The organism is Spirillospora sp. CA-142024 (assembly GCF_050942325.1).
Taxonomy (GTDB): Bacteria; Actinomycetota; Actinomycetes; order Streptosporangiales; family Streptosporangiaceae; genus Spirillospora.
The window spans coordinates 3195753-3308794 of the sequence record NZ_CP192077.1 but is presented as its reverse complement, the minus strand read 5'-3'; the positions used below and the strand labels follow the sequence as shown (position 1 = coordinate 3308794).

Annotated in this window: 108 protein-coding genes and 2 riboswitches (2 of these 110 cut by a window edge); of the genes, 36 read left to right on the top strand and 72 right to left on the bottom strand. The window is 72.7% G+C overall.

The features are described 5' to 3' along the window. Positions 1-888, bottom strand: the 5' end (the start) of a protein-coding gene (locus tag ACQPZP_RS16050) for a hydantoinase B/oxoprolinase family protein (RefSeq protein ID WP_433478409.1). 930 nt of this gene lie to the left of the window's left edge; the window shows 888 of its 1818 coding nt (coding positions 1-888); the start codon lies at positions 886-888; its stop codon lies off the left edge, out of view. After that, positions 885-2927, bottom strand: coding sequence for a hydantoinase/oxoprolinase family protein (locus ACQPZP_RS16045; protein WP_433478408.1), 2043 nt, complete (start codon positions 2925-2927; stop codon positions 885-887). Before ACQPZP_RS16045 ends, ACQPZP_RS16050 begins: the two co-directional genes overlap by 4 nt. Positions 2928-3070: 143 nt before the next feature. Here ACQPZP_RS16045 and ACQPZP_RS16040 point away from each other — a divergent pair, with 143 nt between their 5' ends. Then, positions 3071-3445 (top strand): FKBP-type peptidyl-prolyl cis-trans isomerase, encoded by a 375-nt coding sequence (locus ACQPZP_RS16040; RefSeq protein WP_433478407.1) that lies wholly within the window; start codon positions 3071-3073, stop codon positions 3443-3445. Here the strand turns inward: ACQPZP_RS16040 and ACQPZP_RS16035 are convergent. After that, on the bottom strand, positions 3442-4137 hold the full coding sequence (locus ACQPZP_RS16035) for an SRPBCC family protein (RefSeq protein WP_433478406.1): 696 nt from the start codon (positions 4135-4137) through the stop codon (positions 3442-3444). The genes ACQPZP_RS16040 and ACQPZP_RS16035 overlap by 4 nt on opposite strands. A 209-nt stretch (positions 4138-4346) precedes the next feature. Between ACQPZP_RS16035 and ACQPZP_RS16030 the strand changes: the two genes are divergently transcribed. After that, on the top strand, positions 4347-5189 hold the full coding sequence (locus ACQPZP_RS16030) for a polysaccharide deacetylase family protein (RefSeq protein ID WP_433478405.1): 843 nt from the start codon (positions 4347-4349) through the stop codon (positions 5187-5189). Positions 5190-5337: 148 nt separating this feature from the next. Here the strand turns inward: ACQPZP_RS16030 and cutA are convergent, their stop codons facing one another. The 5 genes from cutA to ACQPZP_RS16005 form a co-directional block, all read right to left on the bottom strand. Further along, positions 5338-7752 (bottom strand): aerobic carbon-monoxide dehydrogenase large subunit, encoded by a 2415-nt coding sequence (cutA, locus tag ACQPZP_RS16025; protein ID WP_433478404.1) that lies wholly within the window; start codon positions 7750-7752, stop codon positions 5338-5340. Further along, positions 7752-8237, bottom strand: a complete 486-nt coding sequence (locus ACQPZP_RS16020; protein ID WP_433478403.1) for a (2Fe-2S)-binding protein — start codon at positions 8235-8237, stop codon at positions 7752-7754. The genes cutA and ACQPZP_RS16020 overlap by 1 nt, the downstream gene beginning before the upstream one ends. 16 nt (positions 8238-8253) lie before the next feature. After that, positions 8254-9117 carry an FAD binding domain-containing protein gene (locus ACQPZP_RS16015; protein ID WP_433478402.1) on the bottom strand — a complete coding sequence of 288 codons (864 nt, stop codon included), beginning with the start codon at positions 9115-9117 and terminating at the stop codon, positions 8254-8256. Continuing rightward, the gene (locus ACQPZP_RS16010) at positions 9114-10541 is read right to left on the bottom strand and encodes a uracil-xanthine permease family protein (RefSeq protein ID WP_433478401.1); all 1428 of its coding nucleotides are present in this window, start codon (positions 10539-10541) and stop codon (positions 9114-9116) included. Before ACQPZP_RS16010 ends, ACQPZP_RS16015 begins: the two co-directional genes overlap by 4 nt. Positions 10542-10708: 167 nt before the next feature. Continuing rightward, entirely contained in the window at positions 10709-12466 is a 1758-nt protein-coding gene (locus tag ACQPZP_RS16005) for a PucR family transcriptional regulator (protein WP_433478400.1), read from the bottom strand. Between the two features lie 212 nt (positions 12467-12678). Between ACQPZP_RS16005 and ACQPZP_RS16000 the strand changes: the two genes are divergently transcribed. The 5 genes from ACQPZP_RS16000 to ACQPZP_RS15980 are packed head-to-tail and all read left to right on the top strand — an operon-like array spanning position 12679 to position 18767. Then, complete coding sequence (locus ACQPZP_RS16000; RefSeq protein WP_433478399.1) at positions 12679-13650, top strand: oxamate carbamoyltransferase subunit AllH family protein; 972 nt, start codon at positions 12679-12681, stop codon at positions 13648-13650. 50 nt (positions 13651-13700) lie between these two features. Next, positions 13701-15152 (top strand): FdrA family protein, encoded by a 1452-nt coding sequence (locus ACQPZP_RS15995; RefSeq protein WP_433478398.1) that lies wholly within the window; start codon positions 13701-13703, stop codon positions 15150-15152. Then, positions 15149-16561: a DUF1116 domain-containing protein gene (locus ACQPZP_RS15990; RefSeq protein ID WP_433478397.1), complete on the top strand. Its 1413-nt coding sequence runs from the start codon at positions 15149-15151 to the stop codon at positions 16559-16561. The genes ACQPZP_RS15995 and ACQPZP_RS15990 overlap by 4 nt, the downstream gene beginning before the upstream one ends. Before the next feature lie 29 nt (positions 16562-16590). Next, positions 16591-17496: an aldose 1-epimerase family protein gene (locus ACQPZP_RS15985; protein WP_433478396.1), complete on the top strand. Its 906-nt coding sequence runs from the start codon at positions 16591-16593 to the stop codon at positions 17494-17496. Positions 17497-17546: 50 nt separating this feature from the next. Continuing rightward, complete coding sequence (locus ACQPZP_RS15980) at positions 17547-18767, top strand: DUF6986 family protein (protein WP_433478395.1); 1221 nt, start codon at positions 17547-17549, stop codon at positions 18765-18767. On the opposite strand, the gene ACQPZP_RS15975 is transcribed toward ACQPZP_RS15980, so the two are convergent. Then, the gene (locus ACQPZP_RS15975) at positions 18764-19639 is read right to left on the bottom strand and encodes a nitroreductase/quinone reductase family protein (RefSeq protein ID WP_433478394.1); all 876 of its coding nucleotides are present in this window, start codon (positions 19637-19639) and stop codon (positions 18764-18766) included. The genes ACQPZP_RS15980 and ACQPZP_RS15975 overlap by 4 nt on opposite strands. A gap of 90 nt (positions 19640-19729) precedes the next feature. On the opposite strand from ACQPZP_RS15975, the gene ACQPZP_RS15970 reads away from it, so the two are divergent. Then, the gene (locus tag ACQPZP_RS15970; protein WP_433478393.1) at positions 19730-20200 is read left to right on the top strand and encodes a MarR family winged helix-turn-helix transcriptional regulator; all 471 of its coding nucleotides are present in this window, start codon (positions 19730-19732) and stop codon (positions 20198-20200) included. Here the strand turns inward: ACQPZP_RS15970 and ACQPZP_RS15965 are convergent. From ACQPZP_RS15965 to ACQPZP_RS15950, 4 genes are read right to left on the bottom strand one after another with little or no spacing between them, the layout of a single operon-like run. After that, positions 20178-20771, bottom strand: coding sequence for a nucleotidyltransferase family protein (locus tag ACQPZP_RS15965; RefSeq protein WP_433478392.1), 594 nt, complete (start codon positions 20769-20771; stop codon positions 20178-20180). The genes ACQPZP_RS15970 and ACQPZP_RS15965 overlap by 23 nt on opposite strands. A gap of 18 nt (positions 20772-20789) precedes the next feature. After that, entirely contained in the window at positions 20790-21914 is a 1125-nt protein-coding gene (locus ACQPZP_RS15960) for an XdhC family protein (RefSeq protein ID WP_433478391.1), read from the bottom strand. Continuing rightward, positions 21907-23052, bottom strand: a complete 1146-nt coding sequence (locus ACQPZP_RS15955; protein ID WP_433478390.1) for a vWA domain-containing protein — start codon at positions 23050-23052, stop codon at positions 21907-21909. Before ACQPZP_RS15955 ends, ACQPZP_RS15960 begins: the two co-directional genes overlap by 8 nt. Positions 23053-23055: 3 nt before the next feature. After that, on the bottom strand, positions 23056-23958 hold the full coding sequence (locus ACQPZP_RS15950) for an AAA family ATPase (protein WP_433478389.1): 903 nt from the start codon (positions 23956-23958) through the stop codon (positions 23056-23058). A 116-nt stretch (positions 23959-24074) separates the two neighbouring features. Between ACQPZP_RS15950 and ACQPZP_RS15945 the strand changes: the two genes are divergently transcribed. After that, positions 24075-25337, top strand: coding sequence for a sulfite oxidase (locus tag ACQPZP_RS15945; protein ID WP_433478388.1), 1263 nt, complete (start codon positions 24075-24077; stop codon positions 25335-25337). A gap of 98 nt (positions 25338-25435) precedes the next feature. On the opposite strand, the gene ACQPZP_RS15940 is transcribed toward ACQPZP_RS15945, so the two are convergent. After that, positions 25436-26659 (bottom strand): RNA-guided endonuclease InsQ/TnpB family protein, encoded by a 1224-nt coding sequence (locus tag ACQPZP_RS15940; RefSeq protein WP_433478387.1) that lies wholly within the window; start codon positions 26657-26659, stop codon positions 25436-25438. Between the two features lie 92 nt (positions 26660-26751). Between ACQPZP_RS15940 and ACQPZP_RS15935 the strand changes: the two genes are divergently transcribed. Beyond that, positions 26752-27390, top strand: coding sequence for a hypothetical protein (locus ACQPZP_RS15935; RefSeq protein WP_433478386.1), 639 nt, complete (start codon positions 26752-26754; stop codon positions 27388-27390). A gap of 33 nt (positions 27391-27423) precedes the next feature. Here the strand turns inward: ACQPZP_RS15935 and ACQPZP_RS15930 are convergent, their stop codons facing one another. Next, the gene (locus ACQPZP_RS15930; RefSeq protein ID WP_433478385.1) at positions 27424-28425 is read right to left on the bottom strand and encodes a carbohydrate kinase family protein; all 1002 of its coding nucleotides are present in this window, start codon (positions 28423-28425) and stop codon (positions 27424-27426) included. Beyond that, positions 28422-29471: a LacI family DNA-binding transcriptional regulator gene (locus tag ACQPZP_RS15925; protein WP_433478384.1), complete on the bottom strand. Its 1050-nt coding sequence runs from the start codon at positions 29469-29471 to the stop codon at positions 28422-28424. Before ACQPZP_RS15925 ends, ACQPZP_RS15930 begins: the two co-directional genes overlap by 4 nt. A 137-nt stretch (positions 29472-29608) precedes the next feature. Here ACQPZP_RS15925 and ACQPZP_RS15920 point away from each other — a divergent pair, with 137 nt between their 5' ends. Genes ACQPZP_RS15920 through ACQPZP_RS15910 form a run of 3 tightly spaced genes read left to right on the top strand, consistent with a single transcriptional unit; the run spans position 29609 to position 32462 of the window. Further along, the gene (locus ACQPZP_RS15920) at positions 29609-30631 is read left to right on the top strand and encodes a sugar ABC transporter substrate-binding protein (RefSeq protein WP_433478383.1); all 1023 of its coding nucleotides are present in this window, start codon (positions 29609-29611) and stop codon (positions 30629-30631) included. A gap of 8 nt (positions 30632-30639) precedes the next feature. Continuing rightward, positions 30640-31638: an ABC transporter permease gene (locus tag ACQPZP_RS15915; RefSeq protein WP_433478382.1), complete on the top strand. Its 999-nt coding sequence runs from the start codon at positions 30640-30642 to the stop codon at positions 31636-31638. Continuing rightward, positions 31635-32462 (top strand): ATP-binding cassette domain-containing protein, encoded by an 828-nt coding sequence (locus ACQPZP_RS15910; protein ID WP_433478381.1) that lies wholly within the window; start codon positions 31635-31637, stop codon positions 32460-32462. The genes ACQPZP_RS15915 and ACQPZP_RS15910 overlap by 4 nt, the downstream gene beginning before the upstream one ends. A gap of 19 nt (positions 32463-32481) precedes the next feature. Here the strand turns inward: ACQPZP_RS15910 and ACQPZP_RS15905 are convergent, their stop codons facing one another. From ACQPZP_RS15905 to ACQPZP_RS15880, 6 genes are all read right to left on the bottom strand, one after another. Beyond that, on the bottom strand, positions 32482-32928 hold the full coding sequence (locus tag ACQPZP_RS15905) for a PH domain-containing protein (protein ID WP_433478380.1): 447 nt from the start codon (positions 32926-32928) through the stop codon (positions 32482-32484). Further along, the gene (gene hisG, locus ACQPZP_RS15900; RefSeq protein WP_433478379.1) at positions 32921-33796 is read right to left on the bottom strand and encodes an ATP phosphoribosyltransferase; all 876 of its coding nucleotides are present in this window, start codon (positions 33794-33796) and stop codon (positions 32921-32923) included. Before hisG ends, ACQPZP_RS15905 begins: the two co-directional genes overlap by 8 nt. Before the next feature lie 67 nt (positions 33797-33863). Beyond that, positions 33864-34376, bottom strand: a complete 513-nt coding sequence (gene ribH / locus ACQPZP_RS15895) for a 6,7-dimethyl-8-ribityllumazine synthase (protein ID WP_433478378.1) — start codon at positions 34374-34376, stop codon at positions 33864-33866. Next, positions 34373-35644, bottom strand: a complete 1272-nt coding sequence (locus ACQPZP_RS15890; protein WP_433478377.1) for a bifunctional 3,4-dihydroxy-2-butanone-4-phosphate synthase/GTP cyclohydrolase II — start codon at positions 35642-35644, stop codon at positions 34373-34375. The genes ribH and ACQPZP_RS15890 overlap by 4 nt, the downstream gene beginning before the upstream one ends. Beyond that, the gene (locus ACQPZP_RS15885) at positions 35641-36282 is read right to left on the bottom strand and encodes a nicotinamide mononucleotide transporter family protein (protein ID WP_433478376.1); all 642 of its coding nucleotides are present in this window, start codon (positions 36280-36282) and stop codon (positions 35641-35643) included. The genes ACQPZP_RS15890 and ACQPZP_RS15885 overlap by 4 nt, the downstream gene beginning before the upstream one ends. Then, positions 36279-36872 (bottom strand): riboflavin synthase, encoded by a 594-nt coding sequence (locus ACQPZP_RS15880; protein WP_433479617.1) that lies wholly within the window; start codon positions 36870-36872, stop codon positions 36279-36281. The genes ACQPZP_RS15885 and ACQPZP_RS15880 overlap by 4 nt, the downstream gene beginning before the upstream one ends. Before the next feature lie 71 nt (positions 36873-36943). Beyond that, positions 36944-37074, bottom strand: a riboswitch (FMN riboswitch). A gap of 144 nt (positions 37075-37218) precedes the next feature. Between ACQPZP_RS15880 and ACQPZP_RS15875 the strand changes: the two genes are divergently transcribed. Together ACQPZP_RS15875 and ACQPZP_RS15870 are read left to right on the top strand one after the other, a co-directional pair. Further along, complete coding sequence (locus ACQPZP_RS15875; protein ID WP_433478375.1) at positions 37219-37656, top strand: DoxX family protein; 438 nt, start codon at positions 37219-37221, stop codon at positions 37654-37656. 145 nt (positions 37657-37801) lie between these two features. Continuing rightward, on the top strand, positions 37802-39295 hold the full coding sequence (locus ACQPZP_RS15870; protein ID WP_433478374.1) for a P-loop ATPase, Sll1717 family: 1494 nt from the start codon (positions 37802-37804) through the stop codon (positions 39293-39295). A gap of 4 nt (positions 39296-39299) precedes the next feature. On the opposite strand, the gene ACQPZP_RS15865 is transcribed toward ACQPZP_RS15870, so the two are convergent. The 8 genes from ACQPZP_RS15865 to ACQPZP_RS15830 all read right to left on the bottom strand — a co-directional run bounded on the left by ACQPZP_RS15865 (position 39300) and on the right by ACQPZP_RS15830 (position 48497). Continuing rightward, entirely contained in the window at positions 39300-39938 is a 639-nt protein-coding gene (locus ACQPZP_RS15865) for an HAD-IA family hydrolase (RefSeq protein ID WP_433478373.1), read from the bottom strand. After that, positions 39935-40612 carry a ribulose-phosphate 3-epimerase gene (gene rpe, locus ACQPZP_RS15860; protein WP_433478372.1) on the bottom strand — a complete coding sequence of 226 codons (678 nt, stop codon included), beginning with the start codon at positions 40610-40612 and terminating at the stop codon, positions 39935-39937. Before rpe ends, ACQPZP_RS15865 begins: the two co-directional genes overlap by 4 nt. A 12-nt stretch (positions 40613-40624) precedes the next feature. Further along, positions 40625-41563, bottom strand: a complete 939-nt coding sequence (locus ACQPZP_RS15855) for a phosphatase PAP2 family protein (protein ID WP_433478371.1) — start codon at positions 41561-41563, stop codon at positions 40625-40627. A 13-nt stretch (positions 41564-41576) separates the two neighbouring features. Beyond that, positions 41577-42983: an RsmB/NOP family class I SAM-dependent RNA methyltransferase gene (locus ACQPZP_RS15850; RefSeq protein ID WP_433478370.1), complete on the bottom strand. Its 1407-nt coding sequence runs from the start codon at positions 42981-42983 to the stop codon at positions 41577-41579. Beyond that, positions 42983-43909 (bottom strand): methionyl-tRNA formyltransferase, encoded by a 927-nt coding sequence (gene fmt / locus ACQPZP_RS15845; protein WP_433479616.1) that lies wholly within the window; start codon positions 43907-43909, stop codon positions 42983-42985. The genes ACQPZP_RS15850 and fmt overlap by 1 nt, the downstream gene beginning before the upstream one ends. A 59-nt stretch (positions 43910-43968) precedes the next feature. Then, positions 43969-44514 carry a peptide deformylase gene (gene def / locus ACQPZP_RS15840; RefSeq protein ID WP_433478369.1) on the bottom strand — a complete coding sequence of 182 codons (546 nt, stop codon included), beginning with the start codon at positions 44512-44514 and terminating at the stop codon, positions 43969-43971. Positions 44515-44602: 88 nt separating this feature from the next. Continuing rightward, positions 44603-46411 (bottom strand): hypothetical protein, encoded by a 1809-nt coding sequence (locus ACQPZP_RS15835; RefSeq protein WP_433478368.1) that lies wholly within the window; start codon positions 46409-46411, stop codon positions 44603-44605. 16 nt (positions 46412-46427) lie between these two features. After that, positions 46428-48497 (bottom strand): primosomal protein N', encoded by a 2070-nt coding sequence (locus ACQPZP_RS15830; protein ID WP_433478367.1) that lies wholly within the window; start codon positions 48495-48497, stop codon positions 46428-46430. A 255-nt stretch (positions 48498-48752) separates the two neighbouring features. Here ACQPZP_RS15830 and ACQPZP_RS15825 point away from each other — a divergent pair, with 255 nt between their 5' ends. Beyond that, positions 48753-50348, top strand: a complete 1596-nt coding sequence (locus ACQPZP_RS15825; protein WP_433478366.1) for an MFS transporter — start codon at positions 48753-48755, stop codon at positions 50346-50348. 63 nt (positions 50349-50411) lie between these two features. Here ACQPZP_RS15825 and metK read toward each other — a convergent pair whose 3' ends face one another. The 13 genes from metK to pyrR form a co-directional block, all read right to left on the bottom strand. Further along, positions 50412-51605 (bottom strand): methionine adenosyltransferase, encoded by a 1194-nt coding sequence (gene metK / locus ACQPZP_RS15820; protein WP_433468517.1) that lies wholly within the window; start codon positions 51603-51605, stop codon positions 50412-50414. A gap of 147 nt (positions 51606-51752) precedes the next feature. After that, on the bottom strand, positions 51753-52970 hold the full coding sequence (gene coaBC / locus ACQPZP_RS15815) for a bifunctional phosphopantothenoylcysteine decarboxylase/phosphopantothenate--cysteine ligase CoaBC (RefSeq protein ID WP_433478365.1): 1218 nt from the start codon (positions 52968-52970) through the stop codon (positions 51753-51755). Positions 52971-53172: 202 nt separating this feature from the next. Then, positions 53173-53427, bottom strand: coding sequence for a DNA-directed RNA polymerase subunit omega (gene rpoZ, locus ACQPZP_RS15810; RefSeq protein WP_021597645.1), 255 nt, complete (start codon positions 53425-53427; stop codon positions 53173-53175). Positions 53428-53453: 26 nt separating this feature from the next. Then, positions 53454-54041 carry a guanylate kinase gene (gmk, locus tag ACQPZP_RS15805; protein WP_433479615.1) on the bottom strand — a complete coding sequence of 196 codons (588 nt, stop codon included), beginning with the start codon at positions 54039-54041 and terminating at the stop codon, positions 53454-53456. A 94-nt stretch (positions 54042-54135) separates the two neighbouring features. Beyond that, on the bottom strand, positions 54136-54462 hold the full coding sequence (gene mihF / locus ACQPZP_RS15800; protein ID WP_026405770.1) for an integration host factor, actinobacterial type: 327 nt from the start codon (positions 54460-54462) through the stop codon (positions 54136-54138). Positions 54463-55223: 761 nt separating this feature from the next. After that, positions 55224-55928 (bottom strand): orotidine-5'-phosphate decarboxylase, encoded by a 705-nt coding sequence (gene pyrF, locus ACQPZP_RS15795; RefSeq protein WP_433478364.1) that lies wholly within the window; start codon positions 55926-55928, stop codon positions 55224-55226. Continuing rightward, a complete protein-coding gene (locus tag ACQPZP_RS15790) occupies positions 55925-56905 on the bottom strand; it encodes a dihydroorotate dehydrogenase (protein WP_433478363.1) in 981 nt (326 codons plus the stop codon). The genes pyrF and ACQPZP_RS15790 overlap by 4 nt, the downstream gene beginning before the upstream one ends. Continuing rightward, on the bottom strand, positions 56902-57789 hold the full coding sequence (locus tag ACQPZP_RS15785) for a dihydroorotate dehydrogenase electron transfer subunit (RefSeq protein ID WP_433478362.1): 888 nt from the start codon (positions 57787-57789) through the stop codon (positions 56902-56904). The genes ACQPZP_RS15790 and ACQPZP_RS15785 overlap by 4 nt, the downstream gene beginning before the upstream one ends. Before the next feature lie 74 nt (positions 57790-57863). Then, entirely contained in the window at positions 57864-61229 is a 3366-nt protein-coding gene (gene carB, locus ACQPZP_RS15780) for a carbamoyl-phosphate synthase large subunit (RefSeq protein WP_433478361.1), read from the bottom strand. Next, positions 61229-62347, bottom strand: a complete 1119-nt coding sequence (carA, locus tag ACQPZP_RS15775; RefSeq protein WP_433478360.1) for a glutamine-hydrolyzing carbamoyl-phosphate synthase small subunit — start codon at positions 62345-62347, stop codon at positions 61229-61231. The genes carB and carA overlap by 1 nt, the downstream gene beginning before the upstream one ends. Further along, positions 62344-63630, bottom strand: coding sequence for a dihydroorotase (locus tag ACQPZP_RS15770; RefSeq protein WP_433478359.1), 1287 nt, complete (start codon positions 63628-63630; stop codon positions 62344-62346). The genes carA and ACQPZP_RS15770 overlap by 4 nt, the downstream gene beginning before the upstream one ends. After that, positions 63627-64568, bottom strand: a complete 942-nt coding sequence (locus tag ACQPZP_RS15765; protein WP_433468509.1) for an aspartate carbamoyltransferase catalytic subunit — start codon at positions 64566-64568, stop codon at positions 63627-63629. Before ACQPZP_RS15765 ends, ACQPZP_RS15770 begins: the two co-directional genes overlap by 4 nt. Further along, positions 64565-65158 (bottom strand): bifunctional pyr operon transcriptional regulator/uracil phosphoribosyltransferase PyrR, encoded by a 594-nt coding sequence (gene pyrR / locus ACQPZP_RS15760; RefSeq protein WP_433468508.1) that lies wholly within the window; start codon positions 65156-65158, stop codon positions 64565-64567. Before pyrR ends, ACQPZP_RS15765 begins: the two co-directional genes overlap by 4 nt. Before the next feature lie 403 nt (positions 65159-65561). On the opposite strand from pyrR, the gene bldD reads away from it, so the two are divergent. Both bldD and ACQPZP_RS15750 read left to right on the top strand, forming a co-directional pair. Continuing rightward, positions 65562-66056 (top strand): transcriptional regulator BldD, encoded by a 495-nt coding sequence (bldD, locus tag ACQPZP_RS15755; protein ID WP_021597992.1) that lies wholly within the window; start codon positions 65562-65564, stop codon positions 66054-66056. 205 nt (positions 66057-66261) lie between these two features. Beyond that, on the top strand, positions 66262-67650 hold the full coding sequence (locus tag ACQPZP_RS15750) for a PQQ-binding-like beta-propeller repeat protein (RefSeq protein ID WP_433478358.1): 1389 nt from the start codon (positions 66262-66264) through the stop codon (positions 67648-67650). Between the two features lie 18 nt (positions 67651-67668). On the opposite strand, the gene ACQPZP_RS15745 is transcribed toward ACQPZP_RS15750, so the two are convergent. From ACQPZP_RS15745 to ACQPZP_RS15730, 4 genes are all read right to left on the bottom strand, one after another. Then, positions 67669-69081 (bottom strand): MFS transporter, encoded by a 1413-nt coding sequence (locus ACQPZP_RS15745; protein ID WP_433478357.1) that lies wholly within the window; start codon positions 69079-69081, stop codon positions 67669-67671. Between the two features lie 111 nt (positions 69082-69192). Next, a complete protein-coding gene (locus ACQPZP_RS15740; RefSeq protein WP_433478356.1) occupies positions 69193-70380 on the bottom strand; it encodes a CoA transferase in 1188 nt (395 codons plus the stop codon). A gap of 289 nt (positions 70381-70669) precedes the next feature. Beyond that, positions 70670-71173, bottom strand: coding sequence for an SAV_6107 family HEPN domain-containing protein (locus ACQPZP_RS15735; RefSeq protein WP_433468505.1), 504 nt, complete (start codon positions 71171-71173; stop codon positions 70670-70672). Positions 71174-71443: 270 nt separating this feature from the next. Beyond that, on the bottom strand, positions 71444-72226 hold the full coding sequence (locus ACQPZP_RS15730; protein WP_433478355.1) for a L,D-transpeptidase family protein: 783 nt from the start codon (positions 72224-72226) through the stop codon (positions 71444-71446). A gap of 23 nt (positions 72227-72249) precedes the next feature. Here ACQPZP_RS15730 and ACQPZP_RS15725 point away from each other — a divergent pair, with 23 nt between their 5' ends. Continuing rightward, the gene (locus ACQPZP_RS15725; protein WP_433478354.1) at positions 72250-72714 is read left to right on the top strand and encodes a YbaK/EbsC family protein; all 465 of its coding nucleotides are present in this window, start codon (positions 72250-72252) and stop codon (positions 72712-72714) included. A 62-nt stretch (positions 72715-72776) separates the two neighbouring features. Here ACQPZP_RS15725 and ACQPZP_RS15720 read toward each other — a convergent pair whose 3' ends face one another. After that, a complete protein-coding gene (locus ACQPZP_RS15720) occupies positions 72777-73184 on the bottom strand; it encodes a hypothetical protein (RefSeq protein ID WP_433478353.1) in 408 nt (135 codons plus the stop codon). 348 nt (positions 73185-73532) lie between these two features. Here ACQPZP_RS15720 and ACQPZP_RS15715 point away from each other — a divergent pair, with 348 nt between their 5' ends. After that, complete coding sequence (locus ACQPZP_RS15715; protein WP_433478352.1) at positions 73533-73883, top strand: arsenate reductase family protein; 351 nt, start codon at positions 73533-73535, stop codon at positions 73881-73883. A gap of 76 nt (positions 73884-73959) precedes the next feature. Beyond that, on the top strand, positions 73960-74562 hold the full coding sequence (locus ACQPZP_RS15710; protein ID WP_433478351.1) for a GNAT family N-acetyltransferase: 603 nt from the start codon (positions 73960-73962) through the stop codon (positions 74560-74562). Here the strand turns inward: ACQPZP_RS15710 and metF are convergent. Next, positions 74499-75434, bottom strand: a complete 936-nt coding sequence (gene metF, locus ACQPZP_RS15705) for a methylenetetrahydrofolate reductase [NAD(P)H] (RefSeq protein WP_433478350.1) — start codon at positions 75432-75434, stop codon at positions 74499-74501. The two genes, ACQPZP_RS15710 and metF, sit on opposite strands and share 64 nt — an antisense overlap. A gap of 148 nt (positions 75435-75582) precedes the next feature. On the opposite strand from metF, the gene ACQPZP_RS15700 reads away from it, so the two are divergent. The 4 genes from ACQPZP_RS15700 (at position 75583) to ACQPZP_RS15685 (ending at position 80677) form a co-directional block, all read left to right on the top strand. After that, positions 75583-76635 (top strand): polyprenyl synthetase family protein, encoded by a 1053-nt coding sequence (locus tag ACQPZP_RS15700; RefSeq protein ID WP_433478349.1) that lies wholly within the window; start codon positions 75583-75585, stop codon positions 76633-76635. Positions 76636-76712: 77 nt separating this feature from the next. Beyond that, positions 76713-77255, top strand: a complete 543-nt coding sequence (locus tag ACQPZP_RS15695) for a carboxymuconolactone decarboxylase family protein (protein WP_433478348.1) — start codon at positions 76713-76715, stop codon at positions 77253-77255. After that, a complete protein-coding gene (locus ACQPZP_RS15690) occupies positions 77255-79402 on the top strand; it encodes a beta-glucosidase family protein (protein WP_433478347.1) in 2148 nt (715 codons plus the stop codon). Before ACQPZP_RS15695 ends, ACQPZP_RS15690 begins: the two co-directional genes overlap by 1 nt. Before the next feature lie 87 nt (positions 79403-79489). After that, positions 79490-80677 (top strand): serine/threonine-protein kinase, encoded by a 1188-nt coding sequence (locus ACQPZP_RS15685; protein ID WP_433478346.1) that lies wholly within the window; start codon positions 79490-79492, stop codon positions 80675-80677. A 7-nt stretch (positions 80678-80684) separates the two neighbouring features. Here the strand turns inward: ACQPZP_RS15685 and ACQPZP_RS15680 are convergent, their stop codons facing one another. The 4 genes from ACQPZP_RS15680 to ACQPZP_RS15665 all read right to left on the bottom strand — a co-directional run bounded on the left by ACQPZP_RS15680 (position 80685) and on the right by ACQPZP_RS15665 (position 83381). Further along, the gene (locus ACQPZP_RS15680; protein WP_433478345.1) at positions 80685-80846 is read right to left on the bottom strand and encodes a hypothetical protein; all 162 of its coding nucleotides are present in this window, start codon (positions 80844-80846) and stop codon (positions 80685-80687) included. Positions 80847-80910: 64 nt separating this feature from the next. Next, on the bottom strand, positions 80911-81594 hold the full coding sequence (gene thiE / locus ACQPZP_RS15675) for a thiamine phosphate synthase (RefSeq protein ID WP_433478344.1): 684 nt from the start codon (positions 81592-81594) through the stop codon (positions 80911-80913). A gap of 118 nt (positions 81595-81712) precedes the next feature. Then, entirely contained in the window at positions 81713-82087 is a 375-nt protein-coding gene (locus ACQPZP_RS15670) for an Rv2175c family DNA-binding protein (RefSeq protein ID WP_433478343.1), read from the bottom strand. Between the two features lie 76 nt (positions 82088-82163). Further along, entirely contained in the window at positions 82164-83381 is a 1218-nt protein-coding gene (locus ACQPZP_RS15665) for an NAD(P)/FAD-dependent oxidoreductase (RefSeq protein ID WP_433478342.1), read from the bottom strand. 95 nt (positions 83382-83476) lie between these two features. Continuing rightward, positions 83477-83590: riboswitch (TPP riboswitch) on the top strand. On the opposite strand from ACQPZP_RS15665, the gene thiO reads away from it, so the two are divergent. The 6 genes from thiO (at position 83580) to ACQPZP_RS15635 (ending at position 89619) form a co-directional block, all read left to right on the top strand. After that, entirely contained in the window at positions 83580-84707 is a 1128-nt protein-coding gene (thiO, locus tag ACQPZP_RS15660) for a glycine oxidase ThiO (RefSeq protein WP_433478341.1), read from the top strand. (Overlaps the previous riboswitch by 11 nt.) Further along, positions 84704-84904 (top strand): sulfur carrier protein ThiS, encoded by a 201-nt coding sequence (thiS, locus tag ACQPZP_RS15655; protein ID WP_433478340.1) that lies wholly within the window; start codon positions 84704-84706, stop codon positions 84902-84904. The genes thiO and thiS overlap by 4 nt, the downstream gene beginning before the upstream one ends. A 1-nt stretch (position 84905) precedes the next feature. Continuing rightward, a complete protein-coding gene (locus tag ACQPZP_RS15650; protein WP_433478339.1) occupies positions 84906-85676 on the top strand; it encodes a thiazole synthase in 771 nt (256 codons plus the stop codon). A 146-nt stretch (positions 85677-85822) separates the two neighbouring features. After that, complete coding sequence (locus ACQPZP_RS15645; RefSeq protein WP_433478338.1) at positions 85823-86791, top strand: DMT family transporter; 969 nt, start codon at positions 85823-85825, stop codon at positions 86789-86791. Between the two features lie 36 nt (positions 86792-86827). Continuing rightward, a complete protein-coding gene (gene pknB, locus ACQPZP_RS15640; RefSeq protein ID WP_433478337.1) occupies positions 86828-88750 on the top strand; it encodes a Stk1 family PASTA domain-containing Ser/Thr kinase in 1923 nt (640 codons plus the stop codon). Positions 88751-88770: 20 nt separating this feature from the next. Continuing rightward, positions 88771-89619 carry a deoxyribonuclease IV gene (locus ACQPZP_RS15635; protein WP_433478336.1) on the top strand — a complete coding sequence of 283 codons (849 nt, stop codon included), beginning with the start codon at positions 88771-88773 and terminating at the stop codon, positions 89617-89619. A gap of 765 nt (positions 89620-90384) precedes the next feature. Here ACQPZP_RS15635 and ACQPZP_RS15630 read toward each other — a convergent pair. The 5 genes from ACQPZP_RS15630 to ACQPZP_RS15610 all read right to left on the bottom strand — a co-directional run bounded on the left by ACQPZP_RS15630 (position 90385) and on the right by ACQPZP_RS15610 (position 95455). Then, positions 90385-92091: a sodium:solute symporter family transporter gene (locus ACQPZP_RS15630; RefSeq protein WP_433478335.1), complete on the bottom strand. Its 1707-nt coding sequence runs from the start codon at positions 92089-92091 to the stop codon at positions 90385-90387. Beyond that, positions 92088-92531 carry a hypothetical protein gene (locus ACQPZP_RS15625; protein WP_433478334.1) on the bottom strand — a complete coding sequence of 148 codons (444 nt, stop codon included), beginning with the start codon at positions 92529-92531 and terminating at the stop codon, positions 92088-92090. The genes ACQPZP_RS15630 and ACQPZP_RS15625 overlap by 4 nt, the downstream gene beginning before the upstream one ends. Next, positions 92521-93318 (bottom strand): LytR/AlgR family response regulator transcription factor, encoded by a 798-nt coding sequence (locus ACQPZP_RS15620; protein ID WP_433478333.1) that lies wholly within the window; start codon positions 93316-93318, stop codon positions 92521-92523. Before ACQPZP_RS15620 ends, ACQPZP_RS15625 begins: the two co-directional genes overlap by 11 nt. A 76-nt stretch (positions 93319-93394) precedes the next feature. Then, a complete protein-coding gene (locus tag ACQPZP_RS15615) occupies positions 93395-94720 on the bottom strand; it encodes a sensor histidine kinase (RefSeq protein ID WP_433478332.1) in 1326 nt (441 codons plus the stop codon). 111 nt (positions 94721-94831) lie between these two features. Then, the gene (locus tag ACQPZP_RS15610; RefSeq protein ID WP_433478331.1) at positions 94832-95455 is read right to left on the bottom strand and encodes a sulfite oxidase-like oxidoreductase; all 624 of its coding nucleotides are present in this window, start codon (positions 95453-95455) and stop codon (positions 94832-94834) included. Between the two features lie 260 nt (positions 95456-95715). Between ACQPZP_RS15610 and aroF the strand changes: the two genes are divergently transcribed. From aroF to ACQPZP_RS15595, 3 genes are all read left to right on the top strand, one after another. Next, a complete protein-coding gene (gene aroF / locus ACQPZP_RS15605) occupies positions 95716-96762 on the top strand; it encodes a 3-deoxy-7-phosphoheptulonate synthase (RefSeq protein ID WP_433478330.1) in 1047 nt (348 codons plus the stop codon). Between the two features lie 219 nt (positions 96763-96981). After that, on the top strand, positions 96982-97929 hold the full coding sequence (locus tag ACQPZP_RS15600) for a DMT family transporter (RefSeq protein ID WP_433478329.1): 948 nt from the start codon (positions 96982-96984) through the stop codon (positions 97927-97929). A 53-nt stretch (positions 97930-97982) separates the two neighbouring features. Continuing rightward, the gene (locus tag ACQPZP_RS15595; protein WP_433478328.1) at positions 97983-98885 is read left to right on the top strand and encodes a DUF5954 family protein; all 903 of its coding nucleotides are present in this window, start codon (positions 97983-97985) and stop codon (positions 98883-98885) included. Positions 98886-98918: 33 nt separating this feature from the next. On the opposite strand, the gene thiI is transcribed toward ACQPZP_RS15595, so the two are convergent. The 8 genes from thiI to ACQPZP_RS15555 form a co-directional block, all read right to left on the bottom strand. Further along, a complete protein-coding gene (gene thiI / locus ACQPZP_RS15590; protein ID WP_433478327.1) occupies positions 98919-100151 on the bottom strand; it encodes a tRNA uracil 4-sulfurtransferase ThiI in 1233 nt (410 codons plus the stop codon). Between the two features lie 104 nt (positions 100152-100255). Continuing rightward, the gene (locus ACQPZP_RS15585; RefSeq protein ID WP_433478326.1) at positions 100256-101281 is read right to left on the bottom strand and encodes a 6-phosphofructokinase; all 1026 of its coding nucleotides are present in this window, start codon (positions 101279-101281) and stop codon (positions 100256-100258) included. A gap of 169 nt (positions 101282-101450) precedes the next feature. Beyond that, positions 101451-101900, bottom strand: a complete 450-nt coding sequence (locus tag ACQPZP_RS15580; RefSeq protein WP_433478325.1) for a hypothetical protein — start codon at positions 101898-101900, stop codon at positions 101451-101453. After that, on the bottom strand, positions 101897-102694 hold the full coding sequence (locus ACQPZP_RS15575) for a DUF692 domain-containing protein (RefSeq protein WP_433478324.1): 798 nt from the start codon (positions 102692-102694) through the stop codon (positions 101897-101899). The genes ACQPZP_RS15580 and ACQPZP_RS15575 overlap by 4 nt, the downstream gene beginning before the upstream one ends. A gap of 16 nt (positions 102695-102710) precedes the next feature. Then, the gene (locus ACQPZP_RS15570) at positions 102711-103718 is read right to left on the bottom strand and encodes a TIGR04222 domain-containing membrane protein (protein ID WP_433478323.1); all 1008 of its coding nucleotides are present in this window, start codon (positions 103716-103718) and stop codon (positions 102711-102713) included. A 73-nt stretch (positions 103719-103791) separates the two neighbouring features. After that, positions 103792-104430 (bottom strand): response regulator, encoded by a 639-nt coding sequence (locus tag ACQPZP_RS15565; protein ID WP_433479614.1) that lies wholly within the window; start codon positions 104428-104430, stop codon positions 103792-103794. Positions 104431-104453: 23 nt separating this feature from the next. Next, positions 104454-105626 carry a MacS family sensor histidine kinase gene (gene macS / locus ACQPZP_RS15560; RefSeq protein WP_433478322.1) on the bottom strand — a complete coding sequence of 391 codons (1173 nt, stop codon included), beginning with the start codon at positions 105624-105626 and terminating at the stop codon, positions 104454-104456. Between the two features lie 104 nt (positions 105627-105730). Then, complete coding sequence (locus ACQPZP_RS15555; protein ID WP_433478321.1) at positions 105731-106465, bottom strand: lysophospholipid acyltransferase family protein; 735 nt, start codon at positions 106463-106465, stop codon at positions 105731-105733. A 367-nt stretch (positions 106466-106832) separates the two neighbouring features. Here ACQPZP_RS15555 and ACQPZP_RS15550 point away from each other — a divergent pair, with 367 nt between their 5' ends. Then, the gene (locus ACQPZP_RS15550; protein ID WP_433478320.1) at positions 106833-107654 is read left to right on the top strand and encodes a hypothetical protein; all 822 of its coding nucleotides are present in this window, start codon (positions 106833-106835) and stop codon (positions 107652-107654) included. Here ACQPZP_RS15550 and ACQPZP_RS15545 read toward each other — a convergent pair. The 6 genes from ACQPZP_RS15545 to ACQPZP_RS15520 all read right to left on the bottom strand — a co-directional run bounded on the left by ACQPZP_RS15545 (position 107651) and on the right by ACQPZP_RS15520 (position 111969). Next, complete coding sequence (locus ACQPZP_RS15545; RefSeq protein ID WP_433478319.1) at positions 107651-108346, bottom strand: endonuclease/exonuclease/phosphatase family protein; 696 nt, start codon at positions 108344-108346, stop codon at positions 107651-107653. The two genes, ACQPZP_RS15550 and ACQPZP_RS15545, sit on opposite strands and share 4 nt — an antisense overlap. Positions 108347-108348: 2 nt before the next feature. Next, entirely contained in the window at positions 108349-109317 is a 969-nt protein-coding gene (locus ACQPZP_RS15540) for an ROK family glucokinase (protein ID WP_433478318.1), read from the bottom strand. 49 nt (positions 109318-109366) lie between these two features. Beyond that, positions 109367-109855, bottom strand: a complete 489-nt coding sequence (locus ACQPZP_RS15535) for a hypothetical protein (protein WP_433478317.1) — start codon at positions 109853-109855, stop codon at positions 109367-109369. Between the two features lie 74 nt (positions 109856-109929). Continuing rightward, the gene (locus ACQPZP_RS15530) at positions 109930-110364 is read right to left on the bottom strand and encodes an SRPBCC family protein (RefSeq protein ID WP_433478316.1); all 435 of its coding nucleotides are present in this window, start codon (positions 110362-110364) and stop codon (positions 109930-109932) included. Positions 110365-110426: 62 nt separating this feature from the next. Next, a complete protein-coding gene (locus ACQPZP_RS15525) occupies positions 110427-111194 on the bottom strand; it encodes a metallophosphoesterase family protein (RefSeq protein WP_433478315.1) in 768 nt (255 codons plus the stop codon). A 79-nt stretch (positions 111195-111273) separates the two neighbouring features. Next, positions 111274-111969, bottom strand: coding sequence for a copper homeostasis protein CutC (locus tag ACQPZP_RS15520; RefSeq protein WP_433478314.1), 696 nt, complete (start codon positions 111967-111969; stop codon positions 111274-111276). Between the two features lie 201 nt (positions 111970-112170). Between ACQPZP_RS15520 and ACQPZP_RS15515 the strand changes: the two genes are divergently transcribed. Further along, on the top strand, positions 112171-113042 hold the 5' portion of the coding sequence (locus ACQPZP_RS15515; RefSeq protein ID WP_433478313.1) for an AMP-dependent synthetase/ligase. Its footprint extends 931 nt past the window's final position; 872 of the gene's 1803 nt are visible here — the first part of the coding sequence; it begins with the start codon at positions 112171-112173; its stop codon lies off the right edge, out of view.

Here is a 113042-nt window from a genome sequence, read left to right as displayed (position 1 = left end):
CGCCAGCCACTTCTTCAGGAACACCCCGCCGGAGTAGTCGCCCGCGTGGTTGATCGGGCCCTTGGCCTGCGGAGACGTCCCGGTGAAGTCGATGACCAGGGGAACGGCCGCCGCCTTGTCGACGGTCAGCGTGATGCGCTGCGCGTGCAGGCGGGGCGGGTCGACGCCGTCGTGCTCGGCGTAGTCCTCCCAGACGAACGTGCCGTCCGGGATCTTGGCCAGGAGTTCGCGGCGGAACGTCTCGGTGGTCCGGTCGATGATCGCGTCGAAGCACGCCTCGACGTCCGCGCGGCCGTAGCGGGCGAACAGGTCGCCGAGCCGGCGGGCGCCCATCAGGCACGCCGAGCACTCGGCGTCCAGGTCGCCGGCGAGCGAGTCCGGCATCCGCGAGTTGCGGGTCATGATGGCCAGCGCCGCCTCGTTCGGGACGCCCCGGTCCCACAGCTTGATAGGCGGGACCATCAGGCCCTCCTCGAACGCGCTGCGGGCATGGCTCGGCATCGAGCCGGGGACGGCGCCGCCGATGTCGTCGTGGTGCCCGAACGCCTGGACGAACGCGACCACCTCGTCCTCGTGGAACACCGGGACCGTCACGCACAGGTCAGGCAGATGCCCGATGCCGCCTTCCGACAGGTACACGTCATTGTGGAAGAACACGTCGCCCGGGCGCATCTCCTCCGGCGGGAAGTCGCGCGCGACCGGCTGGACGAGCGCCGAGTACGACCGCCCGGTCAGCTTGCGGAGGCGCCGGTCGTGGATCCCGGCCCGGAAGTCGTGCGCGTCCCGGATCATCGGGGACCGCGCCGTCCGCGCGATGGCCGTCTCGACCTCGCGCTCCACCGACGCGAGCGTCCCCTCCACGATCTCCAGCAGGATCGGATCGATCATCGCGTGACCACCAGGTTTCCGTGACCGTCGAGGCGTGCCGTGAAGCCGGGGTGCAGCGGGAGCGTCGAGCCGAACTCCTCGATGACGGCCGGGCCCTCGATCGTGTCTCCCGGGGCGAGCTTCTCGCGCCGGTAGATCGCGCTCTCCTCCCATGCGTCGAAGTAGACCGTCCGCCTGCCGGTGCGGGCCCGTGACGGATCGCCGTCGCCCGGCGGACGTTCCACCAGGCGGGGACGTTCGATCGGGCCGATGCCGGAGACGCGCAGGTTGACCCACTCGACCGGGTGGCGCGGGTCGTCCCGGTAGCAGTAGCCGTAGAGCGCCTCGTGGGCGTCGTGGAACCGGCGGACCGCCTCGGCGCGGAACGCGTCGTCCGGCGGCCCGGCGGGCGCGGGGACCCGCACCTCGAACGCCTGCCCGTAGTAGCGCAGGTCGGCGGAGCGGGCGAAGCGCCGGCGGTCCTCCGGGAACCCCTCGCGGGCGAGCGCGTCCGCGGCCTCGCGTTCGAGGTCGGCGTAGACCTCGCCGAGCAGCGCCGGGTCGAGTTCGGCGTCGCGGACGACCCGCGTCCGGACGTGGTCGTTCTTCACGTCCACGGTGAGCAGCCCGAACGCCGACAGGTTGCCGGGGTTCTCCGGGACGACCGCGGCGGGCAGGCCGAGGACGTCGAGCAGCCGGCACGCGAGCAGCGGCCCGGAGCCGCCGAACGCGACGAGCGGGTAGTCGCGCACGTCGAGGCCCCGCTTCACGGTGATCTGCCGGATGGCGTTGGCCTGGTTCCACGCCGAGATCTCCAGGATCCCGGCCGCGGCCCGCTCGAACGGCAGGCCGAGCTCCTTGGCGAGGGCGTCGAGTCCCGAGCGGGCGGCGCCGACGTCCAGGGGTACCTCGCCGCCGAGCAGATGCGGCGGGATGCGGCCGAGCACGGCGTGCGCGTCGGTCACCGTGACCTCGGCGCCGCCGCGCCCGTAGCAGAGCGGGCCCGGGTCCGCGCCCGCGCTGCGCGGCCCGACCTTCAGCGCGCCCTCGGGCGACCGCCACGCCACCGATCCGCCGCCCGCGCCGACCGTGACGATGTCGATCATCGGGATCTTCACCGGGTGACGGCCGATCGAGCCCTCCGTCGTCAACGTGGGCTCACCGCCGAGGACGACCGCGACGTCGGTGGACGTCCCGCCGCCGTCCAAGGTCACGACTGAACCGTGGCCACTGCGGGAGACCACGAAGGCGGCCCCGAGCGCCCCGGCGGCCGGGCCGGACAGCACCGTCGTGATCGGCTGCCGGGCGACCTCGTCCGCCGACAGCACGCCGCCGTTGCTCTTCATCACCAGCAGCCGGGCCGCGACGCGCTCGGCGATCCGCGCCAGGTACCCGTTCATCGCCGGCTTGACGGCGGCGTCGACCACCGTCGTCACCGACCGCTCGTACTCGCGGTACTCGCGCAGCACCTCGCACGACAGCGACACCACCGCGTCCGGATGCTCGCGGGCCAGCACGTCCCGCATCGCGAGCTCGTGCGACGGGTCGGCGTAGGAGTGCAGGAAGCACACCCCGATCGCGAGAATCCCCTGGTCGCGGAACCATCGGGCCGCCGCGACGGCCGACTCCTCGTCGAAGGGGCGCAGTTCGGCGCCGGTGTGGCCGAGCCGCCCGCCGACCGTCCGGACCCGGTGCGCCGGGACGATCCGCGGCGGCTTCACCCAGAAGTAGCTGTTGCCGTAGCCGTCCGGGACGCTCTGCCGGGCGATCTCCAGCACCGACTCGAATCCCTCGGTCGTGACGAACCCGAGGTCGTCGATCCGGTCCTCCAGGAGACGGTTCGTCGCGACCGTCGTCCCGTGCGACAGCGCCGCGACGTCCTCCGGCCCCGCGCCGAGCAGCCCGAGGATCTTCGCCACGCCGTCCGCGAACCCCTCCGCCGGGTCGGCGGGGGTCGAGGGCGTCTTGGTCGTGGTCAGGCCCCCGTCCTCGTCCAGCGCGACGACGTCGGTGAACGTCCCGCCCGTGTCGATCCCGATCCGCAGCCGCCGCCTCGCCATGCCGAAAGGTCTACCGGACGCCGCCCACCTGCGAAACCGTCGCAACCTGCCAACGGACGCGGCGTTCTTTCGTGAGGCCGCGTTGAGGCTAGGCTGAACACTTCCATCCGACGCATCCGACGACACACTGCTGGAGCCTCTCCATGGCGCTTGAACGCCCCGAGATCGACTTTCCCGAGGGACAGCCGCCCACGTACCTCGACATCACCGACATCACCGAGGGCGACGGCCCCGAGGCGACCAAGGGGTCGCACGTGTCGATGCACTACGTCGGCGTGTCGTGGTCAACGGGCGAGGAGTTCGACGCGTCCTGGAACACCGGCGGCACCCTGGACTTCCAGCTCGGCACCGGCCGCGTCATCAAGGGCTGGGACATGGGCATCGCGGGCATGAAGGTCGGCGGCCGGCGCAAGCTCGTCATCCCGCCGCACCTCGCCTACGGCGATCGCAGCCCCAGCCCGGCGATCAAGCCCGGCGAGACGCTCATCTTCGTCGTCGACCTGGTGGACGTGTCCTAGCGGTTCGAGCGGCGGGCGATCCGGGATGATCGGCCCGGATGCCCGCCGTTGCCGTGCCCGGGACCGGAACGGCGCCCGAGGAGGTGGCCGAGGGCGACGCCGGCGAGGGCGACCGCCCCGCCGGCGGCGAACGCGACGGTCATCGGCCAGGGCGCGGCGCCCCGTTCCGGCACGGCCGCGGCGCGTCCCGCGTAGACCGGGCCCGCGCCGGACGGGGCCGGCGCGGCGGCGGCTGCGGGTTCCGCGGCGGGCGCGGGCGCGGTGATGTCGCGTTCTACGGCGGCGAAGAACTCGCCCGCGGTCCGCTTGGCGACGCTGCCCAGCATCCGCTGCCCGACGCCGCCGACCATCCCGCCGACGACCGCGTCGGCGTCGTAGTCGATGCGGGTCGTCCCGTCGCCGTCCGACAGCCGGACGCGGACGGTCGCGTCGACCGTGCCGGGCGCCCCCTGACCGCGGGCGCGCAGCACGAACGAGCGGGGCGGATCGGGATCGGCGAGTTCGACCTGCCCCACGTAGGTGCCCTGGATCGAGGCGACCCCCGCCGTGACCGTCATGCGGTAGGTGTCGGGTCCCGTCTCCTCCAGGGAGCGGCACCCGGGGATCGTCCTGGCCAGGACGGCCGGGTCCTGAAGCGCGTCCCAGACGCGGTCGAGCGGCGCGGCGACGCTGGCACTGCCGGTGAGCTGCATGACCCGACTTTAGAGAACGCCGCCGCCCCGCCGAACGGCAACATGTGCCGAGTACACGCCGAGGGTTGGGCAGATGCGCCCCGAAAGCGGCCGGGAATGGTCAGATATGTCGCAGGTTCCGCCGGGTGCGAACCCCGGTCCCCACCCGCGCGTCAACCGATGCGGAACCACCACGGCCCGTCCCCCCAGCGAAACGGAGTACGCGGCAGATGCGAGGGAAGACGCCCGTCATCGCGATGGTCGCCGCCGGCGTGCTGGGCGTGGCCGCGGGCGGCTGGCCCGTCCTGACCGCCGGGAGCGGCGGCTCGGGGCCGTCCATGCGGGCGCAGCTCGCCACGGTGCTCGGCGACCAGAAATGGGCGACGCCGAAACCCGGGTCGTGGACGATGCCGCAGCCCTCCGCCGACGGCCTGCCGCCGGTCATCACCGACATCGACACCCAGGACCGCGTCGTCTTCCTCACCATCGACGACGGCTACACCTACGACTCCGAGTTCGTGAACCTCGTCCGCAAGGAGAAGGTTCCGATCATGACGTTCCTGACCTCGACCTACATCAAGGGCCAGGGGCAGTACTTCTGGGCCTTGCGCAACGCGGGCTCGGCCATGGAGAACCACACCGTCAGCCACCCCAACATGGCGACGCTCGGCCCCGAGGCGCAGAAGAAGGAGATCTGCGACTCCTCGGACGCGATCGCGAAGCAGTACGGGCGCCGGCCCGAGATCTTCCGGCCCCCGTTCGGCAGCTACAACAAGACCACGCTGCAGGCCGCCAAGGAATGCGGCATCAAGTCGGTGCTCATCTGGTCGGCCGAGTTCTACAACGGCACCTCCGGGCCCGGCGTCGGGTACAACGGCTTCGCCCGCCGCGACGGCGCCAAGGGCTTCAAGCCCGGCGACATCGTCCTCATGCACTACCGCAAGGGCCTCGCCGGAGAGCTGCAGATGATCCTCGGCTGGATCAGGCAGGCCGGGTTCCGGCCCGCCGCCGTCCAGAACTACCTGCCCAGATCCCTCGGCGGCAACGCCCCCGACAAGCCCGGCCCCGCCTGAAACCGACCTTCCCGGAGGAATCCCGGTTACGCCGAACGCCCGGGCGGCCCTTCACTAGGGTCAACACGCTGGCGGGGTTGAGGTCCCCCGCTACCCGAGCCGACCCCGCCAGCATCAGACTCCGGGGCCCGGCGTCCCCGCCCGGGCGTCAGCCCGCCCGCACGCCCTCCCGGACCCGCAGCGACGGGTCCCCCGCGGCGCGGAGCCGCAGCGTGTACAGGGCGTCCGGGGAGAGCGGCATCGCGTCCACCCGGATGCCCTCCGCGTCCTCCACCGCCGACGCGATCACCGCCGACACCGGGATGACGCCGGCCTCCCCCGCGCCCTTGATGCCGAGCGGGTTCAGCGGCGACGGCGTCTCCAGATGATCGGTCTCGATGCGCGGGACCTCCGTCGCGTACGGCATCAGGAAGTCCATGAACGACGCGTTCAGCAGCTGCCCCGACCCGTCGTACACCATGCGCTCGTACAGCGCGCCGCCGATGCCCTGCGCGACTCCGCCGTGGATCTGCCCCTCGACGACCATCGGGTTGATGAGCCGCCCGCAGTCATGGACGACCGCGTACCGCAGGACGGCGATCTCGGCCGTGTCCGGATCGATCTCCACGATCGCGGCGTGGGCCCCGGCCGCGAACGTCGACCGCACCGGCGAGTAGTAGTCGCGCCCCTCCAGGCCCGGCTCCTCCCCCGGCGCGACGGGCGGCTCGGTGACGGGCCGGCCGACCGCGAACTGCGTCGCCGCCGCGGCCTCCTCGTCGAACGCGTACCGCAGCGGGTTCGACAGGACCGCGACCGTCCGCAGCGGCACGGCCGCCGACAGGTCGCCCCGCACGTGCACGATCCCGTCGGTGATGTCCAGGTCGTCCGGGTCCGCTTCGAGCGCCTCCCCCGCGATGCGCAGCGCCTTGCGGCGCACCTTCCGGCAGGCCAGCGCGATCGCGTTGCCGCTCATCACCGCCGCACGGGACGCGAACGTCCCGACCGCGTACCCGAACCGCCGCGTGTCGCCCGTCGTCACCCGCACGTCCTCGACGGGGACGCCGAGCTCCGCCGCGGCGATCTGCGCGAACACCGTCTCGTGGCCCTGCCCCTGCGAGGTCAGGCCGGTCGAGACGTGCACCCGGCCGGCGGTGTCGATCTCGACGTGGCCGCCCTCGTACGGGCCCACGCCGGTGCCCTCGACGTAGACGCCGAGGCCGATGCCGATGCGGCGGCCCCGGGCCGCGGCGGCGGCGCGCTCGGCCTCGAACCCGTCCCAGCCGATCAGCTCCCGCGCCTTGCGGAGCAGCTCGGGGTAGTCGCCCGAGTCGTAGATCAGCGGACGGCCGTCCTGGAACGTGAGGCCCTGGTCGTAGGGGAACTCGCCGGGCTGGATGAAGTTCGCGGCGCGCACGCCGGCGCGGTCCCGGCCGAGGTGGCGGGCGATGCGGTCCATCGTCCGCTCCATGCAGAACACGCCCTGCGGGCGGCCCGCGCCCCGGTACGGGGTGACGATCAGCGTGTTGGTGTAGAGGCTGACGACCTCCGCCCGGTACGCGCCGATCTTGTAGGGGCCGAGGAGCTGGGTGGACGTGACGATCGGGATGATGATCCCGTACGGAGTGTAGGCGCCGTGGTCGTGCAGGATCCGCACGTCCAGCCCGAGGACGCGGCCCGCGTCGTCGAACCCGACCCGGACGTGCTGGAGCTGGCCGCGTTCGTGCGCGGCGGACACGAAGTGCTCGCGGCGGTCCTCGGTCCACTTGATCTCGCGGTCCAGCAGCCGCGCCGCCCACGGGACGAGCACCTCCTCGGGCCACGGGTGGACGATCTTCACGCCGAAGCCGCCGCCGACGTCCGGCGCGATCACCTCGACCTTGCCGTTCGGCAGCCCGAGCCGCGCGGCGATCGCGGCCCGCACGCTCGTGGACGCCTGCGTGGACGAGTACACCCGCAGCGAGCCGTCGTCGGCGTCCCACCGCGCGTAGACGCCGCGTCCCTCCAGCGGCATGGACGCGCTGCGCTCGATCGAGAGGCCGAACTCCAGCACGTGCGGCGCGGCGTCGATCGCGGCGCGGGCGTCGCCGTTCTCCTGGACGAGGACGGCCCCGACGTTGCCGGGCACGTCGTCGTGGACGAGATGCTCGGCCCGCTCGGCGTTCTCGATGCCGACGACGGCGGGCAGCGGCTCGTACTCGACGCGGATGCGCTCGGCGGCGTCCTCCGCCAGGTAGCGGTCGCGGGCCACGACCATCACGACGGGCTCGCCGACGTGCCGGACGACGTCGCGGGCGAGCGGGTAACCGGTGCGGCCATGGGTCAGCGCCGGGTGCGGGATGAGCAGCGGCAGCGGCTCCCCCACCCGCCCCGGGAGGTCCTCCCACGTGTAGACGGCGACCAGCCCGTCGACGTCGAGCGCTTCCGACACGTCGATGTCGGCGATCCGGGCGTGCGCGTGCGGGGACCGGACGAACGCCGCCGCCAGCGCGTCCCGCCCGAGGTCGTCCAGGTAGCGGCCGCGGCCGGTGAGGAGCCTGCCGTCCTCGCGCCGCCTGACCGGTTCACCGAACACCCGGGTGCCCATCACGACTCCTCGGCGATCAGTTCTGCGGCGCGGTGCACCGACTTCACGATGTTCTGGTACCCGGTGCAGCGGCACAGGTTCCCCGAGATCCCTTCGAGCACCTGGTCGTCCGTCGGACGGGGCGTCTCCCGCAGCAGCGCCGTGACGGTGCACAGGAACCCCGGTGTACAGAAGCCGCACTGCAGCCCGTGGCATTCACGGAAGGCGCGCTGCACGGCCGACGGCGTCCCGTCCGCGGCGGCGAGCCCTTCGACGGTCGTGATCTCGTGGCCGGAGGCGGTGACGGCGAACATCAGGCACGACCGCACCGGCTCCCCGTCCAGCAGGACGGTGCAGCAGCCGCAGACGCCGTGCTCGCAGCCGACGTGCGTGCCGGTGAGCCCGAGATCGTGCCGGAGCAGGTCCGACAGCAGCCGCCGCGCCGGGACGCGGGCCGCGCGGTGCGTCCCGTTGACGGTCACGGCGACCTCGAAGTCCTCCTCCATCAGTCCCCCGCCTCCATCAGTCCCCCGCCTTCCGCATCGCCGCGGCCGCGGCCGCGTTCAGGGCGCGCTCGGTCAGCACGCCGGTCAGGTGCCGCCGGTACCCGGCGCCCGCGTGGATGTCCGGTTCCGGGTCGATCCGCTCCCGGACGTGGGCGGCGGCGGCCGCCCAGTCGCCGTGCGGCCCCGCGGCCTCGGTCAGGTCGAGGACGAGCGGCGTCGCGGAGACGCCGAGGTACCCGGCGCGGGCGGCGTGGATCCGGAGGTCCTCGTCCAGGGTGACGACGGCGGCGACGCCGGCGAGCGCGTAGTCGCCGTGCCGCCGGGCCGTCTCGGTGAACGCGGTGCCGGTGCGGGGCGGGGCCGCCGGGAAGAACGCGGAGACGGCCAGCTCACCGGGTTCGAGCGCCGATTCGAGCGGCCCCCGGAAGAACTCGGCGGCGGGGATCGTGCGGCGGCCCCGGGCCGACGCCGCCTCGACCGTCCCGCCGAGGACGGCGAGCACGGCGGGCAGTTCGGCGGCGGGGTCGGCGTGCGCGAGGCTGCCGACGGCCGTCCCCCGGTTGCGGATGACGGGATGCGCGACGTGCCGGAGCGCCTGCCCGAGGAGCGGCTGGACGGCGGCGGCCTCCGCCGAGCGCTCCACCCGCGCGTGCCGGGCGAGCGCGCCGACCCGCACGCCCTCGTCCCCCGCATGGAGGGTGTCCAGCTCGGCGACCCGGTTGATGTCGACCAGGTCGGACGGCGCGGCCAGCCGCATGTTGAGCAGCGGGATGAGGCTCTGGCCGCCCGCGAGCACCTTGCCGCCGGGCACGGCGGCGAGCGCGGCGAGGGCCTCGCCGAGCGTGCCCGGTGCGTGGTAGCCGAACGGAGGTGGTTTCACCGCGTCGGGCCGCCGATCTCCGTCTCCGCAGGCGCGATGACGCCGGCGCCCGAGTCGTCCGGTTTCCGGAGCACGTTCAGGACGTGGTACCCGAGCAGGACGGCGATGGTGCCGAGCGCGATGCCCTGCAGCGGGAAGTCGTCGGTGATCTGCAGCGTCACGTCCCCGATCGCCAGGATGATCCCCGCCGCCACCGGGACGAGGTTGACCGGGTCGGCGAAGTCGACGCGGTTCTCGATCCAGATCTTCGCGCCGAGCAGGCCGATCATCCCGTACAGCACGACGGTGATGCCGCCGAGCACGCCGCCGGGCGTCGCGGCGACGAGCGCGCCGAACTTGGGGCACAGCCCGAACAGGATCGCCACGGCCGCGGCGACGTAGTAGGCGGCCGTCGAGTAGATCCGGGTCGCGGCCATGACGCCGATGTTCTCGGCGTAGGTGGTGGTGGGCGAGCCGCCGACCGCGCTCGCGAGGGCGGTGCCGATGCCGTCGGCGGTGATGGCGCGGCCGAGGACGGGGTCGAGGTCGTCGCCGGTCATCGCCGACACGGCCTTCACGTGCCCGGTGTTCTCCGCGATGAGTGCGATGACGGCGGGCAGCGCCAGGAAGACCGCCGAGGTCTTGAAGTCGGGCCCGTGCAGGTCCGGGAACCCGAACCAGTCGGCCGCCTTCACGGCCGCGAAGCCGACCCGGTCGTGCGGGAACGCGGTGGCGACGCAGTACGGGCCCTCGGCCGTGCACGCCTTGCCCGCCCCGTCCAGCAGGTTCTGGCCCGGCAGCACCGACGTGATCTGCCCCGCGGTCTTGTCGAGGATCCACGAGAGGGCGAAGCCGAACACGAGCGCCAGCAGGATCGTGATGCGCGCCCAGAAACCGCGCAGCAGCACCGCGCAGAGGACGGCGAAGCCCAGCGTCGCCAGCGCGACCCACTGGTCCTGCGGCCAGTAGACGGTGGCCACCACCGGAGCGAGGTTGAACCCGATGAGCATGACGACGGCGCCGGTCACCACGGGCGGGAACACCCGCTGGATGAGGTCGCCGCCCGCGAAGTGGATGAGCACGCCGATCACGGCGAGCACGGCGCCCGCCACCAGGATCGCCCCGGTCACGGTCGCGCTGTCGCCGCCCGCCGCGCGGATCGCCGCGACCGCCCCGACGAACGAGGCGCTCGTGCCGAGGTAGCTCGGCACCCGGCCGCCGACGATCAGCAGGAACAGGATCGTCGCGACCCCGGACATCATGATCGCCAGGTTGGGGTCCAGGCCCATCACCACGGGGAACACGAACGTCGCCCCGAACATCGCCACCACGTGCTGCGCGCCGATGCCGGCGGTGCGCGGCCACGACAGCCGCTCGTCCGGCCTGACGACCTCCCCGGGCGGCGGCGTTCGCCCGTCGCCGTGCAGCTTCCAGCCGATCACCATCGGGGCCCTCCTGCTCAGCCGACCGCGTTATGCGGGCAAGGTAGATCTACCCCGGTGGGCGGGCATCGGCGACATCTGCCAAAGCCCGGGGCCGGGATTGGGAGGACCGGCCGGTGTACCGCGACCCCGCGTGGCGTCCCGGGATCACCGAGACCGCGACACTACCCTCAGATACCGCGCATGCGCAGTACGTGAAGGGCGAGGGTGAGGTTGAGCCGTAGATGCGCGTCCTCGGTGAACGCTCCGAGCATCCGTTCCAGCTTGCCGATGCGGTACCGCAGCGTGTTGTAGTGGAAGTGGAGCCGGCGGGCCGTCTCGGCGACGTTGAGGTTCGTCTCCAGCAGCACCTGCAGGGTGCGGCGCAGGTCGACGAGCTCCGGCTCGTCGTCGGCGGCGAGGTCGCCCAGGGTCTCCCGGACGAACGCGTGCAGCTCGTCCGGGTCGGAGACGAGGCTCAGCAGCCGGTACACGCCGAGCTGGTCGAAGTGCGCCCGCGCGCCCGCGCCGTTCAGCTGGCGTCCGACCCGGACGGCCTTCACCGCCTGCTCGTACGCCTCGGGCAGCGCCGCCGGGGAGGTCACCGTCCGGCTGATGCCGGTGGAGAACGTCCGCCGCACGGGCAGGTGCTCGGCGAAGATCGACGAAGCCTCCTTGACCATCGCCTGCACGGGGCCGTTCGCCCATTCGGCGGGGTCGTCGCCCTCGGCGCCGACGACCGCGACGACCTCGTGCGCGAAGCTGGCGACGGCCGCGCCGCGGTCGTAACGCCGGACGGCCGTCGTCCACGCGGCCGCGAGCCGTTCCTGCGCGGACCGCTCCTCGGTGCCGCGCACGCCGCGCGCCCCGCCGTCGGGCTCGGCGGTCCTGCCGCGGCCCTTCCCGTCGGTCTCGGCGGCGCCGCGCGGGCGCCCGTCGAGCTCGGCGACGACCACCATCATCGGGCGGTCCAGGTTCCAGCCGAACCCGCCGCAGTGCGCGACGACCCGGTCGTCGCCGCCGGCGCGCCCGGCGAGGATGTCGCGCAGGAAGTCGGCGCGGTACTTGCTCTCCACCGCCGCGACGGCCTGCTGCTTGGTCACCACGAGCGCGGCGACGGTGGCGGCCCGTTCCAGGATGCCGAGGTCGGTGCCGCGCAGCGTGCCGGCGGGGCTGAACGCGACGATCCGGCCGTGGTCGAAACCGCCCGCCATCACGGGCACGACGAGGTGGTCGCCGGTGCCGTGCGCGCCGATGACGCCGCAGCCGCCGCGGCCGCACTCCGCGTGCCGGCCGGCGTCGAACGCCCGCATCGCCTGGACGTGCTCGTCCGGCCCGGCGCCGGCGAGCACCCGCTGCTCGCCGTCCAGGACCACGACCGCGACGTCCAGCAGCGTCGCGACCTCGTCCACGACCTCCTGGAGCCCGCCGCCGCACAGCACGATCTGCACCAGCGCACGGTGCACCTCCTCGGTGCGGGCGAGGACGGCCGCCTGCCGGTTCAGGATGTCGGTCAGGACCTGGTTCAGGATGTCGTCGAAGCCGACGTCGTTCGGGAGCAGGATCAGGGGGAAGCCGCGCCGGTCGGCCTGCGCGATCATCTCGGCGGGGAGCGAGTCCAGGTAGCGGCCCAGTTTGATGGCCAGGGCCGCGAGGCCGCGCTCGTCCAGGTCGGCGACCAGGTTGTCGAGCGACTGGGGGGTGTTGCGGAGGGGGTAGCCGGTGGTCAGGAGCAGCTCGTTCGGTTTGACCCACGACAGGATGTCGGGGACCTCCATCACGTTGAGCCGCTGGACGACGCGTTCGAGTCCGGCCCGTCCGGCGATGAGGCGGGCGCCGTTCAGGGTGCTGACGCCGAGGACCTCGCCGACCGACAGGCCGTAGGTCAGAGTTCCGGTACTCGCGAGCCGGAGGGCCGGTGGGCCCGGGTCCGCAGTGGTGTAGCTCATGCCAGGGGTCACCTCGCCTTTTGGTGCGTACATCGCCCGTTACGGCGTGATCGCTACCGGTTTCTGATCAACACTGACAACAAAGACGAACGATGACAACCATCCTTGGCAGCTTTCTCCATACGTCCGGTGCGAGGGCCGTTCTACGGTCGTCGCGGAGGCCGGGCCGCCCGTGTGCCGGGCGGCCGCCGACAACGGCCTCGGGAGGATCCGTGACCGCTCTCGTCCGCGACCCGATCCGGCTCCCGGCCCGGCCCGGACGGCGGCCCCCCGCCGCCGGCGCCGCGAGCCTCGCGCTGCGGCCGGTGCTCGACCCGCCGCGCCGCGCGGCCCGGGTGATCGCCGTCTTCCCGGCGGCGCTGTACCTGGAGATGCGGGGCGGCCCCGAGCCGCGCGTGCTCGCCGTCGTCACCTCCGACGCCGGCCGACTGCCGAACGCGGTGGTGGTCGTCGCCACCCGCCGCGAGCATCCGTTCCGGTCCGTCCGCGAGGGCGGCGAGGCGTTCGTGGGCGACGGCCGGATCGAGGCCGACGGGCTGAACGTGCGCGTCCGCCGCTGGTGGGACCCGTCCCCGGCGCTCGGCGGGATGCAGCCGGCCGCGCTCGCCCGCGGCCTGCGCGCCCTGGAGGCCGAACTGACCGCCGCCGGCGCGCTCACCGCCGCCGGGCCGGCGGGCGAGGGGCTGGTGGGCGGGGGCCTCGCCGGGCATCCGGACCCGGCCGCGCTCGCCGGGGCCTGCGCGGACGGCGACCTGGCGGGCGCCGTGGAGGCGGCCGAGCGGATCGTGGGCCTCGGCCCGGGGCTGACGCCGAGCGGCGACGACATCCTGTGCGGCCTGCTCGCGGCGCTGCGGCTGGTCGGCGGCGCCGTCCGGCACGGCGGGACGGCGGTGTGGCTCGCCGACTGGCTCGGCGCGGCCGTCACCGCGGACGCCGGCACCCGCACGACGGCCCTGGCCGCGACGCTGCTGCACTGTGCGGCCGCCGGCAACGCGGGCGGCGAGGTGACCGCCGTCCTGCGCTGCGTCGCGGGCCACGAACCTCCGGCCGCGGCCGTGCGGCGCCTGCTCGCGGTCGGGCACACGTCGGGCACGGACCTGGCGCACGGCGTCCTCGCGGGCTGCCGCGCCGCCCTCGCCCTCACCTCCTCCGCCGCCCAGCATGCTCCGAGGGTCACTGCATGAGCGAAGCGAACCGGGGGGTGTGGGGGGGCGCCCCTTCACAGGAAGGGCACGTGACGGATTGGGTCGAGGTGCGGCGGGGGAGCTACCACGATTCGGTCACGCTCATGCGGGTGAGCCGGCTGATGTCGGAGCGGCCGGGCGTCGCCGGGGCGATGGTCGCGATGGGCACCGGGCCGAACCGCGAGATGTTCGGGCGGATGGGGTTCGGGGTGCCGGACGAGGCCGGGCCGGACGATCTGGTCGTGGCCGTCCGCGTGGCGGACGGCGGGCTCGACGAGGCGCGGGAGGCACTCGACGCGCTGCTGCGCGAGGCGTCCCGCCCGCCGGCGGAGCCGGGCGGGCTCGGGGCGGCACCGGCCAGGACGACGGGGTCGGCGGCGTCCCGCGGGGACGCGACCGTGGCGCTGCTGTCGGTGCCGGGGCCGCACGTGTTCCCCGAGGCGATGGACGCGCTCGACGCCGGCCTCAACGTGATGATCTTCAGTGACAACGTGCCGCTCGCCGAGGAGATCGCGCTGAAGGAGGCGGCGGCGCGGCGCGGGCTGATCGTGATGGGCCCGGACTGCGGGACGGCGGTGATCGGCGGCGCGGGCCTGGGGTTCGCGAACGCGGTGCGGCCGGGCCCGGTCGGCGTCGTCGCGGCGTCCGGGACGGGCGCGCAGCAGCTGATGTGCCTGCTGGACGCGGCCGGCACCGGCGTCAGCCATGTGCTGGGCGTCGGGGGGCGGGACCTGTCGCCGGAGGTGAGCGGCCGGTCGGCGCTGTCCGCGCTGGCGGCGCTGGACGCCGACCCCGGCACCGAGCTGATCGTGCTGGTGTCCAAGCCGCCCGCGCCGCAGGTGCTGGACCTGATCCGGGAGGCGGCGCGGCGGCTGGACACCCCCGTGGTGTTCGCGCTGCCGATGCCCGGCGAGGACGACCTGACGCGGGCGGCGGAGAAGGCGCTGAAGGCGCTCGGCCGGGCCGTTCCCGAGTGGCCGCGCTGGCCGTCGTCCCGGCGTCCGGCGCGCGCGGGCGGGCGGGCGCTGCGCGGGCTGTTCGCGGGCGGGACGCTGCGCGACGAGGCCGAGATGATCGCGCGGGACGCCCTCGGCCGGGACCTGGAGGCGCGCGGCCACCGGTTCACCGACTTCGGCGACGACGCCTACACGCGGGGCCGCGCGCACCCGATGATCGATCCGACGCTGCGCCTGGAGGCGCTGCGGGACGAGGCGGCCGACACCGGGTGCGGGGTCCTGCTCCTGGACGTGGTGCTCGGGCACGGCGCCGAACCCGACCCGGCCGCCGCGCTCGCCCCGGTCATCGCGGAGGCGGTGAAGGACCGCCCGGACCTCGCCGTCGTCGTGTCGCTGTGCGGGACGCCCGCGGACCCGCAGGACCGCGACCGCCAGGCCGCCGCGCTCCGCGACGCGGGCGCGGACGTGTTCGCCTCCAACGCCCAGGCTGCCCGGCACGCCCTCGCTCTGGTGGAGGGCCCGCCGGCGGAAGGGACGTCCCGATGAACGACCAGCGGCACCTGCTGGGCGGGCTGCTGTCCCGCGAGCCGAACGTCGTCGCGACCGGCGTGGACGTGCTCGCCGCCGCGCTCGCCGACCAGGCCGTCCCGGTGGAGACGGTCGACTGGCGGCCGCCGCCGGCCGGGACGGAGGCCGCGCTCGCCGCGGTGCTCGGCGCCCCGGGGCACGCGGAGGCCAACGCCCGCGCCGTCCAGCGGATGGTGTCGGCGCGTCCGCACCTGGTGGACGTCCGCCCGGCGGGCGACGTCCTCGGCCTGGAGAAGGGCGCGTTCCTGCACGCGGGGCCGCCGCTGGAGTGGGAGCGGGCGTCCGGCCCGATGCGCGGTGCGCTCGTCGGCGCGATGCTCCTCGAAGGGCTGGCCGAGACGCCGCGCGGCGCCGAACGCGCGCTGGAGCGCGGCGCGGCCTCGTTCGAGCCGTGCCACCATCACGCGGCGGTCGGGCCGATGGCGGGCGTCGTCAGCCCGTCCATGTGGATGCTGGTGGTGGAGGACGCCGAGCACGGCGGCACCTCGTACTGCTCGCTCAACGAGGGCCTCGGGAAGGTGCTGCGGTACGGGGCGTACGGGCCGGAGGTGATCGAGCGGCTGACGTGGATGGGCGAGGTGCTCGGCCCGGCGCTGCGGGCGGCCGTGCGGCGGCACGGCCCGCTCGACCTGGTGTCGCTGATCGCGCAGGCGCTGCAGATGGGCGACGAGCTGCACAACCGGAACCGGGCGGCGACGTCGCTGCTGCTGCGCGAGCTGGCGCCCGCGCTGGCCGCGGCCGAGGACGTGCCCCGGGCGAGGGCCGCCGAGGCGCTGCGGTTCGCGGCGGGCAACGACCACTTCTTCCTGAACGCGGGCATGGCGGCGGCGAAGGCGTGCGCGGACGCGGCCCGGGACGTCCCCGGGTCCAGCCTGGTCGTGGCGATGGCCCGCAACGGCACCGACTTCGGCATCCAGGTGTCGGGCACGGGCGACCGCTGGTTCACCGGCCCGGCGGGCGTTCCCGACGGCCTCTACCTCGGCGGGTACGGCCCGGACGACGCCAACCCCGACATCGGCGACTCGGCGATCACCGAGACGGCCGGGATGGGCGGGTTCGCGCTCGCCGCCGCGCCGGCGATCGTCCGGTTCGTCGGCGGCGAGGTCCCGGACGCGGTGGCCGCCACCCAGCGGATGTACGAGATCACGCTCGCGGAGCATCCGGCGCTGCAGATCCCGCTGCTGTCGTTCCGCGGCACCCCGGTGGGGGTGGACGTCACCCGCGTCGTCCGCACCGGGATCCTGCCGGTCATCGACACCGGCATCGCCGGGCGGGAGGCCGGCACCGGCCAGGTCGGCGCCGGTCTCGTCGAACCGCCGGCGAACGTGTTCGCCGACGCCCTGCACGCCCTCGCGGAGATCGCGTAGCGCTCCCGGCAGCGGGTAACGTCCCCGGCATGAGCGAGCCGATCACCGGGGAGCAGTTCGCCCTGAGCGCCGGGCCGTACCAGGCCGTCATCACCGAGTCGGGCGCGAGCCTGCGCGAGCTGACGTACGAGGGGCGGCCGGTCGTCCTGTCCCACGGTGCCGACGAGCCCGCCCCGGCGGCGTTCGGGCATCTGCTGATCCCGTGGCCGAACCGCATCGACCGCGGCCGCTACGAGTACGGCGGTTCGGAGCACCAGCTCGACGTGTCCGAGCCCGCCCGCGACTGCGCGATCCACGGGCTCGTCCGCTGGGCGTCGTGGAAGGCGGCCGGGCACGAACCGGACCGGGTGCGGCTGACGCACCGGCTCCTCGGGACCGCCGGCTATCCGTTCCGGCTGGACCTGGAGGTCGAGTACGCGCTGGACGCCGCAGGCGGGCTCCGCGTCCGGCACGGCGTGCGCAACGCCGGGACGAAGACCGCGCCCTACGGCCACGGCGCCCACCCCTACCTGACGGTCGGCGAGCCGATCGACGGCTGCACGGTCACGCTCGGCGCCGACCGGTACGTCCCGGTGGACGAGCGGATGGTCCCGTCCGGCCCGTCCCTCGACGTCACCGGGACCGGGTACGACCTGCGCGAGGGGCCCGTCTTCGGCGACCGGCGCATCGACAACGCGTTCGCCGACCTGAACCGGGACGGCGCCGGCCGCGTCTGGGTGGTCCTGTCCGGCGGCGGCCGGACGGTCCGGCTCTGGGCCGACGAGGCGCACCCGTGGATGGAGATCTACACCGCCGAGAACGCCCCGGCGCCCCGTTCGGGTCTCGGCGTCGAACCGATGACCTGCCCGCCGAACGCGTTCGCCTCCGGGGAGGGCGTCATCGACCTCGAACCGGGCGCGGAGTTCCACGGCACCTGGGGCATTCTGGCGTCCTGATCACGCGGGACCGGTTCCCTAGCCGGTGCGGGTTGGGGGATCATGTGCTGGTGAACCTCAGCGTCTCCTCGTACGACGATCTGTCCGCGCGCATCGCCGCCGTCCGCGACGCTCACGGCGAGCGCTTCCCCGGCGGCGCGGAAGGCCGCCAGCCGGTGCACACGGTGTACGTTCCGGCCGACCGGTTCTCCCGCTCGACGCCCGCCGACTTCGGCGCCGAGGCGCTGCGGCTGCTGAACACCCACACGCCGGGCGCCGGGTCGTTCGGCGCCGCGTTCGGGCTCGACCCGGAGCTCGCCGGCCCGGTCCGCGAGCGGGTCGCGGCGAAGCTTTCGGGCGAGCCGGTCGAGGACGTGCGGATCGACTTCGAGGACGGCTACGGGGTGCGCGACGACACGGAGGAGGACGCGCACGTCGCCCAGGTCGTCGAGGCGGTCGCCGCCGCGTACCAGGTGAAGGGCCTCCCCCACTACTGGGGGGTGCGGGTCAAGTCGTTCGCCGACGGCGGCCACGAGCGCGCGATGCGGACGCTGGACGGGTTCCTGACCGCGCTGCGCGACCGGCTCGGCCGGCTGCCCGGCGGGTTCACCATCACGTTTCCGAAGGTGATGTCGACCGACCACATCAGGCTGTTCGTGGAGTTCCTGGACCGGCTGGAGACGGCGCTCGGGCTGCCGCAGGGCATCCTGCGGTTCGAGATCCAGGTGGAGACGCCGCAGGTGCTGTTCGACGACGAGGAGAACCGGGTCGGGCTGCAGGCGCTCGTCGCCGAGGCCCAGGGCCGGATCACCGCCGCCCACTTCGGCGTGTTCGACTACACCGCCGCGCTGGGGCTGCCGCCGCACGAGCAGCGGCTCGACCATCCCGCGTGCGACTTCGCCCGGCATATCATGCAGGTGTCGCTCGCGGGCACCGGGGTGCGGCTGTCGGACGGCTCCACCAACGTCATCCCCCGCAACGACGGTCCCGACGAGGTCAACGGGACGTGGGCGGTGCACGCCGCGCACGTCCGGCACTCCCTGCAGCACGGCTTCTACCAGGGCTGGGACCTGCATCCCGCGCACCTGCCCAGCCGGTACGCGGCCGTGTACGCGTTCCACCTGACGGGCGTCGACGACGTGATCGGCCGGGTCCGGGCCTGGCACGAGCAGGCGGCGGGGAACGCGAGCGGCGTCCTGGACGAGCCCGCCACCATCAAGGCGCTCACCGCCCGCCTCCGCCGCGCCGTCGACTGCGGCGCCCTGGACGAGAGCGTCCTGCCCGCGTCCTAACCCCGCCGGGGGCCGGTCCTCCAGAGCGGGCCGACCGCGTTCATGACGCTGCCGAGCTGCTCCTCCTCGTAGGCGAAGTGGGCGTCCAGCTCGGCCGTCATCCGGTCGAGTTCGGCGCGGACGTGCGCGGGGTCGCGGGCTCCGGGATCGTCCAGCATGGCCTGGAGCGCGGCCCTGGTCTCGGTGACCTTGACGTGCTCGCGGCGGAGCCGGCCGATCACCGGGGCGAGGCCCGGGAACTGGGCCTCCAGGCGCGGGAACGCGCGTCCCTCCTCGTTGTCGTGGTGCTCGCCGAGGACGCCGCAGACCGACACGCAGTGCTCCCGCAGCCGGGCCGCCAGGTCCGCGCCGCCGCCGGAGCCGTCGTAGAAGGAGTGGACGTCGTCGCGGAGTTCCGCCAGCCGCGCCCGCAGGTCGTCGTGGATCTTCACCAGCTCGTCGCCGATGGCCCAGGCACGCCCGTCCAGGGAGCCGCGGTGAACGGCCACGACCGGGATGACGCGGCTGGTCTTGCGCTGGTACTCGGCGTACGCGGGGACGAGTTCGCCGCGCCGCGCGTACAACTTGTCGCGTTCGCCGCCCTCGACGGGGATCGCGACGCCGTCGAAGGTCTCGGTGCCGACCTCGACGGTCACGCGGGGGTCGGCACGGAGATTGTGGTACCACGCCGGGTTCGACGGGAGGCCGGCGTTGGTGGCGAACACGAGGAGGCGCTCGCCGTCCGCCATGTAGCCGAGCGGTGTGGTGTGCGGATCGCCGGTCCTGGCGCCAGTGCTGGTCAGCAGCAGGAGGTCCGCGCCCTCGAACCGCCCGCCGACCTTGCCGGCGTTCGCCCGGAACTCCTCGATGATCTGCCGGTTCCACTCGCTCATGGCAGGGCTCTCCTATCCTGGACGCGATCGAATATTTTGCTTTGGAAGCAAAGTCTTTTGTAGTGCAAAGCTATTTTGGATGTGCAGGCAATGTCAACCGATGAGAGCGCGGGCCCGGACGTCGACGACGGCATCCGGACGATGCTGCTGCTGATGCCCCGGCTCGTCTCGGCGGCCAAGCGGATCAGGGTGCCCGCCGAGCTGTCCTCCTTCGACCTCGCGCCGCGGCACCTGTCGCTGCTCGCCTACCTGCTGTTCGACGGGCCGATGACGGTGAACGCGCTGGCCGGCCGGCTGGAGGTCGCGCCCGCGACGGTGAGCCTGATGGTGGGCGACCTCAGCCGGCAGGGCATCCTGGAGCGCCGCGAGGACCCCGCCGACCGGCGCCGCACCATCGTCAGCGTCGCGGACGAGCACCTCCCCGCGATCAACGGGTGGCTCGGTCAGGGCGCGGGCGCCTGGCGCACCGCCCTGGAGCCGCTCACACCGGAGCAGCGCAAGGTGTTCATCGGCACGCTGCTCGCCTACGAGCGCGCCGTCACCGAGGCTCGCGGCGGTTGAAGGCGGCCAGGTCCTCGGGGGTGTCGATGTCGTCGGGGGCGGCGACGTCGTCGCACGGCACGGGCGTGACCAGCTCCGGGCGGGCGCGCAGGTAGCCGCGCGCGCCCTGGTCGCCGACGGCCGCCTCGGCGACGCCCGCGAAGTGCTCCGCGCCCAGCAGCACGGGGTTGCGCGGCGCTCCCCCGTAGGTCGCGACGGCGATCCCGGCGCCCGCCTCGTACGCGGCGATGAGCCGTTCCACGGCGGCCGGCGTCACGAGGGGCTGGTCGACGAGCGCGACGACCACGGCCGGGCAGGCGGGCGGCAGGGCGGCGAGGCCGGCGCGCAGGGAGGAGCCCATGCCGTCCCGCCAGTCCGGGTTCGGGACGACGACGGCGCCGATGACCTCGATCTGCGCGGCCCCCGCCACCACCACGACCGGGGAGCAGCCCGCGTCCCGCAGCATCCGCACGCCCCGGTCGACGAGGCGCTCGCCGTCCAGCTCCAGCATCGCCTTCGGGCACCCGAGGCGGCTGCCCTCCCCCGCCGCGAGCAGCAGGCCGGCCGGGGTGTCCGCTCCGTGCAACGTCATCCAGCGAGGGTAGTCCGCTCAGGTCGCGTCGGCGTGGATCCGGCCGCTGGTGTCGGTGAGCGGGCGCCCGGACCCGCCCCAGCGGAGCTGCACGAGCTCCGCCGCGATCGACACCGCCGTCTCCTCCGGCGTGCGGGCGCCGAGGTCGAGGCCGATCGGCGAGCGCAGCCGGCCCAGCTCGGCCTCGGACAGGCCCGCCTCCCGCAGCCGCGCCAGGCGGTCGTCATGGGTGCGGCGCGAACCCATCGCGCCGACGTAGCCGGCGCCGGTGCGCAGCGCCACCTCCAGCAGCGGCACGTCGAACTTGGGGTCGTGGGTCAGGACGCAGATCGCCGTCCGCTCGTCGATCACGGCGCGCGTCTCGTCCAGGAACTTGTGCGGCCACTTCACCACGACCTCGTCCGCGTCGGGGAACCGCTTGGGCGTCGCGAACACGGGCCGCGCGTCGCACACCGTCACGTGGTAGCCGAGGAACTTGCCGATCCGCGCGACGGCCGCCGCGAAGTCGATCGCGCCGAACACCAGCAGGCGCGGCGGCGGGGCGAACGAGTGCACGAAGACGGTCAGGTCGTCAAGCCGCCGCTCGCCCTCGGGGCCGTAGTGGCGCTGACCGGTGAGGCCCTGGGCGAGCATGCCGCGCGCGTCGTCGTCCACCGCCGCGTCGAGCCGGGCGGCGTGCGGGGCCCCGGGCGCGAGGGACCCGGACGCGCGGTCGCCCCAGACGACGCGGCGGGCGCCGATCCTCCCGGGCCCGGCGACGATCGTGGCGACCGCGACGGGCTCGTGCGCCTCGATCGCCGCGGCGACCTCCGCGAACTCGGGGAACGTGCCGGGCCCGACCGGCTCGACCAGCACGTCCAGGATTCCTCCGCAGGTCAGGCCGACGGCGAACGCGTCGTCGTCGCTCACCCCGTACCGCTGGACGACGGGCTCCCCGCTCTCCAGCACCGACTGCGCCAGCTCGTAGACGGCGCCCTCGACGCAGCCGCCGGACACGCTGCCCGCCACCTCCCCGCCGGGCGACACCGCCATCGCCGCGCCCGGCGGCCGCGGCGCGCTGCGGAAGGTGTTCACGACGGTCGCCAGACCGAACGTCTCACCGGAGGCGTACCAGCCGGCGATGTCCCCGAGAACGTCACGCATGCGCCCTCCCCTTGCTCCCAGCCAACCTGTTCCCGGCCAACCTGTTCCCGGCCACCAGCCGCGCGAGCTCCTCCATGGCCCCGAGGCTGTGCCCGGAGGTGAAGTCGTCCACGTGCGGCAGCGCCGCCGCCATCCCGGCGGTCAGCGGCTCGTACCCGGGACGCGCCTTGTGCGGGTTCGCCCACACGACCCGGTGCGCGAGCCGGTGCAGCCGCGCCATCTGCTCGCCGAGCAGCCCCGCGTCGCCGCGCTCCCAGCCGTCCGACGCGATCACCACGACCGCGCCGCGGGCCAGCCCGCGCTGCCCGAACCGGTCCAGGAACTCCTTCAGCTCCTCACCGAGCCGCGTGCCGCCGCTCCAGTCCGGGATGCTCGCGGACACCGCCGCCATCGCCGCGTCCGGATCGCGGTGCCGCAGCTCGCGGGTGAGGCGGGTGAGGCGCGTCCCGGCGCTGAAGACCTCGACGTCCCGCCCCCCGGACCGGGCCGCGGCGTGCGCGAACCGGAGCAGAGCGTCCGCGTACGGGCTCATCGACCCGCTGACGTCCACGATGAGGACCACCCGGCGCGGCCGGGTGCGGTGCGCGCGGTGCCGCAGCAACGACGTCTCACCGCCCCGCCGCAGCGTCTCCCGGACCGTCCGCGCGGGATCGAGGCGCCCGCCGGACGCGGGCGCGAACCGCCGCGACCGGCGCCGCTCGGCACCCGCGTCGAGCACCGCGATGAGCCGCGCGACCTCGGCGCGCTCGGCGGCGCTCAGCCGCGCCACGTCCCGGTCGCGGAGCACCTCGATCTCGCTGGCCGCGGCCGCCTTCAGCTCCCCGGCCTCCCCGTCGCCGCCCTGCGCGCCCTGGTCGGGCACCGCCGTCCGGCGGACGACCACCGGCGGCGTCCGCCGCCCCGGCCGGACCGTCGCGCCGGAGAAGTACGCGGCGAAGCACCGGTCGTACCGGTCGAGGTCGTCGGGGTCGGCGCACAGCGTCAGCCGTCCCGCCCAGTACACCTCGATCGGGTCGAGGACGTCGAGATGGTCGAGCGCCGCCAGCATCGCCTGGACGCGCTCGGGATCGGCCGCCCCGCCCGCCGCGCGCACCGTCCTGGCGAAGCCGACCATCGTCTCGGTGACGTCCCGCTCCACGGCTCATCCCCCGTTGAGCAGGGCCTCTAGCCCGCCGCCGAGCACGCGCTGCTGGTCCTCGCGGTACTTGAGGACGGCGCCGAGCGTCACCGCCGCCGTCCCCGGGTCGAGCTCGCGGACGCCGAGGGCGACGAGCGCCTCCGTCCAGTCGAGCGTCTCCGCCACGCCGGGCGGCTTCAGCAGGTCGGTCTCGCGCATCCGCTGCGCGGCGCGGGCGACCTGCCCGGCGAGCCGTTCGGCGGCGTCCGGCAACCGCCGCCTGATGATCGCGACCTCGCGGTCGAACGACGGATGCTCCAGCCAGTGGTACAGGCAGCGCCGCTTCAGCGCGTCGTGCACCTCCCGCGTGCGGTTGGACGTGACCACGACCACCGGGGGCCGCTCCGCGCGGATCGTCCCGAGCTCCGGCACCGTGATGGTGAAGTCGCTGAGCACCTCCAGCAGGAACGCCTCGAACTCGTCGTCGGCGCGGTCCAGCTCGTCCACCAGGAGCACGCTCGGCGTCGTCTCGAGCGCCTGGAGCAGCGGCCGGGCCAGCAGGAACCGCCGGTCGTAGAGCTCGCCCTCCAGGCGCGACACGTCGCTGACGCCCGCCGCCTCCGCGGCCCGCAGATGCAGGAGCTGGCGCGGGAAGTCCCAGTCGTACAGCGCCTGGGAGGCGTCCAGGCCCTCGTAGCACTGCAACCGGATCAGCGGCGCGCCGAGCCCGCGCGCGAGCGTCTTGGCCAGCTCGGTCTTCCCGACGCCGGCCTCGCCCTCCAGGAACAGCGGCCGCCCCATCCGCAGCGCGAGGAAGCACGCCGTCGCGAGACCCTCGTCGCACAGGTAGGCATGCCGGTCGAGCAGGCCCGCGAGCTCCGCGGGCGATCCGACCCGGTCCACGGTCATCGACGCCGCCTCCCCCACGGCTCACAGGCTACTCAGCCCGGGACGGAACGCGCACGCCTCCCACCTCTCCACTTTTCCTAGTAAAAGAGTAGGGAAAGTTGACTTTCGATCGCCCGCTGCGCAGCATCGATGGCATGCGACCCGGTGAGCAGGACGAAGCCGACCTGACCGACGAAGCGACCTACGAGAGCGTCCGCTCCCCGTCCCGGCGGGGGCTGCTGCGGATGTCGGCGGGCGCGGGGCTGACCGCCGGGCTCGGCGCCGGGCTGACCGCCGCCTTCGCCCAGGATCCGGCGTCGGCCGCGACCGGAATCGTGAAGCCGCTGCCGCCGGAGTCGTTCATCGAGCACGGCACCAACGCCGAGATGCGCTGGGAGGCCATGCGCGGCCAGGGATACCTCACACCTGCCGACCGGTTCTTCGTCCGCAACCACGTGGCCACGCCGCTCATCGACGCGCGCACGTGGCGGCTCAGGCTGTGGGGGACGGGTCTGCGCGACTCCCCCGCCGAGGACCGGCCCATCGAGTTCTCGTACGCGGACCTCCGTCGATTCCCCGCGGAGACCATCACGTCGTTCATCGAATGCACGGGGAACGGACGCGGGTTCTATGCGTCCCAGCAGGGGCAGGAGGTGTCAGGTACTCCGTGGAGGCTGGGCGTGGTGGGCGTGGCCCGATGGCGCGGGGTCCGCCTGTCGGCGGTCCTGAGGCGCGCGGGTATAACCCGTCAGGCCGTGGACATCATGCCGCGCGGGTTGGACGCTGACTACGTGGACAAGGGCGAGAATCTCGGACGCGTGCGCCGTCCCCTTCCCGTGGCGAAGGCCATGAAGGACGTCCTGCTCGCCTACGAGATGAACGGCGCACCCCTGCCGCCCGACCATGGCCACCCCGTCCGCCTGGTCGTGCCGTCGTGGGTGGGCATCGCATCCATCAAGTGGCTCGGCGACATCCAGGTGGCGGACGAGCCGCTGTCCTCGCCGTGGAACACCCGCTACTACCGCCTGTTCGGGCCTTCCTATCCGGAGGAGGGGACCGCGCCGCTGACCCGCATGAACGTCAAGTCCGCGTTCGAGCTGCCCTGGGACACCGCACTGCCGGCACGCCCGCAACTCCTGCACGGCCGGTCCTGGTCGGGCAACGGGCGGATCCGGCACACCGAGGTCAGCGTGGACGGCGGCCGGACGTGGCGCCGTGCGCGCCCGCTCGACCATCACCCCAACCCGCGCGGGTGGGTCCGCTGGGAGTTCCCGTGGCGTCCGGAGCGCCGCGGGCGGTACGGGCTCCTGGCGCGGGCCACCGACGAGACCGGCGCGTCCCAGCCCCCGACCGCCCCCTACAACACGCTCGGCTATCTCTTCGGCGCCGTCGTACGGCACCCGGTCACGATCGTCTGAGAGGACCCCCATGGCACTGTCGAAGCCAGACCCGACCTTCTACGCCTCCCCGCGCGACGCCGCCTCCGCACCACCCGAGAAGCTCGCTGACTCTACTGCTACCCTTGGCCTCCGCCGATGCCCTGAAGGGCGTGGCCGCCTTCCCTCACGGGTCGGGTTTCCTGCTTCAATGCTAGCTGCCTCGGGGTCTTCCCCGTTGGTCTTGCGCCCGCTCCACAGGCTGTCACCGCCAGCCCGGCGGCCAGAATGTTCTTGGCGGCGTTGATGTCCCGGTCGTGCCGAGCGCCGCAGTCTGGACACACCCATTGACGGGTGCCCAAGTCCAGGTACCCAAGGAGATGCCCGCATGCGCTACATGTCTTAGAAGACGGGTGCCAGCGGTCGATCACCACCACTCGGCGCCCCAGCCGAGCGGCCTTGTACTCCAGCATCGACCGGAACTCCGCCCACCCACTGCAGGAGATCGCCCGCGCCAAACGAGAGTTGCGGACCATGCCGGACACGTTCAAGTCCTCAATGACGATCACGTCGTAGCGACGAACAAACTCCGTGGTGGTCTTGTGCAGGAAACCGTGGCGGGCGTCGCGCACTCGGGCATGCCGTCGCGCGAGCTTCCGCCTCGCCTTCTTGCGGTTCTGCGATCCCTTGATCTTGCGGGCCATCATCCGCTGGTAACGCCTGAGTCTCTGCTCGTGGCGCTGCATGTGCCTGGGGTGGGCAACCCGGTCGCCGTCGCTGGTGACCGCGAAATCCTTCAGGCCCAAGTCCACACCTACCATCTCGCCGGTGGGCGCAGCGGGATCAGGATCCTCCTCGTCGACCATGAAGGTGACGAACCAGCGGCCGTCCGGCTCACGCGACACGATCGCCATGGTCGGCCTCAGGGCAGCCAGGTCCACGTCCGGCCACGACCATGCCACCCTCAGCGGCCCCGCGGTCTTGGCCAGCCACAACTGGCCATCTCGCATCCGGAACGCCGAGCGCGTATAGTGCGCGGATTGGCGTCCGGAACGCGATTTATAGCGCGGGTAACGGGCCCGTCCGGCGAAGAAATTGGTGAACGCGGCGTGCTGATGCCGCAGCGTTTGCTGCAGCGGCACGGAAGACACCTCGTTCAAGAACAGCAACTCGGGGGTATTCTTCCAGGTGGTCAACGCCGCATCGGTCTGCTTATACGACGTGTGCCTGCCTTCGGCATGATATCTGGAATGTCGCTCGGCAAGGGTTTTGTTCCACACAAGCCGCGCACAACCAAACGTGCGGTTCAGCATCACCGCCTGCTCTGCGTCCGGATACGCCCGGCACTTGAAGGCCGTCCTCACGAGAATGAAATTACACCGATCCCGTGTCCCCGTAAGGAGAACGCGGAGGAAGATTCCCCACCCACCCGGGTACTCCAGGTTGAAGGTGCTGAATGAACGACGGTTCGCTCGCCGCCCTTGTGGCGCTCGGCGCGTTCCACGGCCTCAACCCCGCCATGGGCTGGCTGTTCGCGGTGGCCCGCGGCCTCCAGGAGCGCAGCCGCGCCCTCGTGCTGCAGTCGCTCCCGGCCATCGCCGCGGGCCACGCCGCGTCCGTCGGGGCCGTCGCCGTGCTCATCGCGCTCACCAGCTCCGTCGTCACGAGCCAGGCGGTCGCGATCGGCGGGGGCGTCGTGCTCGCCGGGTTCGGGCTCTGGCGGCTGCTGTCGCGGCGCCACTTCCGCTGGGTCGGCATGCGGATCTCGCTGTGGCAGCTCGCCGGCTGGTCGTTCCTGATGTCGTCGATGCACGGGGCGGGCCTCATGCTGCTGCCCATCCTCACCTCGTCCGGGGCGGCCCCGGCGCACCACGACCACGGCCTGGCGGCGTCCTCCGGAAGCGCCGTGTCGACCGGGATCTTCGTCACCGCCGTGCACACCCTCTCGATGTTCACCGTGGCGGGCGTGATCGCGGTGCTCGTGTACGAGATCGTCGGGCTGGCGGTCCTCCGGCGCACCTGGTTCGACCTCGACCGCGTCTGGGCCGTCGCCCTCATCGGCGCCGGGACGGTCACCGTCTTCACCGCGCTGTGAGGTGCCGTGCCTTGGGCGGTGCCAGGTGCGGTGCTACGCCCCGGCCGGGTCGCGATCGGCGCCGGCCGGGGCACGGCCCCGGACCGGATCGAGGACGTCCGCCGGCAGCCGGTGCGCCCAGGGCGGGTCCGCGCCGGGCACCCGGACGGTCTCGGCGGCGACCCGGGCCGCGAACCCGAGCGCGGCCCGCACGTCCTCGGCGTCCAGATCGTCCAGCCGGCCGCCGAGCCGCCCGGCGAGGCCGAGGGCGTGCAGCATCCCGGCCATGAACGCGTCGCCCGCCCCCACGGTGTCCACGGCCCGGACGGCGACGGCGGGCACCTCGACCGGCCGCCCGCGCAGCGAGGCGACCGCGCCGCCCGCGCCGAGGGTCAGCACCACGAGCGCCACGCCGTCCGCGTGCCATGCCTTGGCGACCTCCTCGAACGACCCGTCCGGGACGAGCTCGCGCAGGTCGTCGTCGCTCAGCCGGAGGACGTCGGCCTGCCTCGTCCACCGCGCGAGCCGTTCCCGGTACGTCGCGGACGGGACGATGCCCGGCCGCACGTTCGGGTCGACCGAGATCGTGGCGTGCGGCCGCATCCGCTCCAGCAGGTCCTCGATGAGGGGGCCGCCGGGGTCGGTGACCAGCGCCAGGGACCCGGTGTGCACGGCGCAGGCGCCGTGCGGGATCCGCGCCTCCAGCTCGTCCCCGGTCCATTGCCAGTCGGCCGTGCCCTCGGCGTAGAAGTCGTAGGCGGCCTGCCCGTCCGGACCGACCGCGGTGACGGCGAGCGTGGCGTTCTCCGGCGCCTCGACCGCCCCGGACACGTCCACGCCGGACGCGACCAGGTGACGCCGCAGCATCCGCCCGAACGGGCCGCCGTTCAGCCTGCCGAGGAAGCGCGTCGGGGTGCCGAGCCGGGCGAGGGCGACGGCGGTGTTGGCCGGGCCGCCGCCGGGCCGCACGTCCAGGCGAAGCCCCTCGCCCGGGTCCCCCGCCCCGGGCAGGAAGGCGTCGGCCACCGCCTCGCCGATCACCGCGATGTGGTTCATGGTCGTTCATCATCTCCGATCGGGCGGCCGCGCCGCGAAACCGGCTCCGGCGGGCACCCGCAGGACTCCCGGTGCCGGAAGGTCGGGTCGAGCCGCACCGTCTCCGGCGTGCGCCGCGGATCGCCGATCCGGTCCAGGAGCATCCGGACGGCGCGGGCGCCGATCTCGTGGATCGGCTGCGCCATCGTGGTCAGCCGCGGCCGGAAGTGCTCGGCCCACTCGAAGTCGTCGAAGGAGACCAGCGCGACGTCCTCCGGCACCCGGACGCCGAGCCGCCCGAACGCCCGCATGGCGCCGATCGTCATGTGGTTGTTCGCGACGACGAACGCCGTCGGCGGGTCCGCCAGCGCCAGCAGCCGGCCCACCGCCGTGTCGGCGTCCTCCGCGTTCGACCAGCCCGACACCGTGAGCCGCTCGTCGAGGTCGAGCCCGGCCCGTGCGAGGCCGGCCCGGTACCCCTCGGCGCGCTCGTCGCTGGTGCGCAGGCCCGTCCGCCCGGAGATCATCGCGATCCGCTCGTGCCCGAGCCCCGCGAGATGCGCGGTGAGCAGGGCCGTCGGCTCGACGTTGGCGACGCCGACCTGGTCGAAGCGATCCGAGGCGCAACGGTCCACCAGCACCGCGGGGACGCCGAGCTCGGCCAGATAGCCGAGCGGGCGTCCCCGCGGGCCCCCGCTCGTGGCGAGCAGCACCCCGTCCACCCTGCGCTGGTGCAGGGCCTCCACGACGGCGAGCTCGGCGCCCGGGTCGTCGTGGGTGTCGGCCAGCAGGAGCGTGTACCCGGCCTTGCCGGCCTCCGTCTCGATCGCCGACACGATGTCGGCGAAGTAGAAGTTGGTGATCGCGGATATCGCCAGCCCGATCGTGTTGGTGCTGCCGCTGACCAGGGACTTGGCGATGGTGTTGTGGGTGTAGCCGGTCGCGTGGATGGCGTCCATCACCACCTGCCGGGTCTCCTCCTTGACGAAGCGCGTCCCGTTGATGACGTGCGACACCGTGGAGACCGAGACCCCGGCCACCCGGGCGACATCGGCCATCGTCGCCATTCGGCCCCCTCCTCGGAAAATCTTCGGCGCAAACGCTTGCGCAAACGCTTTCGCGTTCCGCAAGATAACGCCTACGCAACCCGGATGTAACCCCCAACCGGTAACCGGCGAACGCCGGAACCCCCGAGGAGGCCCCCATGGCCGTGACGACACCCACCGTCCGGCGCCGCACCCGCCCGGCGGCGCTGGCCCTGACCGTACTGACCGCGCTCGCCCTCGCCGGCTGCGGCTCCGGCGCCGGCGCCGGCGCCGACTCCGGCGGCAAGGTCAAGATCGGGCTGATCACCAAGACCGAGACCAACCCGTTCTTCGTGAAGATGAAGCAGGGCGCCGAGAAGCAGGCCGCCGCCGACGGCGCCACCCTGATGACCGCCGCCGGCAAGTTCGACGGCGACAACGAGAGCCAGGTGACGGCGATCGAGAACATGATCGCGGCCGGGGTGAAGGGCATCCTGATCACCCCGAACGACACCAAGGCGATCGTCCCGGCGCTGGAGCGGGCGAAGGCCAAGGACATCCTCGTCATCGCCCTCGACACCCCCACCGACCCGCAGTCCGGCACGGACGCGCTCTTCGCCACCGACAACCTCAAGGCGGGGCAGCTGATCGGCGCCTACGCCAAGGCCGCGATGAAGGGCAGGCCCGCCAAGATCGCCACGCTGGACCTGGCGCCGGGCATCACGGTCGGCAAGCTCCGCCACGACGGCTTCCTGCAGGGCTACGGCATCAAGGAGGGCGACCCGTCCGTCGTCTGCTCGCAGGACACCCAGGGCGACCAGGCCAAGGGGCAGACCGCGATGGAGAACTGCCTCCAGAAGGCGCCCGGCATCAATCTCGTCTACACCATCAACGAGCCGGCGGCGCTCGGCGCGTACAACGCGCTCAAGGCCAAGGGCCGTGACAAGGACACCCTCATCGTCTCCGTCGACGGCGGCTGCACCGGTGTCCGCGCCGTCAAGAGCGGCCAGATCGCCGCGACCTCCCAGCAGTACCCGCTGAAGATGGCGCAGCAGGGCGTCGACGCCGTCGTCCAGTTCGCCAAGAACGGCAAGAAGGCGAGCGGCTACACCGACACCGGCGTCACTCTGATCACCGACAAGGCCGAGACGGGCGTGCAGTCCAAGGACACCGCCTTCGGCCTCGCCAACTGCTGGGGGTAACAGCGTCCATGACCACGACAACCACCACCGCGGCACCGGCCACCGGGGCGCCACCCGCATGGCGCGGCCTGCTGTCCGGCTCCACCGTCGGCCCGCTGGCCGCCCTCCTGCTGGCCTCCGCGTTCTTCGCGATCCGCACCGACACCTTCCTCACCGGCGGGAACATCTCGCTGATCATCCAGCAGGTGATGGTCGTCGGCACCCTCGCGATCGGCCAGACCCTGATCATCCTCACCGCGGGCATCGACCTGTCCAACGGCGCGATCATGGCGTTCGGCGGGATCGTGATGACCAAGCTCGCGGTGGACGGGACCGTGCCGCCGCTCGTCGCGATCCTGCTCGGCATCCTCGTCTGCACGGCGTTCGGGCTGGCGAACGGCATGCTCGTCACCCGGATCTCGCTGCCGCCGTTCATCGTCACGCTCGGCATGCTGAACGTGGCTTTCGCGCTGACCCACATCTACTCCAACGAGGAGACGGTCACGGGCCTGCCCTCGTCCCTCACCTTCCTCGGCGAGACGTTCCCGCTCGGCCACACCGACGTGACCTACGGCTCCGTCCTCGCCATCGCGCTGTTCCTGCTGTTCGCCTACCTGCTCGGCCAGACGGCGTGGGGACGGCACGTCCACGCGACGGGCAACGCGCCCGAGTCGGCCCGGCTCACCGGCATCCCCACCAAGCGGCTCCTGCTCGGCGTGTACGCCCTGGCCGGCACCGTCTACGGCGTCGCGGCGCTCCTGCTGGTCGCCCGCACCGCCGTCGGCGACCCGAAGGCCGGCCAGACCGACAACCTCGACAGCATCACCGCGGTCGTGCTCGGCGGCACGAGCCTGTTCGGCGGCCGCGGCTCGGTGATCGGCACGCTCATCGGCGCCCTCATCGTGGGAGTGATCCGCAACGGGCTCCAGCTCATGGGCGTACGGTCGATCTACCAGATCCTCATCACCGGCGTCCTGGTCATCCTCGCCGTGACCGTCGACCAGCTCTCCCGCAGGAGGACCCGATGAGCGAGACCGTCCTGTCCGCCCGCGGCCTGGTCAAGCGCTACGGGCAGGTGACTGCGCTGGACGGCTGCGACTTCGACCTGCTGCCCGGCGAGGTCCTCGCCGTCATCGGCGACAACGGCGCGGGCAAGTCGTCCCTGATCAAGGCGCTCACCGGGGCCGTCCAGCCGGACGCGGGCGAGATCTCGCTGGACGGCGTCCCCATCCGGTTCCACGGCCCCCTGGACGCCCGCCGGCACGGCATCGAGACCGTCTACCAGGACCTCGCCGTGGCACCCGCCCTGGACATCGCCACGAACCTGTTCCTCGGCCGGGAGATCCGCCGCCGCGGCCCCCTCGGCGCGGCGTTCCGGCTGCTCGACAAGCCCCGGATGCGCGCCGAGGCCGCCCGGCACCTGGCCGAGCTGAAGATCGGCATCCAGTCGATCACCCAGCCGCTGGAGTCGCTGTCGGGCGGCCAGCGGCAGGGCGTCGCCGTCGCCCGCGCCGCCGCGTGGGCCCGGCACGTCATCGTCCTGGACGAGCCCACCGCCGCCCTTGGCGTCAAGGAGTCGGGCCAGGTGCTGGAGCTGATCGCCCGCATCCGCGACCGCGGCCTCCCGGTCGTGCTGATCAGCCACAACATGCCGCACGTCTTCGAGATCGCCGACCGGATCCACATCCAGCGGCTCGGCCGCCGGGAGGCGCTGATCAAACCGTCCGACCACTCGATGTCCGAGGTCGTCGCCGTCATGACCGGCGCGCTCCGCCTCGGGGAGAAGGAGGGCGCCGTGGTCGTCGACGAGGCCGCCGCCTCCGCCGCCGGCATCCGCGCCGACGACGGGTGACCCGGGCGCGCCGGAGGCGTCAGACGGGTTCGGGGGTCTCGCCCCGGGCGCGCAGGAGGGTCTGGAGCTCGGCGACCTGGCGGGCGGCGAGGGTCTTCTCGGCGCCGTTGATTCCCATCGCGCCGATGGAGGTGCCGTCGGCCAGGTCGAGGGTGGGCCAGGGCTCGCCGACGCTCATCGAGACGTCGACGACCTCGGGCCATTCGAGGCGGCGGGTGCGGAACGCGTTGACGACCGTGAGGCCGGCCTCGTCGGCGGCGACGCGGCAGCGGGCCAGCATGTGCAGGATCCACGCGATGAACGCGCCGAACGCGATCATCAGGATCCGGTCGAGCAGCTTGAACTGCGGCGCCACCACCACGGCGAGCACGACCATGCCGAGCACGATCACGCCCGCCGTGAGGTAGGCGACGAGCCGGGTGGTGCGGGGACGCCACACGGCCGGCAGCGCCGGAGTCTCAGTCAACGATCTTCGCGATGGGGATTTCGAGGATGTCGTGCGCGCCGGCCGCCTTCAGCGCCGGGATCAGCGTGTTGACGCCGCGCTTGGCGACCACCGACTCCACGGCGTTCGACTCGCCGCCGGCCAGCGAGGTGACCGTGGGCGACGCCATGGCGGGCATGATGTCCAGGACGTTCTGCAGGTCGGCCTGCGCGACGTTGAGCTTCAGCAGCACCTTGCCGCGCGCGCGGATCACGCCCTGCAGAAGAAGGGCGATGTCCTCCATCGCGGCCCGCTTCTCCGCGTCCTCGTAGGCCTCGCGGTTCGCGACCAGCTCTGTGTAGCTGGTCAGGAGCGTGTCGAGGATGCGCAGGCCGTTCTTGCGCAGCGACGAGCCGGTCTCGGTGAGGTCGACGATCGCGTCCACGATGTCGGGCACCTTCGCCTCGGTCGCGCCGTAGGACGGGACGACCGTGGCCTTCACGCCGTGCTTGTCGAGGAACCGCTTGGTCATCGCCGGGAACTCGGTGGAGATCCGGACGCCCTCCGGCAGGTCGGACACCGTCCGCCAGGGCGCGCCGTCCGGCACCGCCATGATCACCCGGACCGGGTTGGAGGTCGCCTTGGAGTACTTCAGCTCGCCGAGGCTGACGACGTCGGAGTCGGTCTCGGTGATCCAGTCGCGGCCGGTGATGCCGAGGTCGAAGAGCCCCTGTTCGAGGTAGGTCGGGATCTCCTGCGGCCGCAGGACGCGGACCCGGTCGATGCGGGGGTCGTCGATGGAGGCGCGGTAGTCGCGGTCCGACGCGCGCTGGACGGTGAGGTCCGCGGCGTCGAACAGCTGCATGGTCGCCTTCTCCAGCGAGCCCTTGGGCAGGACGAGTGACAGCACGAAATTGCCTTTCGGATGGGTGACGTACGGATACCCGGGTGGGTTCAGGAGCCCAGATGCTCCTTGCCTAGGAGCCCAGATGCTCCATGCCGTGCCCGGCGTGACCGTGATGCCGCAGACCTCGCAGGGTCAGTGCCGTGTCGAGTGCGGCCACAGTCGCCTCCCATCCCTTGTCCTCGGAGCTGCCCGGCAGCCCGCTGCGTTCCAGCGCCTGCTCAATGGTGTCACACGTGAGGACGCCGTTGCCCACCGGAGTCGACTCGTCGAGCGCGACACGGGTCACACCGGCGGTCATGGAGTCGCACACGTAGTCGAAATGGGCGGTCGCGCCCCGGATGACCGCGCCGAGGCAGACGACCGCGTCGAGGTCGCGGGCCATCTGCTGGGCGACCACGGGCAGTTCGAGCGCGCCGGCGACGCGGACCACGACGGGCTCGTCGATGCCGCACGCCTTCGCCGCGGCGAGCGCGCGCTCCAGCAGCCGGTCGGTGACCTGCTCGTGCCAGCGGGTGCAGACGACGCCGAGCGTTAGCCCGGCCGCGTCGACGGTGATGTCCTCCGGGCGCCCCGCGCCGCTCATGAGATCCCCTCGATCTGGTGTCCGAGACGGTCGCGCTTGACCGTCAGATAGCGCCGGTTGTGCTCGGTGACGATGACGGGCATGGACTCGCGTCCCCGCACCTCCACGCCGAACCCGTCCAGGCCCTTCAGCTTGTCCGGGTTGTTGGTGAGCACCCGCACCGAGCGTACGCCCAGCTCACGCAGCATGTGCGCGGCGTTGGAGTACTCGCGCGCGTCGGCGGGCAGCCCGAGTTCCAGGTTGGCGTCGACGGTGTCGGACCCGTTGTCCTGGAGCGCGTACGCCTGGAGCTTGGCGAGCAGGCCGATACCGCGGCCCTCGTGTCCGCGCAGGTACAGGACGATGCCGCGGCCCTCTTCGGCGATGCTCTCCATGGCGGCGTCCAGCTGGGTCCCGCAGTCGCAGCGCTCGGAGTGCAGGACGTCACCGGTGAGGCATTCCGAGTGCGCCCGGACCAGGACGTCCTCACCGTCGCCGATGTCCCCGAGCACCAGCGCGATGTGCTCGCCGCCGTCGATGGCGCTGGAGAAGCCGACCGCGCGCCACGTCCCGAACCGGTTGGGCAGGCGGGTCTCGACGACACGGGTGACCATCGCCTCGGTGCGCCTGCGGTACTCGGCGAGTTGTTCGATGGAGATGAGCTTGAGCCCGTGCTCCTTGGCGAAGATCTGGAGTTCGGGCAGGCGCGCCATGGTGCCGTCCTCGTTCACCACTTCGGCGAGGACGCCGGCCGGGGCGAGCCCGGCGAGCCGCGCGAGGTCGACGGCGGCCTCGGTGTGGCCGCGCCTCCGCAGGACGCCGCCGTCCCGGTAGCGGAGCGGGAAGACGTGGCCGGGCCGGACCAGGTCGCGCGGCTCGGACGCCGAGTCGCACAGCGTGCGGATCGTCTTGGCCCGGTCGGCGGCGGAGATGCCGGTGTCGACGCCGAGGCGGGCGTCCACGCTGACCGTGTACGCGGTGCGCATCCGCTCGGTGTTCTGCGCCGTCATCAGCGGGATCTGCAGCCGGTCGAGGTCGGCGCCCTCCATCGGGACGCAGATGACGCCGCTCGTGTAGCGGATCGTGAACGTCAGCAGCTCGGGCGTCGCCTTCGACGCCGCGAAGATGATGTCGCCCTCGTTCTCGCGGTCCTCGTCGTCGACGACCACGACGGCGCGTCCGGCCGCGATGTCCTCGACCGCCGACTCGATGGAGTCGAAGATCCCCGTGTCGTCGGTCCCCGTGCCGTCGAACGCCGTGCCCTCGAACACTGTGTCGTTGCCGCTCATGCGGTCACCGCCTTCTGCTTCGGGGCGCGCACGCCCCTGGACTCCCGGAGCCAGTTCCTGAACCCGGCCATCACCATCACGAAGAAGATCCCGTAGACCGCGCCGGAGACGTACAGCCCGGACTTGAGCGCCAGCGGCACTCCCACCAGGTCGACGAGCACCCAGACGATCCAGAAGTCGACCAGCGCGCGGCTCTGCGCGAACGTCGCGACCGCGCTGCCGACGAAGATGTACGCGTTCGCCCACGGCGACCAGGCGACCTTGAGCCAGTCGAGGTGGACGAACAGTTCTGCGACCACCGCCGTCCCGGCGAGGAGGGCGCCGATCAGCACGGCGCGTTCCTTCAGCGTCGCCTGCCGGACGAGTAGCCCGTGGCTCTTGCGCCGTCCACGCGTCCACATGACCCATCCGTAGAGCGCGAGACCGCAGAACAGCACCTGCTTGAGGGCGTTCCCCGGGGCGTGCGCGTGCAGCGACGCGGCGAGCAGGAGCAGAGCTCCGGCGAGCTGGACGGGCCACGTCCAGAGGGTCTTGCGCATGGCGAGCCAGACGACGGCGAGCGAGAGCACGTTGCCGGCGAGGTCGGTCCACAGAATGTGCTCGCCGAACACCTCGAAACTCGCGTTCAGCCAGTTCACGACCGGTCACCCAGCATGCGCTCGACGTACTTGGCGACGACGTCGACTTCGAGGTTCACCGGGTCGCCGGGCTTCTTGTGGCCGAGCGTGGTGAGCGCGAGCGTCGTCGGTATGAGGGCCACGCTGAACCGGTCGGCGCCGGCCTCCACGACCGTGAGGCTGATGCCGTCCACGGTGATGGAGCCCTTGTCGACCAGGTAGCGGCTCAGTTCCGGGGGCAGGGACACCGTGACCACGTCCCACCGCTCCCCCGGCTCGCGGGAGACGATCTCACCGACGCCGTCCACGTGCCCCTGGACCAGATGCCCGCCGAGCCGGTCGGACAGCCGCACGGGCCGTTCCAGGTTGACCTTGGAGCCGGGTTCCAGCGCGCCGAGGCTGGACTTGTCGAGGGTCTCCTTGATGGCGTCGGCGGTGAAGACCCCGTCCTTGACGTCCACCACGGTGAGACAGACGCCGTTGACCGCGATCGACGCGCCGTGGACGGCGTCCTCTGTGACGAGCGGTCCGCGGACCGTGAGCGCGACCGAGTCCCCCTGGGGGGCGATCGCGACGATCTCGCCGAGCTCCTCGACGATGCCGGTGAACATCTCCCGGGCCTCCCTGTTCAAGGCTCCGGGGGACGTACCGACGTCGGCGCACGCCCTTTGGCAAGGGCGTACCGCGCGCTGCCTCCCATCCGGACTTTCACCGTCGGTCCCGGAGTTCCACCGGGTCAACCGGCCGATGGCTTCGGCCGGGTCGCGGACTGTCACCGCCGGTTCGGAATTTCACCGACCCCGGAGCACGCGTTCATGCTTTGCCAACCAGTGTGCCATGCATTCCATTCCGCGCCCTTGTGACCATCGCCACGATCGGGGCCGCCGGACCGAAAGGTAGATACTTAAACGTTCAACGATCTTGGAGCCGGGGTAGATCACGGGACACAAGTGACGCATGACGACATTCCCCCTGGAGGCAGTCATGGACGTCGTCGCCCTCATCGCCCGCATCGTCTTCACGGCGATCTTCGTCGGTGCCGGTATCGGCCACCTCACCGCCACCGAGGCCATGGCCGGCTACGCGGCCGCGAAGAAACTCCCCATGGCCAAGCTCGCCGTCCAGGTCTCGGGCGTCTACATCCTGGTGGCGTCGGCCCTGCTCATCCTCGGGATCTGGCCTGACCTCGCGGCCATCGCCCTCGTCCCGTTCCTGCTCATCACCGCCTTCGTCTTCCACGACTTCTGGACGCAGGAGTCACCGGAGATGCGGCAGCAGGAGCAGATCCAGTTCAACAAGGACATCGCTCTGGCCGGCGGCGCGCTCGCCCTCTTCGTCCTCTACGCATCGGACGGGCACCCCGGCCTCACCCTGGTCGGCCCGCTCTTCACCTGACGACCCCCGCGCCGCCGCGGCCCGTGGTGACCGCCACCCTCCCGGCCCGGCGGCGCGGCCTCGCACCGCGGGCGGGTCTTGCCGGGAGCCGGGGGCGGGGTGAAACTTGTTTGCGGAAACCCCCGTCGCGGATCCGGGAAGGCCCATGGCCAAGTTGTCCTTGTCGCCCAAGATCTTCGAGGTTCTCGACTTCGGTACACCGTCCGCGGAACGCGACATTTCCCGGGGGCTTGAGAAGTACTTCGTGGAGTCCCCGGCCTACCAGCGGGTCCGGTCCGGGGCGAAGACGATCCTGATGGGCAACCGCGGGTCCGGGAAGAGCGCGATCTTCCAGGTGCTGGCGAAGCGGGAGCGCGCCGCAGGCAGCCACGTCATCGAGCTGTCGCCCGACGACTACTCCTACGAGCTGCTCAGTTCGACGATGGAGGCGGAGCACGCCGGCTCGTGGGCCAAGCAGGGCGCCTACGCCGCCGCCTGGAAATACCTGATCTACGTCCTCGTGATGAAGGCGCTGGCGCGCAAGGGGATGCGGCTGACCAAGGGCGGCGGCCGGGAGATCCACAACTACATCCGGGACAACCACGGCGCCCAGCAGCTCGGCACGCTGTCGCTGCTCGTGTCCTATCTGAAGCGGCTGGAGGCCATCAAGATCGGGCCGATCGAGGCCGGGCTGCGGACCCGGGAGCTGGACCGGCTCTACAAGCTGGAGGAGATCCAGAACCTGCTGCCGGCGCTGCGGAAGGTACTGGACACTCAGCGCGTGGTCGTGCTGGTGGACGAACTGGACCGCGGCTGGGACTCCTCCGAGGACGCCAAGGCGTTCGTGTCCGGGCTCTTCCAGGCGTGCGTCTCCATCAACGGACTGCACCGGAACCTGCGGGTCTACATCTCGCTGCGGCAGGAACTCTACGACGACATCCCCGCCCTCTACGAGGACGCGCAGAAGCACCGGGACCTGCTGGAGAAGATCTACTGGTCGGAGGAGTCGCTCCTCGAACTGATCGCCAAGCGGATCCGTCACTCGGCCCACGAGAAGGGCTTCGACGTCGACGCTTTGGAACGTGCCGGGGACCGGGCCTGCTGGTCGGCGGTCTTCGCCTCGCCGCCTCCGGGCACGGGGCGGGACGGGTCGTTCGGGTACATGGTCGACCGGACGCTGTACCGGCCGAGGGAGCTCATCCAGTTCTGCTCGGAGGCGCTGGAGCAGGCCAGAGGACGGGCCTCGAAGCTGCCGGTGCCGTACTCGGCGATCGAGCGGTCCGAGTACGGCTACTCCTCCGAGCGGACCAAGGACATCGCCGCCGAGTACCGCTCGCAGTACCCGGGCCTCCTGGGCGTCTTCGAGGTGTTCCGCAGCCGGCCGCACACCTTCGGCCGCGAGGAGCTGGAGCTGCTCTGCCTCGAACTGGCGTGCGGCGACATCCCGACCCGCGGGGCCGAGTCATGGCTGCCGTGGTGCGACCCGAACGAGCTCATCGAGATCCTGTGGCGGGCCGGGCTCCTCACCGCCCAGGCCGCCGCGAACGGCCGGTTCCTCGGCAGCCACCAGGTCCAGCACCTCAACCTCGCGGCCGCACGGCGCTTCCGCGTCCACGAGATGTTCCACGCCTCCCTCGGCATCGACGCGAACGGGGGCTGACGGCTCAGCCGGTGGCGAGGCGCAGCCCGCCGGTGGTGATCGTCACGCGGGTCAGGTCCCGCACGGCGTGGTGGGCCGCTCCCACGGACTCCGGCGGGTGGCTGGTGAGCACGGCCACCACGGTGGCGCCGGCCGCACGGCCCGCGGCTATGCCGGCGGGCGCGTCCTCAATGATCACGCAGGAGGCGGGGTCCACGCCGAGTCGCCGGGCCGCCTGGAGGTAGCCGGTCGGGTCCGGTTTGCCGTTGGGGACGTCATCGGCGGTCACGACGACGGACGGCAGGGACACGCCGGCCACGTCCGTACGCGTCTTCAACTGCGCCCTGTCCATGGACGTGACGAAGGCGTGAGGCAGGCCGTTCATGCTCGCCAGAAGGTCCATGGCGCCGGGAAGGGCGGTGATGCCGTCGGTGCCGATGTTCTCCAGGGCGTCCAGGCGAGCGGTGGCGTCGCGGACCTGATCCGCAGGCAGGAACTCGGCCACACGGTCACCGGTCGGGCGGCCGTGGGCGTCCGCCAGGAACTCGTCCGGGTCGATGCCGTATTCGGCGGCCCACTCGCGCGCCGCGCGCTCGATGAGGGGCGTCGAGTCGACGAGGGTGCCGTCCACGTCGAACAGGACGGCCGCGCAGGGGAGGATCACCAGTCCGCCTTCGCCGTCGCCTCTTCCGCCTGACCGCGGAGCCTGCGGACGGCCTCGGCCGGGTCGTCGGCCCCGTAGACGGCGCTGCCGGCGACGAACACGTCCGCTCCCGCGTCCGCGCAGCGCTCGATCGTCTCGGCGCTGACGCCGCCGTCGACCTGGAGCCAGATGGGCAGGTCGCGGCCCTTGATGAGCTCGCGGGCGCGGCGGACCTTCGGCAGGACGACGTCCAGGAACCTCTGGCCGCCGAAGCCGGGCTCGACGGTCATGAGGAGGAGCATGTCGATCTCGCCGAGGAGGTCTTCGAAGCCGTCCACCGGGGTGGCCGGGTTGACGCCCAGTCCCGCGCGCGCGCCGGCGGAGCGGATGGCGCGCAGGGTGCGGATGGGGGCCTTCGCGGCCTCGGCGTGGATGGTGACGCTCTTCGCTCCGGCCTCGGCGTACTCCGGGGCCCAGCGGTCTGGATCCTCGATCATCAGGTGGCAGTCGAGCGGCAGCGCGCTGTGCCTGAGCAGTGCCTGGACGACGGGCAGCCCCAGGGTGAGGTTCGGGACGAAGTGGTTGTCCATCACGTCGACGTGCACCCAGTCGGCGGAGTCGGCGATGCGCGCGACGTCCTCGGCCAGGCGGGCGAAGTCGGCGGACAGGATGCTGGGTGCGATCTGTGGAGCCATGATGCCCAGAGTCTATTGGCGCAGTTCGGCCCGATCTCCCCCCGGCCGGGTGAGCCCGGGGGTGGGACGGGCGGACAGGCGGAGCCGGACGAAGACCTCGGGTGCGCCGGCCGTGATCCACAGGGCGAGCAACGCCTGGACGACGAACGCCTGGACCACGTCGGTCCCGGCGAAGACGGCGATGACCGCCGCGCCGGCGAGGCCGACCGGGAGGCGCGCCAGGCGTTGCCAGGGCTTTCCGCCAGGCTCGAACCAGCCGCGGGCCGCGAGCACGGAGAAGCCCATGAGGGCGCCGCCCAGGGCGCCGGAGGCTTGGGCGGAGTCGGTCAGCGTGATGGGGCCGGTGACGCCTCCGGCCGCTCTGATCGCCTCCGCCCAGGCTCGTGGCCATTCCCAGTCTTGAAGTGGCTGTACCGCTCCCCAGGCCGCCGCCAGCAGGACCAGGGAGACCGCCAGGGAGAGAACCATCTGCACGGCCAGATGCCGGCGCGTCCACCACGGGACGACGATGGGCTCCAGCCCGAGGACGGCCACCAGGAGGACCAGGCCGACCCCCCAACCGGCCAGGACCTGACCGATCGAGTGGACGCCCAGGTAAACGCGGGAGACCCCGATCAGGACGATGATGGCGGCGGCGCCCGCCCACACTGCCCAGCGCCTCGTCTGGGCGGCGGAGAAGCCCCAGCCCGCGACGCCGTTCTGGGCGTGGCCGGACGGCATCCCGAAGGACGTGAGCGACTGCCTGCCCTTGATGCCGGGGTCCGTCCAGTACGGGCGAGGCGCGTGGAAGACCAGCTTGAGGAGCGAGTTCACGACGGCGCCGAACAGCAGGACGACCGCGGCCCGCGCGGCGAAGCGCGGCGCCACGCACCAGAACAGCGCCAGAAGCAGGGGGACGTAGAAGGCCGCGCTGCCCAGGTACGACACGAAGAGCATGAAGCCGGTCAGCACGGATCCCCCAGGGCTACGTGCGGCGCAGAAGGGCCAGGAACATCGCGTCCGTGCCGTGGCGGTGCGGCCAGAACTGCGCGTACGGGCCGTCCCCCATACCGGTGAGGCCCGGCGCGAGCTCGGTCAGGACCGCCGGCGCGTCGAGCCGTTCGACGTCCTCACGCTTGCGGAGGACGTCGTCCACCACCACACGGGTCTCGGCCAGGTGGGGTGAGCAGGTGACGTAGGCGACCACGCCTCCGGGCCGGACGGATTCCAGCGCCGTGGTGAGCAGGTCCCTTTGCAACGGACCGAGCTCGGCGACCGACTCGGGGCCTCGGCGCCAGCGCGCCTCGGGACGGCGGCGGAGCGCGCCGAGACCGGTGCAGGGCGCGTCCACCATGACCCGGTCGAAGGAGGCCGGGCGCCAGGCCGGGGCGGTGCCGTCGGCGGCGACCACGCCCGCCCGGTCGTCGACCGCGCGCCTGACGAGCCCGGCACGGTGCGGCTGGACGTCGGCTGCGAGAAGCCGTGCGTCCCGCTCGGTGGCAAGGGCCGACAGCAGGCCGGCCTTGCCGCCGGGGCCGGCGCAGAGGTCCGCCCACCGTGCGTCCGGGCCGTCCAGAGGAACCTTGGTCAGAGCCAGGGTGACCATCTGGCTGGCCTCGTCCTGGACGGCGGCGCGCCCATCCGCGATGGCGGCGATACCCGCCGGGTCGCCCTCGGCCAGAACCGCGGCGTAGGGCGAGTAAGGGGCAGGCTCCGCGCCCGCGTCGTAGAGCTCTTGGAGCGTGGCCCGGCCAGGGCGGGCGACCAAGGTCACACGTGGACGCGCGTTGTCGGCCGCGAGGAGTTCGCCGATCTCGTCCGGCCCGACGGCGTCCCGCAGGGCGGACACGATCCACTTCGGATGGCTGTGGGCCACCGACAGACGCGTCGTGGTGTCGGCGTCGGCGGGTGCCACGATCTCCAGCCAGGCGTCCATGTCGCGCGTCGCGACCTTGCGGAGCACCGCGTTGGCGAACTTGGCCTGGCCGGGGCCGGAGACCGAACGGGCCAGCTCCACGGTCGTCCCCACGGCGGCGTGCGGCGGGATGCGGGTGGAGAGGATCTGATGAGCGCCGAGGCGCAGCACGTCCAGGAGAGGCGCGTCGATGCGGCGCAGTTCGCGGTCGCTGCACAGCGCGAGCACCGCGTCGTAGGTCCCCCTGCCGCGCAGGGTCCCGTAGGTGAGCTCGGTGGCGAGGGCGGCGTCGCGTCCGGTCAGGCCCCGGTCGCGCAGACGCGCGGGCAGGAGAAGGTTCGCGTAGGCGTCGCGCGTCTCCACCGCCCGGATAACGTCGAACGCGGTGCGGCGCACGAGGTCCTGGGGCCGGCCCGTGTTTCGGGGACCGCCCGGCCTGCGGTTCTGGGTACGTCGGCGGTTACGGGCAGGCGGCATCAGTGCAGCGCGTCCTTACCGATGAGGTTGACGCCGCGGATCCAGTCGGCGGCGGCCATGCGGCGCTTGCCCTGCGGCTGCACCTCGCCCAGCGCGACGGGGTGCGTGGCGGTTCCCACCAGCACCTCGTTCTTCCCCGTGCTGATCTCGCCGGGCGACAGCTTGTCCGCGTCGGGCACCGGGCGCACGGGGCCCAGCTTGACCCGCGTCTCGCGGAAGTTCGTCCACGCGCCGGGTGCCGGTGTGCAAGCACGGACGAGGCGGTCGATGTGCAGAGCGGGACTCCCCCAGTCGACGTGGCCGTCCTCGGGCGTCAGCTTCGCCGCGTGGGACACGCCCTCGGTCGGCTGCGGGCGGGGGTCCAGGACACCCGCCTCGATGCCGTTCATGGTGTCCAGCAGGAGGCTAGCTCCGGCGACGGCCAGCCGGCCCAGCAGGTCGCCTGAAGTGTCGTCCGGCCGGATGGGCTCGGTGAGAACACCGTAGACGGGGCCGGTGTCCAGGCCCTCCTCGATCTGGAACGTGGCCGCGCCGGTCACGTCGTCGCCGTGCAGGATCGCGCGCTGCACGGGTGCGGCGCCGCGCCAGGCGGGCAGCAGCGAGAAGTGCAGGTTCACCCAGCCGTGCGCGGGGATGTCCAGGGCCTCGCGGGGCAGCAGCGCCCCGTAGGCGACGACGGGGCAGCAGTCGGGGGCGATCTCCCGGAGCCGGTCCAGGAACTCGGGGTCGCGGGCCTTGGCGGGCTTCAGCACCTCGACGCCCGCCTCGGCGGCGAGCGCGCCGACCGGGCTGGGGCTCAGCTGCCGTCCACGGCCCGAGCGCCCGTCGGGGCGGGTCACGACCGCCGCGACCTCGTGCGAGGACCCCAGGAGCGCCGTCAGGGCCGGGAGCGCGGTCTCCGGAGTACCGGCGAAGACTAGACGCACCTGCATCGCCCCCCGCCGCCCGCGTTCCCAGGTCGTGCCGCCGGACCGACGAGCCGCATCTAGATCGCCTTCCCGAGGGTGCGGTGCGGCGACTCCTTGACGACGGGGGCCGGGTCGCCGAACCACTCGGCCTCCCGGATCGCCTTCATCGCGGCCTTGCGCTGCTCCGGGTCCATCCGGTCGATGAAGATGATCCCGTCGAGGTGGTCGGTCTCGTGCTGGACGCACCGGGCCAGCAGGTCGGTGCCCTCCAGCGTGATCGGCTCACCGTGCATGTTGAAGCCCTTCGCCACCACCCCGACGGAGCGCGGCGTGGGGAACGCCAGGCCGGGCAGGGACAGGCAGCCCTCGTCGTCGGTCTCCTGCTCGTCCGACAGGTCGAGGGTCGGGTTCACCACGTGGCCGAGGCGGTCGTCCACGTAGTAGGTGAACACGCGCAGGCCCACGCCGAGCTGCGGCGCGGCGAGACCCGCGCCAGGGGCGTCGATCATCGTGTCGGTGAGGTCCTTGACGAGCTGGCGCAGCTCCTTGTCGAAGTCCTTCACCGGCTCTGCCGGCGTGCGCAGCACGGGGTCGCCGAAGAGGCGGATGGGCTTGACGGCCAACGAGGACTCCGTTTCCTGCGGGATTCGCTGAGAAGTGGGACGCTCCGTCCAGTCTACGGAGGCGGTTCCCTGAACAATCACGCCGTGTTCACACTTCCCGGTGCGCTCCTTCGTGCGCCGAGCGTGCCTTGTAAGCGGCGGTACGGGCCGCCTTCGCGGTCGCCCGGTCGGGATGGTGGGCGCCCAGAGCCTCCAGGACGTCGGCCACACCCGGGTGGTCGGTGCGCCACAACTCCTCGACCATGGCCTTCATCTCCGCCTCCGGCGGCGCGTCGACGAGGGCGGCCTCGACCGCCTCCTCGGGCTCGGCCGTCTCCAGCATCCCGGCGACCGTGTCCACGAACACCCAGAGGTACTCCTCGCGGCCCAGCTCCCGCCCGGACGGGTCGCCGGCGGCGTTCAGCCACATCGCGGCATAGGGCGACACGAGCGGATGCTCCCGGGCGGCCCGGACCACACCGGCCGCCTCCGGGCCGATGCGGTGCAGGACGGCGGCGGAGAGATTGCGGGCGCCCGGGCCTCCGGTCCGCATGACGTCCAGCAGGTCGGCGGCCGCGTCCTTGGGGTCGTGGGAGGCCAGCCAGCCGTCGATCTCCTCGTCGGCGGCGCCGGGCCGGTACCAGGTGAGCCCCGCGATCAGCGCCGAAGCGCGCGCGCCGGCCAGCTCGCCGATGACCGGGGCGGTGAAGCCGTCCGCGAGGAGCAGTTCCCTGACCGCCCACACGCCGAGCGGTGTCAGCGCACGTCCCGTGCCGGACGACTCGACGATGCCCCAGCCTTCCAGGGTCGCCAGCTCCAGGGACAACGCGTCCGGTACAAGGGCGGACATGGTGTCGGCGTCGGTGAGCTCGTACGCCTCCTCAACATGACCCAGCAGCGCCTCCGCCAAAGCCTCCGGCTCGGTCGGGTCCTCCTGCTCGTAGAGGTGGATGAGGACGCCGGTCATCTCGTTCTGGACGAGTTCCACCGCGTCCAAGCCGTCCGCATAGTCGTGCCCGGGCACGACCATCGCCTCGAACAACGGAAGCCAGGCGGCGAGCAGCGCGGCGTCGTCATCGGACTTGAGTCCTGGCAGAGCAGGACCTGAGGACGCTTTGCCGTGCTCGGCCGTGATGACGTTCGCCTCTACGGCGGCCCACCACAGCCGTTCCAGCTCACCCTCGTCCTCCATCTGCCCATGGCGCCGCGGAGCCTCCAGGCCGAGCGCGGCACGGGCGGCCTCGGCGTCGTCATCGGTCAGCGTGTCGTGCTCGGCGAGTGGCCGCTCGCCCGTCCAGCCGGCCAGGGCCAGCACCGCGACGGTCAGCCGGGAGCCGCGAGCCGCCTCCGCCAGTTCGGGGACGGGAGCCAGCCGGACGGGCGGGACGACCAGCTCCGCGGCCTGGCGCAGGTACTCCTCGGTGCGCGCGTAGCGCTCCTCCTCGGGCCGCGCCTCGAAGTCGCGCACCCAGGCGTCGACGGCGTCCTGGTCGTCCAGGGAGACGCCGTCGGCCTGCATCAGCCCGGCGATGACCTCGGCGGCCGCCTGCCGCTCCTCGCCGTCGAGTGCGGCGACGACCTCGGCGAACTCGGGCGCCGTCCGGTCGATCTCCGCCTCCAGGGCCCCGGCGTCCGCCTCGCCGACGGCGCCCGTGTCACGCACGTAGGCGACGATCCGGCGGAAGGCCTCCAGGATGGTGGGGACGTCGTCGCGCCCGGCGACCACGGACTCGGGGAAGACCTCCAGCAGCAGCTCGCGGACACCTTGCGGCGTCAGCGCCTCCGGGCCCGTGAGGTCCATCTCCTCATGCGCGAGGTCGAGCAGGATCCGGACACCCTGCTCGTCCAGTGTCTCGCCGCGTTCGTCCGCCCACCGCCGCAGGTCGCCCGCGGTGGTCTCCACCCAGTTGTCGGCCACCCGAGAACCCTATTGGTCAGATCAGCTCCAGGGGGTCGATCTGGACTCGTACGGTCTCGGTGGCCTTGCGCGCACTTCGCACCCCCTGGGCCTCCTTCAGCGCGCGCGCCAGGGCGTGTCCCGCCGCCCTGGGCACTCGTATCAGCGCGCGTTCCTTCTCCTGAGCTTCGGTGCCGGTCTGCGGGACGGGCACGGGCCCGAGGATCTCCGCTCCGTCGGGCAGCCGGGCGTCGGCCAGAAGCTCCCGTATCGCGGCGGGAGACGCGGTCAGCGACGCCATCCGCACCGCGGGCGGGAAACCCACCTCCTTGCGCTCGGCCAGCTCCCGCTCCGCGTAGGTGACCGGATCCCAGCGGACGAGCGCCTGGACGGCCGGCAGCGTCCCTTCGGCCGCCACGATCACCGGCCCCTGCGGGCGGACGAGCGACGCCGCGTTCATCCAGCGCCGCAGCGTCTCCTCCCCAGCGCGCAGGTCCGGCCGTCCGAGCAGCACCCACCCGTCGAGGAGCAGCGCGGCCGTGTACCCCTCTTCCGCGGGCGGCTCCGCCCCCGGTGTGGACACGACGAGCGCCCGTTCCGGGCCGGTCCGTTCGAGAACGGCGTCGCGCCCTGAGGTGCGCACCGGCACACCGGGGAAGGCCCTGCCCAGTTCCTCCGCCGTGCGCTTGGCCCCCACGACGACCGCACGCACCTGGAAGAAGCCGCATTCGGGGCAATGCCAGTCACCCGCGATGTGCCCGCACCAGCGGCAGTACGGGGCGGCGTGCGACGAGGCCAGCGCAAGCGGCCCCTGGCACGCCCGGCAGCGCGCCGGTGTACGGCATCGCCCGCACGCGATGCCCGGCACGTATCCGCGCCTGGGGACCTGCACGAGCACCGGGCCGTCCTCCAGCGCCTGCCTGGCCGCCTCGAACGCCACGTTCGGCAGGCGTGCCGTGCGGGCGGCGGCGTCGCGGGCGAGTTGCGCGTCCTCTCCCACGTACCGGACACGCGGCATCGCCGCCCGGACGTGGTCCCTGTCGGCGGCGAGCGTGTGGGCCCAGCCGGCCTCGACCAGCTGCGTGGCGTCGGTGGTCCGGGTGAAGCCGCCGATCAGCGCCCCGGCTCCCGCCCTGTGCGCACGCAGGGCGAGCACGTCACGGGGATGCGGGTACGGCGCGTGGGGCTCGGCATGGACGTCGTCCCCGTCGTCCCAGAGCACGACCAACCCGAGGTCGGTGACGGGCGCGAACATGGCCGCCCGGGTGCCGACGACCGCCCGCGCCGTCCCGCGCAGCACGGCCAGCCATCTGCGGTAGCGCTCGGCAGGGCCCAGCTCCGCCGTCAGGGCGACATGCGACCCCTCCCCCAGTTCCGCCTTGAGCGCCGCGTCGACCCGGGCCACGTCACGTCCATCGGCCACCACGACGAGTGCCCCGCGCCCGTTCTTCAACGTGACGGCGACGGCCCGCGCCATGGCCGCCGCCCAGCCGGGGCCTGGCAGGGACGTCCAGACCGCCCGCGGCGCCCGCCCTCCGGCCAGCGCGCTCAGGAACGACTCGCCCGCCGGATAGTCACGCCACGCGCCCGCATCGGCCGCCTCGATCTCGGCGGGTGCGGTGTCCGCCGCAGGCTCGGCCTCCACGCGCGCGTGCCGGGGCGGGACGGCCAGCCGCAGCACGTCCGCGAACGTGCCCGCGTACCGGTCGGCCACCTCCCGCACCAGCGCGGCGATCTCCGGAGTGAGGACGGGCTCGGACGAGGTGACCCGCTCCAGGAACAGCAGCTTGCCGTCGTGGCCGCTCTCGGCGACCCGCTCCAGCAGGAAGCCGTCGACGAGCTGGCCCGCGAAGCGCACCCGGACCCGGCAGCCGGGGACGGCCTTGGCGTCCATCTCCGCGGGCACCAGGTAGTCGAACGGACGATCCAGGTGCGGAAGCGACATGTCGACCGCGATCCGCGCGACCGGCCGCTCCCCGGCTGGACGACGCGCCCCCTTTTTCCCGGACTTGGCGGGCTTTCCGGTCTTCTTCGGCTTGTCCGCGGACGCCCGCGGGAGGTCGTCCAGCCCCGGAATCAGGTCCGTTCCCCCGCCGTCCTTCGTCACGTCCCCGTCCTACCAGATCAATCCGACAGCCGACCTCGCACGCTAGGGTTGGTCCGATTGAACGGGGGTGCGCATCCGCTCGTCCCTCGCGCGATGCCCTTCCGCGCCCCCGCCGTCCGACGAGCCCATGCAGGCGATGTGACCACTGCGCATACCCAAGAGCGGACGGACGCCCAGACCCGGTACGGGGCGTCTCGCCGTTCCACGAGCCCTTCGTCCGCCTCCAATTGGAGGAAGTGGGCACGCCACCCGGTGGTGGCCGCCACGCTCGCCGCGGGCGTCCTCCATCTGGCGTGGGCGCTCCTGCTCGCGACCGAGGGAGGCGACCTCGCGGCCCAGGCCGCGTGGACCGACTTCGCCTGGAAGCACCCGGACGCGGCGTACAGCTTCGCCTGGTACGGCGGGATGCACCCCGCCTCCTACAGCCTCATGTCCCCGTACCTGATGGCGCTGTTCGGCATCCGCACGGTCGCGGTGGTGACCGGCACGTTCTCGGCCACGCTGACCGCGTACCTGCTCAAGCGGTTCAGGGCCCCCGTCGCGTTGCCCGCGTCCCTCTGGGCCGCGTTCGCGCTGTCGTGCAACTCCGCCTCGGGCCGCGTCACGTTCGGCCTGGGGCTGATGTTCGCGCTCCTGGCGACGATCGTCGCGTTCACGCCGCGCGGCACCCCCGCCCTGCGCGCGGCGGGAATGGCCGGCCTCAGCGTGCTGGCCTCGCTCGCGAGCCCGGTCGCGGGCCTGTTCCTCCTGGTACTCGCCGCCGCGCTGTTCCTGACCGGCCGCCGCCGCGCCGGCGTCTGCGTCGCCGTCGGCATGCCGCTCGTCGTGGGGACGACGAGCCTGCTGTTCCCGTTCAGCGGCGTCCAGCCGATCTCGCTCACCGCGATCGTGCTGCCCGCCGTCACGAGCGTCGCCGCGATCCTGGTGTGCGCGCCGAAATCCTGGACGTTCGTCCGCGTCGGCGCCGGCGTCTACCTTGCCGGGATCGTGCTGACGTGGCTGATCCCCTCCCCCGTCGGCAGCAACGTCGAACGCCTCGCCCTGCTGTTCGGCGGGATGTTCCTGCTGTCGGCCGTCGCGCGCGCCCACGGCCGCCTCCGGATCGCCGTGCTCTCGCTGGCGTTCATCGTCACGGCGTCCTGGCAGGTGGTGAAGCCGGTCGACGACCTGATCCACACCGAGCCCGCCGGGGCCGCCGCCGATCACGCCCGCGGCCTCGTCTCCGAGCTCGACGCCCTGGGCGCGCGCGACTCGCGCATCGAGGTCGTGCCGCTGCGCTCGCACTGGGAGGCGGCCGGTCTCAGCCGGAAGTTCGTCCTGGCGCGCGGCTGGAACCGCCAGGTCGACGCGGAACGCCACGAGCTGTTCTACGAGAAGGGCGCGCTGACGCCGGGCTCCTACCGGGACTGGCTGCACGAGTGGGCCGTCCAGTACGTCGTCCTGCCCGCGCAGGAGGTCGACTGGTCGGCGCAGGACGAGGCCGCCATCGTGAAGGGCGGCCAGCCCTACCTCACGGAGATCTGGCGGGACGAGCACTGGCGCCTGTACCGCGTGGCGCAGCCCACGCCGCTGGTCGCCCCGCCCGCCTTCGTCCACAAGCTCAACGCCGGCGAGCTCGTCGTCGACGTGCCGTCCAAGGGGTCGGTGCTCGTACGGGTCTCGTGGTCGCCGTGGCTCAGCGCGACGGGCGTCAAAAGCTCTTCTCGGGGGGTCTGGGGGGTCGCCCCCCCAGAGGGAGACGCCTGCCTGGCGCGGGCGGGCGACTTCGTCCGGCTGGAGGCCCGCACCCCCGGCCGCTACACCATCGCCGCCCGCTACGGGCTGCACCGCGGCAACCACTGCGGTTCCTGACGCGCCGCACGACGAGAAGGGCCCCGGGGAACGTTCCCCGGGGCCCTTCTCAGCGAGGACGGGTCACAGACCGGCGGCGGAGGCCAGGTCCTTGGCGCGGTCCGTCGACTCCCACGAGAAGTCGGGCTCCTCGCGGCCGAAGTGCCCGTACGCGGCGGTCTTCTGGTAGATCGGGCGAAGCAGGTCCAGGTCGCGGACGATCGCGGCCGGACGCAGGTCGAAGACGTCGTCGATCGCCTTCTCGATCTTCTCGGGGGCGACCTTCTCGGTGCCGAACGTCTCCACGAACACGCCGACCGGGTGCGCCTTGCCGATCGCGTAGGCCACCTGGACCTCGGCGCGGTCGGCGAGCTGCGCGGCGACGATGTTCTTGGCGACCCAGCGCATCGCGTAGGCGGCGGACCGGTCGACCTTGGACGGGTCCTTGCCGGAGAACGCGCCGCCGCCGTGCCGGGCCATGCCGCCGTAGGTGTCGACGATGATCTTGCGGCCGGTGAGGCCGGCGTCGCCCATCGGGCCGCCGATCTCGAAGCGGCCGGTGGGGTTGACCAGCAGCCGGTAGCCGTCGATGTCGAGGTCGAACTGGGCGAGCACGGGGTCGACCACGTGCTCCTTCACGTCCGGGGCCAGCAGCTCCTTGAGGTCGATGTCGGGAGCGTGCTGGCTGGACACGACGACGGTGTCGAGGCGGACGCCGCGGACGCCGTCGTACTCGATGGTGACCTGGGTCTTGCCGTCCGGCCGCAGGTAGGGGACGTCGCCGCTCTTGCGGACGGCCGACAGCCGCTGCGCGAGCCGGTGCGCCAGCGTGATCGGCAGCGGCATCAGCTCGGGCGTCTCGTTGGTGGCGTAGCCGAACATCAGGCCCTGGTCGCCGGCGCCCTGCCGGTCCAGGTCGTCGACGCCCTCGCCCTCGCGGGTCTCGTAGGCGTCGTCGACGCCCTGCGCGATGTCGGGCGACTGCGCGCCGATGGACACCGACACGCCGCAGGAGTGGCCGTCGAAGCCCTTCTTGGACGAGTCGTAGCCGATCTCCAGGATCTTCTCCCGGATCACGCCCGGGATGTCCACATAGGTCTCGGTGGTGACCTCACCGGCCACATGCACCTGACCCGTCGTGATCATCGTCTCGACGGCGACCCGGCTCTTCGGGTCGTCCTTGAGCATCGAGTCGAGGATCGCGTCGCTGATCTGGTCCGCGATCTTGTCCGGGTGTCCTTCGGTCACGGACTCGGAGGTGAACAGGCGGCGAGACACGTACGTGAACTCCTTGCAGCGGCTGCTGACTGACGTCGCAGGACGGATTCTTGGTCGAGTTCGGCAAGGGACGCCGCCCCTCGCCTGGGTTCCCCACGGATGTTAGGGCCAGAAGTCTAGCGGGATCATTTCCGGACGACGCCATGGTCAGTCCGGGGAAGGGGGTCGCAGGCGCGCCGCGACCAGATCCCACACGATCTCGGCGAGCGCCTCCTTGGCGCCGCGCGGCACCTCGGTGTGCGAGCCGTCCGCGCCGAGGATCACCGCGGCGTTGTCGGGGCGGCCGAAGACGAGGTCCTCGCCCACCTGGTTGACGACGAGGAGGTCGCTGCCCTTGCGGGCGAGCTTGGCCCGGCCGTTGGCGAGCACGTCGTCGGTCTCGGCCGCGAAACCGACGATCACCTGCCCGGCCGGGCGGTTCCCGCCCAGTTCGGCCAGGATGTCGGGGTTCTTGACGAGCCGGATCGGCTCCGGCTCCGCCCCCTCGGTCTTCTTGATCTTCGAGTCGCGGTAGCCGGCCGGCCGGAAGTCGGCGACGGCCGCGGCCATGACGACCGCGTCGGCGGAGGCGGCCGCCGACACGACGGCCTTGTGCATCTCCTCGGCCGACCCGACGGCGACGATCTCCGCCCCGGCCGGGTCGGGCAGCGCGACGTTCGCGGAGACGAGCGTCACACGGGCGCCGCGGGTCACGGCCGTCCGGGCGAGGGCGTAGCCCTGCAGGCCGGACGAGCGGTTCCCGATGAACCGGACGGGGTCGATGGCCTCCCGGGTGCCGCCGGCGGAGACGACCACGTGCCGTCCTGCGAGGTCGCGGGCGCCGCCGCGGGCGAGGACGTGCCGGGCCACCTCGAACAGCTCGGCCGGATCGGGCAGCCGCCCGGGCCCGGTGTCCTTGCCGGTGAGGCGCCCGGACGCGGGCTCGACGACGATCGCGCCGCGGTCCCGCAGCGTCGCGACGTTCGCCTGCGTCGCCGGGTGCTGCCACATCTCGGTGTGCATCGCGGGCGCGAACACGACCGGGCACCGCGCGGTGAGCAGGGTGTTGGTGAGCAGGTCGTCGGCGAGGCCGTGCGCCGCCTTGGCGAGCAGGTCGGCCGTGGCGGGCGCGACGAACACGAGGTCGGCGTTCTGCCCGAGCCGGACGTGCGGCACGTCGGCGACGCCGTCCCACACCTGCGCCGAGACCGGTCTGCCCGACAGGGCGGCCCAGGTCGGCTCGCCGACGAAGCGCAGCGCGTCCGCGGTCGGGACGACGGTGACGTCGTGACCCGACTCGGTGAGCCGCCGCAGCAGCTCGCACGCCTTGTACGCGGCGATCCCGGCGCTCACGCCGAGTACGACGCGCGGCTTGGGCGATGTCATGAGGCCACGATCCCATCACGCGCCGGACGGGCGCGCCCCGGGGGTCTGGGGTGTCCCCAGAGAACACTGCGGGCATGGGCGAAGGCGGCCGCAGGCCGACGAGCAGCGTCGGCCGCCTCGGGGTGGGGGCGTCCCCCAGAGAACATTGCGGGCATAGGCGAAGGCGGCCGCGGGCCGGCGGGGTGCGCCGGCCGGCCGGTTCTCAGCCCTCGATGGGCTCGGCGTTCAGGAGGCCCTCGCGCGTCTCGCGGAGCGCGATCGACAGGGGCTTCTCCTGCACCTGCGTCTCGACGAGCGGGCCGACGTACTCCAGCAGGCCCTCGCCCAGCTGGGCGTAGTAGGCGTTGATCTGCCGGGCGCGCTTGGCCGCGATGCTCACGAGGCCGTACTTGGTGTCGACGACTTCGAGGAGCTCGTCGATCGACGGGTTGGTGATGCCCTCATTGCTGGCTGCCACTCGGTGGCCTTCCACTGGTAGGTCGCTTATTGCACAGCCATCAAGGTTAGCAGCTCATCGCAGACGTCCTGGACGGACGTGTTGACGAGTGTGACGTCGAACTCCTTCTCGGCGGCGAGTTCGACGCGGGCCGCTTCGAGCCGGCGCTCGATGACCTCGGGGGGCTCGGTGCCGCGGCCGGTGAGGCGGCGGACGAGTTCCTCCCAGCTCGGGGGAGCGAGGAAGACGAGCTGCGCCTCGGCCATGGACCGCCGGACCTGCCGGGCGCCCTGGAGGTCGATCTCCAGCAGCACCGGCTCTCCCCCGGCGAGGCGCTCCTCGACGGGCCGGCGCGGGGTGCCGTAGCGGTTGCCCGCGAACTCGGCCCATTCGAGGAGTTCCCCTTCGGCGACGAGCCGGTCGAAACCGGCGTCGTCGACGAAGAAGTACTGCACGCCATCGGTCTCACCCGGGCGGGGGGCCCGGGTGGTCACCGAGACCGACAGCCACACCCGGGGGTGTGAGCGCCGGATCTCGGCGACGACCGTGCTCTTGCCGACGCCCGACGGCCCGGACAGGACCGTCAGCCGCCGCGCGAGCGGGTCAGGCGTTCTGGAGCCCTCCGGCGCAGCGATGGGTGCGCCGGAGCCGGACGGGATGGTGCCGGGCCCGGGTCGCCCCGAGCCGGCCGCGGCGGCCTGGCCGCCGCGCCCGCCCGAGAGTCGCGCGTCAGCGGTTCGCACTTCCGCCGAACTCACGCTCCAGGGATGCGCGCTGGTTCGCGCCGAGGCCCCGCACACGGCGGGACTCGGCGATGCCCAGGCGCTCCATGATCTGCTTTGCGCGGACCTTGCCCACACCGGGCAGGGATTCCAGGAGGGCCGACACCTTCATCTTTCCGATGACGTCGTCGGACTGACCCTCTTTGAGAACCTCGGCGAGCGAGGTTCCCCCGTGCTTGAGCCGGTTCTTAACCTCGGCCCGCTCCTTGCGAGCCTTGGCAGCCTTCTCCAGGGCTGCGGCGCGCTGTTCGGGGGTTAGGGGCGGAAGAGCCACGCCGGGTCACCTCAGGTTTCCACTCGACGGAGTCGGACGGGTTGGGAAACTAGCGAGTTCACCGCCCATAAGGCAACGTGAAGTGCCGTTTAGCCCGCCATAAATTCACGATTATCACTCCTCGGAGTGTCCTGAATACAGAGTGTACACAAAGTCGGGCCCGCCGACGGCGCATCCCCCTGCCTTGCTGGGACTTTCGCATGATCGTGAAAATCCCCCCTTTCCGACCCCATATGCGGCACTCCATGCCGGTTCGCCGCGGCGGTTCGCACCCCCGCGCGGCGGTCCCGCCGCGACGCCGGAACCGCTCCGGCGCCCTCCGCCGGAGACCCCGTGTGAGGTCTCCCACAAATGATCCCGACCGAGTGACTCTCGTCACGCCGCGCCGTTCAGCACGTCGCCCCGGCACCGTTACTGCCATCCTCGACAACACACCGCCAAGATCACCCGCATCGCCCGGAGGACCCCCCCACCGCACCAGCTCCCCGGCCGCCCGCCGCCAGGGCACCGTCATGGACGCGGAACCGCCGGCCGTGCCGCCGGAGACCGGGGCCGGCCCGGAATCGCCACTCCGCGTGAACGAGTTCGCCGTCCGGCACGTATCGAATGCGACGGACCCGGGTCCCCGCATTCGCATGCGACTAAAACCACAAAGCGCGATCCCGCGCGCCCGAGAACACCCACGGCTCGAAAAGTTTCGCAGAAAGCAGATCTGTGCGGGCACGTCCCAATGGCCGTCCGGCGGACGGCCCGGCGAGCGGTCAGGCGGTGCCCGCGGAAGTGCGGCGGAGGGCGGCCGCGATGGCCGCCGCGGCGGCGCCCGGGTCGGGGGCGCCGGTGATGGGGCGGCCGATGACCAGCAGGTCGGCGCCCGCCGCCAAGGCGTCCTCGGGGGTGGCGACGCGGGCCTGGTCCTGGTTGCCCGAGCCCGCGGGGCGGACCCCGGGCGTGATGAGCGTGATGTCCGGTCCGACCTCGGCGCGGACGGCGGCGGCCTCCTGCGGGGAGCACACCAGCGCCTGAGCGCCCGCGTCGACGGCGAGGACGGCCAGCCGGCGGACGGCGTCCAGGGCGGGCCCCGCGAGGCCGAGAGCGGTGAGATCGGCCTCGCCGAGCGACGTCAGGACCGTCACAGCGGCGATCTTGGTGGCCGGGACGGCCTCGACCGCCGCGCGGATCATCGCGGGGCCGCCGGCGGCGTGCACGGTCAGGTAGGACGGCTTCAGGCGCGCCACGGCCCGTGCGGCGCCGCGCACCGTGGCGGGGATGTCGTGCAGCTTGAGGTCCAGGAAGACCTGGACGCGGCTGGCGCCCCGGACGCTGGCGACGACGTCCGGTCCGTACCGCAGGTACAGCTCCAGGCCCACCTTGACGGTGGAGACGTGCGGCGTGACCAGGGTGGCCCAGCGCGCGGCCGTCTCCAGGTCGGGCGCGTCCAGCGCGACGGCGATGGGGGCGGCGGTCACAGCTTCTCCTTCTCGGGCTCTTGCGGGCGCACCTGGGGCGGGACGTACCCGGCGGGCTTGTGCGCGAGGCCCACGGCGTCGGCGAGCCGGCCGATGCGGCGGGCCGCGAGGGCCTCCTCCAGCTCGCGCAGGACGCGCGGCCCGGCCGTGGGGTCGTGGAAGACGGCGGTGCCGACGGCGACGGCGGACGCCCCGGCGAGGATGAACTCCAGGGCGTCCAGGCCGGTGGCGATGCCGCCGACGCCGATGATGGGCGTGGTGGGCAGGGCGGCGTGCACCTGGTAGACGCAGCGCACCGCGATCGGCCGGATGGCGGGCCCGGACAGGCCGCCGGACACTCCGGTGAGGGCGGGACGCAGCGTCCCGGGGTCGATCGCCATGGCCTCCATGGTGTTGATCAGGGTGAGGCCGTCGGCGCCCGCGTCGACGCAGGCGAGCGCGATCGTGGCGATGTCGGTCACGTCGGGCGCGAGCTTGGCGAAGACGGGAACGCCGGGCCGGGCGTGGTCGCGGACCGCGCGGACGACGGACGCGGCGGCCGCCGGATGCCAGGCGAACATGCGGCCGCGGTCCTCGACGTTCGGGCAGGCGATGTTGACCTCGATGCCGGCGATGCCGGGGACGTGCCGGAGACGCCGCGCCAGGTCGCCGTACTCCTCGACGCTGTTGCCGGCGACGGACACGATCGTGCGGACGTCCTGCTCGATGAGCCAGGGCAGGTCGCGTTCGAGGAAGGTCTCCACGCCGGGCCCGGGGAGGCCCATGGCGGTGAGGAGGCCGCTGGGGGTCTCGGTCACGCGTGGTGTGGGCCGTCCCGCGCGCGCTTGGGCCATGACGGACGTGGTGACGAACGCGCCGAGGCGGGTGAGGTCGAAGAACTGGGCGAGCTCTCGTCCCGTGCCACCGCACCCAGAGGCCGTGAGGACGGGATTGGGCAGCTCCAGGGGACCGAGTGCGGTCCTGACCCGGTCGCTCACTGCGGGCCCCCTTCGGAGACGCTCAGGACGCGCGGCGCGCCGAGGGCGTCGAACGGGATGGTTCCGAGGTCGCCCCAGCGGACCCGGTCGCCGCGCAGGACGGGGCCGTCCGCGCAGGCGCGGATCATGCGGGTCACGCCGTCCTCGCCATGGACGGGCAGCATGCACGTCATGCACACGCCGATGCCGCACGCGCCGGTCCGCTGCAGGAACTCCTCGACCGACACCTGGGAGGGCAGCCCGAAGTCGCCGGCGATCTGGGTGACCGAGCGGAGCAGGCTCGTGGGGCCGCAGCCGTAGACGACGTCGGCGCCCGTCTCCTCGATGACGCGGGGCAGGACGTCGCGGACGGTGCCCTTCTCCCCCATCGACCCGTCCTCGGTGACGACGGCCGAGCTGTCGCCGATGCGCTGGGCCATGCGGGAGCCGAACACCTGCCGGGCGGACGTCCCGGCGAGCACGAAGTGCACCTGGCAGCCGCGGCGCAGCAGCGAGTCGGCGAGCGCGAACACGGCGGCGCCGCCCGGGCCGCCGCCGGCGAGCACGCACGTCACCGGGTCGCGGGGCAGCCGGAACGGTCGGCCGAGCGGCCCGACGAGGTCGATCTGGTCGCGGGAGCGGCGGCCGGCGAGCCAGCCCGTGCCGGGCTCGGTGTCGGCGAACACCAGCTCGACGGTGCCGCCGTAGTCGGACTTGACCTCGTGCACCCCGAAGCAGCGGCGGACCAGGCGGGACGTGTGCTCGCCGCCGACGGCGAGCGCCACGAACTGGCCGGGCCTGAACCGCTCGGCGATGGCCGGGGCCACCAGCGTCATCGCGTGGTAGTCCTGCACCTGGCGGACCGTCAGAACCGTCGCCGACGTCTGCACCGGTGTGTCGGACACCCGTCTCCCTCTCCTCGTCGCGTGCGCCGGGCGGGCCGGGCGGCGCGGAGCCCGCCCGGCCCGCCCGGGCTCTGTCACCCGGGCGTCACGGCGCCGCCGTCCGCCGCCGGGCCGCTCGCGCGCCCGTGGGCGCCGCTGAGCCGCTCGGCGTGCTCCTGGAGGGAGCGGACGCCGACCTGGCCGCCGGTGACGGCCTCGATGCCCTGCACGGCCGCCGCGAGGCCCTGCACGGTCGTCACGCACGGTACGCCCCGCAGCACGGCCGCGGTACGGATCTCGTAACCGTCGAGCCGCGGCCCGGACTGGCCGGGGCTGCCGAAGGGAGTGTTGACGATGAGGTCGACCTCGCCGTCCAGGACGCGCCGCACGATCGTGGGCTCGCCGGACGGGCCCGGACCCGCGCTGTGCTTGCGCACGATCTTGGCACGCACGCCGTTGCGGCGCAGGACCTCCGCGGTCCCTTCCGTGGCAAGAATCTCAAAGCCCAGGTCAGCGAGGCGTTTCACCGGGAACACCATGTGTCGTTTGTCCCGGTTGGCGACGGACACGAACGCGCGTCCCTTGGTCGGCAGCGAGCCGTAGGCGGCCTGCTGCGACTTGGCGAACGCGGTGCCGAACACCTCGTCGATCCCCATGACCTCGCCGGTCGAGCGCATCTCCGGGCCGAGGACGGTGTCGACGCCCTGGCCGAGCTCGTTGCGGAACCGGTCGAAGGGCAGGACGGCCTCCTTCACGGCGATCGGCGCGTCCAGGGGCAGGCTTCCGCCGTCGCCCGTCTCCGGCAGCAGGCCCTCGGCGCGCAGCCCGGCGATGGTGGCGCCCATCATCACGCGCGCCGCCGCCTTGGCCAGCGGCACGGCGGTCGCCTTGGAGACGAACGGCACCGTCCGGGACGCGCGCGGGTTGGCCTCCAGCACGTACAGGACGCCCGCGGACAGCGCGTACTGGACGTTCATCAGCCCGCGCACCCCGACGCCCTTGGCGAGCGCCTCCGTCGACTCCCGGATGCGGCGGATGTCGTCGTGCCCCAGGGTGATGGGCGGCAGGGCGCACGCCGAGTCGCCGGAGTGGATCCCGGCCTCCTCGATGTGCTCCATCACGCCGCCGAGGTACAGCTCCTCGCCGTCGTAGAGGGCATCGACGTCGATCTCGATGGCCTCGTCCAAGAAGCGGTCGACGAGGACGGGGTGTTCAGGGCTCGCCTCGGTGGCACGGGCCATGTACGACTCCAGCGTCGCGTCGTCGTACACGATCTCCATGCCGCGCCCGCCGAGAACGTAGGAGGGACGGACGAGAACCGGGTAACCGATCTCGTCGGCGATCTCGCGGGCCTCCTGGTAGGACGTGGCGGTGCCGTGCTTGGGCGCGAGAAGACCCGCCCTGTGCAGGACCCGCCCGAACGCGCCGCGCTCCTCGGCGAGGTGGATGCTCTCCGGGGACGTGCCCACGATCGGCACCCCCGCGTCCTTGAGCTTCTGGGCGAGCCCCAGGGGCGTCTGGCCGCCGAGCTGGACGATGACCCCCGCGACCTCGCCGGACTGCTGTTCCGCGTAGACGACCTCCAGGACGTCCTCCAGCGTCAGCGGCTCGAAGTACAGCCGGTCGGAGGTGTCGTAGTCGGTGGAGACCGTCTCGGGGTTGCAGTTGACCATCACGGTCTCGTAGCCCGCCTCGGCCAGCGTGAACGACGCGTGGACGCACGAGTAGTCGAACTCGACGCCCTGGCCGATGCGGTTGGGACCGCTGCCGAGGATCAGCACCTTGGGCTTGGCGCCCGGCGGTACCTCGGTCTCCTCGTCGTAGGCCGAGTAGAGGTACGGGGTCTGCGCCTCGAACTCGGCGGCGCAGGTGTCCACGGTCAGGTAGACGGGACGGATCCCGAGCGCGTGCCGCAGTTCCCTGACGACCTCCTCCGAGAGACCTCGCAGCTCGCCGATCTGCGCGTCGGAGAACCCGTGCCGCTTGGCGCGCAGCAGTTTGTCCTTGGTGAGCGCGTCGTCGGCGGTGCGGATCTCCTCGGCGACCTCGTTGACGGCGGAGATCTGGTCGAGGAACCAGGGATCGATGCCGGTCGCCTTGTACAGCTCCTCGATGCCGGCCCCGGCCCAGAGCGCGCGCTGGACGTCCCTGAGCCGTCCGTCATGCGGGCGCTTGGCCGACTCGACCAGTTCGGCGGCGTCGGCTTCGCCGGCCCAGCTGAACGACGAGCCCTTCTGTTCGAGCGACCGCAGCGCCTTCTGCAGGGCCTCGGTGAAGCAGCGTCCGATGGCCATGGCCTCGCCCACGGACTTCATGTGCGTGGTGAGCGTGCCGTCCGCGCCGGGGAACTTCTCGAACGCGAAGCGCGGCACCTTCACCACGACGTAGTCGAGCGTGGGCTCGAACGAGGCGGGCGTCACGCTGGTGATGTCGTTGGGGATCTCGTCGAGTGTGTACCCGATCGCCAGCTTCGCCGCGATCTTGGCGATCGGGAAGCCGGTGGCCTTGGACGCGAGCGCCGACGACCGCGACACCCGCGGGTTCATCTCGATCACGATCATCCGGCCGGTGCCGGGGTGCACGGCGAACTGGATGTTGCAGCCGCCGGTGTCGACCCCGACCTCGCGGATCACCGCGATCGCCACGTCCCGCATGTTCTGGTACTCGCGGTCGGTCAGCGTCAGCGCGGGCGCGACCGTGATCGAGTCCCCGGTGTGCACGCCCATCGGGTCGAGGTTCTCGATCGAGCACACGATCACGACGTTGTCGTGCCGGTCGCGCATGACCTCCAGCTCGTACTCCTTCCAGCCGAGGATCGACTCCTCCAGGAGCACCTCGCTGGTCGGGGACGCGTCGAGGCCCGCGCCCGCGATGCGGCGCAGGTCGTCCTCGTCGTGGGCGAAGCCGGAGCCGGCGCCGCCCATCGTGAAGGACGGCCGGACGACGACGGGGTAGCCCAGCCCGCCGGCCGCGGCCAGGCACTCGTCCATCGTGTGGCAGATGAGCGACCGGGCGGACTCGGCGTTCAGGCCCTGCTCGCGCGCGACCTTGGCGACGACGTCCTTGAACCGCTCCCGGTTCTCCCCGGCCTGGATCGCGTCCACGTCGGCGCCGATGAGCTCGACCCCGTACTTGGCGAGGACCCCGCCCTCGTAGAGCGCGATGGCCGTGTTCAGGGCCGTCTGGCCGCCCAGGGTGGGCAGCAGCGCGTCCGGCCGCTCCTTGGCGATGATCTTCTCGACGACCTCGGGGGTGATCGGCTCGACGTAGGTCGCGTCGGCGAACTCGGGGTCGGTCATGATCGTGGCCGGGTTGCTGTTGACCAGCGTCACCCGCAGGCCCTCGGCCTTCAGCACCCGGCACGCCTGGGTGCCGGAGTAGTCGAACTCGCACGCCTGGCCGATGACGATCGGCCCGGAGCCGATGACCAGGACGGAGTTCAGGTCTTCGCGGCGCGGCATTACCTCGACGCCTCCATCAGTTCGCAGAAACGGTCGAAGAGCCCGGACGCGTCGTGCGGGCCCGCGGCGGCCTCCGGGTGGTACTGGACGCTGAACGCCGGGCGGCCGAGGAGCCGCAGCCCTTCGACGCACCCGTCGTTCAGGTTGACGTGGCTGACCTCGGCGCGGCCGTAGGGCGTGTCGAAGGGGCCGTCCGTGGGGGCGTCCACCGCGAAACCGTGGTTGTGGGCGGACACGTCGACCTTGCCGGTCGTCCGGTCCTGGACGGGCTGGTTGATGCCCCGGTGGCCGAAGCGGAGCTTGTACGTCCCGAGGCCGAGCGCACGGCCGAAGATCTGGTTCCCGAAGCAGATGCCGAAGAACGGCGTGCCCGTGTCGAGAACGCCCTTCAGCGCGTCCACCGCGTAGCCGGCGGCCGCCGGGTCCCCAGGGCCGTTGGAGAAGAACACACCGTCGGGTGCGAGAGCGAGGATCTCTTCGGCCGTGCTGGTCGCGGGCAGGACGTGCACTTCGCAGCCCCGCTCGGACATCCGGTACGGCGTCATCGCCTTGATGCCGAGGTCCACGGCCGCGACGGTGAAGCGCTTCTCGCCCTTCGCCTGGACGACGTAGCGCTCCTTGGTCGAGACGTCCCGTGCGAGGTCCGCGCCTTCCATCGAGGAGCTCTGCCGCACACGCTCGATCAGCGCGTCCTCACCGAGCGCCAGGGCGTCCGTGCCGCTGAAGATGGCGGCGCGCATCGCGCCCTTGTCGCGCAGGTGCCGCGTCAGCGCACGGGTGCCGGAGACGGCGATGCCCACGACACCCTGATCGCGCAGCGCGGACCCCAGCGAACCGGTCGCGCGCCAGTTGGACGCGACGCGGGCGGGCTCACGCACCACGTAGCCGGCCACCTGGATACGACGTGATTCAGGGTCCTCGCCGTTGACACCGGTGTTGCCGATGTGAGGGGACGTCATCGCCACGATCTGGCGCGCGTAGGAGGGATCGGTCAGGGTCTCCTGGTAGCCGGTCATCCCGGTGTTGAAGACCATCTCGCCGAAGGTCTCCCCCTCGGCCCCGTACGCGGCCCCGTGGAACACCCTGCCGTCTTCCAGAACGAGCAGAGCAGGGTTCATTGGAGCTTCCCTTCCAGAACGGTCGGCTTGCCGCGCAGGAACGTAGCGACGACGCGTCCGGGCAGCTCCAGCCCCGCGAACGGGGTGTTGCGGCTCTTGGACGTCATCGCGGACGGGTCCACCGAACGGCGAGGCGACGGGTCGTACAGCGTGATGTTGGCGGGCGAACCTGCCTCCAGCGGACGGCCCTGTCCGGAAAGGCGGCCGATGCGGGCGGGACGGGACGCCATGCGGTCGGCGACCCCGGTCCAGTCGAGCAGTCCGGTCTCGACCATCGCCTCCTGGACGACCGGCAGCGCGGTCTCCAGGCCGATCATGCCCATCGCGGCGACCGCCCACTCGGTCTCCTTGGCCTCGACCGGGTGCGGGGCGTGGTCGGTGGCGACGCAGTCGATCGTCCCGTCGGCGAGCGCGTGCCGCAGCGCGGTGACGTCGTCGGCGGTGCGCAGCGGCGGGTTGACCTTGAAGATCGGGTCGTACGTCCCGGCCTTGGCGTCGTTCAGCAGCAGGTGGTGGGGGGTGACCTCGGCGGTCACCGGGCAGCCCTTGCTCTTCGCCCAGCGGATGATCTCCACCGACCCGGCGGTGGACACGTGGCACACGTGCAGCCGGGAGCCGACGTGCTGGGCGAGCAGCACGTCCCGGGCGATGATCGCCTCCTCGGCGACGGCGGGCCACCCGGCCAGGCCGAGCGCGGCGGACATCTCGCCCTCGTTCATCTGCGCGCCCTCGGTGAGGCGCGGCTCCTGGGCGTGCTGGGCGACGACGCCGTCGAACGCCTTCACGTACTCCAGCGCCCGGCGCATGATGACCGCGTCCGACACGCAGTGGCCGTCGTCGGAGAAGACCCGCACCTCGGCGGCGGAGTCGGCCATCGCGCCCAGCTCCGCGAGCTGCTCGCCGGCGATGCCGCGCGTGACGGCCCCGACCGGCTGGACGTCGCAGTAGCCGGCCTCGCGTCCGAGGCGCCACACCTGCTCGACCACGCCGGCCGTGTCGGCGACGGGGTCGGTGTTGGCCATCGCGTGGACGGCGGTGTACCCGCCCATCGCCGCGGCCTTCGTCCCGGACTCGACGGTCTCGGCGTCCTCCCGGCCCGGCTCGCGCAGGTGGGTGTGCAGGTCGACCAGACCGGGGAGGGCCACGAGGCCGGCGGCGTCGACGGTCTGCGCCCCGGCCTCGGCCAGGCCGGAGCCCACCTCGGCGATGGCGCCGTCCCGGACGAGGATGTCGGCGGGCTCGCCGCCCAGGATCCGGGCGCCCTTGATGATGTACGTCGTCACTGGGAGACCTCCTGGCCGATGGCGGGCTCGGAACCCCCGAGCAGCAGGTAGAGGACCGCCATGCGGGCGCTGACGCCGTTGGCGACCTGCTCGACGATCGTGGAACGGACGGAGTCGGCGACCTCGGCGGCGATCTCCACGCCGCGGTTCATCGGGCCGGGGTGCATGACGATGGCGTGCTCGGGCAGTTCGGCCATGCGCTCGGCGTCCAGACCGTACCGGCGGCTGTACTCGCGCACGGTCGGGAAGTAGGCGGCGTTCATCCGCTCCTGCTGGACGCGCAGCATCATGATGACGTCGCTCTTGGGGATGACGCCGTCCAGGTCGTAGGACACCGAGCACGGCCAGGTGTCGATCGCGACGGGCAGGAGCGTCGGCGGCGCGACGACGGTGACGTCCGCGCCGAGCGTGTCCAGCAGCAGGACGTTGGATCGTGCCACACGGCTGTGCAGCACGTCCCCGACGATCGTGACCCTGCGGCCCTCCAGGTCGCCCAGCCGCTTGCGCATCGTGAACGCGTCCAGGAGCGCCTGCGTGGGGTGCTCGTGGGTGCCGTCGCCGGCGTTGACGACGCTGCCCTGCACCCAGCCGGCCAGCCGGTGCGGCGCGCCGGACGCACCGTGCCGGATGACGACGCCGTCCGCGCCCATCGCCTCCAGCGTGAGCGCCGTGTCCTTCAGGCTCTCGCCCTTGGACACGCTGGAGCCCTTGGCGGAGAAGTTGATGACGTCCGCGGACAGCCGCTTCGCGGCCGCCTCGAACGAGATCCGGGTGCGGGTCGAGTCCTCGAAGAACAGGTTCACGACCGTCCGGCCGCGCAGCGTCGGCAGCTTCTTGATGGACCGGCCCGCGATCTGCGCGAGCTCCTCGGCCGTGTCGAGGACGAGCAGCGCGTCGTCGCGGCTCAGGTCGGCGGCGGAGATCAGATGGCGGTTCACCGGGCACCTCCCGCAGGGCCGAGCAGTACCGCGTCGCGCCCGTCGTTCTCGTCCAGCAGGACCTTCACGGTCTCGCGCATCGACGTGGGCAGGTTCTTGCCCACGTAGTCGGCGCGGATCGGCAGCTGCCGGTGCCCGCGGTCGACCAGGACGGCGAGCTGGACGGCGCGGGGGCGGCCGAGATCGTTCAGCGAGTCCAGCGCCGCGCGCACCGTGCGCCCGGAGAACAGCACGTCGTCGACGAGGACGACGACCCTGTCGTCGACGCCCTCGGCGGGCAGTTCGGTGCGGCCGAGGGCGCGGGCGGGCCGCAGCCGCAGGTCGTCCCGGTACATGGTCACGTCGAGCGAGCCCCAGGGCACCGGCCGGCCCTCGACCTCGCGCAGCGCCCCGGCGAGCCGCTCGGCCAGCGTCACGCCGCGGGTCTGGATGCCGAGCAGCAGGACGTCGTGGCCGCCCTTGGTCCGCTCAAGGATCTCGTGTGCGATGCGGGTCAGCGCGCGCCTGATGTCGGGACCCTCCAGAACGGCCTTGGGCCGAGGATCACCGTCAGCGACGCGACGTTCCTGTCCGGGGGCAGCATTCACCACCGAAACCTCCTTTCCCGCCTCACGGGACGGGCCTTAAAGGACGTCTTGTCGCACACACGTTAGCAGCCGGGCGTGACCGCCTCACACCCGGACCGCTCCACGTCTTCGCAGGTGAGAGCGGTCACATTCGGCGGCCCCCGGGGCGGCGGCCCGGCACCGCGACGACCCCGCCGCAGCCCGCCCGCGCGGGGCCGCGGGGGATCCGGACGGCCCGGATCGAGTCCTGCGGATTCGACCGCTTTTTTCCAATCAGCTTGACCTGGGGCCGTACCCGTTTTACCGTCACTGTCCGTAACCATCCCTGGAGACAGACTCTTGAGGCCCTCCGGCTTCGCGAATCTGTCTCGCCCCGGTGACAAGCCGGGGTTTCAACGACGACGAAAGTGAGCCTGGGGGCCGCATAATGCCGTCTGAATACGCAAAGGCTCTCGGCGCGCGCCTGCGCGCCATCCGCACCCAGCAGGGCCTGTCCCTGCACGGGGTGGAAGAGAAGTCCCGCGGCCGCTGGAAGGCCGTCGTCGTGGGTTCGTACGAGCGGGGCGACCGCGCCGTCACCGTTCAGAAGCTGGCCGAGCTCGCCGATTTCTATGGCGTGCCGGTTTCCGAGTTGCTGCCCGGCGGAGCCGCGCCGAGCCCGCTCGGGCCTACACCCAAGCTCGTGATCGATCTAGAGCGGTTGCAGCAGCTTCCGAAAGACAAGGCCGGTCCTCTCGCCCGCTACGCCGCGACGATCCAGAGCCAGCGGGGCGACTACAACGGAAAGGTCCTGTCCATCCGTCAGGAAGACCTGCGTTCACTCGCGGTCATCTATGACAAGTCCCCGACCGAGCTGACCGAGGAGCTGATCGGCTGGGGCGTCCTCGACCCGGAGGCGCGCCGCGCCGTCGAGTCGTTCTGACACACCGCACCACCTGTTTCACCGCACCACCTGCTTCACCACAGGGCCGGGGCCCGCCGCACCACGCGGCGGGCCCCGGTCCTTTCCGGATCCCGGTCCGTGCCGGAGCGCGCTGAGAAGACGAACGCGGAATCGACTGCGCGCGCGGCGGCACCGTGGTTACGATCATGAAGATAATGATCTTGCTCCCGGCCCCTGGACCACGATGACCGCCGACGGCGACCCTCCGGAGACCCCGCCCTCCCCCGCCCGCAGCAGGACCGTCCTGACGATGCGGATCGAGCCCGACCGGCCGGCACCGTGGCGGCCGTCCCGGCGTTCCCTCTTGATCAGCGCGCTGGTGGCGGCCGTCGCCGCGGCGACCTGGGGCGCGGTCAGCCTGCCGGGAATGCTGGACGACGGCATGCGGGGTCCCGACGGAGCGTTCCCGAAGCCGCTGGCCGAGGAACCGCCCGTCCACACGGCCCGGCACGTCGCCACCAGCAGCGGCTACGGCCCGTTCCTCGTCCACGGCGGGCTCGCGATCTTCGGCCGGCGCGACTTTGGCGACAGGGAGGACACCCGCGCCGTCGACATCGCCACCGGAAGGACGTACTGGCGTTTCACGAAGGCGGCGTGGCCCATCGGAGTGGACCGTTCGACGGGCGATGTGCTCGTCCACGGAAAGGACCTCACGGCCATCAACGCGCGCACCGGCCGGATCCACTGGTCGCGCCCCACTCCTGACAACGGCGCCGATTCCGCGCTGCCCGTCGCCGACGCGGGGACGCTGGTGCTCCTCGGGCGTGACGGGCTGACCGGGGTGGGCCGCGCCGACGGCAAGACCCGCTGGACGAAACCGTGGCCCGATTCGTGCTCCGAGAAGAGGGGAGGCGGCGACGTGGACGACGTCGGTCTCGTCGTCAGGGGAACCGTCGTCGTCGACTGCACCGACCTCTTGCACGGTCGCAACACGTCCGTGGTCGGTTTCGACGGACGGACCGGTGCCACGCGCTGGGAGACCCGGATCCCCGACCTCTTCCCCGAGAACACGAAGAAGAAGCCGCGCGGTGAGATCGACTGGGAGCCCATCGGCGGTATCTGGGAAGACCGCGGCCGCGTCGCCATCGGAGCCGGACGGTCGATCGCCCTTCTCGACCCGGCGGACGGCAGGACGCTCGTCCACCACACCTGGAAGGACGACGATCCGATCGCCCTCGGAAGCGGCGTGCTGATCAGCGACTGCGACGCTCCGAAGGGCACGTCACGGATCTGCGGCCGGGATCCGGACTCCGGCAAGAAGCTCTGGGGGACCCTTCTCCCCAAGAACGAGCTCGTGTTCTACACCCAGAGCGCCACCGTGGCCGGCGGGCGCGTCTACGGAATGGCGGCCACAGGGGAAGGCAGGGATCGGAATGGCCACCTTTTCATCCTGGACGCCCGGACCGGTAAGCGGCTCGGTGACGTGCTGCTGCCCGGGCCGCAGGTGGGCGACATAGGGGAGCCGGTCACGGACGGAGTCGTGACGATCCGTGGCGACGGCGGCGACCTCCTCTACGCAGAACGTCCCGATCTGCAGGCCCCCCGCGAACTCACCCCGAAGACCCGGTCTTGACCCGCCGGGGACGGAGATTCACGGGACGGCCGCGGCACGGCACTCCCCCTCGGCATGTGAGAGGCCCCCGGCCGGACGCCGTCTTCCTCTCGGGACGAGGAGGGCCAGCGGGAGGACCGCGGCCATGACCGCGGAGCTCACGGCGAAGCCGGTGGTGAAGCCGCCCTCGCCGGGCACGACGACGATGACGACGGCGCTGACCTGCGTTCCGAGGGATGCGCCGACCGTGCGGATGAGCGTGTTGATGCCGGTGGCCACGCCGGTCTCCTCCGCGGGGACGGCGGCGACGACCAGGTTCGCCACGGCGGCGTAGGCGAAGCCCAGACCGATGCCCCGCGCCAGGCCCCCCACGTAGAGGTGCCACATGGCCTCGTGCTGGGCGGCCACGAACGCATAGCCGAGGGCGGTCATCAGCGCACCGCCGAACAGGACCATGCGGGAGCCGATGCGCCGGTCGAGAAGGCCCGCCGTCATGCCCGCGACGGTCATGCCGACGCTGGCGGGGAGTTGCAGCAGGGCCGCCTGGGTGGCCGTCCCGCCGAAACCGTAGCCGGTGTCGCCCGGGAGCTGGACGAGCAGGGGGAACAGCAGGCCGCCCGCCATGAGCGCGTAGCCGGACATGAGCGAGGCGGCGTTGGCCGTCCAGACGCCGCGCACCCGCATGAGGCGCAGATCGATCAGGGGTTCGCGCACGCGGTTCTCCACCCAAGCCCACGCACCGGCCATGGCGGCCGACAGCGCCAGGAGGCCGAGGACGCCGGGGGACGTCCAGCCCCAGTCCATGCCTTCGGTGAGGGCGGTGAGCGCGGCCACCAGCCAGGCCGCGAACAGGACGGCGCCCCACCAGTCGACCCGGGCCGCCGGACGGGGCGCCGGCCGCGGGACGATCCACCAGGCGAGGGCGACCCCCGGCACCAGGCCGATGACGGGGACCCACAGGAGCCACCGCCAGCCGAGGAAGTCGATGATCGGCCCGGCCAGGCACCACGACACGGCGCCGCCCAGCCCCAGCATGGACGACATGAGGCCGACGGCCGCGGCCGTGCGGGCGGGCGGGATCACGTCCCGGATGATCGTGTAGGCGAGCGGGAAGACACCGCCGCCGACTCCGCCGAGGACGCGTCCGGCCAGCATGACCGGCACGGTCCCGGCCAGGGCCGCGACCACCGTTCCCGCGGTCGCGACGACCAGGACGGCGAGGAGCACGCGGCGCGGCCCGTAGAGGTCGCCCAGCCGTCCGGCCACGGGAGTGGCGACCGCCGCGGACAGCGTCATCGCGGTGAGCGCCCAGGCCGCCCCCGCCGGTGTGGTGTTCAGGCCCTCCTGGATCTGCGGCAGCGCGGGGGTGACCACGGCCATGGACAGCGAGTAGGCCATCACCCCGAGGAAGGCCAGCAGCGGCACCAGCCCGCGCCCGCCCTGCCCCGCCACCGGACCCTCCTCTAGTTCGCCGCCCTAACAATCTCATAGCCGGACGAACCAACACAGACGGGACCCCACTCCTCCCTCGGCAAGCGCCTCAGAATGACCCGCGCGCCCGCGTCACGACGCGCCGATCGCCCCGCTCTCCCGCAGCGCCTCGATCCGCTTCGGGGACAGGGACAGGACCTCGCGCAGCACCTCGTCCGTGTGTTCGCCCAGCGTGGGGGCGGGCGCGGGCGGCGATGAGGCGTCCCCGATCCGCACCGGGGAGCCGGGCGCCAAATGCGGGCCGATGCCCGGCTGGTCCAGGACGGACATGAGGGGTTCGTCACACAGGCCGGCGGCCACCTCCGCGAAGTCCCGGTACCGGGACCACAGCACGGACGTCCCCGTCAGCCCGTCGGCGACCTGCGCACACGTACGGGGCGCGAACCAGGACGCGAGCACGCCGCCGAGAGCCTCACGATGGCGATAGCGGTCACCGGCGCGGCGGAAGTCGGCATCGAGGGCGCGTTCGAGGGCACCGGTCACCTCACCGAGACCTGTGGCCTTCACCAGGTCGCGCCAGTGCCGGGCCGTGAGGACGGCGACCATGACGCGCCCGTCCGCGGTGACGAAATCGCGTCCGAAGTCACCGAACAGGTGATTTCCCAGACGGGCCCTGGGCTCGCCCAGTTGCGCCTCTGCGAGGAAACCGAGATTGCCCGCGGTGGCCAAGGCGACATCCTGCAGCGCGACGCGGAGGCTCTGTCCCTCCCCTGTGCGCAGACGATGCCGCTCGGCCGCCAGCAGCCCGACGGTCATGTAGAGCCCGCAGGCCACGTCCCATGCGGGCAGAGCGTGGTTGACCGGGGTCTCGTGGCCGGACGGGCCCGTGATCGACGGGAAGCCCATGGCGGCGTTCACCGTGTAGTCGACGGCGTTACCGCCTTCACGCGTCCCCTGGAGCTGGACATGGACCAGGTCGGCTCGCGTCGCCTTCAGCTCCTCGTAACCGAGCCCTGGGCGCTGCGGCGCGTTGGTCAGGACGGTCCCGCTCTGCGCGACGAGACCGGCGACCACCTCACGGCCCTCTGGGGAACGCAGGTCGACGGTCACCGACCGCTTGCCCTTGTTGAGCCCCGCCCAGTACAGGCTCCGGCCCGATGGCGCGAGCGGCCACCGGTCGATGTCGGGGCCGCCACCCACCTGGTCGACCCGGATGACGTCCGCGCCGAGCTGCGCCAGCGTCATCCCACCCAGCGGCGTCGCGACGAAGCTGGACAGCTCCACCACGCGCATTCCGTCCAGCGGCAGCGTTCCCGTCATGAAGCGATGTCTACCAGGAACCGCCATCCGCTCCTGGACGGGGCCATGGCATGGGCACGACACCAGAGCCGCCCTGCTCCCCCCGGGAACGGATTTCGCAGCAGGCTTCGGCGGCGGTCCGGGTGGCAGGGGATCGCGCCGGCGGGGCCGGCTCGGGGGGTTGCGGCCGCCGCCGGCGCGATCGCTGAGCACGCCGGAGGGGGGCGCCGTCCCGGGTGAGGACGGCGGGACGGCCGCCCCGGCCTCCGGCGGGGCCGGTCCCGGGAGGGGGACGGGCCTCGGGGGTTGCTCAGCCGGCTTCGGGAACGGGCAGGGTCGGCTGCCCGGCGACGCCGAGGGTGTCCTCGACGAGGGTGACGAAGACCTCGGCGTCGTGCAGGAGCTCCTCCGCCTCGCGCGGGGTGACGGCGCGCGGCAGGCCCGCCTCGGCGGCGGCGCGCTTGTCGGCGCCCGCCGCGAAGAAGGCGGCCCACTCGCGCAGCGCTGGCTCGGCCTCGGGCAGCAGCACCCAGACGCTGCGGGGGCGGCCGCGGCGATGGGTCTCCAGGGGTTCCTTGGACGCCAGCACCGCGGCGGCGGCGCGCAGCGCCGCCAGGTGGGCGCACACGTAGCGGACGGCGGCCGAGGTGGCCTCGGCCGCCTCGGCGAGGCCCATGCGAGCGGCGTGCAGCTGGCCTTCGGCCGTGTGCGCCGGACGCGGCGCGGGCAGCGGGCGGTGGCGTGGGCGTGGGCTCGGCGATGGGACGGACTGGGCGGCGGAGTGGATCCCGCGTGCGGTCATCGTTCCGGACATGTCTGCCTCCTTCCGGGCTCGGGCCGGCCGGGCGGAGAGCTTCCCCTCACTCCGCCCGGCCGTCCGTCCCGCCGAAACACCGCGAACGGCGGGGACGTCGCCCTGGCGCGGGCCGCGAGTCCCGCACCACATCGAACATAAGTTCGACGCACTTCACAGTAAAGCGCCCTGACGGCGATTCGTCAACGTGTTCGAACGTGTGTCGCGCCCCGCAGGTCAGCGGGCATGACGGCAGTACGACAGCGAGGTACGACAGCCGGCCGCGAGACGCTAGTGAGGCCGCCTGACGTGCACGGGGACGTTCGTCCCGAGGAGGTCCGGGAAGTACTCGGCGATGTGCATCGGCATCCGGACGCAGCCGTGCGAGGCGGGGTACTTGGGCACGTCCAGAGCGCCGTGGAAGGCGATGCCGCCGTTGAAGTAGATCGGGTTGTAGAGCTGCCCCAGGGGCGAGGTCTCCCAGCCGGAGGCGCGGCGCCCCGTCCGGAAGTCGCCCGTACCGGTCGTGGCGTAGCGGCAGCGCGCGACGGTGGCGCCACGGTCCTTGGCGCAGTAGTACTCACCGGAGCCGGAAGAGACGTGTGAGATGAGCCGCGGCTCGCCGTTCTCGTAAAGAACGAGGTACTGGCGCTTCAGGTCCACGTCGACGCGGTCCTTCTCGCGCTTCTTGGCCACCGGCCGCGGCTCCCTGGGCGCGTCCAGTGCCTTCCAGAAAGACGCGCCGAGGGTGCTCTTCTGCTTGAGGCGGTTGACCGCCTGGAACGCCCAGACGGCCATCTGGGTGGACGTCCCGTACTTCCCGTCCACCTTGCCCGGGTCGTAGTGCAACTCCTTGAGCCGGCGCTGGAGGGCTTTGACGTCGGCGCCCTTGGCTCCCGGTTTCAGCTTGCGGTGCGTGGGCGTGGGGCTCGGTGTGGGCGTCGCCTTCGTCGCCGACGGCGAGCCCCTCGCCGCGCCCGGCGCCGCGGCCTCCGTGTCGTTGCAGCCCGTCACGAGGACGGCCGCCATCAGCAGAACCGCGCTCTTCCGCACGTCGATCGGTCTCCCTCGCATGCGCTGACCTTAAAGTGCTACCCATGCATCCGAATGCCGAAATCGTCGCGAAGGCCCTGCTCGATCAGGGCGCGACCGGAGTCATCGTAGAGCTTCCCGACTCCGCGCGGACGGCGCAGGCCGCGGCCGACCAGCTGGGCTGCGAGGTCGGCGCGATCGCCAACAGCCTGCTGTTCGACGCCGACGGGGCGCCGCTGCTCGTGCTGACCAGCGGTGCGCACCGCGTCGACACGGCGAAGGTCGCGGCTCTGGTGGGTGCGGCGAAGGTGCGGCGGGCGACGCCGGAGTTCGTCCGCGAGGCGACCGGCCAGCCGATCGGAGGCGTCGCGCCGCTCGGCCACCCGGCGCCGATCCGCACCCTCGTGGACGTCTGGCTGGACCGGCACGACCAGGTGTGGGCGGCGGGCGGTCACCCGCACACCGTCTTCCCTTCGTCATACACCGAACTGCTGAGAATCACCGGGGGAACCCCCGCGGAAGTGGAGTAATGGAGAACGGTCTCCGCATTGGTGAATGCGGAGACCGTAAGTCGGGGTCGAGTGCGCTGCGGTCAGGAAGCAGCGCCCACGAAGATTGCGGCGAGTGTGGGCAGGACCGCGAGAATCATGGCTTTGATCGCGTACTGCAGGTAGCGGAACTTGAGGCAGACGATTTCCTTCATCTCGTCTTCCTCAGTAGAGGTGTTGGACCCATCCGTGGCCACGGCCGTCCCGAATTCGAAGCTTCCGCTCCGGGGGTAGAGGACCACGAACAGGCAGACTGCCGCCACAGCCAGGGCAAGGCCGGTGGCGCTCAACAGGATCCGGCCCGCCAGCGGTCCGGAGGTGACCTTGTCGAGCACGAAGCCGAGGCCCGCCAGGTTCATTCCGGCGAGAACGCTGACCTTGGAGTCAGCAAGCCCCGTCTTGGCCCGCAGGTGGTCCACTGCTGAAGTCTGAGGGTTGTGGGTTGCGGACATGCTGAGCTCCTAGAGCAGCTTGGTTGGCGGCTCCGTGTTGACACGGACCGGCGCGGTCTTTGACAACCGGCGAGACAAGACTGTCCGAAGCCGCATGAGGCGGCAACCACTTGTTCACGGCCGAGGCCGACAGATTCTCCAGGCAGAGGGCGTCGGCCCCACATTCTGAGACGAATTTGGTGACCAAGGTCACCAATTCTCGTAAGGGAAGTAGAGCTGGATATATTCCAGCGGGCGGCCGTCGTGGCGACGCGGCGGATGACCACCACGGGGGTTCCGGTGGCTTCCATGCGGAGATCGACGGGCCTGTCCGCTGACCTGCGGCTTCGCATCCATTAGCCTCCCCTCATGGAGATCTGGCACAACCCGCGTTGTTCGAAGAGCCGTGCCGCGAAGGCCGCGCTGGACGAGGCGGGCGTCGAGTACACCGAGCGCCGCTACCTGGACGAGCCGCCCACGGCGGACGAACTGGACGCGGTTCTCACCCGGATCGGCGCCGAGCCGTGGGAGGTGGCGAGGCTGAACGAGCCGGTCGCCAGGGAACTCGGGCTCAAGGACCTCGACCACGACCGGGCCCGGTGGATCGAGATCATGGTGGCGAACCCGGTGCTGATCCAGCGCCCTATCGTGCTGACCGGTGACGACGCCGTCGTTGCCCGTGACGACGCATCGGTGCGCAAGGCCCTCGGCGACCGGTGAGATCGGCGGCCGGTGACATCGGTCTCTCGCTCTTCCGTCACCCGGCGGACCAGCCCGCGGGTCTAGTCTCTGTCGGGTGAGGGACCCGAAGCTCCGCGAGATCGACGAACGCGCCTTCCTACGCAGGCTCGGCCCCATGCTGGACGTGTACGCGGCCGCGATGGTGCCGCCGAACGAGCAGCTCCCGGGCCGGCACACCATCATGGAACGGCACGCCTCGTATCCGGGGTTCCGCGCGTTCGTCGTCGATCGGCGCGGCGCGCTGCCCGTCATGCCCGGCCCCGTCCAGGGTTTCGCGTACGGGTTCCATGGGACGCGCGGCCAGTGGTGGCACGACGTCGTCCACCAGGCGCTGTCCGATCTGGAGGGTCCCGAGCACGCCGAGGCGTGGCTGGAGGACGCGTTCGAGGTCGCCGAACTGCACGTCCATCCGCAGGCGCAGGGCAAGGGCCTCGGCCGGGGGCTGCTCAACGCGCTCTGCGAGGGGCGGCCGGAGCGGACGGTCGTGCTGTCGACGCTCGACAGGAGACCGGACACTCCGGCGCGCACCCTCTACCGCTCGGTCGGCATGGTCGACCTGCTGACCGATTTCGAGTTCCCGGGCGGCGGGCCCCGCTACGCGGTCATGGGCGGGACGCTGCCCCTGGCGCCGTATCCGGCGCCGTCCAGCAGCGAGTAGACCTCGCGCGTCGCCGTGGACTTGTTGAACGTGATGAAGTGGATTCCCGGCGCGTCCTGCTCGAGCAGCTCGGCGCACAGCTCGGCGGCGTGCTCGATGCCGAGCCTGCGGACCGCCTCGGGGTCGTCCGCGACGGCGTCGAACCGGGCCTTGACCTCGGGCGGGAACGGCGCGCCCGACAGCTGCTCGGACCGCTCGATGGTGCTGATCTGGGTCACCGGCATGATGCCCGGCAGGATCGGCACGTCGCAGCCGGCGGCGTCGACGCGGTCGCGCAGGCGGAAGTAGTCCTCGGCGCGAAAGAACATCTGGGTGATCGCGTAGTCGGCGCCGGCCCGGCACTTCTCGATGAAGTAGCGGGTGTCGCTCTCGACGTCGGGCGAGCGGGGGTGCTTGTAGGGGAACGCGGCGACGCCGACGCTGAAGTCGCCGTAGGAGCGGATCAGCCGGACGAGTTCGGCGGCGTACTCCACGCCGTCGGGGTGCTTGACCCACTCCCCCATCGGGTCGCCGGGCGGGTCGCCGCGCAGCGCGAGGACGTTGCGGACGCCGGCCGCGGCGAACCGGCCGATGAGGTTGCGCAGTTCGGCCTGGGAGTGGTTCACCGCGGTGAAGTGCGCGACGGGGGTGAGGGTGGTGTCGGTGGCGATCCGCTCGACGATGTCGACGGTCGTGTCGCGGGTGCCGCCGCCCGCGCCGTAGGTCACCGACACGAACGTCGGGTGCAGCGACTCCAGTTCGCGGATCGTGCGCCAGAGGTTCCGCGCGCCCTTGTCGGTCTTGGGCGGGAAGAACTCGAACGAGAACGAGCGCGCGCCGGAGGCGAGCAGCTCTCGGACGGCGGGGGGCCGGTCGGGGCGCAGGCGTCGCATTCCCCAAGCCTACAGAAGGGCGCGCGGCCGCCGATCCGCGTGATGCTCACCACACCGCACGGGCGTTATGCCCCTATTTCTGAAGCTTCACTGACTTCTCACGTTTTCGGGGTGAGGTGGAAACAGCCCAGGTGGATACGATCGCGGCATGTCGACCAGCCGCATCCGTAAGGAGGTCGACGAGGCCCTCCTGGGCTTCGTCGACCGGCAGCGCCCGGCCCTGCTGAACATCAGCGCCGACCTCGCGCCCCTGCTGTCCGCCCTGGACGCCCTGCTGGGCGGCGGGAAGCGGCTGCGTCCCGCGTTCTGCTACTGGGGGTGGCGCGCCGCGGGCGGAGGGGACGGCCCCGGCATCGTGACCGCCGCCGCGTCGCTGGAACTGCTCCAGGCCAGCGCGCTGATCCACGACGACGTCATGGACTCCAGCGACACCCGCCGCGGCCAGCCGTCCGCGCACCGCCGGTTCGAGGCGCTGCACCGCGCGCAGGGCTGGCCGGGCGGCGCGGAGGCGTTCGGCGGCGGCGCCGCGATCCTGCTCGGCGACCTGTGCCTGGCCTGGTCCAGCGAGATGTTCGAGGCGTGCGCGCTCGGCGGGGACGGCGGGCGGCGCGGCCGCGAGGTCTACGACCTGATGCGCACCGAGGTCATGTGCGGCCAGTACCTCGACATGCTGGAGGGCACCCGCCGCGAGGCCAACGTCGCGACGGCCCTGCGGGTGGTGGAGTACAAGAGCGCCAAGTACACGATCGAGCGCCCGCTGCACCTCGGCGCGGCGCTGGCCGGCGCCCGCCCGGACGTGACGGCCGCGCTCACCGGGTACGGCCTGCCGCTCGGCATCGCCTTCCAGCTCCGCGACGACGTGCTCGGCGTGTTCGGCGACCCCGCCGCGACCGGCAAGCCCGCGGGCGACGACCTGCGCGAGGGCAAGCGGACCGTCCTGGTCGCGCTGACGCTGGAGCGCGCGTCCGCGGCACAGGCGGCGGCGCTGGAGCGGCGCCTCGGCGACCCGGACCTCGACCGGCCGGGCGTGGACGAGCTGCGCGCGATCATCGAGGAGACCGGCGGCCTCACCGCCTGCGAGGCCATGATCGAGCGGTACCAGCGCGAGGCCGAGAAGGCCCTGGAGGCGGCGCCGATCACCGCCGAGGCCCGCCGGGCCCTCGGCGAGCTCGCGGTGGCCGCCACCACCCGCAGCACCTGAGTCCACCATGACACGATCCGGCCAACTTTCCGTGGCGGGCTAGAACTTTCCCACTGATCGGTGGCAGAAATGTCGCCATGTGCGCCGACACCCCAGGGAACCGCGTCCCCCGTTTCGATCCGCTCCCCGAGGAGGAGTGGGACGACGTGCTCAAGGCCGTCACCGAGACGATCGGCCCGCTGAACGTCGTCACCACGCTCGCCCGCCACCCGGAGCTGTTCCACTCCTGGATCGGGTTCGGCTCGATGCTGCTGATGAAGGGCACGCTGAGCGCCCGGGACCGCGAGCTGGCCATCCTGCGGACGGCGCACCACCGGTCCTGCGCGTACGAGTGGGACCACCATCGCGTGGTCGCGCTGGGCGTGGGCCTCACCGAAGCGGAGATCGCCGCGATCCGCCTGGCTCCGGACGGGCACGGCTGGAGCGAGGACGACCGCATGGTGCTGACCGCCGCCGACGAGTTGCACGCGAACGGCACGATCGGCGACGCGACCTGGACGGAGCTGTCCACCCGGTTCAGGGAGCGCGAGCTGATCGAGCTGGTCATGCTGATCGGCCACTATCACATGGTCGCCTTCGCGCTGAACGCCCTCCGGGTCCAGAACGAGGAGGGCGGTTGATGCGCGTGGGCCGGTGGCTGCCGGCGGCGGGCGCGCTCGCGTCCGTCCTGGCGCTCACGGCGGTGCCGACGCCCGCCGAGGCCCGCGCGGCGACCGGTCGCTGCGGCGACCCGGCACGGCGGCCATGGTGCGACAAGGGGCTGACCCCCGATCGGCGGACGGCGCTGCTGCTGCCGAGGATGACCGCCGACGAGAAGATCGCGATGCTGGCGTCCGACGACCCGTTCGGCGGCCCGTTGGGCGGGTTCTCCGAGGACGCCCACGCCGACACGAACAGCGGGATCGAGCGCCTCGGCATCCCGCCGCTCTACATGGCCGACGGCCCGGCGGGCGTCCGGCAGGGCAAGGCGACCGCGCTGCCCGCGCCTATCGCGCTGGCGGCGGGTTTCGACCCGAACGCCGCGCGGCTGTACGGCGGGACCGTCGCGTGGGAGGCGCGGCACCGCGCCAACGACCTCGTCTTCGGGCCCACCGTCGACGTTCTGCGGACGCCCCGCAACGGCCGGACGTTCGAGGGCTTCGGCGAGGACCCCTACCTGTCGGCGACGCTCGGAGTGCCCTGGATCAAGGGCGCGCAGGCGCAGGGCGTGATGACGTCGGTCAAGCACATGGCCGTGTACACGCAGGAGACCGACCGGCTGTCGCTCGGCATGAACGTCGACCAGCGGACGCTTCGGGAGATCTACCTGCCGCCGTTCGAGGCCGCGGTGAAGGACGCCGGAGCGGCGACCGTGATGTGCGGGTTCGGCCGGCTGAACGGCCGGTGGGCCTGCCAGGACGACGCCGCCCTCGGCAAGATCCTGCGGTCGGAATGGGGCTTCACGGGGTTCGTCCCGTCCGACCACACCGCCGCGCAGGACACCGCCGGCGCCGCCAACGGCGGCCTCGACATGGAACTGCCGATCGGCATGAAGTACAACGCGTTCCTGCTGAAGCTCGCCGTCGCCCAGAAGAAGGTCACGCAGGCCACCATCGACGCGCACGTCCGCAACATCCTGCGGACGATGTTCAGGTTCGGGGTGTTCGACCGGCAGGCGTACCCCAACGACCTGACCCGCATCGACCGTGCGGCGGGCCAGAGCGCCGCCCGGCAGGTCGAGGAGGGCGGGATCACGCTGCTGAAGAACGACGGCGTCCTTCCGCTGAAGGGCCCGGCGTCGATCGCACTGATCGGGCGGGCCGCTCAGCAGAGCCCGAGTGGTTTCGGCTCGGCGAAGGTCGTTCCCTTCACGACCGTGAGCGCGCAGGACGGCATCACCAGCCGCGCGGGGTCCGGGACCAAGGTGACCTACAACAACGGTGACGACCACAGGGACGCCGCCGACGCCGCGCGTGGGGCGGATGTCGCCATCGTGTTCGCCACCGACAGCCAGGGCGAATTCTTCGACAAGGCGTGCCTGACGCTGGAATGCGGCGAGCCGCTGAGAGGCGACCAAGACGGACTGATCTCCGAGGTCGCCAAGGCCAACCCGAACACGATCGTGGTACTGAACACGGGCGGGCCCGTGCTGACGCCCTGGGCCGGGCAGGTGAAGGGCATCGTCGAAGCCTGGTACCCGGGTCAGGAGGCCGGGACCGCCCTGGCGCGCGTCCTGTACGGGGACGTGGACCCAGGCGGACGGCTCCCTGTGACGTTCCCCGTCAACGAGAACGACGCGCCGACGTCCGGGAACCCGGCCCAGTACCCCGGCCTCAACAAGAACACCACGTTCTCCGAGGGCGTCATGATCGGCTACCGGCACTACGACGCGAACGGCATCGCGCCGAGGTTCCCGTTCGGGCACGGCCTGTCGTACACGACGTTCGCCTACAGCGGTCTCGTGGCGACCTCCAAGGCCGTGCAGGTGACGGTCACCAACACCGGCCAGAGGACCGGCATCGCCGTCCCGCAGCTCTACATCGGCATGCCGTCGCCCGGCGTGGAGGTGCCGCAACCGCCTAAACAGCTCAAGGGCTATGCCAAGGTCACGCTCGGGCCGGGCCAGAGCGCGAAGGTGACGTTCCCGTTGACTCCGCGCTCGTTCTCCTACTGGAACCAGGCGGCGAAGGCGTGGAAGGTCGCCGACGGCTGCTACAAGGTCATGGTGGGCGCATCGTCCCGGCAGATCTCCCGGTCGGCGGCACTCGGGGCATGCCGCCGACGGTGAAAGATCGTGGTTCCCCTGCCTTACTCGCCGGTTACGCGGTACAAATGAGGAAATCTTCGTCCGTCCCCGCCGAGTCGGAGTCCCCCTGTGCCGCACGACACCTCCCGCGGGAGGACGAACCCCCGTCCCGCGCGTACCGCCGCCCGCCCCGGGCGGCCCGGCCAGGCCCATGCGGGCCGGCCCGGTAAGCCGCGCCACGGCCAGGCACATGCCGGTCAGGCCCGTTCCGGCGCCGACCGGCCGGGCGGCCCGGACGGCCGCGGCGGCCAGGAACGCCAGGGCGCCGCGAAGCGCCCGGGCGGTCCGGAAAGGCAGGGCGGCATGTCCCGCCACGGCCACGGCCGCGACCGGCGGCACGAGACGCCGCTCGGCCCCGACGACCCGCGCGGCCTCGGCGGCTACACACTGCTCGGCCGGCTCGGCGAGGGCGGCCAGGGCGTGGTGTACCTCGGCCGGGACGGCGACGGCGGGCTCGTCACCGTCAAGCTGCTCCGCGGCGGCGTGGCGGCCGGGCAGCGGGCGCGCAGCCGCTTCGTCAAGGAGGCGGACGCGGCGCTGCGGGTGTCCGGGCGGCACACCGCGCGCGTCCTGGACGCGGACATGACCGGCGACCGCCCCTACATCGTCAGCGAGTTCGTCGAGGGGCCCTCGCTCCAGCACGTCGTCGAGGACCGCGGCCCGCTGCCCGCGCCGCGGCTGCGCAAGGTCGCGGCGCGCACGGCGGCGGCGCTGGCCGCGATCCACCGCGCCGGGATCGTGCACCGCGACTTCAAGCCCGGCAACGTGCTGCTCGGCCCGGACGGCGCCAAGGTCATCGACTTCGGCATCGCCCGCACCGCCGACGCCCTGGGGCTGGACACGCCGCTGACCACCGGCCCGGTCGGCACCCCCGCCTACATGGCGCCCGAGCAGATCGAGGAGGAGCCGGTCGGGCCGGCCGCCGACGTGTTCGCCTGGGGCGCCACGATGGTGTTCGCCGCGACCGGGCACCCGCCGTTCGGCAGCGGGCCGAGCGCGGCGGTCATGCGGCGGGTGACGTCCCGCAGGCCGGACCTCGGCGACATGGAGGGCCCGCTGCGCGACCTCGCGGCCCGCTGCCTGGACAAGAACCCCGCCGCCCGGCCGACCGCGGCGCAGCTCGTCCGGGCGCTGCGCGCGGGACAGGGTCCGGCGCCGAAGCCGCGCCCGACCCGGATCCCCCGCTACCGGTGGCGGATGATGGTCGCGCTCGGCGCCGTCGTCGTCGCCGGGTTCGCGCTCGGCATGCTGTTCTGACCGTCGGTCACCAGTGCGGCGGACGGTCCTCCAGCAGCCGGGAATCGTCGTCGCCGGCGCCGCGCCACTCGCCCCACCCGGTGTCGGTGTCGTCGGACGTCTGGTCCGGCAGGATCTCCAGGTCGTCGTCGAGGTCGACCGAGCGGTCGTCGTCGGGTCCTGCGTTCATGATCCCCATTGTCGGTGATCGATCCGGGACCCGCACCGTGATCCAGGTCAAACCATGACAAGGTTCAGGAGGCCGGTGTCCGGGAGGCCAGCCGGCGCGCGAACTCGGCCGCGGCGGCACCCGGATCGTCCGCCTCGGTGATCGCCCGGACCACCACGACGCGGTTCGCCCCCGCGGCCAGGACCTCGTCCAGGTTGCCGAGGTCGATGCCGCCGATCGCGAACCACGGCCGCGCGACCCGCTGCGCCGCGACGTACTCCAGCAGCTTCGGCCCCGGAGCGGGCCGCCCCGGCTTGGTCGGCGTCGGCCAGACCGGGCCGGCGCAGAAGTAGTCGCTGCCCGGCTCGGCCGCCGCCGCCGACGCCTGCTCGCCGGAGTGCGTCGACCGGCCGATCAGCATGTCGCCGCCGATGATCTCGCGGGCGGCGGGCACCGGCAGATCGTCCTGGCCGAGGTGCAGCACGTCCGCGCGGACGGCGTGCGCCACGTCGGCGCGGTCGTTCACCGCCAGCAGCGCCCCGTGCCGCTCGCAGGCCGCCCGGAAGATCTCCAGGTAGGCCATCTCCTGCCGCGCCTCCAGGCCCTTCTGGCGGAGCTGGACGAGGTCGACGCCAGCTCCGAGGACCGCGTCCAGGAAGTCGGGGAGGTCCCCCTGCCGCTCACGCGCGTCCGTGCAGAGGTAGAGGCGGGCTCGGCTGAGCCGGGCGCGCAGGGCGACCGCGCGCTCGCCGGGGAGGTGCCTGGACACGGCGGAGGAACGTCCTTTCCCAAGAGCGGTCACGAGGTCACGCGGCGGTCCGGTGCCGTCCCGCGTGACCCCGCGATCGTGTCACATGCGTCGCATGCCCTGGAAAGCGCGGGGCGCCCTAGAAAGCCAGTGCCTGGGCGCGGCGGCGGACCTCGGTCCCCCGGTTCTCGGTGAGCGCGTCCACGGGCGTTCCCGGCAGCGTGTCGTCGGCCGTGAACAGCCAGCGGATCGTCTCGACGTCGTCGAATCCGGCGTCCGACAGGAGCGTCAGCGTGCCGGGCAGCCCCTTGATGACCTGGCCGTCCTTGATGAAGGCCGCGGGCACCATGGGTTCGCCCTCCCGGCGCACCGCGAGGATCCGGTGCTCGTGGATGAGCTGCTTGATCCGGTGGGGCTTGATCCCGAGCCGCTCGGCGGTCTCCCTGAGGGTGAGCCATTCGCCGGCGAGGGCGTCGGTGCGGGGGTCCAGTGCGCTGTCAACGGTTGCGTGCATCTGCGTCACGCCCCCTTGCTACCACGCCATCGGAACCCTCAAACCCCCTGGACAACCGTTACCCCACCCGCGATCGCTATCCGCGAACAGCCTGCCGGACGGGCACGTCCGGGTCGGCGATCGCCTCCGGATCCACCGGCGTCCCGGCGGCGATCACCCGCCTCGCCTGTACCAGGTCGCGGGGCCGGTCGACGGTGAGGATCGCGTCCAGGCGGTCGCCGGTGAGCCACGCCACGGCCCACCTGCGGCCTGACGGGTCGCCCCGGTGGACGAGCCGCTCGGACGCGGCGTGACTGCCCGCGTACTGGACCATGCGGCCGAACTGCTCGGACCAGAAGTAGGGGGCGGCGTCGTACTCGGCGTCCCGGCCGAGGAGGGCCGCGGCGGCGACCTCGGGGGCGTTGAGGGCGGTGTCCCAGTGCTCGACGAGGAGCCGCCGCCCGTAGCGCCGCGACCACCAGGCGGCGCAGTCCCCGACCGCCACGACGTCCGGGCGGAGCGAACCGGGATCCTCCTCGCCCATGTAGGCGCGGAAGGAGCCGTCGGTGACCACGCCGCGCTCCAGCAGCAGGCCGGAGCCCTCCAGCCAGGACAGGACGGGCCGGACGCCGACGCCGACGACCACCTCGTCCGCGTCGATCGTCGCCCCGCCGGCGAGGACGAGGCCGCCGTCGCGCACCTCCGCCACCTTGACGCCGGTCCGCAACTCGACCCCGGCCTCGGCGTACCAGGGCGCGGTGAGCGCGCCCACCTCGGACCCGATCGCGTTGGCGAGCGGGGTGTCGGCCGCCTCCACGACGGTGACGCGGCAGCCCTTCCCGGCCGCGGTCGTGGCGACCTCTGCGCCGATCCAGCCCGCCCCGACGATCACGATCCGGGCGCCCTCCACGAGCCGGGCCCGCAGGTCGCGGGACTCGTCGATGGTGCGCAGGACGTGCTGGCGCCCGTCCCCCGGCAGCGTGATCGGGGCCGCGCCGGTCGCGATCACCAGGCCGTCGAACGGAAGGTCGCCCGCCGTGGACGCGACCGTGCCGCCGCGCCCGGGCCCGTCCAGCCGCAGGCCGGTGGCGCGCTCGCCGAGCAGCAGCTCGCAGCGCAGCGCGTCCCAGTCGGCGTCGACGGTCGTGTCGTCGGACTCGCCCGCGAGGACGGCCTTCGACAGCGGCGGACGGTCGTAGGGCCGGTGCCGCTCCGCCGACACGAGGGTCAGCGCGCCCTCGTACCCCTTGCTCCGCAGGGCCTCGGCGGCGCGCACGCCGGCCAGCCCGCCGCCAACGACGATGACCCTCTCCATGAAGGCAACCCTAACCGGCGGCGATTCTCTGATGGACACCTGTCCAGGCAGTGGCGCGCTTCGCCAAGGTCGTAAGGTGGGAACCGGGTAAAAACGGCACAGAGCGCGGGAGTCCGGTGCGACCGGGCTGAGAGGGCGGCTGAACGGGCCGCCGACCGCCACGACCTGATCCGGATCATGCCGGCGAAGGGAGCGCGCATGCAGATCGTGATCATCGGCGCCGGGGTCATCGGCCTGGCCACCGCCTGGCGGGCCGCGGCGGGCGGCGCCGCCGTCACCCTCGTCGATCCGGCGCCCGCGTCCGGCGCCTCGTCCGTGGCGGCGGGCATGCTCACCCCGGTCGGCGAGCTGACGTACGGCGAGGAGCCGCTGCTGCGGCTCGGCCTCGCCTCCCGCGACCGGTACGGCGCGTTCGTCGCCGAACTGGAGGAGCTGACCGGCCTGGAGACCGGTTACCGCACCGACGGGATCATCGAGGTCGCGTCCGACTCCGACGACCTCCGGTACCTGGACGACCTGCGCCGCTTCCAGGAGAGCCTCGGCATTCCCGTCGAGGCCCTGACCGGCCGGGAGTGCCGGCGGCTGGAGCCGATGCTCGCGCCCGGCGTCCGCGGCGGCCTGCTCGCCCCCGAGGACGGCTCGGTCGACCCGCGCCGGCTCACCCCGGCGCTGCTGGCGGCGTGCGAGCGGCTGGGCGTCCGGCTCGTCCGGCGGCGCGCCGCGCGCGTCGTCGCCGAGAGCGGCGCGGCGGCCGGGGTGGGGCTGGACGACGGGACGGTGATCCACGCGGACCGGGTGCTGCTGGCCGCCGGACCGTGGTCGGGCGACCTGGAGGGCCTGCCGCCGGGGACCGTGCCCCCCGTCCGCCCGGTGAAGGGGCAGGTGCTCCGGCTCCGCACCCGGACGCCGTTCATCCGGCGGTCGACCCGCGGGCTCGTGAAGGGATCGTCGGTCTACCTGGTGCCGCGCGCCGACGGCGAGGTCGTCGTCGGCGCCACGCAGGAGGAGCTGGGCTTCGACACGCGCGTCACCGCCGGCGGCCTCTGGGAACTGCTGCGGGACGCCCGGGAGCTGCTGCCCGGCATCACCGAACTGGAGTTCGCCGAGGTCACGGCCGGGCTGCGTCCGGGCTCCCCGGACAACGCGCCCGTGATGGGCCCCACCGCGATGCCCGGCCTGTACGTCGGCACCGGGCACTTCCGCAACGGCATCCTGCTCACCCCGGTGAGCGCGGACATCCTGTCCGCGATGCTGCTGGACGGGCCCGTACCCGAGGTCGCCGGGCCGTTCACCCCCGGCCGCTTCTCCGCCGGGGTGACCGCATGAAGGTGATCGTCAACGGTGAGCCGCGCGAGCTGCCCGAGGGCGTGAGCGTCGCCGAGGCCGTCGCGTCCGTCACCGGCGCGGGGACCGGCGTGGCCGCCGCGCTCAACGACGAGGTCGTCCGGCGCTCGGCCTGGGACACGACGACCCTGCGCGACGCCGACCGGCTCGAAGTCTTGACCGCCGTACAGGGAGGGTGACGTGGAGGACAAGCTGGTCATCGCCGGAGAGGAGCTGGGCTCGCGGCTGATCATGGGGACCGGGGGCGCGCCCAGCATGACGGTGCTGCGGGAGGCGCTCACCGCGTCCGGGACCGAGCTGACCACGGTCGCGATGCGGCGGGTGGACCCGTCCGCGCGCGGGTCGGTGCTGGACGTGCTGGCCGAGTGCGGCATCCGGGTGCTGCCGAACACGGCGGGCTGCTTCACCGCGGGCGAGGCCGTCCTCACGGCCAAGCTCGCCCGCGAGGCGCTCGGCACGGCCTGGGTCAAGCTGGAGGTGATCGCGGACGAGCGCACGCTGCTGCCCGACCCGATCGAGCTCGTGGAGGCCGCCGAGCAGCTCGTCGACGACGGTTTCACCGTCCTGCCGTACACCAACGACGACCCCGTCCTCGCGCACCGCCTGGAGCAGCTCGGCTGCGCGGCCGTGATGCCGCTCGGCTCCCCGATCGGGTCGGGCCTCGGCATCCGCAACCCGCACAACATCGAGCTGATCGTCGAGCGCGCGAACGTCCCGGTGATCCTGGACGCGGGGCTCGGCACCGCGTCCGACGCCGCCCTGGCCATGGAGCTCGGCTGCGACGCCGTGCTCCTCGCGACCGCCGTGACCCGCGCGCAGTCCCCCGCCCGGATGGCCGCCGCGATGCGGCACGCGGTCGAGGGCGGGCGGCTCGCCAGGCTGGCCGGGCGGATCCCGAAGCGCCGGTACGCGCAGGCGTCCTCCCCCTTCGAGGGCCTCGCCACCTCGTAGCATCACTAAAGGTTCGGTTGTAGAAGTTTTCGCTGGACCTGAAATGTCCGCGCCTCCAGACTTGGGGCCGTCCACCGGACGCCGTGCCGCAACCCGGCAGATCGTTTCGGTGTTCATGGAAACGACCCATACCTAAGGTGCGTGACATGCAGCAGGACAGCGGCGCGCGCGTCGGCAAACTCGCGGTGGCGGCCGCCACGGTGACGGTGGTTCTCTGGGCGTCGGCCTTCGTCGCGATCCGCAGCGCGGGCGCCGAGTACAGCCCCGGAGCCCTCGCCCTCGGCCGCCTCCTCTCCGGAACGGTCGTGCTGGGCGCGCTCTGGCTCGTCCGGCGGGAGGGCCTCCCGCCCAAGGCGGCCTGGCCCGGCATCGTCACGGCGGGCCTGCTGTGGTTCGGCGCCTACATGGTCGCGCTGAACTGGGGCGAGCAACTGGTGGACGCGGGCACCGCCGCCCTCGTCGTCAACATCGGGCCGATCCTCATCGCGCTCCTCGGCGGCTGGCTGCTGAAGGAGGGCCTGCCGCCCCGGCTGATGACCGGCATGGCCGTGTCGTTCACCGGCGCCGCCGTCGTCGGACTGTCGATGTCCGGTGAGGGCCGCTCGTCCGTCGGCGGGGTTCTGCTCTGCCTGCTCGCCGCCGTCACCTACGCGGCCGGCGTGGTGAGCCAGAAGCCCGCGCTGCGGCACGCCTCGGCACTGCAGTTCACCACGTTCGCCTGCGCGATCGGCGCGCTCGCCTGCCTGCCGTTCTCCGGGCAGCTCGTCGCGCAGGCCGCGGACGCCCCGGCCGGCGCCACCCTCAACATGATCTACCTGGGCGTCTTCCCGACCGCGATCGCCTTCACCACCTGGGGTTACGCGCTGGCCCGCACGTCCGCCGGGAAGATGGGCGCCACCACCTACGCCGCGCCCGCCCTCGTGGTCGCGATGTCGTGGCTGTTCCTCGGCGAGGTCCCCGGGCTGATCACGCTGGCCGGCGGCCTGCTCTGCCTCGCCGGCGTGGCCGTGTCCCGCAGCACCCGGCCGCTCCGCCGCCGCGTCCCGCCGGTCACTCCGGAACCCGGCGCCCCGGAATCACACTCCGGGCTCATCGATGCTCATACTCGCGACTGATGAGATCCACGCCGATTCGCCCGTAAACTCGCACCGATGGACACGACGGTTGCTGATCCACTCGTCGGGCGGGTGCTCGACGGGCGCTACCGCATTGAGTCCCGCATCGCGCGCGGCGGCATGGCCACGGTCTACGTCGCGCGCGACATCAGGCTCGACCGCATCATCGCGATCAAGGTGATGCACGCCGGACTCGCCTCCGACGAGGACTTCGTCGCCCGCTTCATCGGGGAGGCCAAGGCCGCGGCCGCGCTCTCCCACCCGAACGTCGTCGCGGTCTACGACCAGCGCACCGACGGCGAGCACACCTTCCTGGTCATGGAGTACGTCCCGGGCCGCACGCTCCGCGACGCGCTGAACTCGCTCGGCCGGCTCGGGCCGCGCGCCGCGCTGGACATCATGCTGCCGGTGCTGGCCGCCCTCGGCGCCGCGCACCGGGCCGGTCTCGTGCACCGCGACGTCAAGCCGGAGAACGTGCTGATCACCGAGGACGGCCAGGTCAAGGTCGCCGACTTCGGCCTCGCCCGGGCCGAGACCGCGAGCAAGATGACCAAGACCGGCATGATCATCGGAACGGTCGGCTACCTCGCGCCGGAGCAGGTGCTGTCCGGCAACGCCGACGTCCGCGCGGACGTGTACGCCGCCGGGATCATGCTGTTCGAGCTGATCACCGGGCATCTCCCGCACCAGGGCGACACGCCGCTCGCCGTGGCCTACAAGCACGTCAACGAGAGCGTCCCGCCGCCGTCCAGCGTCGTCCCCGGCCTGCCCCCCGAGGTGGACGCCCTGGTCACCGACGCGACGAGCCACGACCCGGCGCGGCGCCCGCTGGACGCGAACCAGTACCACGCCGAGGTCGCCGAGGTGTTCGGCGGCCTGCCCCGCGACTTCGACCGGCGCGTCGAGGAGTCGACCCGCAACGTCACCAGCGTGCTGGAGGCGCCGCCCGCCCACGGGCGCACCGCCGTCCTGGACGCGGAGACGATGCCGCCCGAGTACGCTCCGCGGCCCACCAGGACCGACCGTGCGATCGGCGTGCTGACCGGCCGGTACGTCCTGGTCGCCATCGGCGCGATCGCGGCGGTCATCCTCGGATGGGCCGTCTACTACCAGACGTACGGGCAGTACGAGCACGTCCCGTCGTCGATCATCGGGATGAAGGTCGCCGACGCCCGCGACCAGCTGGAGTCCGACGGGCTGGAGGTGCGCACCGCCAAGGCGGTCTACGACGGCCGCGTCCACAAGGGCGGCGTCGCCAAGTCCGACCCTGCCCCCGGCGCCCGTATCGCCAAGGGCGAGACGGTCACGCTGACGCCGTCCAAGGGCATCACGCCCCGCGAGGTGCCCGACGTCGAGGGCAAGAGCCTGGCGGACGCCAAGAAGACGCTGGAGAACAAGGGCTTCACCGTCGGCCGGACGAGCACCAGCCCCTCCCAGACCGTCGCCAAGGACAAGGTCGTCAGCACCGATCCGCGCGGCGGCGAGAAGCAGTCCCCCGACGACCCCGTCAACGTGGTCGTCTCCAGCGGCATGTCCATGCCCGGCCTCATCGGCCAGGACGGCGACGCCGCCGCCAACCAGCTGCGCTCCATGGGCCTGGACGTCACCGTCCAGAAGAAGCAGGTGGACGGCAAGGACCCGAACACCGTGATCGACCAGGACCCGTCCGAGGGCACCGGCGTCTCCCGCGGCGACGACGTCACCATCGTCGTCAACAAGCGCGACTGCATCGTCGATGCGGGCCCCTTCCAGTTCGGCTGCGACGACGGCGACGGCCAGCAGAACGTCCCCGTCCCCGACCTGACCGGCCGCCGCGTGAACGACGCCAGGGAGGCCCTGGAGGACTCCGGTTTCAGGGTCAACGTGACGGGCTTCGGCGGCAACACCGTCCGCTTCCAGTCCCCGAACAGCGGCGAGGCCCCGCGCGGCTCCACCATCACCATCGTCCGGGGTCCGTGACCGGCTAGTCTGAACGCGCCATGACCTCACCGAACAACCCCGTCGGGGCGCATGTCCCCGTGGCCGGGGGCCTCGCCACCGGCGGCCTCAAGTACGCCGCCGAGATCGGCGCCGAGACGATCCAGGTGTTCGTCGCCAATCCGCGCGGCTGGGCCCTCCCCGAAGGCAGGCCCGCCGAGGACGCGAAGCTCCGCGACCACGGCATCCCCGTCTACGTGCACGCCCCGTACCTGGTCAACTTCGGTTCCCCCACCCCCGAGACGCTCGCGAAATCAATCGCGACCGTCCGCCACTCGCTGACCCGAGGCAGGGCCATCGGCGCCCGAGGCGTCGTCGTCCACACCGGCTCCGCCGTGAGCCAGACCTACGACGAGGCCATGGCCCAGGTCCACGAGCATGTCCTCCCCCTCCTCGAAGAGATCCCCGACGACGGCCCGGACCTCCTCCTCGAACCCATGGCGGGCCAGAACAACATGCTCTGCGCCAAGGTCCAGGACCTGGGCCCGTTCTTCGAGAAGCTCGAACACCACCCGAAGCTCGGCGTCTGCTTCGACACCTGCCACGCCTTCGCCGCCGGCCACGACCTGGCCGCCCCCGGAGGCGCCAAGGACACCCTCGACGCCCTGGTCGCCACCGTGGGCGAGGGCCGCCTGAAACTGATCCACGCCAACGACTCCAAGGACGCCTGCGCCTCAGCCAAGGACCGCCACGAGAACATCGGCGCCGGCCAGATAGGCGAACAACCGTTCGCCGACCTCTTCCACCACCCCGCGGCGACGGGCATCCCCTTCATCATCGAAACCCCAGGCCGAGCCCCCGAACCCCACGCCAAAGACATAAAAACCCTAAAACGCCTACGCACGACCTGAGCGAGCGAGCCGCCAGGCGAGCGACACGCGAGCAAGAGCAACCATCTCGCGCCGACCGCAACCCCGCGATAACCAGGGCCACTGCGATCGCATCCGAAGGATGCGTTCAAGCGAAGCGAGAACTGCCTTAACGCAGCGAGCCGCCAGGCGAGCCACACGGGAACACGGGCAACCGTCTACTGCACCGACCCCAGCCACCGCCGCAACCCCGCAACAACCTCAATCATCGCGATCGCGTCCGAAGGCAGTTTCGAGCGAAGCAAGAAACTGATCGCGCAGCGAGCCGCTAGGCGAGTCGGAGCGATGCCAGCGATCGCCCGCTTTTATCGACGATGGAGGGCGCCCAGCGCCCGAAGGAGGAGAAAAAAGCAATAAACACAGCACGACTCGGGCGCCGCTGGACAACCCCCCGACTGTTCAGCGACGCCCGAGCCACAGGCCACCGGATCCCACCCCCCCGGTACGGGATCCGGCGACTCACGATCCGGCGTTCGACTGGCGTGTGCCGGATCTCCGGATTTGCTGTTGTGGGAGGTTTCGCGGCCGGGTGGCCGCCCGCCCCTCCGGTGGCGGTGTGGCGTGTGGTGCCACTGAGAACACTAGAGGTCCGGGGCCGCCGATCGGCACAAGGGAAATGCAACCCTCGGTAAACGGTGTGTAGTCATAGTTGTGCGTAGAGTAGCCGCACGGTGAGCGGCCGGTTCTGCGGGACGAGCGGTCGCGGCGGACGCCCGCACACGGGGGCCGTTCGCGGATGCGGGACCGTCATCGTGCGGGCATGCCCTCGGGCAGGTGCAGTCTCGCCAGGGCGCGGTCGGTGTGGCGCGGGACGCGGCGGCGGGTCAGCAGCGACACGGCGACCATGACGGTGAGGGCGGCCGGAGCCACGATCATTGCGGGCTCGGCGAGGACGGTCGCGCCCCAGCCCGTCCCGGTGCCCTGGAAGAGCCGCAGGACGCCGGCCGTGACGGCGAGGCCGCCGCCGAGCAGGAGGCCGGCGCCGGCGCCGGCGGCGGTCAGGCCGCGCCACCAGATGCCGAGGACGAGCAGCGGGGACAGGGAGCACGCCGACACGCAGAGCGCCATCGTGACCAGGCCCGCCGCGCTCTGCGGCCCGATTCTCGGCAGGAGGACGAGGGGCACGCCCACGGCGAGGCCGGCGCCGGCGCGGAACGCGGTGACGCCGCGGCGGCGGGTGCACTGCGAGATCGTCCCGGCGATGGCCATGACGAGGCCGCAGGAAGTGGAGATGAACGCGGCGAAGGCGCCGGCCGTGATGAGCCCGGTGAGCAGCGCTCCGGCGGTGCCCGGGAGCATCCGCTGCGGCAGCAGCAGGATGGTCGCGTCGGTGTCGCCGGTCATGAGCAGTTCGGGCGCGTACAGGCGGCCGAGGGTCCCGTACAGGGCGGGAAAGACGTAGAACAGGCTGAGCAGCATCGGCACCAGGGCGGCCGTGCGGCGTGCGGCGCTTCCGCATGTGCTGGTGTAGAAGCGCATCAGGATGTGGGGCAGCCCCATCGTGCCCAGCAGGACGCCCAGCAGCGCCGAATAGGTGCGGAAGAGGCCGTGCTCCTCGCCGCGGCCGAACGGCGTCGTCCAGGATTCGCCGTCTTGGACCGGCAGGCGTTCGGTGTGGGGCACCGCGGCGCCTTCTGGGAAGACCATCTCGGTTTCCCTGCCGATGGCGTGCCGCCCGGTGGGGAGCGTCATCGCGTCACCGTCATGGTGGACGCCGTCCACATGTCCTAGAACGGTGACGGTGGCGGTCGCGGGGACGGTGACGGCGATGTCGGTGCGTACGTGCACGCGCGTGGTGTGCTCGAACCGCGGCGGGCCGTCGCCCAGCGGGTCGGGCCTGCCGTCCATGTGCCACATTCCCAGCAGCGCCACGGCGGGCACGGCCACGGCGGCCACCTTCACCCAGAACTGGACGGCCTGGACGGCGGTGATGCTGCGCATGCCGCCGGAGACGACGAGGAACAGGGTGATCGCGACCACGACGGTCCAGCCCGCCCAGACCGGGGCGCCGGTGAGCACGCGCAGCGTCACCCCGGCGCCCTGGAACTGCGGCAGCAGATAGAACCAGCCGATGAAGCAGACGCAGCCGGTGACGATCCACCGCACGGCCGGGGACCCGAGCCGCCACTCGGTGAAGTCGGGGACGGTGTAGGCGCCGGACCGGCGCAGTGGGGCCGTTACGAACGCCACGAGCAGGACATATCCGGCGGTCGCCGCGATCGGGAGCCACAGCATGTCCGCGCCGTAGGCGAGCACCAGCCCGGCGGCGCCGAGGAACGCGGCGGCGGAGATGTACTCGCCGCCGATCGCCGAGGCGTTCCACCACGGGGCGACGCCGCGCGAGGCGACCAGGAGGTCGGACGTGCTGCGGGAGGAGCGCCGGCCGTAGAGGCCGAGGACGGCGGTCATCAGCAGGAGTGCGGTGAGCGCCGCCGCCACGGCCGTCGCGGTCACCGGCGGCCCGCCCGCCCCGCGAAGTCGCGCTCGGCCCGCTCGGCCCGCCTCAGCTGGCGTAACGACGCCGCGATCCAGACCGGCTGGACGCCGAACGCCAGGACGAGCCAGGCCGGCGGTACCCCGTGCACCCGCGCCCGCGCGATCTCCGGGACGAGGACCAGCAGCGCCGGCAGCCCCGCCATCACGGTCAGCACGAGCGCGCCGGTACCGAGGGCGATGCGCAACTGGACGCGGATCAGGGCACGCGTCTCGGCCGGGCCGGGCCGCGGAACGGGATCGAACGCGGCGGAACGCGACCGGACGGTATGGAGCGGATCGGAATCGGCCGGGTCGGTTCCGGAAGGCTCCGGGCCGGCGGCCCGCGTCCCGGTCGTCGCGTCGCCCTCGGGCGGCGCCTCCGCGTGGACGGCCGACCCGCCCCGGCGTTCACCGGCCATCCCGGGCCTCCCCGGCGTCGCCGCACGCCCCGTCCGGATGGTGGAACCTGCGGACCAGGAGGTCGCGCACCTCGCGGGTGTGACGGCGGCTGACCTGCAGCAGCTCGTCCCCGATCTGGACGGCGGCCCGGCCGCCGTCGAAGCGCAGCTCGGTGATGTGCGCGGACGCGACGAGGGTGCTGCGGTGGATCCGGATGAAGCCCGCCCCCTCCCACCGCTTCGTCAGCGCCGACAGCGGCATGCGGACCAGATAGCCGCCGTCGGCGGTGTGCAGCCGGACGTAGTCGCCCTGCGCCTCGACGTGCGTGACCGTCCGGCGCGAGACGAGCCGCGTCCGCCCGCCGAGCTCGACGGGGATCATCTCGTCGTCGGGATCGCGGGAGGCCTCCGCGTCGTGCGGAGGCGGACGGTGCACGGCGGCCGCCACCCGCCGGACCGACTCGGCGAGCCGCTCCGGCCGGACGGGCTTCAGCAGGTAGTCCAGCGCGCCGAGCTCGTAGGCGGTGACGGCGCAGTCGTCGTGCGCGGTCACGAACACCACGTGCGGGGGCGCGGCGAACCCGGTGAGCAGCCGGGTGAAGTCGAGCCCGTCGAGGCCCGGCATCCGGATGTCCATGAACACGGCGTCGAGGCGCTCGCCCTCGACCAGCATCCGGCTCAGGTCGCGCAGCGCGCACGACGCGTCCCCCGCGCCGGTGACCCGCCCGATCCGCGGATCCTCGCGGAGCAGGTAGATCAGCTCCTCCAGGGCGGGGCGCTCATCGTCGACGGCGAGGACGTGAAGCATGAGGGCGACTTTGCCGCGATTACCGTCTGTCCGCAATCGGTTCCGAAAAGTGAGTACCGTGTCGCCGGGTCGCGGATCAGTCCGGGAACACGCCCGGCCGGTACTTCGGGACGCGCAGATTCACCTTGGTTCCGGCGCCGAGCGCCGTCTCGACGGTGAGCCCGTAGTCGTCCCCGTAGACCTGGCGCATGCGCTCGTCGACGTTCGCGAGCCCGATCCCGGGGCCGCCGCCGTCCCGCCGGGACCGGCTCGCCACGCTCCCCCAGCCGGTGGGCCCGGGACGTCCGAGCGGGGCGGAAAGGATCTCCTGGAGCCGCTCGGGATCCATGCCGACCCCGTCGTCCTCCACGCTGATGGCGGCCTCAGCACCCGAGTCGCGGGCCACGATCGAGATGTGGAACGGCTCGCGTCCCCCCGCCATGCCGTGCCGGATCGCGTTCTCCACGAGCGGCTGGAGGGCGAGGAACGGGACGGCGACCGGCAGCACCTCGGGCGCGATCTCGACGTTGCACCGCAGCCGCTCGCCGAACCTGGCCCGTTCCAGCAGCAGGTACCGGTCGATCGAGCGCAGCTCGTCGGCGAGGGTGGTGAAGTCGCGCGGGTTGCGGAACGAGTAGCGGGCGAAGTCGGCGAAGTCCAGCAGCAGCCCGCGGGCCCGCTCGGGGTCGGTGCGGACGAACGAGGCGATCGTGGTCAGCGAGTTGTAGACGAAGTGCGGGGAGATCTGCGCCCGCAGGGCCCGGGTCTCCGCCTCCGCGAGCCGGATCCGGGCGGTGTCGAGCCCGGCGAGCTCCAGCCGGCCGGCGACGAGCCGGGCCGCCTCGCCGGCCGCCCGGACCCTTGCGGCCGACGGGCTCCGCCAGTACACGGCCAGCGCGCCCTCGGTGCGCCCCTCGACGGTGAGCGGGGCGACGACCGCGACCTGGACGTGGCAGCGCGGGCGGCCGCAGGCGAGCAGGTCCGGCGCGACGACCCGGGGCCGCCCGGACGCCAGCACGGGCAGCGCGTGCCCGACGGCGTCGTCCGCGTGGGCGCCGCGGCCCCTGCCGTCCCAGGCCATGAGCCGCGGCGCGTCCCGCGCCGCACCGTCGCCGAGATCACCGGAATCGACGGGGCCGTCCGGATCGTCCGGGGGCCGCACCGCGACCAGCGCGACCGCCTCGGCGCCGAGCAGCGACCGCAGCGGCCGGGCCGCCTTGCGCGCCGAGCCCTCGGTCAGCCCGGCGCGCAGCGGCGGCGACGCGGACGCGATCAGATGGAGGGCGGTGAACGCCGCCGCCTCGGCGGCGGCGGGCGGTACACGGCGACACGGCAGGGGGATCCGCCGGCGCAACGCCCAGACCCCGGCGGCGGCACCGGCGGCGGCACATGCCACCGCATCCGCGACGGACGGTAGGACCATGGAAACGTACGGTAACGGCTGTCCTCCGCGCAGGTCTGGTCGTTGCCCATTTACGAAGGTCTCGGATGGGCTACGGCCGGGCGTGGAAGACGGCCCGCCGCACAGGACCAATCACAGCGGGGGCGACTCGCCCTCGTCCTCCTGGTAGGAGTAGCGCTGCTCCCGCCACGGGTCGGCGACGTTGTGGTAGCCGCGCTCCTCCCAGAAGCCGCGGCGGTCCTTCACCAGGTACTCGACGCCCCGGACCCACTTCACGCTCTTCCACGCGTACAGGTGCGGGACGACGATGCGGACGGGGAAGCCGTGGTCGGGGGTGAGGCGCTCGCCGTCGCGGTGGGTGGCGAACATCGTCCCGTCGGCGAGGAAGTCGCTCATCCGGATATTTGAGCTGTACCCGTACTCGGCCCAGACCATCACATGCGTGACGTCCGGCGCGGGCGGAGCCAGCTCCACGATCGCCGTGCCGGGGACGCCCTCCCACTCGTTGTCGGGGATCGTGAACTTGGTGACGCAGTGGAAGTCGGCGACCGACCTGGCCCTCGGCAGCGCGTCGAACTCGTCCCAGGTCCAGCGGTGCCGCTCCCCCGACTCGGTGGCGCCGAAGACCCGGAAGTCCCAGTCCTCGGGACGGAACTTCGGCACCGGGCCGTAGTGGAGGACCGGCCACCCCCTGGGGACGTACTGGCCGGGCGGCAGATCGCTCGGCTGCGGTGGGGACTGTTCGGGGTGGGTCATGACGCGGCCATCCTGCCATCCGGCGTGAGCTGAGCCATATCCGGGGGTGGGTGCGGGCCGCGTCCCCGGACATCGGCTACGCTTGGGCCCGTGCGCAACCTCGTGTATTTCTTTTGGTTCGACCAGCCCGGGCGGCTGGTCTGCCAGACGTTGCGCTGACAGACCGCGAAGGCGAAAGCCCCGGGCCGGCCGGCCCGGGGCTTTCGTGGTTCCAGGGACAGGGCCGGGATCCCGGGCCTGAAGGAGAGGCAGTACAAAAAATGGTCGTCGTCATGGCCCCGGAGGCCAACGAAGCGGATGTCCAGGCCGTCGTCTCACTGGTCGAGACGGCGGGGGGCGACGCGTTCGTCAGCCGCGGCGTGGAGCGGACCATCGTCGGGCTCGTCGGCGACGTCCAGCAGTTCGGCTCGCTGAACCTGCGCGGGATGCGCGGCGTCAGCGACGTCATCCGCATCTCGGCGCCCTACAAGCTGGTGAGCCGCGAGAACCACGCCGAGCGCTCGGTGGTGCGGGTCGGCGGGGTGCCGATCGGGCCCGGCACGATGACGCTGATCGCCGGCCCCTGCGCGGTGGAGACCCCCGAGCAGACCCTCGGCGCCGCGCAGATGGCGCAGGCCGCGGGCGCGACGCTGCTGCGCGGCGGCGCGTTCAAGCCGCGGACGTCCCCGTACGCGTTCCAGGGCCTCGGTGAGGCCGGGCTGCGCATCCTCGCGGACGTCCGGGAGGAGACCGGAATGCCGATCGTCACCGAGGTCGTTGACGCCGCCGACGTCGACCTCGTCGCCTCCTACGCGGACATGCTGCAGATCGGCACCCGCAACGCGCAGAACTTCGCCCTGCTGCAGGCCGCGGGCGAGTCCGGCAGGCCGGTCATGCTCAAGCGCGGCATGAACGGGACGATCGAGGAGTGGCTGATGGCCGCCGAGTACGTCGCGCAGCGCGGCAACCTCGACATCGTGCTGTGCGAGCGCGGGATCCGCACGTTCGAGAAGGCGACCCGCAACACCCTGGACATCTCCGCGGTGCCGGTGGCGCAGCGCCTCTCCCACCTGCCGGTCATCGTGGACCCGTCGCACTCGGGCGGCAGCCGCGACCTCGTCCTGCCGCTGACCCGCGCCGCGATCGCCGTCGGCGCCGACGGCGTGATCATCGACGTGCACCCGCACCCGGAGACCGCGCTGTGCGACGGGCCCCAGGCCCTGGTGGACGGCGACCTGCGCGAGCTGGCCAAGGTCGTCCGCGACCTGCCGCCGCTGGTCGGCCGCTCCCTCACCCAGGCCCAGGACCCCGACGCGGTGCCCGCCTGACCGAGGGCGCCCGCCCGCACTGTCACGCCGACCGGGTATCGTCCTGAGGCATGGCTTACTGGGCACCGGACTGCGGGCCGCCGCGCTCCTGACGGGGCGCGGCGACCGCATTCCTGCTGAGATCTGACACGGCCCGGCGCGAGCGCGCGCCCGGCCGCGTTCTCCTGCGCCCCGAATCCGGATCCTCTCCTTCCGATTCGAGCTCAGGAGCTTCTCCCCGTGTCTCAGAAAACGTTCGTCCGGCGTGCGCCCGAGAAGGACTCGCGCGCCGAAGCCCGGCGCGGCGGCACCGACGTCCTGCTGGCCGCGGCCCTCTGGGGGACGACCGGGACCGTCCGCACCTTCGCGGACGGCGCGTCCCCCTATTCGATCGCGGCCGTCCGCATCGTCGTCGGCGGGCTGCTGCTGCTCGCGCTCGCCGCGTTCACCCGCGGCGGCGCCGGGCTGCGCCACCTGCTGAAGGACCGCCGCAACCTGCCGCTCATCGGCCTCGGCGCGGTCGCGATCACCGTGTACCAGACGGCGTTCTTCGTCGCCGCCGGGCGCACCGGGGTGGCCGTCGGCACCGTCGTCACGATCGGCGGCGCACCCGTGTTCACCGGCCTGATCGGGCTGGTGACGCGACGGTCCGTGCTCACCGGGCGGTGGGCGGTCGCGACCGCCGGCGCCGTGGCGGGCTGCGCCCTGCTCGTTGGCGGCGGCGGGGACGCGGGCGCCGAACCGCTCGGCGTCGCACTGGCCCTGCTGTCGGGGCTGTCGTACGCGGTGTACGCGACGACGGCGTCCGTCCTCATCACCCGCGGCGAGGAGGACCGGGCCGTCGCCGGGGCGCTGTTCGGGGCGGCGGCCGTCCCCCTCGTCGCGGTGCTGCTCACCCAGCCGGCCGGCTGGCTGCTCACCGGCCCGGGCGCCGTGATCGCGCTCTACCTCGGCGTGGTCACCACCGGCGGCGGATACCTGCTGTTCGCGCGCGGGCTGCGCACGACCCCCGCCACGACGGCGACGACGCTGACGCTGGCCGAACCGGCGGTCGCCGCGGTGCTCGGCACGGTCCTGCTGGACGAGCGGCTGAGCGGGGCGGCGCTGGGCGGGCTCGCGCTGCTCGCTGCGAGCCTGGTGGTCGTCGTCGCGCCCGTCCGGCGGCGGAGCCACGGAACGCGCGAATAACGAATTGGTCTGAACCATTGGCCGGGCGGGGCGCGGCGAGGATGATTGCCGGCATGACAACGGGCGATGGTGACGCCGGGGGGCGGCTGTTCCCGGAGGATCTGGACGGCGTCGACCCGGTCGCCGCGGTGATGCTGGCGGACGCGTGCCGCGCGATCGCCGCGTACCCGGAGCTGGTGGCCGTGGGCGCGCTGTTCACGGCCGCCGAGCACGTGCCGGGCGGCTGGCAGATCGTGTGCCCGTGCGACCCGCTGCCGCAGGGCGCGCGCGAGCTCCTCGCCGCGCACCTGGAGGACCGGGCCGCGCTGCTGGACGGCGCGGAGGCGCTCGATCTGCTCTCCGCGGCCCGGACACTGCGGTGCGACCCCGCCGACGAGGTGACCGCGGGCGGACGGCGGTTCCGGATCGTGCGGATCGAGCAGCTGGTCCGCACCGGCATGGACGGGCCCGAACCGCCCCGTCCGACGGACCTGGATCCGCTGCCCGCCGCGCGGCGCGTCCCGCCCGGCCGCCCGTACGAACTGCTTCCGGAGGAGGGCCCGGCGTCCGACCTCGCGACCGCCGAGCTGCTCTGCCAGGTGCTGGACGCGGCGGCCGCGACGGGGAAGGAGCCGACCGGCGCGTTCCTCACCCCGGTCGCGCTGGCGCCCGCGTTCACCGTCGCCGAGCGCGGCGAGCGGCGCTGGCGTCCCGTGGGACGGGTGTACGACGCGCCGCAGCAGGCCCGCGACTCACTGGTCACCTACTTCAGGCATGTGGTGCCCGCGGTGGAGAGCCCCGCCGCGTCGGACGTCGAGCAGTTCGCCGAGGCGGCGGAGCTGATGGAGGACGAGACGCGCCGCAACGGCATCGCCGTCGCGGGCCGCCGCTTCCGCATCGTCCGCATCGAGCGCATCACCCTGATGGGCCCGGACGGCCCCGAACCGCCCCGCCCCACCGACTTCGACGCCCGCTGAGCGCCGGGCGGCCACCGGGGGCGCCGGTGGCCGTCAGGTGGTGGCGTCGGCGTAGGCCGGGCGGTGCTCCTGGACGGATTCGGCGAGCTGGTCGGCGAGTTCGCCGACGTCGAGGCGCTTCTCGATCTGCCGCAGGTCGCCGATCTTGGCCCGGGTCTCTGCGCGGCGCGGCGCGAGCAGGGTGCAGCAGTCCTCGTCGGGCAGCTCGGAGATCGACAGGGTGCGGATGCGGCGCGCCTGGTCCATGATCTCGATCTTGTCCATGCCGACGAGGGGCCGCAGGATCGGCAGCTCGACGGCGTCGTCCAGCGCGGTGATGTTGGCGAGGGTCTGGCTGGAGACCTGGCCGAGCGCGTCGCCGGTGATGAGCGCGCTCCCCCGCAGCCGGCGGGCGAGGACCTCGCCGGTCCGCAGCATCAGCCGGCGCTGCGCGATCACCGCGAGCCGGTCGGCGCCGGACGACTTGATCTGCTGCTGCGCCTTGCCGAACGGGACGACGAACAGCCGGGACCCGCCCTGGAACTTGTCCAGCTCGCGGACCAGCGCGTACGCCTTGTAGATCGACTCGGGGCCGGTGAACGGCATGCCGGAGAAGTGCAGGTAGTCGACGCGCAGGCCGCGGCGCATCATCCGGTACGCGGCGACGGGCGAATCGATGCCGCCCGACATCAGCACGAGGCCGCGGCCGCTCATCCCGACGGGGAGGCCGCCCTGGCCGGGCAGGCCGCCGGAGTAGACGAAAACCTCGTCGCGGTCGACCTCGATCGACAGCGTGTGCTCGGGGTCCTTGAGCTTGACGGGCTGGCCGTAGCGGCCGCCGACGAGGGCGCCGACGTGCCGGTCGAGCTCGGTGGAGGTCATCGGGAACCGCTTGTCCCGGCGCCGGGAGCGGACCGCGAACGTGCCGGTCCGCCCGTCCATCAGTTCGAGGGCGGCCCGTTCGACGCTGGCGAGGTCCTTGCCGACCCGCCAGGCGCGGTGCGCCCACACGATGCCCATGACGTCGGTGATCCGCTGCGCGACGCGCTCCATGGTGGCGAGGTCGGCGTCGTGCTTGCGGACGATGAACACGCCGTGCCGCCGGACGACGTCCACCCGGGCGATCGGCCGGACCGCGTTGCGCACGTTGTCGGCGAGGCGGCGTTCGAACTGCTCGCGGTTCTTTCCCTTGAGGACGACCTCGCCGAGCTTGAGCAGCACGCACGGCTCGCCGTCGACCGGCGACTGCTCCCGGACGTCCGCCGGCGCGGTGTCGAGCGTGGTCATGCGTGATCCTCCTGGCGGGAACAGGTCAAGGGGTTGAGACTCCAGTGTGGCCCAGAGACGCCAACGCCGCGACCCCGTAACCGTGTTCCCGCCGGGAGAACCGGTCAGCCGAAGAAGACCTCGGACTCGGAGTAGCGCTCCAGCGGGACGGTCTTCAGTTCCTTGGTCGCCTCGTCGAGCCCGACGCGGACGATGTCGGTGCCCTTGAGCCCGACCATCTTGCCGTAGTCGCCGTCCTTGACGGCGTCGATCGCCTGGAGCCCGAAGCGGGTGGCGAGGACGCGGTCGAACGCGGTGGGGGTGCCGCCGCGCTGGATGTGCCCGAGCACGGTGGCGCGGGCCTCCTTGCCGGTGCGCTTCTCGATCTCGTCGGCGAGGGCCTGCCCGATGCCGCCGAGCCTGACGTGCCCGAACGCGTCGCGCTCCCCGGTCTGCAGAGCCATCTGCCCGTCGATCGGGTGGGCGCCCTCGGACACCACGATGATCGGGGCGTACCGGGTCTTGAAGCGGCTCTCGACGTACTCGCAGACCTTGGCGATGTCGAAGGGCCGCTCGGGGATGAGGATGACGTTGGCGCCGGCGGCCATGCCGACGTGCAGCGCGATCCAGCCCGCGTGCCGGCCCATGACCTCGCAGATCAGCGCGCGGTGGTGGCTCTCGGCGGTGGTGTGCAGCCGGTCGACGGCCTCCATGCCGATGTTCACCGCGGTGTCGAAACCGAAGGTGTAGTCGGTCGCGTTGAGGTCGTTGTCGATCGTCTTCGGCACGCCGACGACGTTGACGCCGTTGGCGTACAGCTCGCGCGCGACGCCGAGGGTGTCCTCGCCGCCGATGGCGATCAGCGCGTCCACGCCGAGCCCGGCGAGGTTGTCCTTGATCCGCTCGACGCCGCCCTCGACCTTCACCGGGTTCGTCCGGGACGAGCCGAGGATCGTCCCGCCGCGCGGGAGGATCCCGCGCACGGCCTGGACGTCGAGGGCCACGGTGTCGCCTTCGAGGGGGCCGCGCCAGCCGGCCCGGAAGCCGACGAACTCGTACCCGTAGACCTGCACGCCCTTGCGGACGACCGCGCGGATCACCGCGTTCAGTCCGGGGCAGTCACCGCCACCGGTCAGCACTCCGACGCGCATGCCGTCACCTTCTCCCGCCACCAGGCTCCTCCCTCGATCGACATGCTCAGACTAGTCGCCGGCATGCGGCGGCTCGGGGTTTCGCCGGGAGTCCCGGCGCGCCGCCAATGGTCTAGACCATAGCCCGTCCGGGGGACGGGTGGCACACCCCTTCGGCCGGACGGCCGGATCAGCCGGACGGGCCCCCGCCGAAAGTCCGGACACGCCCCCGGAACTGCACCGCCAGTCCCCCGGGGACCCGCCGCGCCGACGCCCGCCGGGGGCGCGGCGGAGACTCGCCGTCATAGGTCCAGCGAACCTCGGCCAGTGAGAGTTCCCGCGCCGCGTCCCCTTCGAGATCGTCACGGTGCTCCCGCGCGAAGTCCCAGCCGTCCCGGAAGGAGCCGCGCGTGGGACGTCCCGCCGCCCAGCGCGTGAAGACCGCCTTCCAGGACGTTCCGTACGAGTCTGCCAGCGCGGGCCAGGCGCCGGCCACCTCGCCGGCCCGCTTGAGCAGGATCCCGTGCGCGGCGGCGCGCACCGCCTCGGCGTCGAACCCTCCGGGCATCGGCCCGTCCGCCGTCATGGCCCGCACCAGGGCCTCCTGTGCCGCCGCCAACTCCGCGTCGAACCCGCTCATGTGACGGGTTCCAGACCGGAGGCCTCGGCGATGGCGTCCAGCTCGGCCTGGAGTTCGCGGGCGGCCGGGTAGCGGCCGTCGCGCTCCAGAAGGAACCCGGGCGGGCGCCGCCGCGCGCACAGCTCCCCGATCAGGTCCAGGACCTCGGACGGGACGGCCGCCGCATGGGTGTCGTGGTACCGCCCGCCCGCCTCGGAACCGCCCGCGACGTGGCAGTAGGCGATGCGTTCGAGGGGCAGCCGGTCGACAAGGTCGAGGGGGTCCTCGCCGCGGTTGCGCGCGTTGGCGTACACGTTGGCGACGTCCAGCAGCAGGAGGGCGTCGGTGCGTTCCAGCAGCTCGGTCAGGAAGTCCGCCTCGGTGTACTCGGCGTCCGGCCAGTCGAAGAGCGTGGCGATGGGCTCGACGGCCAGGGGGACCGGCAGCTCCGCCCGCGTCCGGCGGATGTTGGCGGTCAGCGCGTCCAGCGCCGCCCGGGTGCGCGGCACCGGCAGCAGATGCCCCGCCTCGATCCCGCCCGCCCGGACGAAGGCGACATGCTCGCTCACCAGCGGCGCACCGAGCGCCTCGGCGCAGGCGGCCAGGTGCGCGACCCGCTCGGCGGCCACGGGCTCGGCGCCGCCGAGCGACAGCTTCACCCCGTGCGGGACGATCTTCACGCCGCGGTCGCGCAGCGCGAGCAGGCCGTCCGCGGGATGCGCGGGATGCACCGATTCGGCGACCACCTCGGTGAAGCGCAGCCCGGGCAGCGCGCCGACGAACCCGGCGATCTCGGGACGCCAACCGATCCCCACGCCCAGCTCCGGCGCATCAGCCCCCGCCGCCACCGCAACCGCCCCCTCCTCCGCCGCCGCCGCAGCCCCCGCCGCCACCGCCGCAGCCGCCACCACCGCCGCCGCAGCCGCTCCCGCCGCCACCGCACGAACCGCCGCCACCGCAGGACGACGACGAGCACACCGAGGCGGTGGACGAGCAGGAGGAGCCCGAGAATCCGCCGGAGGAGGCCGCGCCCCCGCTCATCTCCAGGTACCGGCCGAGCCCGACGGTCTGGACGAACATCGAGTCGAACGCCATCAGCGCGGCCGTGCCGAACAGCGCCACGCCCAGCAGGATCTCGGCATGGGCGAGCCCGGCGTAGGACGTCGCGTGCGCCGGGTCGAGGTGGGGGCTGGACTCCTTGATCCGCTCGACCGCCCGCTCGCCCTCCTTCGTCCGCTCAGCGCCCGAGCCGAGCGTGACGCCGGCGACGTAGAGGGCCATCAGGCACGCGATCGGGAGCAGGACGCCGGGGAAACCGTCGAAGACGTCACCCACGATGAAGCCGAAGAAGCCGACCACCAGCCAGGCGTTGTAGACGACCCGCCAGGTCTTCACCCGGCGGCGCCCCTCCGGCGGGACCACCATGCCCTGGCCGGCCAGCCCGTCGCGGAGCTGGTCGAGCGCGGCGCGGACGCCCGGCTCCGCGGTGAGCGCGGCGAGCGTCCCGCCCCGGCCGCCCGCGATCGCCCCGAAGACCGCCGCGTCCAGCGGTGTCCCGGCCGCGCGCGGCCCGGCGCCGGACGGCCCGGTGGCGATGAGCCGGCCGTCGGCGTAGGTGTCGACCGCGCGGTCCAGCCGCAGCGCCGTGATCGAGGCCGCGATCGCGCGCCGGCCCCCACCGTGCAGATAGGCGATCTCGTAGGGATGGAGGTCCCGCGTCTGGGGGCTGCCCCCGCGCACCTTGGCCCGCACGTCGCGCAGGACCTTCAGCAAAGCCAGCCCGACCAGGACGTGGGCCGCGAGGAACCCCAGGCCGGGGCCCACAATCTCGTCCACCATGGCGTGCTCCCGTTCCGTCGCACGTTCTCCGTGATCAGACGCGTGGGGCGACGCCTGGGTTCATCCCGTCCCGCTACTCCTCGTCGTCGAGGCCCTTCTCTATGGCGTAGCGGACGAGTTCGACGCGGTTGTGGAGCTGGAGTTTGCCGAGGGTGTTCTGCACGTGGTTCTGCACCGTCCGGTGCGACAGGACGAGACGCTCCGCGACCTGCCTGTACGTCAGGCCCTTGGCGACGAGGCGCAGCACCTCGGTCTCGCGGTCGGTCAGGCGCGGCGCGTCGTCGTCCTCGCGGGCGGGGGCGGACGCGAGGCGCCGGTACTCGCCGAGGACGAGCCCGGCGAGGCCGGGGGTGAAGACGGCGTCGCCCTCGCCGGTCCGCCGGACGGCGTCCAGGAACTCCTCGCGGGCGGCGGACTTGAGCAGGTATCCGGTGGCGCCCGCCTTGACCGCCTCCAGCACGTCCTGCTGCTCGCCGCTCGCCGACAGCACCAGCACGCGGACGGGCGGGTCGGCGGCCGCCAGCCGCCGGGTCACCTCGACGCCGCTGATATCGGGAAGCTGGAGGTCGACCACGGCCACCTGCGGCCGCGCGGCGGCCGCGACGCGCACGGCGGCGCGCCCCTCCCCGGCCGTCGCGACCACGTCGTGGCCGGCCTCGGCGAGGTCGCGGGCCACGGCCTCGCGCCACATCGGATGGTCGTCCACGACCATGACTCGCAGGGGTTCGGTCACGGTCACACCCTAGTCCGCGGCACGGTCATCTCGATCTCGGTCCCGTCGCCCGCCGCGGACCAGATCGCGACCGTGCCGCCGAGGTCGGCGATGCGGCCGCGGATCGACTGGGCGACGCCGAGCCGCCCGTCCGCCGCCGCCTCGTCCAGCCGGCCGGCGGGCATGCCCGGGCCGTCGTCGCGGACGCTGACGGTGACCTCGCCCGCCCCCTCCTCCAGCAGGACCCACGCGCGGGCGCCGCCGCCGCAGTGCCGCCGGACGTTGTCGAGCGCCGCCGCCACCGCCGCCTCGACCTCGCGCGCCGCGTGCGCGGGCAGCCGCACCTCCGTCGCCGGGGTCGACACCGTGACGGACGTGGACGCGTGTCCGGTCAGCAGGGGCCGCAGATCCGCCTCCGCTCCGGCGTCGGGGGCCGGCGCGGGCGGGGCCGTGCCGGAGCCGATCAGGGAGCGCAGCGCCGCCTCCTGCTCGCCCGCCAGCCGGCCCAGCTCGGCCGCCTCACCGCCGAGCTCGCCGCCGCGCCGCTGCACCATCGCGAGGACCTGCAGCACCGAGTCGTGGATGCGGCGGGCCAGCCGCTCGCGTTCCCGGGTGGCCGACTCCAGCTCGACGGCCCGCGCCAGCCGCGCCTCCGCCTCCAGCGCCAGCCGGACGACGTGCCCGACCACGAGCCCGGCGAGGAACAGCAGCACGATGCCGTTGAACGTCGTGCCGCCGATCCCGCCGCTCCTCCCGGCGACCGCGTGCACCAGCAGGTTCGCCGCGGCGAGGACGAGCGCCGCGGCGATGCCCAGCCGCCGGCCCTTCGCGACCGCCCACGACAGCACCGCGGCCGCCACCCACGACACCGGCAGCGTCGGCCGCCCGGCGGCGATGTTGTGCTCCGTCTCCACCCACGCCGTCGCGAGCACGCAGGCCGCCGCGACGGCGAGATCGGCGGCCAGCAGCGGCCATCCGCGCCGGCGCGGGTCGCTGAACGCGATCACGGCATAGCCCGTCCACCCCGCCATGACGGCGAGGACGGCCCATCCGCCGGCCGGGTGGGCGTACCCGTCAAAGTTCATGGCGATCACGACGGCGGCGTAGACCAGCGCCAGGCCGCGGTAGACGGCCACGGCCCGCCACAGCGCGGCCTCCAGCCCCAGGCTCCGCGCCCCCGGTTCGCCGCCGCTCATCCCTGCACCCTGTGGGGGGCGACCCCCCACGCCCCCCGGTTCGCCGCCGCTCATCCGTGCATCCTGTGGGGGGCGACCCCCCACACCCCCCGGTTCGCTGCCGCTCATCCTTGGTCGCTCAGGCCTCCGTCGTCCTCGACCGGCAGTACCTCCTTGCCGGCCATCTCGGCCTTGACCTCGGCGGCGTACCGGTCCACGTACTCCTGCCCGGAGAGCTCCTGGATCGCCTTCATGATCTCGTCGGTGATCTCCCGCAGCACCTGGTGGTCGTCCTCGCGCCCGTAGTGGCGGGAGAAGTCCATCGGCTTCCCGAACCGGACGCCCGGCCGGACGCCGAGCCGCGGGTACGGCTTGCCGGGCGGCATCAGCTCGAAGGTGTTGATCATCGCCATCGGGATCACCGGGACGCGCGACTTCAGCGCCAGCCGCGCCACCCCCGTCTTGCCGCGGTACAGCCGGTTGTCCGGCGCCCGGGTGCCCTCCGGGTAGATGCCGAGCAGCTTGCCCTCGCCGAGGATCCGCAGCCCGGTCCGCAGCGCCGCCTCGGCCGCGTCCCCGCCGGTCCGGTCGACCGGCACCACGCCCACACCGGTGAAGAACCCCTTGCTGACCAGCCCCTTGAACCCCTTGCCCGTGAAGTACTCGCCCTTGCCGATGAAGAAGATCGGGCGCATCAGCGGCAGCGGCCCGAAGAAGTGGTCGGCGAACGACAGGTGGTTGCTCACCATCAGCGCCGGCCCCCGCTTCGGGACGTTCCGCCGCCCCCGGTTCCGCGGCCACCACCCGAGGTACAGGATCGGGGAGAGAACGATCCTGAGCAGGATCCAGAACCAGAGCATGCGGGCACCTTCCTCGGACCGGACGCCCTGGGGGCGGGCGCGCTCCGATCCTGGCCGACGGGAGATGATGGGACATCCTCCCACTCTCCGTCCCACCGATCTACCGGCCGGTACCGGTGACCGGACCCCGGCGGCGGAGCGCCGGAGGGCCGGGAATGAACGTAGGCTCTGAGCGGTAAATCTCAATCGGGTGCACCCGGGGACTTGTTCCGGGCCGCGCAGCGAATACCGTGGGACACACGTTTCGGGGTGTCCGGGAGTGCCTCCGCTTGGGGAGCGCGACCGGACACCACATGTCAATGGGGGGAGCGGAGGCCGCCATGCCGGTGCTGTCGGTCACGCCGGAGTCGTCGAAGGAGCCGGCCCCGTGAATCGCCGTGGCAATGGACTGTCAGCGGAGACCTACGCCCCACTGGTCGATCTCGCGCCGCATCTCGCGGACGCGATGCTGGCGGCCCTCGGCGAGGCGGGCGTCGCGGCCTATGCCGCGTCGCCGTCCGACCTGCCGGAGATCGGCGAGCCGCCCGTGGAGCCGGTCGCCGGCGACGTCCTCGACCGGCTGTACGTGGACGTCGACATGAAGCCGGCGGCCGAGGGCATCCTGCGCGCCCATCTCGCCCGGCTGCGCGACGCGTCCGCCCGCGGCTCCGACCCCGAGACGGAGCGTCCCGACACGGTGGAGCGCGCCGAGACCGGCCTCGCCGACCCCGGCGGCGACGCCGAGGACGCGGGCGGCGCCGCCGAACGCGACGAGGACGCCATCTGGGCCGAGATCGTCGCCGGGTTCGACAAGGCCCCCGAGGGCGACGAGGTGCCCTGGCCGGACGAGGAGAACATCCGCGAGCCCGACGAGCCCCGGGACGAGGGCGAGGACCGCACCGGCCGGCTCCCCCGGGCACGCGTGATCAAGCCGTCCGAGGCGCCCGAGTTCCCGCCGGACGACGACGAGGAGGGCCACTACGTCCCGCCCCCTCCCCCGCCGCTGCCGAGCGCCGACCCGCTCACCAAGAGCGCCTGGATCGCGCTGATCGGCGGGCCCGTCTACCTGCTGGTCACCGTCATCCTCGACTGGGAGGTCCCCGGGTGGGCCGCCTTCCTCGCCGTCGCCGCCTTCATCGGGGGTTTCGTCACCCTCGTCCTCCGCATGGGCGACGAGCCCCGCGACCCCGACGACGGAGCCGTCGTCTAGGGCACCGTCAGCTCGGCCGCCAGGGGGCGGTGGTCGGTGGCCCGGACATGGTCGCCGGCGTCGTCGTCCGGAACGCCGCAGGCGGTGATCCGGACCTCCGGGTCGGTGAAGACCGCGTCGATGCGGCGGCGGGGGTCGCGGGCGGAGAAGGTGAGCTCCCCGCCCGCCGGTGCGACCGCGTAGGCGTCCTGGAAGTGCTCGGTGAGCAGTGACCAGGACCGGCCGCCCGGTTCCTCGTTGACGTCGCCCGCCAGGATCACCGGGGCGCCGTACCGGTCACGGGCCCTGTCCAGATGGGCGAGGATCTCGTCGACGTGCCGCAGGCGCGGGCCGTCCGCCAGGTCCAGATGGGTGCACGCGGCGATGAGCCGGGACCCGCGGACGTCCAGGACGGCGATCGCCAGCGCGCGGCGGTGCAGGCCGCGGTCCGGGGTGAGCAGGTGGAACTCGCGGGCCACCCGGCCGGCGTCCGGCGCGGCCAGGACGGCGAGCCCGCAGGCCCGCCGTCCCGCCGCGATCCGCAGGCCGCAGGCCCGCGCGAGGCGGCGGCGCCGCAGCCGCCAGGCCCGGAAGCGCGGGACCTCCTGCAGGCACACCACGTCCGGGGCGCCGGCACGGACGACGCGGGCCACGGCGTCCGCGTCGTCGCGCAGCGACCGGATGTTGTAGCTCAGCAGGCGGACGGCGGCCACGCCTAGACGATCACGCCCTGGAAGGAGCGGAGCCGGGCGAGGTCCGCGGCGCCGACGATGCCGGCCGCGGAGCCGAGCTCGGCGATCCGGATGTCGGGCAGCGGGCGGTGGCCGCGGCCGGTCAGCGCGTCCTCGAACGCGGCCCGGATCGGGTCGATCAGCAGGTCGCCGGCGTCGGAGAGGCCGCCGCCGATGATGAACGCGCCCGGGTCGAGGATCGCGCTGAGGTCGGCCAGCCCCTGGCCCGCCCAGTGCGCGATCGTCCGGAAGCACTCCAGGGCCGCCTTGTCGCCCTCCCGGGCCGCCTGCGACACCTCGGGACCGCTGATGCCCTCCGGGCGGCCGTCGCCGAGCTCCAGGAGGCGTCCCGCCATCGCGGGCGCCACCCGGGCGAGGTCGCGGGCCTCGTGCACGAGGGCGTTGCCGCTGGCGTACTGCTCCCAGCAGCCGCGGTTGCCGCAACCGCAGCGGCGCCCGTTCGGGACGACCCGGAAGTGGCCCATCTCGGCGCCGATGCCGAACCGGCCCCGGTACAGCTCGCCGTTGATGACGATGCCGGCGCCGATGCCGGTGCCGAGGGTCACCAGGACGATGAAGTTCTCCCCGCGCCCGGCGCCGAACCGGGCCTCGCCCCACGCGGTGGCGTTGCCGTCGTTCTCCACGACGACCGGCAGCCCGACGAGGCTCTCGACCTTCTCCTTGATCGGTTCGTCGCGCCAGGCCAGGTTCGGCGCGAACAGCACGGTGGAGCGGTCCTCGTCGACGAAGCCCGCGGTGCCGAGCCCGACCGCCGAGACCTCCTCGTACTTGCCCTTCAGCAGGTCGACGACCTCGGCGATGGTCTCGGCGGTCTCCTTCGGGTTCGTCGACGGAGTCGGCCTGCGGACCTTCTCCAGGATCGTCCCCCGTTCGTCGACGACCCCCGCGGCCACCTTCGTGCCGCCCACATCCACGCCGATGGTCAGGGCCATGTAACGCTTCCTCCTCCTCGCATCGCCCCGGCCGAAGCCGATGACCGAACTATCCGATGTCGATGGGGCCGCCGCCGGTGGCGGCCGACCACGGCTCGCCGGGCTCGGCGGGTCCCGACCGATCGGACGTACCCGCCCGGGCGCGCTCCGACGCCTCCCGAGGCCGGTTCTCCCGCGCGGGCGGCGGCCGGGTCCGGTCGAACGCGCCCAGCACGTCCAGCGCGGCGGCGAACAGCGACTCCCCGGCCTCGCGCAGGTGCCGGCCGACGTCGCCGCCGGACTCCCGCTTGATCGCGATGGCCCGGCAGACCGGGCAGTCCCGGCACTCGGGGGCGCCGGTGGCGATGTGCGGGCCCCGGTCCTCGCCGGCGCCGGGCTCCGTGCCGGGCCCGCCGGCCGTGGCGCGGTCCCACACGTCGCCGTCACGCTCGTCCCGGTCCGCGCGATCGTCCCGGCCGCCGCCCCCGCTCACCCGCCTGATCAGCGCGTCGAGGAGCTTGGCCGCCTCGTCCAGGACGTCGCCGGGTTGCTCGCTCATGACTCCATCTTCCATCCGTCGTCGGCGTGCACGGTATCTCCTCCGTGCCGGTGCTCTGCTCGCGAACGCCGTGCTCAGCGCTCCACGTGGCGCTTGAGGCCCTTGAGCGCGGAGTCGATGATCCGCTTCTCGCCCTTGCGCTTCACCATGCCGATCATGGGGATGCGGACGTCCACGGCGAGCTCGTAGGTGACCTCGGTGACACCGCCCTCCTCCACCAGGCCGTAGGTGCCGTGCAGGCCGGTGACGACCGTGCCCGGCTCCACCAGCTCCCACGTGACCCGGTCGTCGCCCTCCCAGGTGTAGGCGAGGCCGACGGTGTCGCTGAACGGGCCGCCGTCGAACGTCAGCCGGGCGCGGCCCGCCCTGCCGTCCGCACCCGTCTCCTGCACGGTGAACTCGCGGATGCCGCTCGCCCACCGCGGGTAGGCCTCCAGATCGGCGATCACCGCCATGATCTCGGCCTTCCCCGCCTTGACCGTGATGGTGGAACTCGTGCGGTCCGCCATCTGCGTCTCCCTCCGGCTCGCCGCGGGCCCCTGCGGGCCCGCTGTCCTAGAGAAAAGTACCTTCACACGGTCAGGACGTACGGCACCCCGCGGGCGCGGAAGTGCCCGACGTTCACGCATTCGGTGCGGCCGATGCGGATCCGGTTCGCGAGCGGCTGGTGGACGTGCCCGAACAGCACGTACCTCGGCTGCGTCCGGTGGATCGCGTCCAGGATCGCCTCGCTGCCCCGCTCGAACCTGCGCGCCACCGTGTCGTACAGGAGCTCGGGCACGGCGGGCGGGATGTGGCAGCACAGCACGTCCACCTCGCCGACGGCGGCCACCTTGGCGGCGTACGCGTCGTCGTCCAGCTCATAGGGGGTGCGGTACTCGGTGCGGAGGCCGCCGCCGACGAACCCGAACCGGAGCCCGCCGATCTCGGTGGTCTCGCCGTCCAGGACGCGGTGGCCGTCGCGCAGGTGCGCGCCCCACATGCGCGGGACGTCGACGTTGCCGTAGGTCAGGTACGCCGGGGACGGCATGGCGGCGAACAGCTCCGCGTACTGCCGGTCGACGGCGCGCTCGATGTGCGGCCAGGCGTCCCCTTCGAGCGAGGCCCACAGGCCCCGGGAGAACTCGCGGGCCTCGTCGAAGCGCTTCTCCGTCCGCAGCGCGATGAAGCGGTCGGCGTTGTCCTGGCCGAAGAGGTCGGCGAAGATCCCCTGCCCGTGGTCCTGGTAGTCGACGAACAGGATCAGGTCGCCCAGGCAGATGAGCGCGTCCGCGCCGTCCGCCGCGCCCGCCAGCGCGTCCGCGCGGCCATGGACGTCGCTCACCACGTGGATCCGCATGAACAGACTGTAATAGCGCGTGCCGTCCCCGAAAACGGCCGGGGCGAAGCGGGCCGCCCGTCGGAACCCGCAGGGCGGATCACCCGGCGGCGGCCGCCACCAGGGTGCGCCACTCCCGCACCAGCGCGGCGTCGACGGGGGCGTCCCAGTCGCCGTCCGGCCGGACGGCCGTGCCCACGTGGAACGCGGTGACGCCCGCGGCGGCGAGGGCCGCGACGTGCCTGCGGCGCAGCCCGCCCCCGGCCATGATCATCTTGGCCGCCTCCGGGTCGTCGGCCGCGCGCCGGACGAGCACGTCCACCCCGGAGTCCACGCCGCGCGCCGAGCCGGCCGTGAGGACGGTGTCCAGGCCGCCGCCGAGATCGCGGACGACCGGCCACGCCTGGACGGGGTCGGCGGCGTGGTCCAGCGCCCGGTGGAACGTCCAGGGCAGCGGGGCGGCGTCGGCGGCGAGCTTGCCGGTGGCGCCCGCGTCGATGTGGCCGGCCGAGTCGAGGAAGCCGAACACGAACCCGTCCGCTCCCGCTTCGGCGAGGCCGGCGGCGGCGCGGCGCAGCCGGTCCAGTTCGGCTCCGGTGGTGCGGAACCCCGCGTTGGCGCGCAGCATCACCCGCATCGGCAGGGACGTGGCCTCCCGGATGGCGGCGACGAGGTCGGGATCGGGGGTGAGCCCGTCCGCGGCCATGTCGGCGACGACCTCGATCCGGTCGGCGCCGCCGTCCTGCGCGGCCCGCGCGTCCGCCGCGGTCAGCGCGATCACTTCGAGCAGCGACATGGCGTTCCCCCGAACCGCGTCCATTGTGCGACCGGGCCCAAGCGTAGGCGACCGGACGGCTCCCGCCAGGACCGGCGTCCGGTCTTTGCCGTGCCGTTAACCAGCGGATCGGGCGGCGAAATTCCTACTCGTGGGTATCATGCGGCTTCGGAGAAGTCTTCCTTCCCCGCCGACCTCGAAGATCGACTACAGGAGTGGGCCGTGCGCGAGTTCAGCGTCCCCGCGATGGTGGAGGTCCCCGACTCCGCCACTCTGACCGACGCGCCCTTCACCCGGGCCGAAGAAGAGCCCGGCACCATCGTGGCGCGCCGCAAGAGCGGCTCCGCCGACACGCCGGCCTGGAGCGCCGTCACCGCGGCGGAGTTCGCGGCCGAGGCGGCGGGCGTCGCCAAGGGCCTCGTCGCCGCCGGAATCGAACCCGGCGACCGCGTCGGCCTGCTGTCGCGGACCCGCTACGAGTGGACGGTCCTCGACTACGCGATCTGGGCGGCGGGCGCGATCTCCGTCCCCATCTACGAGACGTCCTCCGCCGAGCAGATCGAGTGGATCGCCGGCGACTCCGGCGTGAAGGCCGTGTTCGCCGAGACCGCCGAGCACGTCGCGACGGTCGAGGGCCTCCGGGACCGGCTTCCGGAACTCGCGAACGTCTGGGGCATCGACGCGGGCGGCGTCGACGAGGTCACCCGGCTCGGCGCGGACGTCGGCGACGACGTCGTCGAGGAGCGCCGCCGGTCCCGGACCTCGGCCGACACCGCCACCCTCATCTACACCTCCGGCACCACCGGGCGGCCCAAGGGCTGCGAGATCACGCACGGGAACCTGGTGTCGACCGCCCGCAACGCCGTGCAGGGCGCGATCGCCGAGATCGCCGTCGAGGGCAGCTCCACCCTGCTGTTCCTGCCGCTGGCGCACGTGTTCGCCCGGCTGATCGAGGTCGCCACCATCGAGGGCGGCATCGTCCTCGGGCACAGCGACGTCCCGAACCTGCTGCCCGACCTCGCCTCGTTCCAGCCGACGTTCCTGCTGGCCGTGCCGCGCGTGTTCGAGAAGGTCTACAACGGGGCCGAGCAGAA

Excerpts from the sequence above, each read along its gene's own strand:
- ACQPZP_RS16045 (WP_433478408.1), bottom strand. The coding sequence starts at position 2,927 with ATGGCGAGGCGGCGGCTGCGGATCGGGATCGACACGGGCGGGACGTTC.
- ACQPZP_RS16040 (WP_433478407.1), top strand. The coding sequence starts at position 3,071 with ATGGCGCTTGAACGCCCCGAGATCGACTTTCCCGAGGGACAGCCGCCC.
- ACQPZP_RS16035 (WP_433478406.1), bottom strand. The coding sequence starts at position 4,137 with ATGCAGCTCACCGGCAGTGCCAGCGTCGCCGCGCCGCTCGACCGCGTC.
- ACQPZP_RS16030 (WP_433478405.1), top strand. The coding sequence starts at position 4,347 with ATGCGAGGGAAGACGCCCGTCATCGCGATGGTCGCCGCCGGCGTGCTG.
- cutA (WP_433478404.1), bottom strand. The coding sequence starts at position 7,752 with ATGGGCACCCGGGTGTTCGGTGAACCGGTCAGGCGGCGCGAGGACGGC.
- ACQPZP_RS16020 (WP_433478403.1), bottom strand. The coding sequence starts at position 8,237 with ATGGAGGAGGACTTCGAGGTCGCCGTGACCGTCAACGGGACGCACCGC.
- ACQPZP_RS16010 (WP_433478401.1), bottom strand. The coding sequence starts at position 10,541 with ATGGTGATCGGCTGGAAGCTGCACGGCGACGGGCGAACGCCGCCGCCC.
- ACQPZP_RS16005 (WP_433478400.1), bottom strand. The coding sequence starts at position 12,466 with ATGAGCTACACCACTGCGGACCCGGGCCCACCGGCCCTCCGGCTCGCG.
- ACQPZP_RS15990 (WP_433478397.1), top strand. The coding sequence starts at position 15,149 with ATGAACGACCAGCGGCACCTGCTGGGCGGGCTGCTGTCCCGCGAGCCG.
- ACQPZP_RS15985 (WP_433478396.1), top strand. The coding sequence starts at position 16,591 with ATGAGCGAGCCGATCACCGGGGAGCAGTTCGCCCTGAGCGCCGGGCCG.
- ACQPZP_RS15975 (WP_433478394.1), bottom strand. The coding sequence starts at position 19,639 with ATGAGCGAGTGGAACCGGCAGATCATCGAGGAGTTCCGGGCGAACGCC.
- ACQPZP_RS15970 (WP_433478393.1), top strand. The coding sequence starts at position 19,730 with ATGTCAACCGATGAGAGCGCGGGCCCGGACGTCGACGACGGCATCCGG.
- ACQPZP_RS15965 (WP_433478392.1), bottom strand. The coding sequence starts at position 20,771 with ATGACGTTGCACGGAGCGGACACCCCGGCCGGCCTGCTGCTCGCGGCG.
- ACQPZP_RS15960 (WP_433478391.1), bottom strand. The coding sequence starts at position 21,914 with ATGCGTGACGTTCTCGGGGACATCGCCGGCTGGTACGCCTCCGGTGAG.
- ACQPZP_RS15945 (WP_433478388.1), top strand. The coding sequence starts at position 24,075 with ATGCGACCCGGTGAGCAGGACGAAGCCGACCTGACCGACGAAGCGACC.
- ACQPZP_RS15935 (WP_433478386.1), top strand. The coding sequence starts at position 26,752 with ATGAACGACGGTTCGCTCGCCGCCCTTGTGGCGCTCGGCGCGTTCCAC.
- ACQPZP_RS15930 (WP_433478385.1), bottom strand. The coding sequence starts at position 28,425 with ATGAACCACATCGCGGTGATCGGCGAGGCGGTGGCCGACGCCTTCCTG.
- ACQPZP_RS15925 (WP_433478384.1), bottom strand. The coding sequence starts at position 29,471 with ATGGCGACGATGGCCGATGTCGCCCGGGTGGCCGGGGTCTCGGTCTCC.
- ACQPZP_RS15920 (WP_433478383.1), top strand. The coding sequence starts at position 29,609 with ATGGCCGTGACGACACCCACCGTCCGGCGCCGCACCCGCCCGGCGGCG.
- ACQPZP_RS15915 (WP_433478382.1), top strand. The coding sequence starts at position 30,640 with ATGACCACGACAACCACCACCGCGGCACCGGCCACCGGGGCGCCACCC.
- ACQPZP_RS15910 (WP_433478381.1), top strand. The coding sequence starts at position 31,635 with ATGAGCGAGACCGTCCTGTCCGCCCGCGGCCTGGTCAAGCGCTACGGG.
- ribH (WP_433478378.1), bottom strand. The coding sequence starts at position 34,376 with ATGAGCGGCGCGGGGCGCCCGGAGGACATCACCGTCGACGCGGCCGGG.
- ACQPZP_RS15890 (WP_433478377.1), bottom strand. The coding sequence starts at position 35,644 with ATGAGCGGCAACGACACAGTGTTCGAGGGCACGGCGTTCGACGGCACG.
- ACQPZP_RS15880 (WP_433479617.1), bottom strand. The coding sequence starts at position 36,872 with ATGTTCACCGGCATCGTCGAGGAGCTCGGCGAGATCGTCGCGATCGCC.
- ACQPZP_RS15875 (WP_433478375.1), top strand. The coding sequence starts at position 37,219 with ATGACGACATTCCCCCTGGAGGCAGTCATGGACGTCGTCGCCCTCATC.
- ACQPZP_RS15870 (WP_433478374.1), top strand. The coding sequence starts at position 37,802 with ATGGCCAAGTTGTCCTTGTCGCCCAAGATCTTCGAGGTTCTCGACTTC.
- rpe (WP_433478372.1), bottom strand. The coding sequence starts at position 40,612 with ATGGCTCCACAGATCGCACCCAGCATCCTGTCCGCCGACTTCGCCCGC.
- ACQPZP_RS15850 (WP_433478370.1), bottom strand. The coding sequence starts at position 42,983 with ATGCCGCCTGCCCGTAACCGCCGACGTACCCAGAACCGCAGGCCGGGC.
- coaBC (WP_433478365.1), bottom strand. The coding sequence starts at position 52,970 with ATGACATCGCCCAAGCCGCGCGTCGTACTCGGCGTGAGCGCCGGGATC.
- carB (WP_433478361.1), bottom strand. The coding sequence starts at position 61,229 with ATGCCGCGCCGCGAAGACCTGAACTCCGTCCTGGTCATCGGCTCCGGG.
- carA (WP_433478360.1), bottom strand. The coding sequence starts at position 62,347 with ATGAACCCTGCTCTGCTCGTTCTGGAAGACGGCAGGGTGTTCCACGGG.
- bldD (WP_021597992.1), top strand. The coding sequence starts at position 65,562 with ATGCCGTCTGAATACGCAAAGGCTCTCGGCGCGCGCCTGCGCGCCATC.
- ACQPZP_RS15750 (WP_433478358.1), top strand. The coding sequence starts at position 66,262 with ATGACCGCCGACGGCGACCCTCCGGAGACCCCGCCCTCCCCCGCCCGC.
- ACQPZP_RS15740 (WP_433478356.1), bottom strand. The coding sequence starts at position 70,380 with ATGACGGGAACGCTGCCGCTGGACGGAATGCGCGTGGTGGAGCTGTCC.
- ACQPZP_RS15735 (WP_433468505.1), bottom strand. The coding sequence starts at position 71,173 with ATGTCCGGAACGATGACCGCACGCGGGATCCACTCCGCCGCCCAGTCC.
- ACQPZP_RS15730 (WP_433478355.1), bottom strand. The coding sequence starts at position 72,226 with ATGCGAGGGAGACCGATCGACGTGCGGAAGAGCGCGGTTCTGCTGATG.
- ACQPZP_RS15725 (WP_433478354.1), top strand. The coding sequence starts at position 72,250 with ATGCATCCGAATGCCGAAATCGTCGCGAAGGCCCTGCTCGATCAGGGC.
- ACQPZP_RS15720 (WP_433478353.1), bottom strand. The coding sequence starts at position 73,184 with ATGTCCGCAACCCACAACCCTCAGACTTCAGCAGTGGACCACCTGCGG.
- ACQPZP_RS15715 (WP_433478352.1), top strand. The coding sequence starts at position 73,533 with ATGGAGATCTGGCACAACCCGCGTTGTTCGAAGAGCCGTGCCGCGAAG.
- metF (WP_433478350.1), bottom strand. The coding sequence starts at position 75,434 with ATGCGACGCCTGCGCCCCGACCGGCCCCCCGCCGTCCGAGAGCTGCTC.
- ACQPZP_RS15700 (WP_433478349.1), top strand. The coding sequence starts at position 75,583 with ATGTCGACCAGCCGCATCCGTAAGGAGGTCGACGAGGCCCTCCTGGGC.
- ACQPZP_RS15695 (WP_433478348.1), top strand. The coding sequence starts at position 76,713 with ATGTGCGCCGACACCCCAGGGAACCGCGTCCCCCGTTTCGATCCGCTC.
- ACQPZP_RS15690 (WP_433478347.1), top strand. The coding sequence starts at position 77,255 with ATGCGCGTGGGCCGGTGGCTGCCGGCGGCGGGCGCGCTCGCGTCCGTC.
- ACQPZP_RS15680 (WP_433478345.1), bottom strand. The coding sequence starts at position 80,846 with ATGAACGCAGGACCCGACGACGACCGCTCGGTCGACCTCGACGACGAC.
- ACQPZP_RS15670 (WP_433478343.1), bottom strand. The coding sequence starts at position 82,087 with ATGCACGCAACCGTTGACAGCGCACTGGACCCCCGCACCGACGCCCTC.
- ACQPZP_RS15665 (WP_433478342.1), bottom strand. The coding sequence starts at position 83,381 with ATGGAGAGGGTCATCGTCGTTGGCGGCGGGCTGGCCGGCGTGCGCGCC.
- thiO (WP_433478341.1), top strand. The coding sequence starts at position 83,580 with ATGCAGATCGTGATCATCGGCGCCGGGGTCATCGGCCTGGCCACCGCC.
- thiS (WP_433478340.1), top strand. The coding sequence starts at position 84,704 with ATGAAGGTGATCGTCAACGGTGAGCCGCGCGAGCTGCCCGAGGGCGTG.
- ACQPZP_RS15645 (WP_433478338.1), top strand. The coding sequence starts at position 85,823 with ATGCAGCAGGACAGCGGCGCGCGCGTCGGCAAACTCGCGGTGGCGGCC.
- pknB (WP_433478337.1), top strand. The coding sequence starts at position 86,828 with ATGGACACGACGGTTGCTGATCCACTCGTCGGGCGGGTGCTCGACGGG.
- ACQPZP_RS15635 (WP_433478336.1), top strand. The coding sequence starts at position 88,771 with ATGACCTCACCGAACAACCCCGTCGGGGCGCATGTCCCCGTGGCCGGG.
- ACQPZP_RS15625 (WP_433478334.1), bottom strand. The coding sequence starts at position 92,531 with ATGGCCGGTGAACGCCGGGGCGGGTCGGCCGTCCACGCGGAGGCGCCG.
- ACQPZP_RS15620 (WP_433478333.1), bottom strand. The coding sequence starts at position 93,318 with ATGCTTCACGTCCTCGCCGTCGACGATGAGCGCCCCGCCCTGGAGGAG.
- ACQPZP_RS15615 (WP_433478332.1), bottom strand. The coding sequence starts at position 94,720 with ATGGTCCTACCGTCCGTCGCGGATGCGGTGGCATGTGCCGCCGCCGGT.
- ACQPZP_RS15610 (WP_433478331.1), bottom strand. The coding sequence starts at position 95,455 with ATGACCCACCCCGAACAGTCCCCACCGCAGCCGAGCGATCTGCCGCCC.
- aroF (WP_433478330.1), top strand. The coding sequence starts at position 95,716 with ATGGTCGTCGTCATGGCCCCGGAGGCCAACGAAGCGGATGTCCAGGCC.
- ACQPZP_RS15595 (WP_433478328.1), top strand. The coding sequence starts at position 97,983 with ATGACAACGGGCGATGGTGACGCCGGGGGGCGGCTGTTCCCGGAGGAT.
- thiI (WP_433478327.1), bottom strand. The coding sequence starts at position 100,151 with ATGACCACGCTCGACACCGCGCCGGCGGACGTCCGGGAGCAGTCGCCG.
- ACQPZP_RS15585 (WP_433478326.1), bottom strand. The coding sequence starts at position 101,281 with ATGCGCGTCGGAGTGCTGACCGGTGGCGGTGACTGCCCCGGACTGAAC.
- ACQPZP_RS15580 (WP_433478325.1), bottom strand. The coding sequence starts at position 101,900 with ATGAGCGGGTTCGACGCGGAGTTGGCGGCGGCACAGGAGGCCCTGGTG.
- ACQPZP_RS15570 (WP_433478323.1), bottom strand. The coding sequence starts at position 103,718 with ATGGTGGACGAGATTGTGGGCCCCGGCCTGGGGTTCCTCGCGGCCCAC.
- ACQPZP_RS15565 (WP_433479614.1), bottom strand. The coding sequence starts at position 104,430 with ATGGTCGTGGACGACCATCCGATGTGGCGCGAGGCCGTGGCCCGCGAC.
- macS (WP_433478322.1), bottom strand. The coding sequence starts at position 105,626 with ATGAGCGGCGGCGAACCGGGGGCGCGGAGCCTGGGGCTGGAGGCCGCG.
- ACQPZP_RS15555 (WP_433478321.1), bottom strand. The coding sequence starts at position 106,465 with ATGCTCTGGTTCTGGATCCTGCTCAGGATCGTTCTCTCCCCGATCCTG.
- ACQPZP_RS15540 (WP_433478318.1), bottom strand. The coding sequence starts at position 109,317 with ATGGCCCTGACCATCGGCGTGGATGTGGGCGGCACGAAGGTGGCCGCG.
- ACQPZP_RS15535 (WP_433478317.1), bottom strand. The coding sequence starts at position 109,855 with ATGAGCGAGCAACCCGGCGACGTCCTGGACGAGGCGGCCAAGCTCCTC.
- ACQPZP_RS15530 (WP_433478316.1), bottom strand. The coding sequence starts at position 110,364 with ATGGCGGACCGCACGAGTTCCACCATCACGGTCAAGGCGGGGAAGGCC.
- ACQPZP_RS15525 (WP_433478315.1), bottom strand. The coding sequence starts at position 111,194 with ATGCGGATCCACGTGGTGAGCGACGTCCATGGCCGCGCGGACGCGCTG.
- ACQPZP_RS15520 (WP_433478314.1), bottom strand. The coding sequence starts at position 111,969 with ATGTCGCTGCTCGAAGTGATCGCGCTGACCGCGGCGGACGCGCGGGCC.